General features: G+C 41.5%; 104 protein-coding genes (2 of these 104 running past the window's edge). 57 read left to right on the top strand and 47 right to left on the bottom strand.

The window, feature by feature from the left end:
• A protein-coding gene (locus ACFEL9_RS15920) for a translocation/assembly module TamB domain-containing protein (RefSeq protein ID WP_385892015.1) crosses the window boundary here: on the bottom strand, positions 1-837 show its beginning. The gene continues 4,287 nt to the left of window position 1, outside the view; the window shows 837 of its 5,124 coding nt (coding positions 1-837); it begins with the start codon at positions 835-837; its stop codon lies off the left edge, out of view.
• A gap of 142 nt (positions 838-979) precedes the next feature.
• Between ACFEL9_RS15920 and ACFEL9_RS15915 the strand changes: the two genes are divergently transcribed.
• A complete protein-coding gene (locus ACFEL9_RS15915; RefSeq protein ID WP_385892013.1) occupies positions 980-2,029 on the top strand; it encodes a 3-oxoacyl-ACP synthase III family protein in 1,050 nt (349 codons plus the stop codon).
• A gap of 98 nt (positions 2,030-2,127) precedes the next feature.
• Positions 2,128-3,027 carry a diacylglycerol/lipid kinase family protein gene (locus tag ACFEL9_RS15910; RefSeq protein WP_385892010.1) on the top strand — a complete coding sequence of 300 codons (900 nt, stop codon included), beginning with the start codon at positions 2,128-2,130 and terminating at the stop codon, positions 3,025-3,027.
• Between the two features lie 7 nt (positions 3,028-3,034).
• On the opposite strand, the gene ACFEL9_RS15905 is transcribed toward ACFEL9_RS15910, so the two are convergent.
• Together ACFEL9_RS15905 and ACFEL9_RS15900 are read right to left on the bottom strand one after the other, a co-directional pair.
• The gene (locus ACFEL9_RS15905) at positions 3,035-5,263 is read right to left on the bottom strand and encodes a hypothetical protein (RefSeq protein ID WP_385892007.1); all 2,229 of its coding nucleotides are present in this window, start codon (positions 5,261-5,263) and stop codon (positions 3,035-3,037) included.
• A 69-nt stretch (positions 5,264-5,332) separates the two neighbouring features.
• Positions 5,333-6,412 carry a COX15/CtaA family protein gene (locus ACFEL9_RS15900; protein ID WP_385892005.1) on the bottom strand — a complete coding sequence of 360 codons (1,080 nt, stop codon included), beginning with the start codon at positions 6,410-6,412 and terminating at the stop codon, positions 5,333-5,335.
• A gap of 117 nt (positions 6,413-6,529) precedes the next feature.
• Here ACFEL9_RS15900 and rnhB point away from each other — a divergent pair, with 117 nt between their 5' ends.
• Entirely contained in the window at positions 6,530-7,138 is a 609-nt protein-coding gene (gene rnhB, locus ACFEL9_RS15895; protein WP_385892003.1) for a ribonuclease HII, read from the top strand.
• A gap of 9 nt (positions 7,139-7,147) precedes the next feature.
• Here the strand turns inward: rnhB and ACFEL9_RS15890 are convergent, their stop codons facing one another.
• Positions 7,148-7,756 carry an L-threonylcarbamoyladenylate synthase gene (locus ACFEL9_RS15890; protein ID WP_385892000.1) on the bottom strand — a complete coding sequence of 203 codons (609 nt, stop codon included), beginning with the start codon at positions 7,754-7,756 and terminating at the stop codon, positions 7,148-7,150.
• Positions 7,757-7,882: 126 nt separating this feature from the next.
• Here ACFEL9_RS15890 and ACFEL9_RS15885 point away from each other — a divergent pair, with 126 nt between their 5' ends.
• Both ACFEL9_RS15885 and ACFEL9_RS15880 read left to right on the top strand, forming a co-directional pair.
• Positions 7,883-8,764: a cupin-like domain-containing protein gene (locus ACFEL9_RS15885; RefSeq protein WP_385891999.1), complete on the top strand. Its 882-nt coding sequence runs from the start codon at positions 7,883-7,885 to the stop codon at positions 8,762-8,764.
• A gap of 43 nt (positions 8,765-8,807) precedes the next feature.
• The gene (locus tag ACFEL9_RS15880; protein WP_385891996.1) at positions 8,808-9,455 is read left to right on the top strand and encodes a GldM family protein; all 648 of its coding nucleotides are present in this window, start codon (positions 8,808-8,810) and stop codon (positions 9,453-9,455) included.
• A gap of 6 nt (positions 9,456-9,461) precedes the next feature.
• On the opposite strand, the gene ACFEL9_RS15875 is transcribed toward ACFEL9_RS15880, so the two are convergent.
• Positions 9,462-10,490, bottom strand: coding sequence for a 2-oxoacid:ferredoxin oxidoreductase subunit beta (locus ACFEL9_RS15875; protein WP_385891994.1), 1,029 nt, complete (start codon positions 10,488-10,490; stop codon positions 9,462-9,464).
• Between the two features lie 182 nt (positions 10,491-10,672).
• On the opposite strand from ACFEL9_RS15875, the gene gnd reads away from it, so the two are divergent.
• The 5 genes from gnd (at position 10,673) to ACFEL9_RS15850 (ending at position 15,827) form a co-directional block, all read left to right on the top strand.
• A complete protein-coding gene (gene gnd, locus ACFEL9_RS15870; protein WP_385891991.1) occupies positions 10,673-12,076 on the top strand; it encodes an NADP-dependent phosphogluconate dehydrogenase in 1,404 nt (467 codons plus the stop codon).
• 69 nt (positions 12,077-12,145) lie between these two features.
• On the top strand, positions 12,146-13,672 hold the full coding sequence (gene zwf, locus ACFEL9_RS15865) for a glucose-6-phosphate dehydrogenase (RefSeq protein ID WP_385891989.1): 1,527 nt from the start codon (positions 12,146-12,148) through the stop codon (positions 13,670-13,672).
• Between the two features lie 13 nt (positions 13,673-13,685).
• The gene (gene pgl, locus ACFEL9_RS15860) at positions 13,686-14,408 is read left to right on the top strand and encodes a 6-phosphogluconolactonase (protein WP_385891987.1); all 723 of its coding nucleotides are present in this window, start codon (positions 13,686-13,688) and stop codon (positions 14,406-14,408) included.
• Positions 14,409-14,476: 68 nt separating this feature from the next.
• Positions 14,477-14,872, top strand: a complete 396-nt coding sequence (locus tag ACFEL9_RS15855) for a c-type cytochrome (RefSeq protein ID WP_385891985.1) — start codon at positions 14,477-14,479, stop codon at positions 14,870-14,872.
• 196 nt (positions 14,873-15,068) lie between these two features.
• Positions 15,069-15,827, top strand: a complete 759-nt coding sequence (locus ACFEL9_RS15850; protein ID WP_385891983.1) for a hypothetical protein — start codon at positions 15,069-15,071, stop codon at positions 15,825-15,827.
• Between the two features lies 1 nt (position 15,828).
• On the opposite strand, the gene ACFEL9_RS15845 is transcribed toward ACFEL9_RS15850, so the two are convergent.
• On the bottom strand, positions 15,829-17,622 hold the full coding sequence (locus tag ACFEL9_RS15845; RefSeq protein WP_385891980.1) for an acyl-CoA dehydrogenase FadE: 1,794 nt from the start codon (positions 17,620-17,622) through the stop codon (positions 15,829-15,831).
• Positions 17,623-17,671: 49 nt separating this feature from the next.
• Positions 17,672-18,112 carry a MarR family winged helix-turn-helix transcriptional regulator gene (locus ACFEL9_RS15840; RefSeq protein ID WP_276502550.1) on the bottom strand — a complete coding sequence of 147 codons (441 nt, stop codon included), beginning with the start codon at positions 18,110-18,112 and terminating at the stop codon, positions 17,672-17,674.
• 83 nt (positions 18,113-18,195) lie between these two features.
• Here ACFEL9_RS15840 and ACFEL9_RS15835 point away from each other — a divergent pair, with 83 nt between their 5' ends.
• The 3 genes from ACFEL9_RS15835 to ACFEL9_RS15825 all read left to right on the top strand — a co-directional run bounded on the left by ACFEL9_RS15835 (position 18,196) and on the right by ACFEL9_RS15825 (position 21,394).
• Positions 18,196-19,023 (top strand): alpha/beta hydrolase, encoded by an 828-nt coding sequence (locus ACFEL9_RS15835; protein WP_385891977.1) that lies wholly within the window; start codon positions 18,196-18,198, stop codon positions 19,021-19,023.
• A gap of 29 nt (positions 19,024-19,052) precedes the next feature.
• Entirely contained in the window at positions 19,053-20,174 is a 1,122-nt protein-coding gene (locus tag ACFEL9_RS15830) for a glycosyltransferase (RefSeq protein ID WP_512701511.1), read from the top strand.
• 131 nt (positions 20,175-20,305) lie between these two features.
• Positions 20,306-21,394 (top strand): ABC transporter permease, encoded by a 1,089-nt coding sequence (locus ACFEL9_RS15825; protein ID WP_385891973.1) that lies wholly within the window; start codon positions 20,306-20,308, stop codon positions 21,392-21,394.
• Between the two features lie 9 nt (positions 21,395-21,403).
• Here ACFEL9_RS15825 and ACFEL9_RS15820 read toward each other — a convergent pair whose 3' ends face one another.
• Positions 21,404-21,868 carry an Lrp/AsnC ligand binding domain-containing protein gene (locus ACFEL9_RS15820; RefSeq protein ID WP_276502546.1) on the bottom strand — a complete coding sequence of 155 codons (465 nt, stop codon included), beginning with the start codon at positions 21,866-21,868 and terminating at the stop codon, positions 21,404-21,406.
• A gap of 476 nt (positions 21,869-22,344) precedes the next feature.
• Between ACFEL9_RS15820 and ACFEL9_RS15815 the strand changes: the two genes are divergently transcribed.
• The gene (locus ACFEL9_RS15815; protein ID WP_385891971.1) at positions 22,345-23,274 is read left to right on the top strand and encodes a DUF3078 domain-containing protein; all 930 of its coding nucleotides are present in this window, start codon (positions 22,345-22,347) and stop codon (positions 23,272-23,274) included.
• Between the two features lie 75 nt (positions 23,275-23,349).
• On the opposite strand, the gene ACFEL9_RS15810 is transcribed toward ACFEL9_RS15815, so the two are convergent.
• The gene (locus tag ACFEL9_RS15810; protein ID WP_385891968.1) at positions 23,350-23,895 is read right to left on the bottom strand and encodes an energy transducer TonB; all 546 of its coding nucleotides are present in this window, start codon (positions 23,893-23,895) and stop codon (positions 23,350-23,352) included.
• A gap of 195 nt (positions 23,896-24,090) precedes the next feature.
• Between ACFEL9_RS15810 and trmB the strand changes: the two genes are divergently transcribed.
• From trmB to ACFEL9_RS15660, 30 genes are all read left to right on the top strand, one after another.
• On the top strand, positions 24,091-24,747 hold the full coding sequence (trmB, locus tag ACFEL9_RS15805) for a tRNA (guanosine(46)-N7)-methyltransferase TrmB (RefSeq protein ID WP_385891965.1): 657 nt from the start codon (positions 24,091-24,093) through the stop codon (positions 24,745-24,747).
• Positions 24,731-24,931: a C1orf53 family protein gene (locus tag ACFEL9_RS15800; RefSeq protein ID WP_385891963.1), complete on the top strand. Its 201-nt coding sequence runs from the start codon at positions 24,731-24,733 to the stop codon at positions 24,929-24,931. Before trmB ends, ACFEL9_RS15800 begins: the two co-directional genes overlap by 17 nt.
• Positions 24,932-25,554: 623 nt before the next feature.
• Entirely contained in the window at positions 25,555-28,101 is a 2,547-nt protein-coding gene (locus ACFEL9_RS15795; RefSeq protein WP_385891961.1) for a glycosyltransferase, read from the top strand.
• 5 nt (positions 28,102-28,106) lie between these two features.
• Complete coding sequence (locus ACFEL9_RS15790; protein WP_385891958.1) at positions 28,107-29,888, top strand: ABC transporter ATP-binding protein; 1,782 nt, start codon at positions 28,107-28,109, stop codon at positions 29,886-29,888.
• A gap of 7 nt (positions 29,889-29,895) precedes the next feature.
• The gene (locus ACFEL9_RS15785) at positions 29,896-31,122 is read left to right on the top strand and encodes a glycosyltransferase (protein ID WP_385891956.1); all 1,227 of its coding nucleotides are present in this window, start codon (positions 29,896-29,898) and stop codon (positions 31,120-31,122) included.
• A 15-nt stretch (positions 31,123-31,137) separates the two neighbouring features.
• On the top strand, positions 31,138-32,049 hold the full coding sequence (locus ACFEL9_RS15780; protein ID WP_385891953.1) for a polysaccharide pyruvyl transferase family protein: 912 nt from the start codon (positions 31,138-31,140) through the stop codon (positions 32,047-32,049).
• Positions 32,039-32,971 (top strand): phosphotransferase family protein, encoded by a 933-nt coding sequence (locus ACFEL9_RS15775; RefSeq protein WP_385891950.1) that lies wholly within the window; start codon positions 32,039-32,041, stop codon positions 32,969-32,971. The genes ACFEL9_RS15780 and ACFEL9_RS15775 overlap by 11 nt, the downstream gene beginning before the upstream one ends.
• 107 nt (positions 32,972-33,078) lie before the next feature.
• On the top strand, positions 33,079-33,957 hold the full coding sequence (locus tag ACFEL9_RS15770; RefSeq protein ID WP_385891948.1) for a phosphotransferase family protein: 879 nt from the start codon (positions 33,079-33,081) through the stop codon (positions 33,955-33,957).
• A gap of 10 nt (positions 33,958-33,967) precedes the next feature.
• Entirely contained in the window at positions 33,968-35,146 is a 1,179-nt protein-coding gene (locus ACFEL9_RS15765; protein WP_385891946.1) for a hypothetical protein, read from the top strand.
• Positions 35,143-36,303 carry a hypothetical protein gene (locus ACFEL9_RS15760; RefSeq protein WP_385891944.1) on the top strand — a complete coding sequence of 387 codons (1,161 nt, stop codon included), beginning with the start codon at positions 35,143-35,145 and terminating at the stop codon, positions 36,301-36,303. Before ACFEL9_RS15765 ends, ACFEL9_RS15760 begins: the two co-directional genes overlap by 4 nt.
• Positions 36,304-36,305: 2 nt before the next feature.
• The gene (locus tag ACFEL9_RS15755) at positions 36,306-37,481 is read left to right on the top strand and encodes a hypothetical protein (protein WP_385891942.1); all 1,176 of its coding nucleotides are present in this window, start codon (positions 36,306-36,308) and stop codon (positions 37,479-37,481) included.
• 19 nt (positions 37,482-37,500) lie between these two features.
• A complete protein-coding gene (locus ACFEL9_RS15750; protein ID WP_385891940.1) occupies positions 37,501-38,814 on the top strand; it encodes a glycosyltransferase family 4 protein in 1,314 nt (437 codons plus the stop codon).
• The gene (locus tag ACFEL9_RS15745) at positions 38,811-40,565 is read left to right on the top strand and encodes a hypothetical protein (protein ID WP_385891938.1); all 1,755 of its coding nucleotides are present in this window, start codon (positions 38,811-38,813) and stop codon (positions 40,563-40,565) included. The genes ACFEL9_RS15750 and ACFEL9_RS15745 overlap by 4 nt, the downstream gene beginning before the upstream one ends.
• Complete coding sequence (locus tag ACFEL9_RS15740) at positions 40,550-41,692, top strand: hypothetical protein (protein WP_385891936.1); 1,143 nt, start codon at positions 40,550-40,552, stop codon at positions 41,690-41,692. Before ACFEL9_RS15745 ends, ACFEL9_RS15740 begins: the two co-directional genes overlap by 16 nt.
• Before the next feature lie 41 nt (positions 41,693-41,733).
• Positions 41,734-43,074, top strand: a complete 1,341-nt coding sequence (locus ACFEL9_RS15735; protein ID WP_385891933.1) for a DUF4910 domain-containing protein — start codon at positions 41,734-41,736, stop codon at positions 43,072-43,074.
• Positions 43,071-44,120 (top strand): NAD-dependent epimerase/dehydratase family protein, encoded by a 1,050-nt coding sequence (locus tag ACFEL9_RS15730; protein ID WP_385891931.1) that lies wholly within the window; start codon positions 43,071-43,073, stop codon positions 44,118-44,120. Before ACFEL9_RS15735 ends, ACFEL9_RS15730 begins: the two co-directional genes overlap by 4 nt.
• The gene (gene rfbC / locus ACFEL9_RS15725; protein WP_385891928.1) at positions 44,120-44,674 is read left to right on the top strand and encodes a dTDP-4-dehydrorhamnose 3,5-epimerase; all 555 of its coding nucleotides are present in this window, start codon (positions 44,120-44,122) and stop codon (positions 44,672-44,674) included. Before ACFEL9_RS15730 ends, rfbC begins: the two co-directional genes overlap by 1 nt.
• Before the next feature lie 9 nt (positions 44,675-44,683).
• Positions 44,684-45,931, top strand: a complete 1,248-nt coding sequence (locus ACFEL9_RS15720) for a methyltransferase domain-containing protein (protein ID WP_385891926.1) — start codon at positions 44,684-44,686, stop codon at positions 45,929-45,931.
• Positions 45,932-46,058: 127 nt separating this feature from the next.
• Positions 46,059-46,868: a sugar phosphate nucleotidyltransferase gene (locus ACFEL9_RS15715; RefSeq protein ID WP_385891923.1), complete on the top strand. Its 810-nt coding sequence runs from the start codon at positions 46,059-46,061 to the stop codon at positions 46,866-46,868.
• The gene (locus tag ACFEL9_RS15710) at positions 46,869-47,519 is read left to right on the top strand and encodes a PIG-L deacetylase family protein (RefSeq protein ID WP_385891921.1); all 651 of its coding nucleotides are present in this window, start codon (positions 46,869-46,871) and stop codon (positions 47,517-47,519) included.
• Positions 47,520-47,535: 16 nt separating this feature from the next.
• A complete protein-coding gene (locus ACFEL9_RS15705; RefSeq protein ID WP_385891918.1) occupies positions 47,536-48,843 on the top strand; it encodes a glutamate-1-semialdehyde 2,1-aminomutase in 1,308 nt (435 codons plus the stop codon).
• Between the two features lie 249 nt (positions 48,844-49,092).
• The gene (locus tag ACFEL9_RS15700; protein WP_385891916.1) at positions 49,093-51,789 is read left to right on the top strand and encodes a glycosyltransferase; all 2,697 of its coding nucleotides are present in this window, start codon (positions 49,093-49,095) and stop codon (positions 51,787-51,789) included.
• Between the two features lie 33 nt (positions 51,790-51,822).
• Positions 51,823-53,616, top strand: coding sequence for an ABC transporter ATP-binding protein (locus ACFEL9_RS15695; protein ID WP_385891913.1), 1,794 nt, complete (start codon positions 51,823-51,825; stop codon positions 53,614-53,616).
• 4 nt (positions 53,617-53,620) lie between these two features.
• Positions 53,621-54,604 (top strand): hypothetical protein, encoded by a 984-nt coding sequence (locus ACFEL9_RS15690; protein WP_385891910.1) that lies wholly within the window; start codon positions 53,621-53,623, stop codon positions 54,602-54,604.
• 11 nt (positions 54,605-54,615) lie between these two features.
• Entirely contained in the window at positions 54,616-55,611 is a 996-nt protein-coding gene (locus ACFEL9_RS15685; protein WP_385891907.1) for a GNAT family protein, read from the top strand.
• A 3-nt stretch (positions 55,612-55,614) separates the two neighbouring features.
• Positions 55,615-56,805 carry a glycosyltransferase gene (locus ACFEL9_RS15680; protein WP_385891904.1) on the top strand — a complete coding sequence of 397 codons (1,191 nt, stop codon included), beginning with the start codon at positions 55,615-55,617 and terminating at the stop codon, positions 56,803-56,805.
• A complete protein-coding gene (locus tag ACFEL9_RS15675) occupies positions 56,805-57,443 on the top strand; it encodes an acyltransferase (protein ID WP_385891901.1) in 639 nt (212 codons plus the stop codon). Before ACFEL9_RS15680 ends, ACFEL9_RS15675 begins: the two co-directional genes overlap by 1 nt.
• Entirely contained in the window at positions 57,412-58,086 is a 675-nt protein-coding gene (locus ACFEL9_RS15670) for an acyltransferase (RefSeq protein ID WP_385891898.1), read from the top strand. Before ACFEL9_RS15675 ends, ACFEL9_RS15670 begins: the two co-directional genes overlap by 32 nt.
• Positions 58,087-58,140: 54 nt before the next feature.
• The gene (locus ACFEL9_RS15665; RefSeq protein ID WP_385891896.1) at positions 58,141-59,319 is read left to right on the top strand and encodes a glycosyltransferase; all 1,179 of its coding nucleotides are present in this window, start codon (positions 58,141-58,143) and stop codon (positions 59,317-59,319) included.
• A 125-nt stretch (positions 59,320-59,444) separates the two neighbouring features.
• Complete coding sequence (locus ACFEL9_RS15660; protein ID WP_385891893.1) at positions 59,445-59,849, top strand: MGMT family protein; 405 nt, start codon at positions 59,445-59,447, stop codon at positions 59,847-59,849.
• 44 nt (positions 59,850-59,893) lie between these two features.
• Here ACFEL9_RS15660 and ACFEL9_RS15655 read toward each other — a convergent pair whose 3' ends face one another.
• Complete coding sequence (locus ACFEL9_RS15655; RefSeq protein WP_385891891.1) at positions 59,894-60,724, bottom strand: endonuclease/exonuclease/phosphatase family protein; 831 nt, start codon at positions 60,722-60,724, stop codon at positions 59,894-59,896.
• 74 nt (positions 60,725-60,798) lie between these two features.
• On the bottom strand, positions 60,799-61,947 hold the full coding sequence (locus tag ACFEL9_RS15650) for a serine hydrolase domain-containing protein (RefSeq protein WP_385891888.1): 1,149 nt from the start codon (positions 61,945-61,947) through the stop codon (positions 60,799-60,801).
• Between the two features lie 221 nt (positions 61,948-62,168).
• Between ACFEL9_RS15650 and ACFEL9_RS15645 the strand changes: the two genes are divergently transcribed.
• The gene (locus ACFEL9_RS15645) at positions 62,169-62,366 is read left to right on the top strand and encodes a hypothetical protein (RefSeq protein ID WP_385891886.1); all 198 of its coding nucleotides are present in this window, start codon (positions 62,169-62,171) and stop codon (positions 62,364-62,366) included.
• Between the two features lie 12 nt (positions 62,367-62,378).
• Here ACFEL9_RS15645 and ACFEL9_RS15640 read toward each other — a convergent pair whose 3' ends face one another.
• Together ACFEL9_RS15640 and ACFEL9_RS15635 are read right to left on the bottom strand one after the other, a co-directional pair.
• On the bottom strand, positions 62,379-63,743 hold the full coding sequence (locus ACFEL9_RS15640) for an AGE family epimerase/isomerase (RefSeq protein WP_385891884.1): 1,365 nt from the start codon (positions 63,741-63,743) through the stop codon (positions 62,379-62,381).
• Positions 63,744-63,809: 66 nt separating this feature from the next.
• On the bottom strand, positions 63,810-64,712 hold the full coding sequence (locus tag ACFEL9_RS15635; RefSeq protein WP_385891882.1) for a sugar phosphate isomerase/epimerase family protein: 903 nt from the start codon (positions 64,710-64,712) through the stop codon (positions 63,810-63,812).
• A gap of 234 nt (positions 64,713-64,946) precedes the next feature.
• Between ACFEL9_RS15635 and ACFEL9_RS15630 the strand changes: the two genes are divergently transcribed.
• A complete protein-coding gene (locus ACFEL9_RS15630) occupies positions 64,947-65,690 on the top strand; it encodes a hypothetical protein (RefSeq protein ID WP_385891880.1) in 744 nt (247 codons plus the stop codon).
• A gap of 197 nt (positions 65,691-65,887) precedes the next feature.
• Here the strand turns inward: ACFEL9_RS15630 and ACFEL9_RS15625 are convergent, their stop codons facing one another.
• Positions 65,888-67,189: an MgtC/SapB family protein gene (locus ACFEL9_RS15625; protein WP_385891877.1), complete on the bottom strand. Its 1,302-nt coding sequence runs from the start codon at positions 67,187-67,189 to the stop codon at positions 65,888-65,890.
• Between the two features lie 394 nt (positions 67,190-67,583).
• On the opposite strand from ACFEL9_RS15625, the gene ACFEL9_RS15620 reads away from it, so the two are divergent.
• The gene (locus tag ACFEL9_RS15620) at positions 67,584-69,452 is read left to right on the top strand and encodes a M61 family metallopeptidase (RefSeq protein ID WP_385891874.1); all 1,869 of its coding nucleotides are present in this window, start codon (positions 67,584-67,586) and stop codon (positions 69,450-69,452) included.
• Positions 69,453-69,711: 259 nt separating this feature from the next.
• On the opposite strand, the gene ACFEL9_RS15615 is transcribed toward ACFEL9_RS15620, so the two are convergent.
• The 16 genes from ACFEL9_RS15615 to ACFEL9_RS15540 form a co-directional block, all read right to left on the bottom strand.
• Positions 69,712-70,251 (bottom strand): DUF420 domain-containing protein, encoded by a 540-nt coding sequence (locus ACFEL9_RS15615; protein WP_385891872.1) that lies wholly within the window; start codon positions 70,249-70,251, stop codon positions 69,712-69,714.
• Between the two features lie 4 nt (positions 70,252-70,255).
• A complete protein-coding gene (locus tag ACFEL9_RS15610) occupies positions 70,256-71,050 on the bottom strand; it encodes an SCO family protein (RefSeq protein ID WP_385891870.1) in 795 nt (264 codons plus the stop codon).
• A 169-nt stretch (positions 71,051-71,219) separates the two neighbouring features.
• Positions 71,220-71,348, bottom strand: a complete 129-nt coding sequence (locus ACFEL9_RS15605) for a hypothetical protein (RefSeq protein ID WP_385891867.1) — start codon at positions 71,346-71,348, stop codon at positions 71,220-71,222.
• A 172-nt stretch (positions 71,349-71,520) separates the two neighbouring features.
• The gene (locus tag ACFEL9_RS15600) at positions 71,521-71,982 is read right to left on the bottom strand and encodes a cytochrome C oxidase subunit IV family protein (protein WP_385891865.1); all 462 of its coding nucleotides are present in this window, start codon (positions 71,980-71,982) and stop codon (positions 71,521-71,523) included.
• 178 nt (positions 71,983-72,160) lie between these two features.
• Positions 72,161-73,033, bottom strand: a complete 873-nt coding sequence (locus tag ACFEL9_RS15595) for a cytochrome c oxidase subunit 3 (RefSeq protein WP_385891863.1) — start codon at positions 73,031-73,033, stop codon at positions 72,161-72,163.
• Positions 73,034-73,203: 170 nt separating this feature from the next.
• Positions 73,204-73,782, bottom strand: a complete 579-nt coding sequence (locus ACFEL9_RS15590) for a cytochrome c oxidase subunit 3 (protein ID WP_385891861.1) — start codon at positions 73,780-73,782, stop codon at positions 73,204-73,206.
• Between the two features lie 37 nt (positions 73,783-73,819).
• Positions 73,820-74,191 (bottom strand): four helix bundle protein, encoded by a 372-nt coding sequence (locus tag ACFEL9_RS15585; protein ID WP_385892614.1) that lies wholly within the window; start codon positions 74,189-74,191, stop codon positions 73,820-73,822.
• Positions 74,192-74,204: 13 nt separating this feature from the next.
• A complete protein-coding gene (gene cyoE / locus ACFEL9_RS15580) occupies positions 74,205-75,116 on the bottom strand; it encodes a heme o synthase (protein ID WP_385891858.1) in 912 nt (303 codons plus the stop codon).
• 264 nt (positions 75,117-75,380) lie between these two features.
• The gene (locus ACFEL9_RS15575; RefSeq protein WP_385891857.1) at positions 75,381-77,192 is read right to left on the bottom strand and encodes a cytochrome c oxidase subunit I; all 1,812 of its coding nucleotides are present in this window, start codon (positions 77,190-77,192) and stop codon (positions 75,381-75,383) included.
• 50 nt (positions 77,193-77,242) lie between these two features.
• Positions 77,243-78,304: a cytochrome c oxidase subunit II gene (locus ACFEL9_RS15570; protein ID WP_385891854.1), complete on the bottom strand. Its 1,062-nt coding sequence runs from the start codon at positions 78,302-78,304 to the stop codon at positions 77,243-77,245.
• Between the two features lie 119 nt (positions 78,305-78,423).
• The gene (locus ACFEL9_RS15565) at positions 78,424-79,671 is read right to left on the bottom strand and encodes a quinol:cytochrome C oxidoreductase (RefSeq protein WP_385891852.1); all 1,248 of its coding nucleotides are present in this window, start codon (positions 79,669-79,671) and stop codon (positions 78,424-78,426) included.
• 30 nt (positions 79,672-79,701) lie between these two features.
• Positions 79,702-80,361: a c-type cytochrome gene (locus tag ACFEL9_RS15560; RefSeq protein ID WP_385891849.1), complete on the bottom strand. Its 660-nt coding sequence runs from the start codon at positions 80,359-80,361 to the stop codon at positions 79,702-79,704.
• Positions 80,362-80,419: 58 nt separating this feature from the next.
• Complete coding sequence (locus ACFEL9_RS15555) at positions 80,420-81,010, bottom strand: DUF3341 domain-containing protein (protein ID WP_385891847.1); 591 nt, start codon at positions 81,008-81,010, stop codon at positions 80,420-80,422.
• Between the two features lie 194 nt (positions 81,011-81,204).
• Positions 81,205-82,659: an NrfD/PsrC family molybdoenzyme membrane anchor subunit gene (gene nrfD, locus ACFEL9_RS15550; RefSeq protein WP_385891844.1), complete on the bottom strand. Its 1,455-nt coding sequence runs from the start codon at positions 82,657-82,659 to the stop codon at positions 81,205-81,207.
• Between the two features lie 315 nt (positions 82,660-82,974).
• Positions 82,975-86,181, bottom strand: a complete 3,207-nt coding sequence (locus ACFEL9_RS15545) for a TAT-variant-translocated molybdopterin oxidoreductase (protein WP_385891841.1) — start codon at positions 86,179-86,181, stop codon at positions 82,975-82,977.
• 153 nt (positions 86,182-86,334) lie between these two features.
• Positions 86,335-87,609 carry a c-type cytochrome gene (locus ACFEL9_RS15540; RefSeq protein ID WP_385891838.1) on the bottom strand — a complete coding sequence of 425 codons (1,275 nt, stop codon included), beginning with the start codon at positions 87,607-87,609 and terminating at the stop codon, positions 86,335-86,337.
• Positions 87,610-87,935: 326 nt separating this feature from the next.
• Here ACFEL9_RS15540 and purN point away from each other — a divergent pair, with 326 nt between their 5' ends.
• The 3 genes from purN (at position 87,936) to ACFEL9_RS15525 (ending at position 91,165) form a co-directional block, all read left to right on the top strand.
• Complete coding sequence (gene purN, locus ACFEL9_RS15535; protein WP_385891837.1) at positions 87,936-88,856, top strand: phosphoribosylglycinamide formyltransferase; 921 nt, start codon at positions 87,936-87,938, stop codon at positions 88,854-88,856.
• A gap of 156 nt (positions 88,857-89,012) precedes the next feature.
• Positions 89,013-90,284 carry a serine hydrolase domain-containing protein gene (locus ACFEL9_RS15530; RefSeq protein ID WP_385891834.1) on the top strand — a complete coding sequence of 424 codons (1,272 nt, stop codon included), beginning with the start codon at positions 89,013-89,015 and terminating at the stop codon, positions 90,282-90,284.
• A 110-nt stretch (positions 90,285-90,394) separates the two neighbouring features.
• On the top strand, positions 90,395-91,165 hold the full coding sequence (locus ACFEL9_RS15525) for a peptidase associated/transthyretin-like domain-containing protein (protein ID WP_385891832.1): 771 nt from the start codon (positions 90,395-90,397) through the stop codon (positions 91,163-91,165).
• A gap of 182 nt (positions 91,166-91,347) precedes the next feature.
• Here ACFEL9_RS15525 and ACFEL9_RS15520 read toward each other — a convergent pair whose 3' ends face one another.
• Positions 91,348-91,545 (bottom strand): hypothetical protein, encoded by a 198-nt coding sequence (locus ACFEL9_RS15520; RefSeq protein ID WP_385891829.1) that lies wholly within the window; start codon positions 91,543-91,545, stop codon positions 91,348-91,350.
• A 239-nt stretch (positions 91,546-91,784) separates the two neighbouring features.
• Here ACFEL9_RS15520 and ACFEL9_RS15515 point away from each other — a divergent pair, with 239 nt between their 5' ends.
• A complete protein-coding gene (locus tag ACFEL9_RS15515) occupies positions 91,785-92,330 on the top strand; it encodes a DUF8685 domain-containing protein (RefSeq protein ID WP_385891826.1) in 546 nt (181 codons plus the stop codon).
• A 122-nt stretch (positions 92,331-92,452) separates the two neighbouring features.
• On the opposite strand, the gene ACFEL9_RS15510 is transcribed toward ACFEL9_RS15515, so the two are convergent.
• Positions 92,453-93,562 (bottom strand): acyloxyacyl hydrolase, encoded by a 1,110-nt coding sequence (locus ACFEL9_RS15510; RefSeq protein ID WP_385891824.1) that lies wholly within the window; start codon positions 93,560-93,562, stop codon positions 92,453-92,455.
• A 173-nt stretch (positions 93,563-93,735) separates the two neighbouring features.
• Between ACFEL9_RS15510 and ACFEL9_RS15505 the strand changes: the two genes are divergently transcribed.
• Positions 93,736-95,307, top strand: coding sequence for an N-acyl-D-amino-acid deacylase family protein (locus tag ACFEL9_RS15505; RefSeq protein ID WP_385891822.1), 1,572 nt, complete (start codon positions 93,736-93,738; stop codon positions 95,305-95,307).
• Between the two features lie 80 nt (positions 95,308-95,387).
• Here the strand turns inward: ACFEL9_RS15505 and ACFEL9_RS15500 are convergent, their stop codons facing one another.
• The 4 genes from ACFEL9_RS15500 to ACFEL9_RS15485 all read right to left on the bottom strand — a co-directional run bounded on the left by ACFEL9_RS15500 (position 95,388) and on the right by ACFEL9_RS15485 (position 100,685).
• The gene (locus ACFEL9_RS15500; protein WP_385891819.1) at positions 95,388-95,831 is read right to left on the bottom strand and encodes a DoxX family protein; all 444 of its coding nucleotides are present in this window, start codon (positions 95,829-95,831) and stop codon (positions 95,388-95,390) included.
• A 147-nt stretch (positions 95,832-95,978) separates the two neighbouring features.
• Positions 95,979-96,710: a hypothetical protein gene (locus tag ACFEL9_RS15495; protein WP_385891816.1), complete on the bottom strand. Its 732-nt coding sequence runs from the start codon at positions 96,708-96,710 to the stop codon at positions 95,979-95,981.
• 233 nt (positions 96,711-96,943) lie between these two features.
• Positions 96,944-98,524 (bottom strand): serine hydrolase domain-containing protein, encoded by a 1,581-nt coding sequence (locus ACFEL9_RS15490; RefSeq protein WP_385891814.1) that lies wholly within the window; start codon positions 98,522-98,524, stop codon positions 96,944-96,946.
• Between the two features lie 397 nt (positions 98,525-98,921).
• The gene (locus ACFEL9_RS15485; protein ID WP_385891811.1) at positions 98,922-100,685 is read right to left on the bottom strand and encodes an ELWxxDGT repeat protein; all 1,764 of its coding nucleotides are present in this window, start codon (positions 100,683-100,685) and stop codon (positions 98,922-98,924) included.
• A 283-nt stretch (positions 100,686-100,968) separates the two neighbouring features.
• Here ACFEL9_RS15485 and uvrB point away from each other — a divergent pair, with 283 nt between their 5' ends.
• From uvrB to ACFEL9_RS15465, 4 genes are all read left to right on the top strand, one after another.
• Complete coding sequence (gene uvrB, locus ACFEL9_RS15480; RefSeq protein ID WP_385891808.1) at positions 100,969-103,008, top strand: excinuclease ABC subunit UvrB; 2,040 nt, start codon at positions 100,969-100,971, stop codon at positions 103,006-103,008.
• A gap of 149 nt (positions 103,009-103,157) precedes the next feature.
• Positions 103,158-103,355, top strand: a complete 198-nt coding sequence (locus ACFEL9_RS15475) for a hypothetical protein (RefSeq protein WP_385891805.1) — start codon at positions 103,158-103,160, stop codon at positions 103,353-103,355.
• Positions 103,356-103,509: 154 nt separating this feature from the next.
• A complete protein-coding gene (gene polA / locus ACFEL9_RS15470; protein WP_385891802.1) occupies positions 103,510-106,368 on the top strand; it encodes a DNA polymerase I in 2,859 nt (952 codons plus the stop codon).
• A 56-nt stretch (positions 106,369-106,424) separates the two neighbouring features.
• Entirely contained in the window at positions 106,425-108,623 is a 2,199-nt protein-coding gene (locus ACFEL9_RS15465) for a PAS domain-containing sensor histidine kinase (RefSeq protein WP_385891799.1), read from the top strand.
• Between the two features lie 77 nt (positions 108,624-108,700).
• On the opposite strand, the gene ACFEL9_RS15460 is transcribed toward ACFEL9_RS15465, so the two are convergent.
• From ACFEL9_RS15460 to ACFEL9_RS15410, 11 genes are all read right to left on the bottom strand, one after another.
• On the bottom strand, positions 108,701-109,714 hold the full coding sequence (locus ACFEL9_RS15460) for a TolB family protein (protein WP_385891796.1): 1,014 nt from the start codon (positions 109,712-109,714) through the stop codon (positions 108,701-108,703).
• Positions 109,698-110,267 (bottom strand): DUF4287 domain-containing protein, encoded by a 570-nt coding sequence (locus tag ACFEL9_RS15455; RefSeq protein ID WP_385891793.1) that lies wholly within the window; start codon positions 110,265-110,267, stop codon positions 109,698-109,700. Before ACFEL9_RS15455 ends, ACFEL9_RS15460 begins: the two co-directional genes overlap by 17 nt.
• A 71-nt stretch (positions 110,268-110,338) precedes the next feature.
• Positions 110,339-111,154, bottom strand: a complete 816-nt coding sequence (locus ACFEL9_RS15450) for a DUF6597 domain-containing transcriptional factor (RefSeq protein ID WP_385891790.1) — start codon at positions 111,152-111,154, stop codon at positions 110,339-110,341.
• A gap of 31 nt (positions 111,155-111,185) precedes the next feature.
• Positions 111,186-111,710: a DinB family protein gene (locus ACFEL9_RS15445; RefSeq protein WP_385891787.1), complete on the bottom strand. Its 525-nt coding sequence runs from the start codon at positions 111,708-111,710 to the stop codon at positions 111,186-111,188.
• Complete coding sequence (locus ACFEL9_RS15440) at positions 111,707-112,054, bottom strand: TfoX/Sxy family protein (RefSeq protein WP_385891784.1); 348 nt, start codon at positions 112,052-112,054, stop codon at positions 111,707-111,709. Before ACFEL9_RS15440 ends, ACFEL9_RS15445 begins: the two co-directional genes overlap by 4 nt.
• Before the next feature lie 10 nt (positions 112,055-112,064).
• Positions 112,065-112,571, bottom strand: a complete 507-nt coding sequence (locus ACFEL9_RS15435; RefSeq protein WP_385891781.1) for an SRPBCC family protein — start codon at positions 112,569-112,571, stop codon at positions 112,065-112,067.
• An 11-nt stretch (positions 112,572-112,582) separates the two neighbouring features.
• Positions 112,583-113,140 (bottom strand): GNAT family N-acetyltransferase, encoded by a 558-nt coding sequence (locus tag ACFEL9_RS15430; RefSeq protein WP_385891779.1) that lies wholly within the window; start codon positions 113,138-113,140, stop codon positions 112,583-112,585.
• Between the two features lie 9 nt (positions 113,141-113,149).
• Entirely contained in the window at positions 113,150-113,536 is a 387-nt protein-coding gene (locus ACFEL9_RS15425; protein WP_385891777.1) for a VOC family protein, read from the bottom strand.
• Positions 113,537-113,559: 23 nt separating this feature from the next.
• Positions 113,560-114,063, bottom strand: a complete 504-nt coding sequence (locus tag ACFEL9_RS15420; protein ID WP_385891774.1) for a hypothetical protein — start codon at positions 114,061-114,063, stop codon at positions 113,560-113,562.
• A gap of 51 nt (positions 114,064-114,114) precedes the next feature.
• The gene (locus tag ACFEL9_RS15415; RefSeq protein WP_385891771.1) at positions 114,115-114,633 is read right to left on the bottom strand and encodes a hypothetical protein; all 519 of its coding nucleotides are present in this window, start codon (positions 114,631-114,633) and stop codon (positions 114,115-114,117) included.
• A 57-nt stretch (positions 114,634-114,690) separates the two neighbouring features.
• The gene (locus ACFEL9_RS15410) at positions 114,691-115,125 is read right to left on the bottom strand and encodes a DUF1761 domain-containing protein (RefSeq protein WP_385891768.1); all 435 of its coding nucleotides are present in this window, start codon (positions 115,123-115,125) and stop codon (positions 114,691-114,693) included.
• Between the two features lie 99 nt (positions 115,126-115,224).
• Here ACFEL9_RS15410 and ACFEL9_RS15405 point away from each other — a divergent pair, with 99 nt between their 5' ends.
• Positions 115,225-115,343, top strand: the beginning of a protein-coding gene (locus ACFEL9_RS15405; protein ID WP_385891765.1) for a sensor histidine kinase. 940 nt of this gene lie beyond the right edge of the window; the window shows 119 of its 1,059 coding nt (coding positions 1-119); it begins with the start codon at positions 115,225-115,227; its stop codon lies beyond the right edge, outside the window.

Raw genomic sequence — 115,343 nt, 5'->3', positions numbered from 1 at the left:
TTGCACATTTAATCGTCCCATGTCAACCGTTGCATAAGTCGCGGAGACATCGTTTCTGAAATCAAGTTTTATTTTTTCAAGGTTTACTTCACTAAAAGCGAGTTCAAGGGGATTAGGTTGTTTCGCTTCCAGCATGTCTTTGGCTTCAGGCTCCGGTTTTGCCAAGGGTTTTACCTGGTATATCCGGGCTGTTAACCCACTGATATTTGTTTTAGGAACATCAAACAACAACTTTGCAGGATCAAACCTCTTCACTCTTGTATCCAGGTGATCAAGCCAGGCCTCCATATCACTGCCAGTGATCACATCATTGTACAAAACTCTTATCTTGTTCAATTCAACATAGCCTATATTAATAGCAGTAGCAGAAGTAGTATCAGCACTAGTTGCGGGTGAAGAACTTTTTGTAGCAAAGGCATCGATAATAAACTGGAAATTAAAAACGGTGTCGGGCAACTGTCTTTTTACTTTAGCGGTAATGTTATTTAATGAAACACTCCTGATATCAACCTCGTTTTTGGTAATCAACCGCCAGATGTTTAGATCTGCCTTTATTTTTTCACCGGAAAGCAATGTATCCTTTTGACGGTCTTCTACATAAATATTTTCCAGTACAATATTTTTAGGTAAGCCAATGTAAATTCTTCCTACTTCAATCCTGGTATCCAGCGTATTCTCCAGGTAGGTGACAACTTTTTTCCGGATAAAGCTTTGAACAGGGGGAGTCAGTATTAAAATAAAAACTAGCAGGATGAGGAAAAAAATCCACATCACAGTTTTCAACACAAATTTGCTGACACGCTTCCAGGTCTTTTGCTTTACTCGTTGTTCCTGCATTTACTACAAGCTTATACTATACCATAAGGATGTTATTCTAAGATTAGAAAATATCGTGCTATAAATGTTGCGGGTGCAGCGATTCGCAGTGAAACAGGTACAATTTGCCCGTATTTGCTAAATTGCTCTAAATAAGCTCGTCATGCCCCGTTCCAGGATTGCCGGTATAGGAATGTATGTTCCATCGAATGTTGTTACCAACAATGATCTCACAAAATATATGGACACCAGTGATGAATGGATACAGGAAAGGACTGGTATAAAAGAAAGAAGATATGCTGATCGCACCCGGGAAACAACTGCTACCATGGGTATTGAGGCATCAAAAATTGCGATTGAAAGGGCGGGTATTACGCCACAGGATGTTGACTTTATCGTCTTTGCCACCTTATCACCCGATTATTATTTTCCTGGTTGCGGCGTATTGCTGCAACGGGCCATGAAGATGAAAGAGATCGGCGCTTTGGATGTAAGAAATCAATGCAGTGGCTTTATTTATGCCCTCAGCGTAGCCGATCAGTTTATAAAGACAGGTATGTATAAAAACATCCTGGTGATAGGTAGCGAAAAACATTCTTTTGGCCTCGACTTTAGCACCCGCGGCAGAAATGTATCAGTGATATTTGGCGATGGCGCCGGAGCGGTAGTATTACAACCAACAGATACACCTAACCACGGCATTCTGAGCACTCACCTGCACAGCGATGGAGAAAGTGCCGAGATACTGGCGATGTTTAATCCCGGTACACATGCAAACCATTGGACCAATGAATCGCTAGCCGATTTTAACAAGGCTGAAATTGGCGATATGTTCATGAGTCATTCTATGATTGACAAAGCGCAAAACTTTCCCAATATGGATGGCCCCACCGTTTTTAAAAAAGCCGTTGTAAAATTTCCCGAAGTAATTATGGAGGCATTAACGGCCAATAGCCTTCAGCCCGCCGATATAGGTGTCCTCATCCCACACCAGGCCAATCTTCGCATCGCCCAATTTGTGCAGCAAAAATTGGGATTAAAGGATGACCAGGTGTACAATAACATTGATAAATACGGCAACACCACGGCGGCATCCATTCCGATTGCCTTATGTGAAGCCTGGGAGCAAGGAAAAATACAGGAAGGCGACCTGGTTTGCCTGGCAGCCTTCGGCAGTGGATTCACCTGGGGTAGCGCATTGATCAGGTGGTAGTTCATCAATTGAAAAACTGAGATAGTCTTCTGTTTATTATTACTGGTGCAATTCATTTGTGAGAAGTACATTTGTGCCCTCTTGATCTAAGAAAAAGAATGCAGCAGCGTATTATCTATATTATCAATCCTATTTCCGGAACCCGAACCAAAAAAGATCTCCAGCAATTTGTTGAACAAAAAACAAAAGAAAAGGGAATTCCCTATCATATATTTCCATCAGTAGCAAGTGGTGATTATTCCTTTCTTCAATCCATTATTAAAGAAGAAAAAATTACAGATGTAGTAATAGCCGGTGGCGATGGTACAGTAAGCCAGGTGGTAAGCAGCCTCATGAATGAAGATGTAAACTTTGGTATTATCCCCTGCGGATCCGGCAATGGCCTGGCATTGGCAGCAAAAATTTCCAAACAACCGGCTAAGGCACTCGATGTCATTTTCAGTGGTAAGGCATCAGCTATTGACGGCTTTTATGTCAACAAACAATTTGCTTGTATGCTTTGCGGGGTAGGTTTTGATGCCAAAGTGGCGCATGAATTTGCCCATCAACCCAAACGGGGATTAAAAACCTATGCGACGCTTGTCAGCAAAAATTTTTTCTCCATTTCTCCTTACGAGTTTTCTATTGAAAGCAATGGAATGGAGTTCTCGACCGAAGCATTTTTTATCAGCATTGCCAATAGCAACCAGTTTGGCAATAATTTTACCATCGCCCCAAAAGCCCTGCTGGCTGATGGCCTGCTGGATATCGTGATCGTAAAAAAATCAGCAAAGCCAATATTGTTGTACAACCTGGTAAAACAAATATTTGCCGGTAAATTAAAAAAGGTAGAGAGCTCCCTGGATCAGCCTATTATTTATTTTCAAACCAAGGAGATTGTTATCAAAAATAAAAGCCATGCGCCTATGCACATTGATGGTGATCCTGCAGAAACTCCTGAAAAACTAAAAATTGAAATCAGGAAGAAATGTTTCAGGCTGATACAGCCGTTGAATTAAAAACATTCTATTGAATATTTAATAATCGCTTTAGCTCCCTGAAACTCCTGGCATTTGCAGAAGAGTTAACTGATATAGTAATGTCCTTTTTCTCCCTTTTACTAAGGTGAAAGTTTAGCGCCGCTTTGTTCTCTTCATTATCCGAAGCATACTGGAATAAAACTTTGTGAACGGTTCTGCCCGGATGTTCGCTATAGTAGCTCAGCATATCGTTTTGAAAATATTCCATCATTTTAAACCAGTTGTGCTGCAGCAACAAAAACGGTTTGGTTGCATGATCGGTAATATCATCTGACATATATGGGAATTCCCAGCCACCGGGACTGCGATCTCTTATTTGTATAATTAAAACGCCACTGGTATTTTCTTTTATCCAGCCATCGAACGCTTCCAGGAAGCGGAGTGATGTTTCCTGGCCATAATTATCACGCAGGCCGGCATCCATTACATCTATTACCGGGTTAGACGGCAGCCATACATTCGGTAACACAACGGGGAATGTTGCATTCATACGAAGTGCCGTAAGAATTCTCAAATTGTAAGGATCCTGGTTTTTAAAAAAAGCACCAAAGTCAATTACATCAGGATCCATTTCGGGTATGCGACTGGTATCCTGCCAGCCCTGCATCATAAAACTTACGGGCTGAGTACTGATGATGAGTTTACGACTATCTCGTGTTACTACGGAATTATAAAAGATCAATGGAATATTTGCCTCCTTTTCATCGGCCGCATAGTCTTTTATTTGCTTATTGAGAACTCCCCTGGTGTTCATGTTAAGCTTCTGTTCAAAAGCATATCCCCTGTCTTTAACATAGGTATAATCGTTTACTTTAAACTTTTGTGCAGGTGCAATAAGATCTCTTGCCACAAATGAAGAGAATAAAGGATTTAACACATCACTGGCAATATCATCCACGTATTTTTCATCCTGCAGGTTAATGGCTTTTCCGTTTAATCGTTGTAAAAACAATTCGCGGAAATAAGTAGCACCGATCATACCACCTGATGCACCATTGATAAGAAAGATTTTTTTCATGATGGCGCCATGCGTAAGACTGTCCAAATGTTGTAACATGCTCATGGTGAATGTGGCGCTCCGATGACCACCGCCGCTGGTGTTTAACAACACCAATAAAGGTTTTGCACTATCCTGTTTCATTTTCCATTTTTCCAAAATGCTGATCATATTCTGACGATCAGCTTCTACCTTTTCCCTGGTACATAAGGTCATTAAGCCTCCCTTTGAATAAGAAGGCCTTTCTTTTTTATTTTGATAATTGATTCCATAGGCTTTGTTGCGTGGATCAATCCAGTCCTTTTTATAAAAAAAATTCAGCGCAATCAGCAACAATAAAAGATAGGGAATGCTCCAGCTCTGCAAAAAGTAAGAAAATGCACCCGCTACGCCGATAAGAATGGAAAAGAAAATCGTAATACTGGCTGCGGCGGGGATCTGAAAAAAAGGTGAGTCCAGAAAAAAGCCGATACCGATCAACAGTATAAAGGCAAAAAACACACACATGATGGCTGCAAAGTGATGCCGCTTGAACAAAGATTCTACAAACTGTGGCGTGTAGTGCCTTACGTCTCTTGTTGGCCGCAAACGAACAGGTGAGTCAAAATACCATTCTACATGAATAAGACTTTCATCATAAGAAACTTCTTTTGCAGGCCTAAGATGAGTGATGTATTCACCTGGATTGTTGATAACCGGCATCATCCGTCTTAAGATCGACTTATCGGCCCGGAAAAAATAAATAAACGAAATGGCCAACACCAGGGCAAGGCCACTGATAAATCCGCCGGCTAAAAAAAGAATCTCCACATTTGAAGTCAGTTCTTTGTACCGGGTAAACTTGTACGCATTAAAAAAATAGAATAGGATAAAAAGAATAGGAATAACCGAGTTATTAATGCAATACTTCAAAAACGGATTGGTGGTGGCAGCCAAAAATCTGAAGTTCCGGCTGAACAAAACAAACGTACTGATATTCCAGCTCATGATAAACATGCCTATCGACGCACCCACCAGTGCCGCACTTATTGAATTCACATTGCCGAGGTATTCCGGTGCCAGGTAAAGTGAGTCGGCGCCGAATGTATTCATGAAACTACTGTTCACAACCGCAAAAAGAATAACCCAAAAAAGTAATAAGACCTGGTATTTCCTGAAGTGCAGGAATAAAAGTTGAATAGGAAATGAATAATAAAAGCCTCTTAGCCAAACTTTCATGAAAAAGTTAACTGGTGATGCTTAAAAATACTATTTAAAGCCAGCAATGCAAACAGGCTTTTCTCTAATTTATGTTAAACGATTTTTCTCACTACGAATGATAAAAAACATCCACAGCAACGCTAATAGTAACAACATGGCAACAAATTGATGAGCCACAGCCAGCCAGAGAAAGCTGTATTGATAAGGTGAATATAAAACAGATAATATTCCAAGTATAACCTGCACAAGCACTAAAAGCAACGGCAAAATCCTTGTTCTGCTCAATAAATAAGCAGTCTTTATTTTAAACGCCTGCCAGCTCCATATAAATAAAAGAATAGTGATGATGTAAGCGAGATTGCGATGGATAAAATGAATGACTAAAGGGTGGTCCACTAAAAAGCGAATGCCAGCAAACTCACGATTGCCAAATGAATGAATATTAACGGGCCACCATACGCCATTCATAGACGGCCAGGTAGGTGCAGCAGTTGCTGCCTTCAGCCCGGCCATAAAGGCACCGTATATTAATTGCAAGGTCAGTAAAGCGATCAACCAGCCGGTGAAGCTTCTTAATTTGCTATCGTAGGTGATTTGAGAGGCAGGTACTAATAATTTTAATGCAAACCATAATGTGTAACATAAAAGAACCAGGGCAAAAATGAAATGAATCGCCAACTTATAATGGCTTACATATAATAACTCCGAATCATCCAATCCACTTTGCACCATGATCCAACCCACAAGCCCCTGCAATCCACCTAATAAAAACAGGATGATCAGCGGCCGGATCATTTCCCTTTTAAATCTTTTTTGAATAATGAAAATAATAAAAGGGATAATAAAAACTACACCGATCAATCTTGCCCAAAGCCTGTGAAACCATTCCCAGAAAAAAATAAATTTAAAATCAGCAAGAGTGAAATGGTAGTTGAGGTATTTATATTGCGCAATCTGTTGATATTTCTCAAAAGCAGCCATCCAGTCCTGTTCATTCATGGGCGGTAAGGCTCCCATAATAGGCTTCCATTCTGTAATGGAAAGGCCGGAACCAGTTAACCTAGTTATTCCTCCCAGCAATACCTGGATGATAATCATAAAAACGCCGGTGAGCAGCCAGATCGCTACGGGGCGTGAAGAACGGGGTTGCGTTAGTTCATTATGCATAGCGGGTGCAAAGGTAGTTCTGTTGGTTTGCGAAGGGCAATTTTTGTGGAATAATATTTAACGCTATTTGTCCGAATTACAGGTAGGCTGGTTTATTTTCGCCTTGACTTTTTGACGATGCTGAAATCATTCTACCAGGACGTTTTAATTGAAGCAGGCTGTGACGAAGCGGGACGCGGCTGCTTTGCAGGACCGGTGTTCGCCGCGGCAGTTATTTTACCAAAAGATTTTTGTCATCCTTTGTTGGATGATTCAAAAAAGCTGACAGTAGAAGAACGAAATGAATTGCGCCCTGTCATAGAGCAGCAGGCTATCAGCTATGCCGTGTCGTTTGTTGACAACAACGAAATCGATACCATCAATATTTTAAAAGCTTCTTTTAAAGCAATGCACCTGGCGATTGCTCAATTAACACAGCGACCCGGTTTATTGCTGATTGATGGTAACCGTTTCACAACTTATCCCAAAATACCACATCATTGCATTATTAAAGGCGATGGGGAGTATGCCAGTATTGCTGCGGCCAGCGTCCTGGCCAAAACTTACAGGGATGAATATATGGAGCAGTTGCATGATGAATTTCCTGTTTATCATTGGAAGAACAACAAGGGTTACGGTACCCCTTTTCACCGCAATGCCATTGAAGAACATGGACTGTGTAAATATCACCGCAAAAGCTTCCGGCTGATGTCGGAACAATTTGAACTTTTTGATGAAGAGGATTAAACAATTACACTATCCATTCCACTCCCCCAAACCTTCTCTTATCACTATTGGCTCAGTTCCTGTACAATCAACAACTGTCGATGGAACAATGCCGCCAATACCGCCGTCAATGACCATGTCAACTTCCCGCATAAAATTTTCGTGCATTATTTCAGGGTCTGTATAATCCTCTACCATTTCTCCTGGTAACGATGCGCTCAGTATTGGCCGACCCAATTGATTAATGATAGCCTGGGCAATATTATTTGCCGGAATACGTAATCCGATCGTGTCTTTTTTACTTTGCAAAATTTTCGGAACCATTTTACTGGCAGGCAAAATAAAAGTGTAAGGACCGGGCAGGTATTCCTTCAACAATCGGTAAGTGACCGTGGAAAGTTGCTTGGCATAGTCACTTAAATGACTCAGGTCGGAACAGATAAAAGAAAGCTGAGCTTTTTTAGGGTCTACATTTTTTATCCGGCAAATTCTTTCAATCGCTCTGTGTTGCAAGATATCGCAACCAAGACCATATATAGTATCGGTTGGATATATAATAACTCCTCCTCTTTCTAAACTTTCAACGACAGTCTTAATTTGCCTGGGTTGCGGATTTTGTGGATGAATGTGCAATAACATAGATTGAAACAACAATTAACCTTTACATCACATAAAGCTACAAGTGTTTTGCGAAATATGTTAATTGATCAGGAGCCGACACTTTATATTTACCCTTAATTTTATCTTTGTTAAAACGTCACTGTTATGCTTTTAAAGCCGGTGGTTACGGTCGATTCTATTGAGCCTGGAGTTTTTAAAAAAGATTTTTATCAACCAGGTGCCCCAATAGTAATAAAAAATCTTGCGCAAGAGTGGCCTGCTTATACCAAGTGGAACTGGGATTATTTCAAAGAATTGGTTGGCGATAAAAGAGTTCCTCTTTATAACAATATTAAAAGCGATGCCTACACGCCGATCAATAAGGCGGATGACTATAAAACATTTGGCGAGTATATTGATATGATCCGAAAAGGACCTGCCGGCTGGCGAATATTCCTGTTTAATATTTTTGATCATGCACCTCAGCTGATCGATGATTTTACGTGGCCCGAACACCTGATGAAGGGCTTTGTAAAAAAATACCCTATGCTTTTTACCGGCGGCGCTACCAGCATTACACATATGCATTTTGATATTGACATGTCACATATTTTGCATACGCAGTTTGCCGGCAGAAAAAGAGTGCTGATGTTTCCGTTTAAAGAACAATACAAATTGTACCGAAAGCCTTTTGAAGTATTAAGCCTCGCTGATTTTTCTCATTATTATGAAGGCAATGGTTCCCCGGATTATACACGATTCCCTGCTTTAAAATTGGCTGAAGGTTTTGATTTCATCCTCGAACCGGGCGATACCTTATTCATGCCGGCCGGTTATTGGCATCATATGGAATATCTTGACAGCGGATTTGCGATGAGTTTACGGGCACTGCATCCATCATTGAGCGGCAAATTAAAAGGAGCCTGGAATTTATTTGGCATGCGCAGCATTGATACCCTGATGAAAAAGACAATGCCGGGGTGGTGGTATGAAAATAAAAAGAGAAAGATTTTTGAAAATGCGGAGAGAGAAATATCGAATGCTTGACAATTTGATATAAGGCATAGCGTTAATTCTCTTAAACGCTCTCATGAATAGAGCTCTTATTTTAAATCTATTTGTTCTTCTCATTCATCTGACTGCTTATTCGCAAAAGACTTCAATTTCTGTCATGTGGCCGACTTCTACTGCCGTCTATCTGGGAGCTGATAACAACTTAATGTGTATAGTTGAAGGAGTTTCTTGTGACTCTGGGATTCTTTTCACCGATAATGGCGCTATAACAAAAGAGTCTTGTAACTATTATACTTTCAAGCCAGACAAGGTAGCAGATTCAAAAATTATTGTGTCCAAAAAAATAGGAAAGAAGATTCGAAAGATTGGTGAATTTTATCTTCCAGTAAGAAATCTGCCTGATCCTGTCGCAATAGTAGGTGGATTGTATGGCGGATCGATAACAAAAGGAGCTTTAAACGTACAACAAGGAGTAGGAGCAAGCCCGCCTCCTCATTTATCAATAAATATTAAGTATTCGGTTAAAAGCTACTCAGTAACGATAATAAAAAACAAACAACTGATCTTCTTCAAAAGCTGTGAAGGAAATTTGTTCAATGAGGAGATTTATAACGCATTTAAGAACCTCCAAAAAGATGACGTGGTTTTATTCTCTTCCATTATTGTACAACTGCCCGATGGTCAACAAACTTTGGCAAAACCATTTGAGTTAAAAATTGAATGATGCCATTTACTGTATCGTCCAAACTTCTTTTCCTCTTAATAGTTTATCTAAATCAGCTGGTTTGCCGGCAACAGCATTTTCCAGTTGCAATTGCATTTGATCCTCGTAGCAAGGTCTGTCATTCTGATAAAATACGCCAAATGGTCTTGGCAAATGACCTTCCATTTTGGGATCATCAAAAATGCGGGTCAATATCTGGGCTTTATAAATATCTTTTTCATCATGCACCCACAGATCATCAGCACTGTGACCATTGTTGAGGTCCACCACTTTGGGTGTAAATCCATCCAGCTTAATCCCCTTATCACTCGCAGCACCGAAGACAAGCGGCTTGCCTTGTTCTAAAAACAGCGTTTCCTGTGCCTTGCTGCTTTTTTCAGTAAAAATTTCAAAGGCTCCGTCATTAAAAATATTGCAGTTTTGATATATCTCGAGAAAAGAAGCTCCCTTATGCTGGTGAGTCCTAAGCAGCATGGCCTGTAAATGTTTCGGATCACGATCCATGGTGCGGGCCACGAAACTGGCATCAGCACCCATCGCCAGTGCCAAAGGATTAAAAGGATGGTCAATGCTTCCAAACGGGGTTGACTTGGTGACCTTATTCTCCTCGGAAGTAGGAGAGTATTGTCCTTTTGTCAATCCATAAATCTGGTTGTTGAATACTAAAAGGTTCACGTTGAAATTGCGGCGTAGCAAGTGAATAGTGTGATTGCCGCCAATGCTGAGGCTATCCCCATCACCGCTTACAATCCACACACTCAGTTCCGGTCGACTGGCTTTTAATCCCGACGCAATAGCTGTGGCACGACCGTGGATCGAATGCATGCCATAGGTATTCATATAATAAGGGAACCGGCTGCTACATCCAATACCTGAGACAATTACAATATTTTCTCTTGGAATTCCAAGGGTCGGCATCACTTTCTGAACCTGTGCCAAAATAGAATAATCACCACATCCGGGGCACCATCTTACTTCCTGGTCGGTTGCGAAATCTTTAGCGGTTAGGGTTGGGGCTGTAATCACATCACTCATAACAAAATAAAATATTGGGGTGTAAAATTAATGAATATTAACCAAGGGAATCAGTTAAATGCGATTTATGAGGTACCATGACCGTTAAATCTATCGATTAGGCCGAAAAACAAACATACGTAACCCTGTCACGAGAAGCTTTTTACAATTTGTGCCTAACTTGCGACCCTAATTTTAGTAATATGGCATCTTACGATTTCGGTATGGTAGGCCTGGGTACTATGGGCCGCAACCTTTTGTTAAATATTGCAGATCATGGATTTTCGGCGATTGGCTTCGATAAAGATGCCGCAAAAACGAGACTACTGGAAGATTCAGCCACGGAAGGCACTACCGTAAAAGGCGTTAACTCCATGGAGGAGATGATTGCTGAACTTAAAAGCCCCCGGAAAATTATGTTACTTGTACCGGCAGGGCCAATAGTCGATTCAGTGATTAAGGACTTACTGCCCCTATTACAAGAGGGTGATATTATTATCGATGGCGGCAACTCCCATTTCACCGATACCCTTAACCGGGTAAAATATGTAGAAGATAAAAAAATTCATTTCATGGGAATGGGTGTCAGTGGCGGTGAAGAAGGCGCAAGACGGGGCCCGAGTATTATGCCGGGGGGAGATGTAGAAGCATGGGACCATGTAAAACCTATTCTTGAAGCAGTATCAGCTAAAGTAAATAATGAGCCCTGTGTAGCTTATATGGGTAAAAATGCTGCGGGCCACTATGTAAAAATGGTGCATAATGGTATTGAATATGCCATCATGCAAATGATCAGTGAGGTTTACGATTTTATGAAACGTGGCCTGGAACTCAGTAATGACGAGATGCATACTGTTTTTACAAAATGGAATGACGGCGAATTGCAGTCGTTCCTGGTTGAAATAACCGCAGCCATCTTTCCTAAAAAGGATGAGCTGACCGGCAATAGCCTCGTTGATATTATTTTGGATAAAGCCGGTTCAAAAGGTACCGGTAAATGGACCTCGCAGGAAGCAATGAACCTGCCCGTGCCGTTACCAACCATTGATATGGCGGTTGCCATGAGAGATATTTCAGGCTATAAGGATGAAAGGGTGCAAGCCGCCGCCTTGTACAAGCCTAAGACGAAAAGCTTTGTCAGCAATAAAGAAAAACTGTTGCTGCAACTACATGATGCCTTATACGCCGCTACTTTAATTGCTTATGCACAAGGATTCTCGATGCTTCACAAAGCATCAGTAGAAAGACAAATGGATATCCCGATGAAAGATGTGGTGAAAATATGGCGGGGCGGCTGTATTATTCGTTCAGCGCAGCTGGAAATTTTTACAGCTGCATTTAAAAAGAATTCCTCTCTGGTTAATATTTTACTGGATAAAAAAATCGCCGCTATCGTTAAAAAGAAACAGGCCGGGTTAAGGAAAATGGTGCAACAATTTGCGGCAGCAAGAATTCCTGCGGCAGGGCTAATGAGTGCTCTTGCTTACCTGGATGCATATACCAGTGAGCGAATGGCGACAAACCTGATACAAGCCCAGCGGGATTTTTTTGGCGCCCATACGTACCAGCGCATTGACAAGGAAGGGAGCTTTCATACTGAATGGTGAAAAACCGGATGTAATGAGTAACCGGCAACTGTTCATAACATGATTTGAGATTCTAATACTTATTGATAAATGGAAAAGAAAACAAATTTACCCCCTACTATACTTTTTATTTTCGGCGGCAGTGGTGATCTCGCCAATCGCAAGCTTATACCAGCTATTTACAATCTTTATCTCGACGAACAACTCCCTGAAAAATTTATGGTGATCGGAGTTGGTCGTACACCTTTTCCAAACATTGACGATTACCGAAATAAACTCCTGGATGGAATCAAGCAGTTTTCACGGCGCAAAGAAAAGATAGAAGAAAAGTGGCCTTCTTTTGCACCACTTATTTCTTATCACGTAATGGATCTTACCAATGACGAGTCGTATAAAAAAATGTATGAATGGGCCAACGAGAAGAATAAGGAATGGGGTGTGATGCCTAATCTTTTATTTTATCTCGCCGTAGCTCCACAGCTTGCTCCTTCTATTGCTAAAAAGCTATCAGAGCAAAAAATTTGCGATGACTCGCAGCATACCCGGATTGTTTTTGAAAAACCATTTGGACACGATCTGAAAAGTGCACATGATCTGAACCAGTTGTTGAGTGGCATGTTCAAAGAAGAGCAGATATTCCGTATCGATCACTACCTGGGTAAGGAAACAGTGCAGAATATCCTTGCTTTCCGTTTTGCCAACGCCATGTTTGAACCTATCTGGAACAATCATTATATTGACCATGTACAAATAACAGCTGCTGAAACGGTTGGCGTAGAAGACAGAGGTGGTTATTATGAACAGGCGGGAGCCTTAAGGGATATGGTTCAAAACCACGCTTTACAATTGCTTTGTATGATCGCCATGGAACCGCCCACTTCATTCGATTCAAATGAAATAAGAAATAAAAAAGTGGATGTGCTGACAGCGATCCGCAAAATCAGTACGGAAGATGTGCATGAAAATGCTGTCCGCGGTCAGTATGCGGCAGGATGGATAAAAGGACAGGAAGTTCCAGGCTATCAGCAGGAAAAAAGTGTTGCGACAAATTCACCCATCGAAACATTTGTAGCTGCTAAATTCTATGTAGATAACTGGCGTTGGAAAAATGTTCCTTTCTATATCCGAACCGGTAAACGAATGCATGAAAAGACAACTTCCATTACCATTCAATTTAAAGAAGCTCCTCATTATTCATTTCCGCCGGAAGCTGCAGATACCTGGCGGCCAAACAGGCTGACATTTAGTATTCAACCGCAAATGGATATCCGCATCCGCTTCCAGGCCAAGCGACCCGGCACAGAAATGGTGTTGAACCCTGTTGACATGGTATTTAGCTATAAGGACACGTTTGATGACCAGGAGCCGGAAGCTTACGAAACATTATTGGAAGATGTGATTGAAGGAAACCAAACTTTGTTCATGCGAGCCGACCAGGTAGAAGCCGCGTGGGAAGTGATTACGCCTTTATTAGAGGCCTGGCAGAAACGGCCACCAGTAGATTTTCCTAACTATGGCCCCAATAGCTGGGGACCCGAAGATTCCGATGCCCTGATAGCCCGTGATGGACATTTTTGGGCTAATTTTCCTATCCAAAAAAATGACACTTCTAAATAGTAAATAGATAGCTATGCATAAGTACTTGTCAAAAAACAGTGATGAGCTAAGTGAAAAAGCGGCGGAATGGATGGTTGAGTATATAAATGATGTATTGAAAAAACAGGACCGTTTTACGATTGCATTGTCCGGAGGCAGCACACCCAAAAAACTATACAAACTATTAGCCTCTGACAAATACAAGAATGAGATTGACTGGAGCAAACTCCATTTTTTCTGGGGGGACGAACGCTTTGTTCCTTTTGAAGATGAAAGAAACAATGCAAAAATGGCGTATGATGAGCTGTTAAACCATGTCCCGGTCAGTAACGAAAACATTCATATAATGAAGACAGATGGATTGAAGCCAGAAGAGTCCGCTGCTGATTATGAAAAATTATTGCATCAATATTTTGACGACAAACTTAACTCCTTTGATCTCGTTTTACTTGGACTAGGCAACGATGCTCACACCCTGTCTTTGTTTCCCGGATATAATCATGTAAGAGAAAATAATAAATGGGTTTTAAGTTTTTATTTGAAAAAGCAGGACATGTACCGTATCACCCTCACTGCTCCCATAGTTAATATGGCGTCAAGGGTGGCTTTCTTAATTAGCGGTGGTGATAAAGCTGCTTCGTTGTATCATGTTTTGGCAGGTGAGCATGATCCTGAACTTTACCCAGCCCAGATTATTCAGCCTTTCAATAGTGAGCTATATTGGTTTTTAGATGAAGCCGCAGCTGCAGATTTATAGATAAAAAATTGTGGGGGCTGTCAACCAAGTTAAAAAGTGGATCGTCACTTGTTATACACCCCGGTCATATGATCATAAAAAAACAATTCATTATAGTTTTTTTGTTGATGGCTCTGGTTACAGCGGGAGTAGCGGCCGTAAGCTTCCCAAAGCCAAAACATAAAAATCTGAAAATACTACCACAGGACATCAGTGAAGCTATGCTGGATAGTATCATGGAATCTTATACAAAGGCGTTGGGAGTGAGTTGTAAGTTTTGCCATGTTCCTTTAAAAAATTTTCCTGACAGTTTAGATTTTGCGTCTGATGATGAACCCATGAAAGAAAATGCCCGGAAAATGATGCGAATGACTATCCACCTTAACAAAACCTATTTCAACTTTGACACTGCTACAAGACCTGAATATCTAAAGCTGGTCAATTGCAAAACTTGTCATCGCGGCGAACCTTACCCTGTAGATTGATGAAGATATAATACCTGATTTGCTAATCACATAAAAACACTCGCAACCGTTTGCGTATTATTACCTAAACATCCTCACAGTTTTACTGAATTTTAGTATAAACCATTAAAAGAAAGCACTATAAAGATAAAAAGGCCGTTTCTTTATGGTGAAGATCGGGTGTTGATGTGTACCTATCCTAACGAAAACCAATTTTATGTCTCTATTTAATTGGATGGGCCTATTCGCAACTATTGCTTTGAGTGCGCCCATTATTATGCTCCTAATAAACCGGCTTGCCTGGTACAGAAGTTTCCCTGCATTATTCTTTTACTATGTCCTCGTATTAAGTTACATCATTATGCTACTTGGCTACGTAAACGTGGGCAAGACATTTATGAACCGGCTTGGCGTAATTAATAATTTATTAGATGCGCCGCTGATGTTATTGTTCCTGGTATACTTTAGTAAAACTGTCTTTTTTCGAAGAAAAATGATTTTAGTGGCAGCCGGCTTTATTGTTTTTGAAGCTATTGTTCTCGCATTATATGGATTTAATTCTACAGCTACCACTATTATACTAGCGCCTGGCCTGATATTGGTGCTGACAATCTCAATATTGTTTTTTGTGCACCAGGTAAAAATTGCAGTCGTCTATCACAAAGCAATTGGCAAAGCCATAATGGTTGCCGCTTTACTTTTTGCTTATGTCGGATATTGTTTTGTGTACGTGGTATACTATCTCATACAACCTGTCTATAAACACGATGCGCATCTTGTTTATTTTCTTATCACTATTTGTTCCTGTATTGTGATGACAACGGGAATTTTCATGGAAAGAAAAAGGGTCAACCAACTGACTGAAATTAAAACTACCCGCAGGGAACTGAAAGCTATATACGGGGGTCAGGAAGAAAAGCCAAAAAAAATGACTGCTCCGCTAGAAGCAATCATTATCAATTTCAGTAAAAAATAAATTAAAAACAGTATTTACCTTCTGCAACCATCTTATCAGCCAATCTTCTCCTTGCATCTTTTGTATTGAATGGTTCAGCTTTGGTAAAGCGTTTTAATCCCATCAATATCATTCGTTGCTCATCACCATCAGCAAAAGCGTTAATAGCGTCTTTCCCTGATTTGTTTACCTTATCAGCGGCATCATATAAATAAGTCCGCATAATATCCTGGTAAAGCTGCGTAGCAGCATCACCCTGCTGATCGGTCATTTTCATTACCCGCAATAAAACACTCTCTGCATTGAAAGTTTCGATAGCCATATCAGCAAGATTCATCAATACTTCCTGTTCACCTTCTATTTTCATCATCAGTTTTTGAACAGCGGTGCCTGCCGTCATCAGGATCGCTTTCTTCAAATTGGCAACCAGCTTTCTTTCTTTAGCAAATGGTGTTTCATCTTCGCTTCCAAAATCAGGAATGCTCATCAACTCTTTTTGCACTCCCATGGCCGGCCCCATCAAGTCCAGTCTTCCACCCATCGCTCTTTTCAAAGTCATGTCAAGTGTCAATAGCCGGTTGATCTCATTAGTGCCTTCATAAATCCTGTTGATACGGCTGTCCCGGTAGGATCTTGAAATATTATATTCAGCACTGAAGCCATTACCACCATGTATTTGTACTCCTTCATCTACCACGTAATCCAAAATTTCGCTACCATACACTTTTAACATGGCACACTCGATAGCATATTCTTCCGCTGCTCCCAACAACGATTCATTAAATGGTTTGCCTGCGGCCAACAGTTCTTTTTCTTTCTCATCAACCCAATTGGCCGTGCGATAGAGGGCAGATTCAGCTACAAAAACTTTAATCGCCATTTCTGCGAGTTTGTGTTTGATAGCACCAAAATTGGAAATGGGCTGTTTAAATTGTTCTCTTGTTTTGGCATATCGAACCGACTCTGTCAATGACCTCCTGGCGCCACCGGTAGCAGCAGCACATAATTTCAACCGGCCAATATTCAAAATATTGAAGGCGATTTTATGGCCTTTACCGATTTCTCCCAGCACATTTTCAACCGGCACTTTTGCATCCTGGAAATAGAGTTGAACAGTCGAAGAACCTTTAATACCCATTTTATGTTCTTCAGGGCCCTGGGTAAATCCTTCAGTTCCTCTTTCTACTATAAATCCTGTAAACTTGTCGCCATCCACTTTGGCGAATACAGTGTATACTTGCGCAAATCCACCGTTGGTAATCCAGCATTTCTGTCCATTCAGAATATAATGCTTTCCATCATCGCTCAATTTTGCTGTTGTTTTTGCACCCAATGCATCACTTCCACTGTTGGGTTCTGTTAATCCATAAGCACCTGCCCACTCACCGGTAATTAGCTTGGGAATATATTTTTGCTTTTGCTCGGGCGTACCAAAATATAAGATCGGTAATGTACCAATACCAGTATGTGCCGCAATAGCCACCGAAAATGAGTGGCCGGCACCCAGGTATTCATTTACTATAGTGGACGTAACGAAGTCTTTTCCTAACCCGCCATATTCTTCGGGAAAAGAAACTGATAGTAACCCTTGTTCACCAGCTTTTGTAACCAGCGATTTCATCAGGCCCGGTTCCAGGTTGTCAATGCGATCCAAAATAGGATACACTTCTACATCGAGAAACTGGTTACACATGTCCCTGATCATTCGCTGTTCCTCAACAAAATTTTCAGGCGTAAAGGTTTCAAAGGGCGAAGATTCTTTGATAAGCCATTCGCCTCCTTTCAATGTCTTTTTGGCTTCTGTGGCAGCACTCATGTTATGTAAGTTTAAAGGTTTAAGGTTTGTATTTTATCTGTCCGACTCTCTACTTCAGGTTGTCGTACACAATTTGTAATACTTCTTTGCACACATCTATCTTATCCGGTGAAACGCTTTTCAATGCTTCGTTCAGCGTTTCGTCAGCTATTTGCATCGTTTCTTCTTCCAGCTTTTGCGCATTTTTGGTCAGGTAAATCAAATTGATCCGCCGGTCATTTTCCGATGCCACTCTTTTTACCAGGTTCAGTTTTTCCAGGTTATCCACCAGACGGGTTATGCTGGGCTTATCCCTGAAAGTAGCATTGCATAATTGTTGTTGACTCCGTCCGTCTTCTTTCCACAAATGATATAATACACTCCATTGCTCGATAGTGATATTGAGCCCGGCATTGTTGAATTTTTTTTGCAAACGCCGGGCTATGGCCGTGGATGCCTTACCGGTTACAAAACTGTATAGTTCTCCTTTCTTAAAATGGTTGTTTGACATATAGTTGTTTGTGCAACTATCCAAAAATAATATTATTTTCGAATAGTGCAACTATATTTCCGGCAAATTTTATCAGCTGAATAATGCAAGAATGGCTACTTCATTATAAATCATCGCAGATCAATTGTTACAAATTTGGTAACGGTGAAAAAATAGCTGTGTGCTTTCATGGCTATGGTGAAGATGGCAGCATGTACCGGTTCCTGGAAAAGCATGCTGGTGATCAATACAGTTTTTATTCCATTGACATGCCCTTTCATGGAAAAACACAATGGAATGAAGGATTAATTCTTACTCATATGGATTTGCAACATATAATTGCGGAGATGTTGGGGGAAAATAAACAACGACTGGAAACCGGTAACCTGCGACTTTCTCTTGTCGGTTTCAGCCTCGGCGGTCGCATTGCCCTGAGCCTTTACCAGGCGCAACCCGGCAGCATTGAAAAACTTGTCTTATTGGCTCCGGACGGGTTAAAAGTGAATTTCTGGTATTGGTTGGCCACGCAAACATATCTGGGTAATAAACTTTTTGCCTTTAGTATGAAACATCCCGGTTGGTTTTTTGGATTTATCAAATTGCTCAATAAGCTGGGCGTAGTCAATACCAGTATTTTTAAATTTGTGAACTACTATATTGGAAATTTTGAGGTAAGAGATTTGCTATATAAGAGATGGACTACTTTAAGAAAGTTAAAACCTAATCTGCATCGAATAAAAAAATTTGTCCGTCAATATAAAACACCCGCCCGGTTAGTGTATGGAAAATATGATCGCATTATTTTGCCAATCAGGGGTGAAAAATTTCAGGAAGGCATTGAAGAGTTTTGCACGGTTTCTATCATTCACTCCGGCCACCAGGTCTTGCATGAAAACCATGTGGAAGGAATTATGAATGCACTGGCATATTAACATGCAATGATTAGATTTGCTTTCCCCGCATGATACTCGTGTTCGTTTTTATATTATTTTTCATCGCCTACAGCATTATGATCCTATTCTTTTGGCGAAGCTGGAATTCCATACCAGTCCCATTACCTGCAACTGGTTCCGATGAATATCATACCGCAATTTCAGTAATCATTCCTGCCCGAAATGAAGAAGAACACATTGGAAAGCTGTTAAGAGCATTGGAAAGCCAAACTTACCCGAGGCATCTTTTTGAGATCATTGTAATTGACGATCATTCAACAGACAAAACCACTGAAATTGTTTTGCAGTTTCCCGGAGTAAAATTGTTTCAACTAAAAGAAAACAAAATCAATTCCTACAAAAAGAAAGCGATTGAAACAGGTATTGCCGCTGCCTCTAATGAATTAATTGTAACAACTGATGCAGACTGTATTCCCCCGGCAGCATGGCTACAAAGCATTGTCTCATTCAGGGAAGAAACCAATGCTGGTTTTATTGTTGCACCAGTATCCTTTAACTGCAACTCAAAACCTGTGGAGGTTTTCCAGGCAATGGATTTTATGGTATTACAGGGAATTACCGGAGCTTCAGTTTATAAAAACACACTGTCTATGTGCAACGGCGCCAACCTGGCATATGAAAAAAAACTGTTTACTAAAGTAGGTGGCTTTAAAGATATCGATCATATTGCTTCAGGCGATGATATGCTATTGATGCATAAGATCGCAAAAAAAATCCCCGAGCGGATTTTCTACCTTAAGGCAAAAGATGCTGTTGTAAGCACCCGGCCCATGCCCACCTGGAAGCAATTTTTAAATCAACGCATCCGCTGGGCCAGCAAAGCCACTTATTACGACGATAAAAAAATAATTGGAGTTTTATTGCTGGTTTATCTTTTCAATTTTTCTTTTCTGATTTTATTGATTGCCGGTTTTTGGAACCACTTCTATTGGATCATTTTCTTAATTGGGTGGGCGGCAAAGACTTCCGTAGAGCTACCCTTCTTTTATTCGGTCGCTAAATTTTTCAATAAACAATGGGCTGTAAAATTCTTTTTCGTCTTTCAACCGCTGCATATTTTTTACACTATCTTTTCCGGTTTATTGGGACAATTTGGCAAATATGAATGGAAAGGTAGAAAAGTAAGCTAAGACATCGCATGACACAGAGAGACGAAAATCTATTCTTAAACCCCAGGCATATTTGAAAAATGTTTACAATTGTTTTAATACACCTTTACTCCTTTTCTCTTTCAGGCTCTTAGCTTATCTTCCCCCTGTTCATGAATAGTCATTCCATATCATTTCAACAGGCGGCGTGGAAACGCCTCCGGAAAAATAAAGGGGCGGTATTTGGCCTGACCATTATTATTCTCTCCATCGTTGTCGCATTATTTGCTTATTTCATTGCACCCGATCCATCACCTTATGCCAATCGGATTATTTTGGAAATAGGAGGCAATAAACCCGGTTTTGAGCAAACATTTATTAAAGTAAAAAAGGATGTTTCTGCCAATCAAACCGGCTTCTTTGAACGTCTAATAAATGGTAAAAAAGACAGTTACAACTATGTTCCGATAGTGAGCTTTAAGGAAACCGAGGATAGCATTATTGTTCAAAAATATATTGATGAAGGCTTGAGTGAACGCCAATCATTTGCCAAATCACAAACTGCTGATGAACCGATAGACCAGGCAACATATACGCTGGGTACAGATAAATTTGGCCGGGATATACTTAGTCGTCTCGTTGTAGGCACAAGAGTCAGTTTAAGCGTTGGGCTTATCACTATTCTCATTTCTCTTTCTATTGGTTTGGTATTGGGCTCATTGGCCGGATACTTCCGCGGACGAACAGATAATATAATCATGTGGTTTATTAATGTCATTTGGAGTATACCTACTTTATTATTGGTATTCGCAATCACCCTGGCTTTGGGCAAAGGGTTTTGGCAGGTATTCATAGCTGTTGGACTGACTATGTGGGTGAATGTAGCAAGGCTGGTAAGAGGCCAAGTATTAGCAGCCCGTGAATTAGAATATGTAGAAGCAACAAGAGCCCTGGGCTATTCGCATTTCCGAACAATAGTCAGGCATATCTGGCCCAATATCATGGGACCGGTTATGGTAATTGCCGCATCAAATTTCGCCTCCGCAATTGTGATCGAAGCGGGCCTGAGCTTCCTGGGAGTCGGTGTTCAGCCACCACAACCCAGTTGGGGGTTGATGATAAAGGAGAACTATAATTTTATTATTACTCAAAACCCCATGTTGGCACTGGCGCCGGGATTTGCAATCATGTTATTGGTGTTGGCCTTTAATTTATTGGGCAATGGCCTGCGTGATGCTTTGAATGTAAGAGGAAGAATATAAGCTGGCCTTTTAAACTACTTTCACATTCCGGCTAAAACTCTCATCCAGGGAAATAAAAGTTTCTGTTCTTTCAATCCCTTTTATTTTTTGCAGTTGATCATGTAACACAAATCTTAATTGTGTAATATCCTTACAAACGATTTCAGCAAACATGCTGTAGTTACCAGTCGTATAATTCAACCGGACAATCTCGGGTATTTTTTGAAGATCTTTTGCTACCGTATCATATAAAGAGCTTTCTTTCAGATATATTCCGATAAAAGCAATAACATCATAACCCAACTGCTTCAGATCGGCTTTAAGCCGTGTGCCCTTTACGACACCGGCCTCCTGCAATTTCTTTATACGAACATGAATGGTACCCCCGGAAACAAAAAGCTTCTTACCCAGATCGGCATAAGAAATTTCCGCATTCTCCATCATATGGTGAATTATATCCAGATCAAGTTTGTCGAGGTTTAATTTAGCAGACATTTTAGAGGGCTATTTTAAAAAATTTTCATTGAATAATGCAAATATTTAAACAAAATCTATTATTTCAAAATAATTGTTGAATAATTTGGAACAAAAAGGACAATCGTCCTATATTTGTCTTATCAAAGTTCTTTAACACGGATTACAAGATACTTAAAACTAATCCGGCATATACTGTGGGGTGATGAAATTTTCGGCAGACATGCCCTCTCGTCTCGGGGGTGAGGATCACGGAATAAACGTAGCATAGAGCCGACCGTCAGGCCGACCAGGATTGACCACTAAAACTTTGTGCTATAGCTAACCGCCTCGTGGAGGTTCGACCCCTCCCCCTACAGCTCTCTCTTTTCTCATGTGATTGTTAGGTCCCGATGTCTATCGGGATTTTTTTTGCCCCTACTTCAGCAACAGTCATAATGCATTGTCTTCAAGTCGTTTTCAGGAACTAGTTTTGCTCAAATAAAAATCTTAAACCAATGAGAAAAATAGTTTTGACCCTTGCCTTATTCTCCGCCATCACAACCTCCGCACAAGACGCAACCGTTAAAGAATTAAAGAAAGAATCCGAAAAGTCAATCAAAAAGGATCCTAATGATACTACTTCGAAAACCTGGAAAAAGGGCGGGCTATATGGGCTCAATGTATCGCAGGGATCACTGAGCAATTGGGCGGCCGGCGGTGATGATTTTTCACTTTCTCTTAATTCTGTACTGAACCTCTTTGCATTTTATAAAAAAGACCGGCATAGCTGGGATAACACTTTCGACTTTAATCTTGGTTATGTAAAAACAACCAGCCTTGGCAGCCGCAAGAATGACGATCGGATTGACTTGCTTTCAAAATATGGCTATGCCTTAAATCCCAAACTAAACCTGGCAGGTTTAGTCAACTTCAGGTCTCAGCTGTTCAAGGGTTATACCTATGACGGGGATGGTAATAAAACATTAGCTTCCGCTTTTCTTTCACCTGCCTATATTTTGGTGAGCCCCGGTTTGGATTACAAGCCCGCTTCCAGTCTTTCTATTTTCGTTTCACCCATTACAGCCAGATGGACCATCGTAAAGGATGATTCATTATCTGCGAAAGGACTGTACGGCGTTGATCCGGGCAAACACTCAGAAGGAGAATTCGGCGCCTTTGCGTCTATTAATTTTCTGAAAGAGTTTAATAAAAACATCACTTATAAAAGCAGGTTGGATCTTTTTTCCAACTATCAAAACAATCCTCAAAATGTCGATCTCTTTTTTACGAATGTTTTGAATGTAAAACTTTCAAAAGTGTTGGCCCTGACTTATAGCCTTGACATGATTTATGATGATGATGTCCGGCTGTTTGGAAAAGATAACAACCATGCAGCCTTACAGGTCAAATCTCTTGTAGGAATTGGCTTATTGGCAAAATTCTGAGTGAATTAAATAAAATTAGAAGAGAAAGCCTTTGCCAGGCTTTCTCTTTTTTACACCTCAACTCTACCTAGGGTATCAGCTTTCTTCTAAACGGTAATTTATAGGCAGCGTACGCCATGTTTTCACATTCTTTCCTTTTATTTGTCCGGGAGTCCATTTCGGCATTTTGGACACTACTCTTATGGCTTCTTCTTCCAAACCATAGCCAATCTTATTCCCCACCGTTGAAACATTGGTTACATTTCCATTTTCATCCACACCAAACTGTACCTTAACTACTCCCTCCACGTTGTTATCAATGGCATCCTGCGGGTATTGAATATTATTGCTGATATAGTTTTCCAATGCAGTCTGACCACCTGAATAGGCAGGCAAAATCTCAGTCCGGTTATAATAGCCCAATTTATCTTTCTTCATTTCTGATTTTGGGTCACCTTCATCAACACCGGTACCGGTACTGATCTTACCCGATTTTTTAGCCCTGGCTACCGGAGCAGTTGACGTCATAGTGGTATCGGCAGCCACCTCCTTGCTGTCCGATGTAGAATTATTTGCCGAATTCTCATTATTGCAGCTTGTAAAAATCATCGCCCCGATAAAAAAAGCCCAGGCATTTCCCAAACAAAGTTCTTAATATATTGAAATTCATATGATTTATTTTAATGAAAAATTAGCATGTGAATAGTAATCCAATTAAAATGCCATAACATTTCGCGACCTGAATGGCTAGATTTTGACAATGGCTTGAATTACCTTTGCCGGCTTATGGGTCAAAAAAAATTAGTCCGTTTTGAGGAGTTAAACAGTTTTCCCAACGTGCTGCAATTTCCAGCTGATATGGCAGGCAACTGGAGTTCATTTTGGAAAAACGATCATCCAATTACATTGGAGCTTGCCTGCGGCAAGGGAGAGTATGCGGTTGGTTTGGCCCGACTCTATCCTGACAGGAATTTTATCGGTGTCGATTTAAAAGGGAATCGGATTTGGGTAGGAGCAAAAAAGGCTTTGCTTGAAAAATTAAATAATGTTGCCTTCTTAAGAACGCAAATCGATCAAATTGACAGCTACTTTTCCAATAATGAAGTAGAAGCAATATGGATTACCTTCCCCGATCCGCAATTACGAAAGTCCAAAGCAAAAAAAAGATTAACGCATCCAAAGTTTCTCCGGCTATATCAAAAGTTTCTTGTTCCCGGTGGTCTTATCCATTTAAAAACGGATAGCCCGGAATTATACCAGTTTACAAAGCTGGTGATTGATCTGTACAATTGTCCAATACATGCCAACTATGATAATGTTTATTCTCAACCAGCTATTACGGATGAACTTCGGATAAAGACGCATTATGAATCATTGGACATCGCAGGGAGCAATCGAATTCACTATGTATGTTTTTCATTACCTGATCAACTGCCCGGAAAGGAAAAAGATGAATTGCTAAAAAAAATTCTCAAAGATGAGCCAGTGGATTGAAGGTGTCCATTATATAATTGAAGACGGTCTGATAGTTCTGACCGAACAGTTTCATTTGGAAAGAGGATATTGTTGCGGTAACGGATGCAGGCATTGTCCTTTTAATTATAAGAACGTCCCCCAACCAAAGCGAAGTGAGCTATTAAAAAGCAAAGACCCAACAAACCTGGGACCGAACCAATAGTAAAATTACGATGCTGACTTCTCCACCAAATCTTTCAAATCATTTGATCATATTTTTTTAAAGTTTATTTAATAAAAAACAGGAAACTATATTATTATATAAATATATTTTATACTTTTAGTCCTCTTAACTCTTCTGATTAATCCACATCCTTGCTAGTATAAATCCTATATATCCAATACCGGATTTATGTTTAAGCCATCCAAGTAAAATAAAGTTCAATTAGTAGGTGATCCATTTTCCTGTGTGTCTTCTCTGCAAGGCAATTAAAGGCTTTTTTACTAATGCTTAGCAGTTTTTTATGTGTATTATCCTTGTAAGTCTGCCTTTTCCTAAACAAGTTGAGATGCCCCACCCGGAGCATACCTCAGTATTACCAAAACTTTGGTTCCTACGTTTCACTAATCGATGCGCTGGGTTTACCCCTCCTTTAGGATTAGAAGGCGACTCTTCTCTTAAGAAAAAAGTTGGAGGAACTGCGAATAGCCCGTTTTGGCACTACTTATTTTATCTCTATTCATAACTGACAGCCATTTAAATAATTGTCCTCCTAGAGAAAACTATTTATATCCTGGAATTGCTCAATCGAATTAAACAAGCATCACCTAATCAAGGACGATAACATGGTACCATCAAGCACAGTTACCCCCAGCTATCCCAGTGTCGAAAAAAAGTCGGCAGTGGTTATACACCCCACTTTACATTTAGATAAAATTGAAGTCAGAGGAAAGTTTTTTTATCATAATAACCATAAGTTTTACGTAAGAGGCGTGACTTATGGAGCTTTTAAGCCAGATTCAAATGGAAAAGAATATACCGACCTGGAACAGGTAGATCGTGACTTTGCTATGATGGCGGCAAATGGAATCAATACGGTGAGAATTCCGCATACAACACCACCAAGAACGCTGTTAGACCTGGCTCTTAAACACCGGCTTAAAGTAATGATAGGGCTCTCTGCTGAACAATATATTGGTTATGTCATTGATAAGAAGAAAAGCCCAAATATTTTCGACATAATTCGGGAAAAAGTGAAATCCTGCGCCGATCACCCTGCGTTATTATGTATAGCACTTGGCAATGAAATACCAGCAAGAACCGTCAGGTGGTATGGTCCGAAAAAAATTGAACGTTACCTTAAAAAGGTTTACCAGACCGTAAAAGAAGTAGCTCCTGAATCTATAGTTACTTACGTTAATTATCCAACCACAGAATACCTGCAACTATCATTTTTGGATATTATTTGCTTCAATGTCTATCTCGAGCAAAAAGAACAGCTTGAAAAATACCTGGCGAGACTACAAAATATTGCAGGTGATAAGCCTTTGCTAATGGGAGAAATAGGTTTGGATTGTTTAAGAAATGGAGAATACAAACAATCGGAAATACTGGATTGGCAAATCAAACTTGCATATAAGATGGGTTGTGCTGGTTTATTTGTTTTCTCGTGGACAGATGAATGGTTTAGGGGCGGTGAAGAAGTTTACGATTGGGCCTTTGGGCTTACCGATAAACAAAGGAGGCCAAAGCCTGCGCTGGAAACTGTAAGAAAAGCCTTTGGTCATTTACCACTTACTGCTAACGCCGATTGGCCATTTTTTTCTGTTGTAGTATGTACCTACAACGGCTCCCTTACAATTCGGGAATGCCTGGAAGGTCTTATGAAGCTCAACTATCCATTTTATGAAGTTATTGTGATCAATGACGGCTCAACAGACAAAACTGCTGAGATAGCTGAAGAATTTGATGTGAAGCTTCTTAATACCCCCAATAAGGGCTTAAGTGCGGCTAGAAATCTGGGCGCCTTGCAGGCCAAAGGGGAAATTATCTCCTACATTGATGATGATGCGATACCGGATCCCGACTGGCTTTTGTTTTTGGCCGCTACCTTTAATCAGACTTCCTATGCAGCAGTTGGCGGACCCAATATTGCGCCAAATGATGTTTCTTTGATAGCTGACTGTGTTGACCATTCACCGGGAGCTCCGTCACATGTATTAATTACAGATGTTGAGGCAGAGCATATTCCGGGCTGCAATTTTTCTATTCGTAAATCCGCAATAAATAAATTAGGTGGCTTTGATGTGCAGTTTACGACGGCAGGGGATGATGTTGACATGTGCTGGCGGATTATAGAGGCGGGCTGGAAGATAGGATTCAACGCAGGTGCTATGGTTTGGCATCATCGGCGAAAAACAGCAAAGTCTTACTGGAAACAGCAGGTCGGTTATGGAAAGGCAGAAGCGTTACTGGAGCGAAAATGGCCGCAGAAGTATAATAATATTGGCCATAAAACATGGGGACGGATTTATAGTAACGGAGAAATCAAAACTCCTTTTTTTAGAAAATGGCGGGTATACCATGGCGAATGGGGACAGGCACCTTTTCAATCGGTGTATGGATCTTCTTCCCTGAATCACTTAGCGATTTTGCAAATGCCAGAATGGTACCTGTTGTCAACAGCCCTGCTATTGGTTACGGTATCAGGATTATTTTGGTATCCCATGCAATATTTATGGCCTGTTGCCTTAATCGTTACATTATTGCCGATGGCGCATGTAATGTATAATGTTTCTAAAATCACAAGAAAAAAAGGCAGGAAACCCTTGTTAGAGGAATTACGGTTTCGCTTCATTACTATATGGTTTCACATTATCCAGCCAATAGCCCGGTTACTCGGACGCTTTAAAAATGATCTTACCCCCTGGCGCAATTATGGAAAAGGCAACTACGCCATTCCAATATCTCAGAAGGTAAACGTCTGGTGTAATAACTGGGTGTCGCCGGAAGAAAGGCTGGAGCATATTGAATCAACACTAAGGTCTGAGAACGCTTGTGTCGAGCGAGGTGGGATTTATTGCAGGTGGGACTTATTGATCAAAGGGGGTGCACTTGGATCGATCAAACTTTTTATGGCCGCCGAAGACCATAATGAAGGACGTCAATTCCTGCGTTTTCGCTTTACGCCCAGACTTTCGCTAACAGCCATGTGTTTATTATTTTTTGTAACCGCATTGTTAACCGTCGCACTGGCATATGGATCCGCTATTCCGGCTATCATCTTTGGAGTTGTCTTTTTTCTACTATCACTGCGTGTCCTGGAAGACTACGGCAGAGCCTTTTATATTATTAAAACAGTTATAAAAAACCAGGGACATCTGATAAAATAGTACTTATGAAAATTCCCGATCTGTCCATATTAAAAAAAGTATTGTTGAGGGCAAAGCCTTACTGGTTGAATATTGTTGCCATTTTTGTATTAAACCTGGCTGCGGTACCTATCGCTCTCCTGGCACCTATTCCTTTAAAGATCATAGTGGACAATGCTTTTGGTAAACAACCCATGCCCGGGATAATTACCTTCTTTTTCCCGCAACATTTTGACTTTAGCTTTTCCGCCATTATTCTGACGGCCACCATACTGATGATACTGATCGAATTACTCGGTCAGCTGCAAGGTCTTTTAAGCTGGCTGATTCAATCATACACTGGCGAAAAATTAGTATTGTCTTTAAGAACGTTGTTATTCAATCATGTGCAACGATTATCGTTATCTTATCATGATAAAACTGGAGTTTCGGATTCTCTTTACCGCATTCAAAACGACGCTACCGCTATTAAGAACCTGGTAGTTTCTGGCTTATCGCCCATCATTACTTCCCTGCTCACACTTATAGGAATGCTATACGTGATGACGACCCTGGACTGGCATTTTACATTAATAGCCGTATGCGCCATACCTCCGTTAATGCTATTAGCCCGTTTTTCCAGAACCAAACTAAAAAATCAATGGCAGGAAGTAAAACGATCTGAGAGTGCCGCGATGTCCGTTATCCACGAAACACTATCGGCGCTGCGGGTGGTTAAAGCATTTGTCAGGGAAGATTACGAAGAGCAAAGATTTGTCAATCGTTCCAATGATGCATTAAAAAATCAAATCAAGGTTGTTCGCTATTCCGGCATCTTTGATGTGGGCATAGGTTTAGTATTAGCTACCGGCACCGCTTTGTTTTTATATTTCGGCTCCATGTATGTTCACCAGGGAAAAATAACCTTAGGTGAACTCATATTAATAATGGCTTACCTGGCGCAGTTCTTTTCACCGCTGAGAACCATCACCAAGCAATACACTAACCTTCAATCGGCCTTCGTTGGCCTCGAAAGGGTGTATAGCCTGATCGATAAAGAGAAAGATGTTGAAGAACATCCCAATGCCAGGAAGACCAATAAGATCAACGGCTCGATAAAATTTGAAAATGTCTCTTTTGAATACAACAAGGGAACACCCGTTCTACAGGACATATCATTTGAAATCAAACCGGGTCAGCAAGTTGGCATTATGGGATCAACCGGTTCAGGCAAAACAACTTTGGTAAACCTGTTGGCAAGGTTTTACGAACCAACCCGCGGCCGCATTATTGTCGACGGAACAGATATCCGGGAATATAAGGTAGCTGATTTCCGATCCCAATTCAGTATTGTTTTGCAGGAACCTGTCTTATTTTCAACAAGTATAGAAGAAAACATTGCTTACGGAAAACCTACGGCCGGTAAAAAAGAAATTCATGCAGCAGCAAAAGATGCGCATGCTCATGAATTTATTTCCCATTTTCCTAACGGCTACCAATCTAAGGTAGGTGAACGGGGGATGCAGTTATCAGGAGGTGAAAGACAAAGAATTTCAATTGCCCGTGCTTTTTTAAAAAATTCTCCCCTGCTTATTCTTGATGAGCCCACCAGCTCCGTTGACATCAGAACGGAGTCGCTGATCATGAATGCGACGAGAAAGTTAATGGACGGCAAAACCACTTTTTTTATTACGCACCGGCTGGATGCATTGGCACATTGCGATCTTGTTATCCACCTGGAAAAAGGAAAAATTGTCGACATCATATATAACGATCATCCCGAATGGTTGAACACCAAAATCAACTCATTCAGGGAAAAAGCAATTTGACCCATTTATGAGAATTATTGTAACCGGCCTTATTGCCCAGCATTACACCCTGGCAGGCGTAACCTGGGATTACCTTCAATACTGTATAGGATTGAAGCAACTAGGCCATGATGTCTATTATTTCGAGGACTCGGGAGAGTGGCCCTACAACCTTGATGGCGGACCTGCAGGAGACGATTGGGTAGAGAAAGATTGCGATAAAAACATTTCTTATCTAAAAAAACTTTTTGACCGATATGAATTGAAAAACCGGTGGGCTTATCGTTTCCCGCTTAAAGACAAATGGTATGGATTGAGTGACCAGAAGCGACATGAGGTACTGCAAACGGCAGACATCCTCATCAATGTTTCCGGAACACTTGAAAAACCGGAAAAATACAGGGCTGTCAAAAAAATGATTTATATAGATAGCGATCCTGGTTTTACACAAGTAAAATTAAAATTGGGTTATGAAGAGTTTTCAAAGAGGGTGGCCCTTCATGATTGCCATTTCAGCTTTGGTGAATGTCTCGCGGAGTTTTTAAAAGATGAGAAATACAATTGGCAACCTACCCGCACGCCTATTGTATTATCGGAATGGATCAATCATAAATCGCATAGTAACCGGTTCACCACTATTATGAATTGGACAAGCTACAAACCGATGGTGTTCGGGGGAAAAAGTTTTTACCAAAAGGATGTAGAGTTTATTAAATTTCTTGAGTTAAAGAGAAAGTTGAAAGATATTCATTTCGAAGTAGCACTCAGCAGGCTTCAACATAAAAACTGGCAATCTGTTTTGCCTGATCATTTTGCCGGGAATAATGATAGAGAACTTTCATTCGGTACGCCTGCAGATCTTTTAGCACATTATGGATGGGAAATTGTTGATCCCGCTGTCCGGTGCGGCGATATAGACGCTTACCGTGATTATATTTTTTATTCAAAAGGCGAATGGAGTGTTGCTAAAGGTGGCTATGTGATTTCCAAGCCCGGCTGGTTTAGCTGCCGCTCTGCTTGCTACCTGGCGGCTGGTCGCCCGGTTATTGTACAGGATACGGGTTTTGATAAAGTATTGCCAGAGGGGGAAGGTATTCTAACTTTTAATAACCTTGAACAGGCCGTTGATAAGGTTCGTGAAGTGGAGGCTGATTATACGCTACATGCAAGAAGAGCCAAAGAAATTGCTGTAGAATATTTTGATGCCGCGAAGGTGTTGCAGCAATTAATTGAAAAGTCAAATACGGCTTATTGATCAATAATAACGTTTATGAGAGTTTTATTAGCAGGATGGTTCAGTTTTGATAATATGGGAGCAACGGCAGGTGATATGATTGCCCGGGACATTATTTGCCAGTGGCTCAATGAAGCGAACATAGAATATCGTGTCGCCGATTGTCCGGCCTTTCCTTATACAGGCGGGATAGACTGGAAAAAAGCCAATCCCGGCGAGTTCACAGATTTGTTATTTGTGTGCGGGCCTTTTGGAAATGGATGGCCGGTTACTGAAATGTTAGCTCATTTTTCGAATTGCAGGCTGACAGGTGTTAACCTCTCTTTGATGGAGCCGCTTGCAGTATGGAACCCATTTACACTGCTGTTAGAACGAGACAGTTCAAAAACAACCAATCCCGATATCACCTTTTTGGGTCCATTACCGGCGGTACCGGTAGTTGGCGTCATCTTATCACACAAGCAAAAAGAATATGGATCACGATCTTTACATGATGAGGCCAATAAAAAAATTGAAGAATTACTAAATACTGTCGAGGTTGCCCGGGTATCCATTGATACTTCGTTGCTGGATAATAAGGGTGGATTAAGAACAGCCGGCGAAGTGGAGGCGATGATCGCCAAAATGGATCTTGTTATTACCACCAGGCTGCATGGAACCGTACTGGCTATCAAAAATGGTATTCCGGTGATTCCAATTGACCCCATTGCAGGCGGCGCTAAAATTTCACTACAGGTAAAAGAATTGGATTGGCCAATTTTATTTAATGCTGCTACACTCGACGAAGTATCGTTATCTACCGCTTTTCAATACTGTTTGTCCAGAACCGCTCATGCCAAAGCGTTGGAATGTGCAGAACTGGCCGGCAAAAAAATAAAGACATTGAAAGAAACCCTTTTATCAGACTTGTTACAATTATCCGGTAAAGAATTAGCTTATGGAAATTAGTACCTTACCCAATACTGAATTGCTCACTGCGCATTTGTCAAAACTATTTTCGGCAAATGCACCAGCAACTGTTGAAATAATTTCACGCTCTCCATTCAAGGGTAGCAGCACATTTCCTGCAGAGATTATTAGTTGTCAGCTTTCAGATGGACGGGTAATAAATCTTTTTGGAAAATATTTAGCTGGCCTCGGGCCAAATAATCATGGTCATAGAGGAGGAGTAGAATATGAAATAAAAGTTTATGATGAAGTGTTGAGAGACCTTCCGTTAACGAAAGTAAATTTTTGGGGCAAATGCTATTTTAATGAAACAAATGAAACACTACTCCTGATGGATTTGCTGCAGGACAGTGCATCATTGAAAGGTAACCCGGATATTACATTATACCTGAAAGCTGCATCGTGGATTGCACAAATGCATCATTTTTTTGAAAACAAAGTTCCTTCCTTTGTAAAGAGGTATGATCAGGACTATTATTTTATTTGGTTGAAGAGAATGGAGGACGCTCCTGAAATCCTGTCCGCACAACCCTGGCTGGTGGATGTTATAAAATTCTTCCGTCAAAATATTGACATCCTGTTGAAGGCGCCCCAAACATTGATTCATGGCGAATATTACTCGAAGAATATTTTAATAAAAAATGGAATTATTTACCCGGTAGACTGGGAATCGGCAGCTTATGCTCCGGGTGAAATTGATTTGGCAAGTATTATTGAAGCAAGGAAAGAAGAAGTCGTTGAGCATATCAGGGAAAGTTATGTCGCCAGCCGGTTCACAGGTCTTGAATTTGATGAGCAGGCCTTCGAAAAAAGGCTTTTAATGGCCCGGCTCTATTTGCATTTTCGGTTTTTCTTCCCTAAGAAAGAAGAGTGGAGATATGATCACATTTATGCATTGGCAAAAAAACTGGAAATTTTTTAGGCTTTATGAAATCAAACGGCGCTTTTTTATTTCCCGAAACTGAAAACCTGAATTCGCAATTCGAAAAATTTGTGAATAAGGTTCACTTGCCTTTTCAAATGAAAAAAATGGTGAGAAGGAAAAAATTTGATTATCACAGCACATCACCGGCAGAAATCATTACCTGCAGTCTTGATAATGGCCAGCTGATTCACCTGTTTTGCAAGTATGCGGGAAACCACACACAATTTTCCAATGGTCACCGCGGTGGTGTTGAATATGAAACCAAAGTTTATCAAAAAGTTTTGAATAGACTTTCATTGAGTTCACCCAGGTTTTACGGAGCTTACAAAGAGAAGAATAAGAGTTGTTTAGTTATACAATATTTAAAAGGATCCAAACTATTAAAGGATGATCATGATCCGAACCACTTCGCCAGTGCAGCTGCATGGATAGGTAACCTGCATAGAATTTATGCGTCCAATCCACCTTCATACATCAAAATATATGATAAGGCGTATTACTCGATCTGGTTAGACTCTGTAGAAAAAATAGCCCATGCGCTTCATAGCAAATATCCATGGCTGACGGGTGTGTGTGAATGGTTTAAGGAAAATATGCACTCGCTTTTAAGCAGTCCACAAACTTTTATACATGGCGAATATTATACAAAAAACATATTGGTACGACGGGGGAATATATACCCGATCGATTGGGAGTCTGCAGCTATCGGGGCAGGCGAAATTGACCTTGCTAGTTTGATAGAAGGATGGGATTACAAAAGACAAAGAACTGCAGTGAAAAAATATATTTCGGCCCGTTGGCCAGAAGGCAATTTTTGCGAACAAGAATTCAGGCAACGGCTGCTTATGGCCAAGATTTACTTCTTTTTAAGATGGACTGGTGAGTATGACGATCCTGATTGCTGGAGAGACCGGACAAATTGGTTCAAAAATTTTTACGGGGAGATTAAAAAAGCCGGCTACAGGCAGGTTGTGACAGCTTAATGCAAAATCTATGGCAACTATCATCGTTGGTGCATATATGGTCAGGTATCCGCTGGGAGGTATGATGTCATGGGTCTTTCAGCACCTTGCCGGACTCAGGGCATTGGGGCACGACGTATATTTTGTAGAAAAATATGTATACGATAATTCATGCTACAACCCGGTTACCCGCAGCATGAGCAATGACTGCAGTTACGGCATCAAAATGACCAACAACCTCCTGGCACTAAGCGGACTTCAAAACAAATGGTGCTTTGTGGATCACCAGGATCACTATCATGGATTATCCAAAACAAAAATTGAAACAATTTTTAAACAAGCAGATTGCTATATCGACCTGGGTATGCAAAATGGATGGGAAGAAGAAGCGCAGGCTTGCAAATTTAGAATACTGATAGATGGTGAACCGGGTTTTTCACAGATTAACTATTTCAACAATGATGAAATGGTTTCGCGTTACTCCCGTTACAATTATTTTTTTACCAACGGTTACAATATTGGTCGAACAGATAATATCATTCCCACTGGTGACATTCATTGGCGGCATATGTATTCCCCGGTCGACACTACTTTTTTTAAAACAGGGGCAGCTCCCGCTAAAGAAGCACCTTTCACAACGGTAATGAACTGGCAATCTCATAAGCCAATTTCATTCAAGGAAAAAAAATACGGGCAAAAAGATATTGAGTTCACAAAATTTATTCAACTACCAACTTTAGTTGGAGCCAATATGGAAGCTGCCGTCTCCGGAAAAAACATTCCGTTTGACCTGCTCAGAAATTATAAATGGAATATAGTGAACGGTACATCGGTGACGATGTCTTACCAAAACTTCTGCAACTACATTGAAAATGCGAAAGCGGAATTCAGTGTATGCAAAAATGTTTTTGTGGCATTAAATACAGGCTGGTTCAGCGATAAAAGTGCAGCCTTTCTTGCCTCGGGCAGACCCGTTGTCTTGCAGGATACCGGCTTCAGTGAGCATTTGCCCTGCGGGATGGGATTATTTGCTGTTACTAATGTGGAGGAAGCCGTCGTCGCAATCAACGAAATAGAAAACAATTGGCATAAACATTCAAAGGCCGCAAGGGAAATAGCAATAGCATGCCTGGATGCAAAAGTGGTATTAAAAAAAATGCTGAATGAGGTAAGCGAACCTACTCTGGAAAAATATAAACTCGTTTTATGAAAGTTACAAATATTAATTCAAAAATTGTCGATGGCTATATCAGGGCATCCGCCGATGTGATTTGGGAACAAGCGAAAAAACAGCCGCTCAATTTTTTCGTGGAGGCGCCTGAAAAATATGAGTCGGCGCTGTGGGCCGATCCGAACGCAGTTTTATTGGCTGTTTATTTAGCGGCCTGGCACGCCGGTGAAGAAAGAATTCAGATTGATGAACCCATTTGCCCGGTATTATTTCAAAATTTGAAAGTAGTTGTTCCCGTATTTAAAAGTTGGTACCATGACATTCCGCATGCCGCACCGGTAATCGAACCGACGGCAGGATTTAAAGTGTATGATTTTAATGCGAAGGAAAGCCTGGGCTTGTTGTCATGCGGGATCGATTCCCTGGGAACACTGAGATGGAATAAATTAAATATTCCCAATCAGCACCCGTTATCGATTAGTGCCGGTATGACGATAGGCTATCATAACCATACGGAATCGGGAAAGGATCGGGCCGAAAGAATCATCAATGGCCGTTTGACCACCGCAAAAAAAGTAGCAGACGATGCTGGTATTGAACTGATCCCCGCCCTCACCAACATTAAATTTCTTGACAAAGATGGCTGGTTCTATACTTATAAATCGCTGGGTGCATTGCGGAGCGCAGTAGCTTGTTTTTTCAGTAAAAGATTTCACAGCACTTATATCGCTACCAATCACACACCGGTTTCTATTTATCCATGGGGATCTCATCCATTGCTGGACCAATACTATTCTACTTCTTATTTCCGGGTTATTCATCATGGTGTTGATCTTACAAGGTTAGAAAAAGTGGCAATGGTGGGAGATTGGAAAACCGGCCTTGACAACATCCGGGTTTGTCAAAATGATGATGACGGAGTATACAATTGCTGCACTTGTGAGAAATGCATTCTTACCATGTGTGAATTAGAAGCTCTCGGCAAATTGAAAGATTCGGCCGCATTTTCTGTCAAAGAACTTACTCCTGAATTGCTGGAAACGATCCGAACTTATGATATGATCTATAACGATTTTCAGGTGGATTTCTATGAAGAGATCATGCCGGCATTAGAAAGCAGGGGTAGGGCAGATCTTGTCAATGTCCTGAAATCTGTTTTAGATGATTACAAGCAAAAGAAATTAATTGCTTCGTAACAATGAAGAACAGTTTAAAAAATAAAAAATTACGGATTCTTGTTCTTGGCTATATCGTCAGGGGACCTATGGGTGGCATGACCTGGCACCACCTGCAATATTTTTTAGGCTTGCACCAGATGGGCTACGACGTTTACTTCTTAGAAGATAGCGGCGATACCATCTATTCATGTTACGACCCGGATCGAAATGTAACAGATCAAAATCCAACTTACGGGTTAAATTATGCAAAACAGGTATTTGAACAATTTGGATTGGAAGATCGTTGGGGCTATTATGATCATCATCAACAGCAATGGCACGGCCCAATAGCAGAAAAAGCGTTGCAACTTATCAGCGATACAGAAGTGCTATTAAATCTTTCCTGCTCTAATACCTTACGATCCTGGTTGCAGGATGTTCCCATCAGGGTGCTTATCGATACTGATCCTCTGTTCACACAAATCAGAAATCTTGCAGACAATGCACGATTGGATTTTTGCAAACAGCACAATGTATTTTTTACCTATGGTGAAAATTTTAAACAAGAGGGATGCCTGGTTCCCGATGATGGATTATCGTGGCAGCCAACACGACAACCGGTGGTGCTGAACGCATGGCCGGTTACAAATGGAAACGAAGCTGCTCCTTTTACTACCGTGATGAAATGGGAAAGCTATCCAGGTAAAACATACAACGGACATTACTATGGGATGAAGGCGGAATCATTTAATCAATATTTACATCTTCCCCGGCATACAAAATCAATCATGGAATTGGCGGTAAGTGACTCTTCAGCTCCCAGAACCCGGTTGAAAGAAAATGGCTGGCAGCTGTCGTATCCGCAGAAAATCTCAGGCGATCCCTGGAAATACCAGGACTATATTCAACAGTCGAAAGCAGAATTCAGCATTGCCAAACATGGATATGTTGAAGCAAGAACGGGCTGGTTCAGTGAAAGAAGTGCCGGCTACCTGGCAAGTGGCAGGCCGGTGATAGTACAGGATACCGGTTTTTCGGATTGGTTGAAAGCAGATCTTGGTTTAATCCCGTTCTCAGGTATAGACGAAGCATTGCTCGCTATTGAAGAGGTAAATAACAATTATAGCAGGCATTGCCAGGGTGCAAGAGAGTTGGCCGAAACTTATTTTGCATCCGATAAAGTGTTGACTGAACTAATAGAAAAGTCAATTGCATAAAGTGTATTGAAGGTTGTTTATGATGAGAAAACTGCAAAAAAATACTGACTCTACTTTAAATCAAACTGGAAGGCGGCCACAGATAGCCTTCTTTGATTACCCGGATGTGTTTGAAGACTTTTATACACACTACGGCGTTTCGCAGGAAGCATTTGCGAAATCATGGCACAATACCGCCAACCATGCGAGGATGAAAATAGTGCAGGAAGAAATTGGAGATGTTACCTGGTATGTGCTAAGCCTGAAACCAACATTTAAGGAAGATGTTAGACATAACTATGTTGGCTGTAAAGTAAAAATTCTCCCTTCATCCTGGTTGCATCGCCAGCTATGGAAATTATTTTATTCCAAAATAAAAAGTTGGAAGTTTCGCACTCGCTGGTATCACACGTATGCAACTTTTGCTTCGTATTTCGCTATTTTATCCTGGCCTCTATTCAAAGCATTGCGAAATGATAAGCCGGACGTTATTTTTTCACAAGACTATTGCAGCGGCCGTTTTGATTCGCTCCATTTGTTGGCCTGGTGGCGCAAGATACCTTTGGTAGCAGTTCACTCCGGCAGTACCGGTAAATACCTGGGAACCCTGTTAAAACGAATCACCATCCCTAAAACCGATTGGATTTTTACATCAGGAAAACGGGAAGAAGATTTTCTTGAAAAAAAATACAAGCTCGATCCCCGCCGGATGAGCACTGTACGATCTCCTATTAATATTTCAATTTACAAACCCCTTTGCCGGAAGACTGCCTGCTTAGCTTCGGGCCTCAATAGTGAAAAGAGATATTTCCTGTTTATTGGCAGACTTGATGATAGTGTAAAAAGGGTTAGTTCAATAATCAGCGCATTTCAAAAAGTTGCCTTGCATTTCACCGACATTGATCTGTTAATCGTCGGAAGTGGAAAAGATGAAGTAAGACTGAAGGAACAGGCAACAAAACGAGTTCCTAACAGGGTTCACTTTTATGGATGGATATCAAATGATGAAGAAAAAGTTCGTTTATTAAATATTGCAGAATGTTTGGTGCTGGCATCTAAGCGGGAAGGTTTTCCAACAGTTGTTGGTGAGGCACTGGCCTGCGGGCTACCGGTTGTTTCGTCTGATGTAGGCGCCATCTCCGACCTGGTAATAGAAAATAAAACAGGTTGGCTATTCCCGCCACAGGATAACGAAGGCCTTTTCAATCATTTACAATTTATAGCTGAAAATCCGGAGATAATAAAAAGTATGCGAGCCACTATCAGGGATTTTGCTACGGAGCATGTTTCAACACAAGCTCTTGCAGGATCTTTAAAGCGTGGATTTTCCTCTTTAAAATTGAGAAGCGTGTGATAAAACAACGAGAAGATACTGTTTTAATCCTTACCCCATTTGCCGAAAAGATGAATGGGGCCCTGGTATTGGGAACCGGTGGATGGCTGGCTCCGGAAGACAGAGAAGCGTTGGATTGGATGACATTTATGGCGATGCTGGGCTGGAAGGTAAAGCTAATGGATCCCGGTTCGCTTCACCTTGTCGATTTTGACAACCAGGTCGTCAAATGGGTCATACTTATAGGAGACCCTGACGATACCGATAGCAAAACATGGGAACAAATCCTCCTTACAATAAGGACAAATCAATTTCTATTTATCACAAGGGCCGGGAAAAAAAATGGTTGGTTATCCCATCGATTTGAAGTTTTTCTTTCTGAAAAAAAACCAACAGGCGACCGTTTACTATATAAACGACCCGGATTTTGCAAAGAGTGGAAACTGCAAAATTCGTTGCAATTACCGGAGCTGGAAACTTCTCAACGTTTAAACAAACTGGTCCATTTATCGGAAACATGCATCGCCGGCTCCATCGATGAATCGGACTCAAAAATCGTGTTTCTAAGTTTTCACCCCAGTATGACAAGGGACAGTGAACCCGTTTTTACCGCTCTTTTAAAACAACTTTTAATAGTTGAAAACTTATATCCTGTCGCCTGGTTTGAATGGAAGAATACGATGATTCTTCGTATGGATGATCCGGGTAGTTCACAACCGGTTCACGATAATTCGTTTCATACAGCAAAACTTGGCGAAAAGGAATGGGATCTTATTGGCGAAGCATTATTAGAACGAGACGCCCGAATGAGCCTTGCTTATGTTCCGGCATGGGTTGATGATGGAGATAGTACGAGAGGTCAGCTTGAAATTGATGGCCGGCCCGTTAACAGAACAGCCGGAAATATTTATCCTTCTCCATCTGTGAAATATTATAAAAATCTTGCGAACGGACTTACTCGTGTTTTTGATTATGAAGATGAGTTTCGCGGCATTGAAAAACTAAGAAGTAGCGGACTGGCCGAGGTAGAGCTGCATGGATATACCCATATACATCCTGATAAAAAGGCATGGCTGCATGCAGATGACAGGTACGAAAACAAAAAGTGGTTCCGGGAGTTTGGCAGGTCGGCTGTGAGCTTTATCAATAGCCTGCCGGAAGAAAAACACCCCCTGCTTTCAGGTATTGAAGCTTTTCAAAAAAACTTTCAATCACTGCCTTCAACACTTATTTGTCCTGGCGAAGAGTTTACCAATAATGTGTTGGAAAAAGTATTGAAATCAGGATTAAATCTCGTCAGCAGCTATTATCTTGGTATGCGTATTAGTCATCAGCTTTGCTGGAATCAGCACGTATGTTCCCCTTACCTGGATTTAGCTAATCCGCGTTGGTTTGAACAGGAGTTGCCTGTAGTTGGTTACTTTCATGATTTTGATGTTAGCATCCATGGCACAGGCTGGTTCACTGACCAGCTGGAGAAATGGCAACAAGCCGGGGCAAATTTCTTTATAGACTTTAGAGAACTATCTACTATTCTTAGCCACACCATCAGTATCAATGAAGTTACCAGCCAATATCGATTGAGGTTAAATTCCGAAAATCATCCTCCGTTTATCAAACCGGTGCGCATTGGTTTCCATATCCCAGCCAAAAACTTTACATCAACATTTTTATTAGACAATAACCGGGAAACCCATACTTTAAACTTATCAGCGTTTGAGCAGGTGAGTACAAGTCAAACTATAAAACAAAGCAAATGGCAAGAATTATAGTGAGCGGTACGATGGTAAGGGAGCCAAGAGGCGGATCCAACTTATGGTACCTGGCCTGGCTGGTTGGATTTAAAATGAACGGCCATGAAGTCTATTTTGTTGAAAAAAGCGAATGGCCCGATGACTGTTATGACATTCCTAATAGAACCATGACCAGTGATTGCAGCTATGGCTTTGGTGTAGTAAGAAAGTTGATGGAAAAATATGACCTGCATAATAATTTATGCTTTGTCGATCACTATGGTGTTTATCATGGATTAAGTAAATCAACTGTCGATGAATTATTCAGGACTGCGGATTTATATGTCGATCTCGAATGGGCTCAATGGAAGGAGGAATCTGCTCGTTGTAAAATGCGGGTCTTTGTAGATGGCGAACCGGGCTGGTTCCAGGTGCGTATAAAAAAGTGGATCGAATCAGGTGTGGCATTGCCGGCGTATGATCATTTTTTTACGGATGGGAATTTGATCGGAACAGAACAATGCGACGTGCCAACTTCCGGAATAGAATGGAAGCACAATTTACCTCCGGTCTTGCTGCAGGAAGTAAAAAATGCACCTGTCAATGGAAAATCAGCTTTTACAACCGTGATGAACTGGAATCCTACTAAAAGAGTGGAATATGATGGAAAAGAATATGGGCATAAGGATATAGAGTTTGAAAAAATCATGAGCCTTCCTTCTAAAGTTGACGAGCTGATGGAAGTAGCCGTTTCAGGTAAAAAAATACCGTGGGAAAGATTACAGGAAAATGGATGGCATGCAAGAAAAGGAGATGATATCAGCATCTCGGCCGCATCCTACCTTGACTATATTGCCGGATCAAAAGCTGAATTCAGCGTTGCCAAACAGGCTTTTGTTTCTACCCAATGTGGTTGGTTCAATGACAGATCGGGCTATTATATGGGATTTGGAAAGCCGGTAGTGCTGCAGGAAACAGGCTTCTCAAAAGTTTTACCGACCGGGAAAGGTTTGCTTTCTTTTACAACGATTGAAGAAGCTGCTGATGCTATCAGGGATGTATCGCTAAATTATGCCGTGCATTCAAAAGCAGCCCGCGAACTGGCCTTTGAATATATGGAAGCAGGAAAAGTGATCAGAAAATTTCTTAACAAAATTGGCATCTGAAAAGCTTTGAATAGATAAAAATATGAAGTAGTTTAAAGAGAATGGAATCCGTAAACACAATGGAACAGGGTGACAGAATGTACCAGCTGATCAGCAGGCTTTATCCAATCTGCCGCAGTATTACCGGCGATGGTGTGAGAAAAAGCCTGGCGATCCTGCAGGAATACATCCCACTCGGGGTACATGAAGTACCTACGGGGACCTCCGTGTTTGACTGGACCATACCCAACGAATGGAATATCAGAGATGCGTATATAAAAAATAGCAAGGGCGAGAAAATTGTTGACTTCAATAGATCAAATCTTCACGCCCTCAACTACAGCATTCCCGTAAAAGGTAAGTTTTCATTGAAGGAATTAAAGCCACATCTCTTTTCATTACCGGATAAACCCGGATGGATACCTTACCGCACTTCTTATTATGATGAAAACTGGGGTTTTTGTTTAAGTCATTCTCAACTACAATCAATGCAGGATGATGAATACGAAGTTTGCATTGATTCAACACTACAGCCGGGCTCACTTACCTGGGGCGAATATTATTTGCCGGGTGAAATAGATGAAGAAATACTATTTACCTGCCATATATGCCATCCATCTTTGTGCAACGATAACCTTTCGGGTATAGCAGTGATTTCATTTTTAGCAAAATTGTTAAGTACAAAAACAAACCGTTTATCGTACAGGTTTTTGTTTATACCCGGAACAATCGGCGCTATCACCTGGTTGGCTTTAAATGAAGATAAGTTGAGTAATATTAAAGCCGGCCTGGTAGCCACTTTACTGGGAGACGATTCTTCATTTACGTATAAAAAAACAAGAGCAGGTGATGCCTTAATTGATAAAGCAGTGCTACACTATCTCAGTCACATGGATGAAGATTATAAAACAATTGACTTTTCTCCCTATGGTTATGACGAAAGACAATTCAACTCGCCGGGAATTAATCTACCTATCGGAAGTCTGACAAGATCACAATACGGAGAATACCCGGAATATCACACTTCTGCTGACAATTTAAACCTGGTACAACCAGCAAGATTGCAAGACTCTTTAACTGCTTATGCGGCAATTGCTGATATTTTGGACAACAATATTGTTTACATCAATCAATACCCAAAATGCGAACCGCAATTAGGCAAAAGAGGGTTATATCAAAAAATTGGCGGAACTAATGCAAAAGAGAAAGAAGAAAGAAGAATGGCCATGTTATGGATACTCAACCTCTCAGACGGTGAGAATAACTTATTGGATATAGCGAACCGGGCATCAATACCATTTGATGTGATCAAAGAAATTGCTGTTATACTGGAGCAGAACGGACTATTGATTCAATCAATTATACCAAATAAAAAATCAGTTTTTAATCAATACAACACATGAAAATTCTAATTACCGGTAACCTTGGTTATGTTGGACCCGGCGTTGTCAGGGAGTTCAGGAAATATTATCCGGCTGCTGAATTGGTGGGTTATGATATTGGTTACTTTTCACAATACGTAACAAACCAAAACATTATTCCTGATGCGGGCCTCTCTGTTCAGCATTATGGCGACGTAAGAAATTTCCCTGCAGAACTTTTAGATGGTATTGATACTGTCATTGGTTTAGCGGCCATTTCCAATGATCCTATTGGCAACCGTTACGAAAACCAAACACATGATATCAATTGTAAAGCGATCATTGACCTGGCGGAAAAAGCCAAAAGCAAAGGAGCCAAAAAATTTGTGTTTGCATCCAGTTGCAGTGTATATGGTTCAGCAGAAGATAAACCAAGAACTGAAGAAAGCACATTGAATCCATTGACTGCCTATGCAAAATCCAAGATCAATGCGGAAACAGGACTTAAGCAATTGGCAGACGAAAATTTCCAGGTTACCTGCCTTCGTTTCGCCACTGCTTGCGGCATGAGTGACCGGCTCCGGCTTGATCTGGTGCTAAATGATTTTGTGGCAGGAGCTATTACTAATAAAGAAATAAATATTCTCAGTGACGGAACTCCCTGGCGACCATTGATACATGTTTTAGATATGGCGCGGGCTATGCGTTGGGCACATGAAAGAAATGGTGAGTCGGGTGGTAGCTTTCTCGTGGCAAATGCCGGCAGTAATGCGTGGAATTACCAGGTAAAGGAGTTGGCAACTATGGTCAATGAAATGCTGCCGGAAACAAAAGTATCCGTTAACGCTAATGCTGAACCAGATAAACGTTCCTACCGGGTGAATTTTGACCTTTTTGAAAAACTCGCCCCAGCTCATCAGCCGCAATATGATTTGAAAGCAGCTGTGAATGGATTAATCGACGGAATAAAAAGTTTGGATTTTATCAATGGTAATTACAGGAATTCAAACCTGGTGCGATTGAATGTTATTCAAAACCTGGTGAACACAGGGACTATTGATCAATCATTATTCTTAAACAACCAGTAATGATTTTTGAACCGACACCTTTGCAAGACGCTTATCTCATCCGGCTGCAACCAATAGCAGATGAACGTGGTTTTTTTGTAAGAACATTTTGCAAAAAGGAGTTTCAGAGTATTGGTCATGATAAAGAATTCGTTCAGATGAATCAATCTTATAACAAACAAAAAGGTACGTTAAGAGGGATGCACTACCAGTTGGCCCCACATGAGGAAATTAAATTGGTAAGATGTATTGCCGGCCGGGTATATGATGTCATCATTGACCTGCGGAAAGAATCTCCAACTTACCTGCAGCATTTTGGAGCAGAGTTGTCAGAAGATAATTTCTGCATGCTGTATGTGCCGGAAGGTTTTGCTCATGGTTTCCAAACACTCAGTGATCATACATCACTGGTATATCATCATACGGCCTTTTATGCACCAGGGAGCGAAAGGGGTCTGCGCTATGATGATAAGCAAATTGGGATTCATTGGCCGATGACGCCTACCTGTTTGTCGGAGAAAGACAAACAATATCCTTACCTAACCGAAAATTTTAATGGAATTCGCAATTTTTAAATCAACACCATGAATTCAACCTCACCAAAACCCCACTGCCGATTTTGCAATACGCTGCTGACGCATGTGTTCGCTGACCTGGGTACATCACCGCTTTGTGAAAGCTATATCAAGCCGGAAGACGCTAACAAAATGGAACCGGTGTTCACACTCAAAACTTATGTCTGTGATCAATGCTATTTGGTGCAACTGGAAGAGTTTGTTTCACCAGGTGATATCTTTAGTGACTATGCATATTTCTCCTCTTATTCTACCAGTTGGCTCAAACATGCCAGTAATTATTCCAATCAAATGGTGGAAAGATTTGGCTTCAACGAGCAAAGTTTAGTGGGGGAAATAGCCAGCAATGATGGATACTTGCTGCAATATTTTGTGGAAAAAAATATTCCTGTATTGGGCATTGAACCAGCTGCCAACGTAGCTGAATACGCCAGGAAAAAAGGTGTTCGCACCGAAGTAAAATTTTTTGGCGTACAAACCGCAAAAGAACTGGCAGCCCAATATGGAAAAGTGAACCTGCTTGCTGGTAATAATGTGTTGGCGCATGTTCCCGATCTGAATGATTTTGTCGGTGGCATTCCGATCTTACTAAAAGAAGATGGGGTGTTGACCATGGAGTTTCCCCATCTGCTGCGATTAATGGAAGAAAATCAATTTGACACTATCTATCATGAACACTTCTCTTACTTTTCATTTACTACCGTAAAAAAAGTTTTTGATTTTCATGGGATCACCTTGTTCGATGTAGAAGAGATTCCTACTCATGGAGGGTCGTTGAGAATTTATGGTCGTCATCATACCGATACATCGAAACCTGTATCAGCCAAAGTCACTGGGTTGTTGCAAAGAGAACTGGAAGCTGGTGTAACCCAAATGGACTTTTATAAAAATTTTGAAGAACAGGTAAAAGAAACCAAAAGAAAATTGCTTGAGTTTTTAATAGAGGCTAAAAGAAATGGCAAGAGACTGGCAGGCTACGGCGCTCCCGGCAAGGGCAATACCCTATTGAATTATTGTGGCATTCGTACTGATTTCATTGATTTCACTGTTGACAGAAGTCCGCACAAACAAGGCAGTTTGCTACCCGGCACCCGTATACCCATTTATCCTCCTGAAAAAATAGACGAAACAAAGCCTGATTATGTATTGATACTTCCCTGGAACCTGAAAGAAGAAATCATGGGGCAAATGTCTCATATCCGGAACTGGGGAGGACAGTTTGTAGTTCCAATTCCTGAAGTAACTGTGTATGCTTAATCAATCGTAAACTTTAAAATCGTTGTATTATGAAATGAGCTATAAAATTCCCGGGCTATCATCATGACCAGCGATGAAAATTTTATAGCGAATTCAATTTGGCGAAAAACAATAAAAAAACAATCAAATGAAAGTTGTTCTTTTTTGCGGAGGATTGGGATTAAGACTAAGAGACTATTCGGATAAAATCCCTAAGCCAATGGCTCAAATAGGTTACCGCCCTATTTTGTGGCACCTGATGAAATACTATGCGCATTATGGGCATAAGGATTTTATTATTTGCCTGGGTTATAAAGCAGATTATATAAAAAATTATTTCGTTAAGTACGACGAATACATTTCCAATAACTTTATTTACCGCAATGGGGGCGCACAATTAGAGTTGTTGAACTCAGACATTCATGATTGGACCATTACGTTTGTAGATACCGGCATTTCTTCTAATATCGGCAGCCGTTTAAAAGCAGTGCAACCTTATCTTGAAGGTGAAGAAGTTTTCCTGGCCAACTATTCAGATGGTCTCACCAACATGCACCTGCCGGATATGATCGATCATTTTAACTACAACAATGCCATTGCCAGTTTCATGGCTTATTATTCTACGAAGAGCTATCATGTAGTAAAAATCGGCGAGAATGACAGGGTGGCAAACATTAGCCATATTGGAAACTCGGGCCTCTGGATCAATGCAGGTTTCTTTATTCTAAGAAATGAAATATTTAATTACCTGGAAAATGGTGAAGAGTTAGTCGATCAGCCTTTCCAGCGGTTGATCAATGAAAATAAATTGCTCGCTTACCGGTTCAACGATTTTTGGGCAAGCATGGACACATTTAAAGATCAACAAATGCTTGACGACTTATTTGCCGCCGGCAATCCACCCTGGATGGTATGGGAAAGAGGAACGAATAATCATAAACTAATTATTGAAAAGTAAATGTTGAATTTTCCCTTTATCACAAAAAAAACTGGTTACAAGATTCTTTGCATCGGCGCACATTGCGATGATATCGAAATTGGCTGTGGCGGCACTTTGTTACACTTATTAGAGAGTCACTCCATTGATTTTGTTAAATGGATTGTCTTTACATCCACCGAAGAAAGAAAAAAGGAAGCTATTGCAAGCGCAACCTCATTCCTGAAAAACGCTAAAGAAAAAGAAATTCTGGTTTTTGATTACCGGGATGCTTTTTTGCAATACTCAGGCCTGGAAATAAAAGAAAAGTTTGAATCTTTTAAAAATGAAATCGACCCGGATTTAATTTTTACTCACTACCGCGACGACCGGCACCAGGATCACAGGATACTATCTGATTTTACCTGGAATACGTTTCGGCGGCATTTTATATTGGAATATGAAATTCCAAAATTCGATGGTGATTTGGGCGTTCCCAATTTTTTTATTCGACTATCAGAAGAACAAACCAACAAAAAAATACAAGTCATACTGGACAGTTTCAAATCACAGGCTGGCAAACATTGGTTTGATGAAGAAACCTTCAAAGCTTTGATGCGCATTCGTGGTATGGAATCCGCCTGCACCACAAAATATGCAGAAGCTTTTCATGCAAGAAAGATCCTGCTATAAATTAAATAGAAAAAATATGCAGTTTGATAAATCATTGTTGTTAAATGAACGCCTGCATCAACTTGTTCCAGGGGGATCTCACACCTACGCCAAAGGTGATGACCAATTTCCGCCGGGTTGCTTTCCGATAATGACGAAAGGAAAAGGCTGCCATGTATGGGACGCAGATGGTAATGAATATATCGAGTACGGCATGGGCCTGAGAAGCGTCACATTGGGTCATGCCTATGAACCTGTTGTGGAAGCTGCTTACAGGCAAATGCTGCTGGGAGTAAATTTTGGCAGGCCGGCAACAATAGAATTGGAATGTGCTGAGAAATTCCTCGGGGTCGTTCCGGGTATGGACATGGTTAAATTTGCCAAAAATGGATCGGATGTAACCAGCGCCGCAGTGAAACTGGCAAGAGCCTATAGCGGAAGGGATTTGATTGCTATTTGTTCAGATCACCCCTTTTTTTCCGTTGATGATTGGTTCATCGGCACTACTGCTATGAATGCCGGCATTCCAAAATCTATACAGGAATTAACAGTGGGTTTTCGGTACAATAACATTGAAAGTGCCCGACAACTATTTGAAAAATATCCGGGGAAGATTGCAGGAATAATATTGGAAGCAGAAGAAAGAACGGCACCCGAAAATAATTTTCTTCAAGATTTAAAAAAACTTTGTCATGAAAAAGGTGCTGTTTTAATTTTTGATGAAATAAAAACAGGCTTTCGTTTGCACCTGGGCGGCGCACAACAGCTACACGGTGTTGAACCAGATTTGTGCACGTTTGGAAAGGCAATGGGAAATGGTTTTTCTGTATCGGCATTGGCAGGAAAAAAAGAACTGATGGAATTAGGTGGACTGTATCATTCAAAAGAACGGGTGTTTCTGTTGTCCACCACCTTTGGCGCAGAGTATCATTCATTAGCAGCAGCGATCGCAACAATAAATATTTATCAAAAAGAGAATGTAATTGGGTTTTTATACCAGCAGGGTCAACGGCTTGCGGATGGAATCAATAAATCTGTCGCTGAGATTGGATTAAAGAATCAATTTGGCGTAATGGGCAGGGCCAGTAACCTGGTTTATTTTACGGCTGACGAAAATGGTAAACCATCCCAATTATTCCGCACGTTGTTCCTGCAGGAGACAATCCGGCGCGGGTTGATTCTCCCTTCATTAATTGTCAGTTATTCGCATAAAAACGAAGACATTGATCGCACCATCGAAATAATTTACGAGGCGCTTCTCGTTTATAAAAAAGCATTGACTGATGGAATTGAAAAATATTTACATGGCCGCTCAGTACAACCGGTATTCAGAAAAAAAAATTGACAAAATGCTTTCATCTATTCTTGGTAACAATAAAAAAATTTATCGTTTTGATTAAATTGTAAATTAATTCCATATCTTTAAGTATCACATTATCCCACCCCTCTTGCTTACCATATAAGTATAATTACCGCCCCTCTTTATTTCGTTATCACATTTTGATAAGGCTTTGTCTGTAGTAAAGTTTTGATTGCTTGCCGGGCACTCTTGTGCAAAATACATGGGTACATTAAAAAACTTAAACTAATTCTTATGTCAATCAAAGAAGCCATGCATTCTATTTCCGAGCCACCAAGCCATTCCTCTTTACCCCGCCCCGTCGTTAAAGGAAAATTTATTATGCTGGGAGATGAAAAATTTTATATCAAAGGAGTTACCTATGGCACTTTTCGTCCAAATGAAAAAGGTATCCAGTTTCCCGACACCAACATGATTGAAAAAGATTTTTCGCAAATGGCCATGTTTGGGATCAATACAGTCAGAACTTATACAACGCCGCCTGTTGAGCTGTTGGATATTGCTCTGAAATATGGGTTAAAGGTGATGGTGGGACTACCCTGGGAACAACATATTACTTTTCTCGATTCCAATGAAAGAAAACAGTCGATAATAAACAGTACAAAAAAATATGTTGCTGCATGTGCTGGTCATCCGGCCATACTGTGCTATTCGATTGGTAATGAAATTCCGGCTCCCATCGTACGTTATTATGGGAAACAAAAAATTGAGCAGTTTCTTCATAAACTTTATGCAGCTGTAAAATCAGTAGATCCGGAAGGACTGGTAACGTATGTAAACTATCCTACTACTGAATATTTAAAATTGCCGTTTCTTGACTTCGATTGTTTTAATGTTTACCTGGAGACGCAGGAAAAATTAAACGCTTACCTCCAACGACTACATAATATAACAGGCGATCGTCCCTTAGTATTGGCTGAAATCGGGTTAGACAGTATGCGCAATGGGGTCGAAAAACAATCTGAAATTCTTAACTGGCAGCTAAGAACAATTTTTGCAAAAGGATCAGCCGGCGCTTTTGTATTTTCCTGGACGGACGAATGGTGGCGTGGTGGGTTTGATATTGAAGACTGGGATTTTGGATTAGTGGACCGACAAAGAAATCCCAAGCCGGCGCTTGATACCGTAGCGAAAGCATTTGCCGATATTCCATTTCAAAGCGAACAGGAGTTACCCCTTATCTCAGTTGTTGTTTGCAGTTACAATGGATCGGTCACCATCCGTGACTGTATGGAAGGATTACAGCAACTCAATTATCCCAGCTACGAAGTAATCGTTGTCAATGACGGATCAAAAGACAAACTGGCCGAAATCGTCAGTGAATATCCTGTTCGCCTGATCAGTACATCCAACCGCGGTCTTAGTAATGCAAGGAATACCGGTATGTTAGAAGCCAGGGGTGAGATCGTTGCATATATTGATGATGATGCTTACCCGGATAAGGATTGGCTTCGTTATTTAGCATACGCTTATCAAACAACTTCGCATGCAGCGATTGGTGGTCCGAATATAGCACCGGAACATGACGGACCTATTGCAACCTGTGTTGCGAATGCTCCAGGCGGCCCCGTTCACGTTTTATTGACTGATGAAATAGCCGAACATATACCTGGTTGTAACATGTCTTTCCGAAAAGATATCTTACTTGAACTAGGTGGCTTCGATCCTATTTACCGGGCAGCAGGTGATGACGTTGATCTTTGCTGGCGAATTCAGCATACCGGCAGAACGATTGGCTTTCATCCTGCAGCTTTTGTATGGCATCACCGCAGAAATTCGCTGAAAGCTTATTGGAAACAACAAAAAGGTTATGGAAAAGCCGAAGCATTGTTAGAAGCGAAGTGGCCCGAAAAATATAATGGCTTTGGTCATCTATCATGGGCCGGCAGAATCTATGGAAATGGAATTACCTTGCCTATTAAACTGAAGAAGGACAAAATCTTTCATGGCATTTGGGGCTCGGCGCCTTTTCAATCCGTTTATCAACAAGCACCCGGCTTTATCAGTTGCATTCCGTTAATGCCGGAATGGTACCTGCTTGTTTTTATTTTATGCTTTTTATCATTTCTTGGATTAAGCTGGTTGCCTCTGTTATGGCTATTGCCGTTTTTATTCATCGCCCTGGCTATTTCAATTTTGCAGGCCGGTATCAGCGCAGCAAAGTCATTAAGCACAAAGAAATTTGATAGCAAAAAACAATATTTGAAATATTGGGGGTTGACCACACTATTGCACATTGTTCAACCCTTCGCACGGTTGTATGGCCGCATTGCACATGGCCTGGCCCCGTGGCGCAAGAGAGGATCTAATCGTTTTCATCCAAGCTTGTTATTCAAAAGTAAATTAACATTAAAGCATTGGTCGGAAAACTGGAAATCAGCTGAACAATGGTTGCAGGAGATTGAAAATAACTTATTGCAATCAAGAGTACGGGTTCGGCGGGGTGGACAGTATGATCAGTGGGACCTGCATGTAACCTGCGGCTTTTTCGCCAGTGCAAAAGGTCTTTTGACCATTGAAGAACACGGCGGCAACAAACAACTTTTGCGTTTCAAATGTCAGCCCGAGTATTCAGCAACCGGAATTCAATTAACCTTCGTCTTAAGCATTTTATCTTCTCTTGCATTCTTCGATAGTAGTTACCTGGCTGGTGGCGTACTGGCCTTGTTTTCGGTAGGGCTAATAATTACCTACTTCACAGATAAGGCGAGGGCGATGTATGATTTATCAGAAGCCTTTAAAGCGTTGCATGTGAATGAAGACCTCATTATGCCAATCCCGGAAAAAGTTTCCCTACAGGAAACAAAAATGATAGAGTCACAAGTCGCCTATGTCCAAAGCTTAGTCCAGGAAAACAAAATTGTCAGGAATTATTCACGGCGGGACTTCCGGGAAAAAAGAGTGTTGGAAATCTTTATCGAAAACAATTAGTACAATTTATTCGCCTTAATCGGTTGATCAAATATGACAAACATTGGCGTCATCAAAAGGCTGTTGGGTTATGTTTCGCATTATCAACTAAAATTGATAGCGCTGATACTCGTCGCCATGATCGGGGTGAGTTTTGAAGTAGTGAAGCCTCTGCCTATTAAAATTGTAATTGATAATGTGCTGGCAGGTCACCCACTACCGGCATTCCTGCAAGACATAACAGGATTAACTATGCCAGACGGGAAAAGAGAGCTATTGCTTTTTTGTATTATCGCAATTGTTTTTGTTACGATAGGAGGTACCCTGGTTTCCCTAATCGTAAGCAATATGACAGTTGGGCTTGCCCAGAAACTCGTATATGATATTTCTGTAGACCTGTTTAGCAAGTTGCAGCAATTATCGCTATCCTTTTATAGCAAAAACAAAGTTGGAGATCTTCTGCAACGGGTAACCGGTGATGCTTTCGTTATTTATTTCCTGGTAGCGCAAATCATTATTCCCGCTATTACTTCGCTGATTTGTCTTGTCGCCATGTTTTATATCATGTCACGCATCGATATGCAGATGGCAATCATTGCTATGGCTGTTGTGCCATTGCTTGCTGCAACACTGGCTTATTTCAGCAGGCCGATGAATGATACCACCATGAGCCAATATCAGAAGCAGGGCGACCTGTCTGCGTTTTTGCAGCAGAGCCTTTCTTCGATCAAGATCATCCAGGCGTTTGCCCGTGAATCATACATGCACGGAAAACTGCAGGATCATGCCTGGGACTTTGGCAAAGCTTTTCAAAAAGCTACCAGGATATCTACAAAATACAACCAGCTCATTACTTTGATCACAGGTCTTGCCTCTGCAGTATTAATTGGCATGGGTGCCTATCGCGGAATGAATGGAAATCTCTCCGCCGGTGATCTGTATATTTTCCTGGGTTATATCACGGCATTATACGGACCTGTCAATTCTCTTTCTACAGCCGTTGGAACGGCGGTAATCATTGGATCAAGAGGAAAAAGACTATTTGAAATACTGGACTCCAATGAAATCGTAAAAGAAAAAGCCCATCCCTATTCTCTAAAAAATGTTCGGGGCGAAATTGCATTTGAAAATGTTCAATTCGGCTATGAAGACAGTACAGGTAAAAAAAATGTCATTTTACAGGATATAAACTTCCGTACACAACCTGGCCAAATAACAGCTATCGTGGGACCTACCGGTGCTGGGAAAACATCGTTGATCTCGATGATAGCCCGGTTTTATGATCCGGCTAAAGGGAAGGTGACGATCGATGGTTTTGACCTGCGAAATGTACAGCTACATTCTTTAAGAGAAAATATCTCGCTGGTACTGCAAGAGTCTTTTCTCTTTCCTATGACCATCCGGGAGAATATCGCTTTCGGAAAACCAGGGGCATCCTTCCAGGAAATAATGGAGTCGGCCAAAGCGGCGCAGGCACATGATTTTATTATGCGGATGCCGTTACAATATGACACACCGGTGAGTGAAATGGGCAGTTCGTTGTCTGGCGGCGAAAAACAACGAATTGCTTTAGCCCGTGCCTTTTTGAAAAAAGCTTCCATTCTTATTTTGGATGAACCGACATCTGCACTCGATGCACTCACTGAATCCCGGATCTTTAAAAAACTGCCTGAGATTGCCAAAGACAAAACTATTTTCCTGATTTCTCACCGCTTATCGACTATCAAACATGCGGATCAAATCATTACACTACAGAATGGCTATGTAGTGGAAACCGGCACTCATGAAAACTTAATGCAGCAGGGAAGTTTGTATGCCGATCTGTATAAATATCAACACATAACTTAAGAGGATGGAGGTTGCACAAATAACATATCGACTTTTTGATAAAAAAGATCTTCCGGGTATTCTATCGCTCTGGGAAAATTTTTCTGGTTGGGGCGCTATTACCAGTGAGCAGTTCACGCAATGGTATATTGACACACCATCAGGTTCCTGCCTGATAGTGGTTGCTGCTGATGAAACAGATACAGTACTCGGACAAATTGTATTGGTTCCGGCGCAGGTAATATTGAATGGTCAGGTATTGAAAGCGGTGCGGTTGTCAGCTCCTATCTTACATCCTGAACTTCGACAGGTTGATTTACGAAGCCGGTCACATCCCGTGATAATGATGGTGATGAAAAGTGTTGAATTCGCTACTGAAAAAGGTTATCATATCCTTTATAGCCTGCCGGCCCATGCCTGGATAGGGGCACTCAAGATATTGCAGCGTGAGGGCATGTGGGATCTCCAAATGGCTGCCTATGAATGCCGAAGTATCTCCCTGATGGATGAAACAATATGGTCTATTTGCTCCGGGAACAATTTAATAACCCGCCACGTACGCCATTTCAATACATCCTATGATGAATTATTCGCCGAAGCAACAAGGCAATTTCCAATCAGTTTGTGCATTGTAAGGAACGCTGAACGATTACAATGGAAGATCAGCCATCATATCGTAATAGAAATACGAAATGAACAGGGTCTGATGGGTTATGCCGCTTATAAAAAGAATGGATTATTGGTAGACATACTGGCCCGCACAAAGGATGACTTGCAGCTGGTATTTACTGCTTCCCTCAAAGCTTTGCATGTTCAAAATGATCACCGCGTTAAAGCTCCGTTTGATGAAATAAAATTCATGATGAACGAACCTGTCCGAAACCTACTGGAAGGACTAAATCATCAACCTGCCAATTTTCAATTTGCTATTGCCAGTTATCCTTTGCAAAAATCTATAGATAAACATGCGCTTGCTCCCGAACAGTGGTATATGATGCCTGATGACTAAACAACTGAGTTATGCGTATTACTTACCGAATGGCCAACAATGATGATGTGGAAGCTATGGCTAACTTTTGGAGTGAAAATTCCGGATGGGACATCATTGACAGCCTCGAATGGAGAAGGCGCTTTACGAACACGCCTTTCGGAGATGCAACCGTTGCCGTTGCTTTTGATGATGATGAGAAAAAATTAATCGGTCAGTTTGTTTTCATCCCCATTATGCTATCAGTAAGGGGGAAAGAAGTAAAGGCATACAGGCCATTTGCCCCAATCCTCCATGAAAGTCTTCAAACAAAATTTGGCATTGCTTCATTACTTACGGGCCAGCATCCGATGTTAAAGATGTATAAAAAAGTATCCGACGAATTATCCCGGCAGAATGTATCGTTAATCTATATAGTACCAGATCCCAGGTGGAGCCGGGTATTGCAGGCATTTCCATTTATTATGACGCATAAGTTTCCGTTATGGACCCTGGCGCTTCCGTTGAGTAATTTATTTTCATTACCAGCCGATATCACTATTAAAAAGGTAGACACTTCCGATCCTGGAATTGATAAACTATGGTCGCACGCAACACAGGCTTACTCCTCCACCATTGTTCGCAACAGTAAAACATTGAGCTGGAAAACAAGCCATGGGGATTTTAAAATCTATGCTGTTTACAAACAGGACGAAATGATTGGATTGCTGACTGTAGTCTATAAGGCCAAAGATTTACAATGGCTCATTTGTGATATGATCACAAAAGATAACGATGATAGTTTACGCATGACACTTACTGCGGCTTGTAACAAGATACAACTGGAAAACGATGCCGCAGAAAATTCAAATGGCCATATAAAAAAAATTGCCATCCTGGCGACGCCACCAATAGAAAAAGTCGTTAGCCAACTGGGCTTTGTAAAAAATGCCTATCATTTCACATTGGCAATACATCCATTAGAGAAAAACAATATTGATAAAAAAGAAATAGCGCCGGCAAACTGGTATATCAGTGCTAATGATTAACACATGGAAAAACTTAGATGCATAGTAGGAGGTTTTCTTGGGCTGTTGCCTGCGGGTGGTGTGACCTGGGACTATATTCAGTATCCCCTTGGACTATCGTTATTAGGACATGATGTTTACTATATCGAAGACACCCGGTTATATCCTGTTTTTCAAAAACCAGGCAGCAATTGGGATGACGTCACTCCTTCGATAGAGTATTTAAGTTCTGTGATGAATTATTTCGGGATGAAGGACAGATGGGCTTACCGCGACGAAGCATCGGGTACGTATTTTGGTATGACTGAGAAAAAAGTGCAAACCATTTGTAAAACGGCCGATGTATTTATAAATATTTCCTGCTCTACATTTATGAGGGATGAATACATGGCGATACCTAAAAGAGTTTTGATTGATTCGGATCCGATGTTTACCCAGATCCAATACCTGTCCCGGCAAATGTTTACAGCAGGCACAGCAGGGTTACAGGAAATGATGCTGACCCACAATTATCATTTCACTTTCGGGGAAAATATCGGCTCGCCGGATTGTCGTATTCCCGATTGCGGCTTGCGCTGGCACACTACCCGTCAACCCATCTGCCTTGATAAATGGCATTCTTCTGCGTATCCACACTATAAAGGCAATGTATTTACTACGTTGATGAATTGGTCGGCCGGGAAAAAACTTTTATTTGATGATGCCGAATGGGGACAGAAAGATATCGAGTTTGAAAAAGTGTTACAGCTTCCGCAATATGTGCCTGATGTGCAATTGGAGATTGTTGTAAACAAAACAATCAGCCCGAAAAACACAACTCAAATAAATTGGATGGAGGAAAATGGTTGGAAAACCCTGGACCCCGAAAAAGAAGCCGGCAACTGGATCAGCTACCAGCAATTTATTGCCAAATCATCAGGCGAGTTTTCGGTTGCCAAAGAAACTTATGTAAAAGCCAATACGGGTTGGTTCTCGTGCCGTTCAGCCTGTTACCTGGCAGCAAGCCGACCTGTGGTGACACAGGATACCGGTTGGTCAAAGTTTATTCCTTCCGGTACCGGACTCCTCCACTTTAGTAATATGAATGAAGCTATTGATGCCATAGAGAGCATAGTCCAAAACCCGGAGAAACATGCAAAAGCCGCACGGGACATAGCAGAAGAATACTTTGACAGTAATAAGATCTTAAATTCTTTACTAGAAAAACTTATTTAATGAATACTACATCCATCACAGATCATAAATCTTACCAGTTACAGCCTGGTATGACTATTCCAGGTGATTGGTTTCCGGGAAAAATCCCGGCTAATATTGAAGTAGGAGCAAACTCTGTTGCCGACTCTTCCTTTTGCTTTAAACATTATTTCTCCGGCTTGCCGGTGGGCCTGAAGTTGGGAAATAATGTTACCCTGTGGCGAACATCCCTGGCTGCAGAAGAAAATGCTTTTATCGAAATTGGCAATTACTGCTATATCGCCAATGCCTCATTGGTGTGTTCTGAAAGAATAACCATAGGCAACTATGTTTTCATTGCTGGCGGTGTTACAATTGCCGACTCGGATTTTCATCCCATAACACCGGCCGCACGAATGGCTGATACAATCGCCTTATCTCCGCTTGGCAACCGTCGAAAAAGACCGTTGATAAAAACAGCACCGGTAGTAATTGAAGACGATGTATGGATCGGGTTCAATGCCACCATTTTAAAAGGCGTTCATATTGGAGAAGGCGCTGTAATTGAGCCCGGCGCCTTTGTCACATCAAATGTTGAAGCCGGCTCCATTGCATCAGGTAATCCCGCAAGAAAAATTTTATTTCCGTATGAGACAAAACATCGTACAAACTCCCTCTAAGGCTGAAAACGGACGGACCTATCTCGAGTATGATTGGTTTGAAAAAGGCATTCCTGGAAATGTAAAAATTTCAGAACATGCATTTATCGATACCTCTTATGGTTTTGAAGCTTTTAATTCGGTCGTACCCGATGCAATGACGATTGGGAGCGGCAGTGGGTGTTATGACAGAGCCAGTTTTATCGTGGGTGAAAATGGTAAAATTGAAATTGGCGAGTTTACTATCCTTAATGGTTCATTATTCATTTGCGGCGATCATATCGTGGTGGGAAATCATTGCATGTTTGCATGGGGATCCGTCATAACAGATAGTTGGAAAAATTCTTCCTATTTCTCTCCCGCTCAGCGGAGAAATTTATTGAGAGCAGCGGCTTACAGCCCTTCAAGACAATTGCCCATATTATCAAATTCAAAGCCAGTTATCATTGAAGATAATGCTTGGGTAGGATTCGACGCAGTCATACTACCAGGGATAAGACTGGGACATGGTTCCATAGTGGGAAGTAAATCTGTGGTAATAGAAGATGTGCCACCTTACTGTATTGTAGCCGGAAACCCTGCAAAGGTTATCCGGAAACTTGAAGCTGATGATACAGCTGATGCAAAAAACTTTGCTATGAGCGAATATATGTTGCAGCAATAAAGCACCCTCGTTCATTGAAGATTTTTTTAACCCTTTCAAAAAATAAAAACTGTTGTGATAAAAGTCAGCCATACTGCCCCCCTTCGTATTGTTGCTGCAGGTTATATTGTGGGGGGACCCCTTGGGGGGCTGGTATGGCATCACCTGCAATATATTCTGGGTTTGAAAAAAATGAAGCATGAAGTCATTTTTCTGGAAGACAGTAATGATTACCCGTCTTGTTACAACCCCACTACTCACATGTTATCAAATGATCCCACATATGGCGTTCAATTTATCAGGCAAATATTCTCTCAATTCGATTTACAGGATAGCTGGGCCTATTATCATGCATACACAGGCAATTGGTATGGTATGTCTGAAAAAGCAGTAAAAAACTTTTGCAACACTGCAGATGTTTTTTTAAACCTTTCAGGTGTGAACCCCATGAGGAAGTTCCTGCAAAAAATTCCGCTTAGAGTATTCGTGGACACGGATCCTGTTTTTACACAAATTCGCCATCTTACTGATCAAAGCGCTATCGAACTGGCAAGAAAACACAACTGCTTTTTTTCTTTTGGTGAAAACTTTGGCGAATCCGCTTGCACAATCCCTGATGATAATCTTCCCTGGAAGCCTACCAGGCAACCTGTAGTGCCTGAAGTATGGAGGATGGTTGCCGGTGACCAAAATGCGAAGTGGACTACCGTGATGCAATGGGATAGTTACAAAACAAGAGAATATAATGGAAAAATATATGGAATGAAGTCGTCTTCTTTTGACCCCTACCTGGAATTGCCTCAATCCATAGATGAATTATTTGAAATTGCAATGGGAAGTATAACGGCCCCTAAAAGTAAACTCAGCAGCCTGGGATGGATAATTGAGGACCCCTTAGCAATTACAAAGAGCCCTGAAACTTACCAGCAATATATTCGTTCTTCCAAAGGAGAATGGAGCATAGCAAAGCATGGCTACGTAATCACCAATAGTGGCTGGTTCAGTGAAAGAAGTTGTTGCTATTTGGCGAGTGGCAGACCGGTCGTTGTTCAGGATACGGGGTTTTCATCATTTATTGAAACAGGAATTGGTCTGTTTTGCTTTAGCGATGCTGAAGGAATCGGTGCCGCCATACACGAAGTAAACAGGAATTACCAAAAACATTGCAAAAATGCAAGGGATGTTGTCGAAGCATATTTTGGATATCAAAGAGTATTGGATTCGTTATTGGAGGAGGCGTTTGTTTCCGTATGATTGATGTGTCAGGCCGTAGCATCCTGCAAATCCTTTTTGTTACCACAAAATATACCCTAAAAAGTTACGGCTTCACAAGTGTTGTTTAAATTGCCATACCATTTGATATTTAAGGAACGGCACATATGAAAAAGAAAATCCCCGCAAAGAAGGTCATCAAGAAATCTGCCGCAAAGAAAAAGCCTCCTGTCAAAAAAAATGCGGATTCATTTTTTGAAATGGTCTATGATATAGCAAGGCTTATTCCGAAAGGAAGAGTTACCTCCTATGGCGCTATTGCTAATTATGCCGGCATCAAACTATCGGCACGAATGGTGGGCTGGGCCATGAATGGCGCCGGTAGAGTGAAACCAAAAGTTCCGGCTCACCGGGTGGTAAACAGGCTGGGGATGTTGAGTGGTAAACATCATTTTGGTAATCCCGATGCCATGGAAAAACTATTGAACAAGGAAGGAATAAAAGTGAAGAATGATAAGATCGTTGATTTTGAAAAGCTGTTTTGGAACCCGGCAACAGACCTGGACTTTTAATAAAACAAAGTAACCGACTAATCAAAGCCGGCGCCACTTGTTTTCTACCATTTCAATTCTACTAATACCGGGAAATGATCAGACGGAAATTTGCCATGATAAGTATCGGTTAGAATGCCATACCGCTTTACCTGGAAATCCTTCGATATAAACACATGATCGATGATATCTTTGGATGGATTATTTACTTTGAAGCTATTAAAACTTCCATTGTTCATATAAGGATGGGGCACCTCAAACAACGCATCTTTTAGCCAGCCGCTTTTATTGATAAAGTTGTACCACTCGCTTTGATGATTGCCATTGAAATCACCGGTAAAGATCACCGGGTTTTTGCCGGCTATTTGTTGGATCTTCTGCATGATTAGTTTACTGCTTTCAATTCTTGCCTGCACACCCTGGTGATCATAGTGGACATTGAATACATAAAATGCTTTCTTCCCTTTCTTTTCTTTAAACTTTACCCAGGAGCAGATACGGTTATGTTTGGCATCCCAACCCCAACCTGGTTTTTCCGGGTGCTCAGACAGCCAGAAATCGCCGCTAGCAATCACATTGTATTTTTCTTTCTTATAAAAAATGGCAGAATGTTCGCCTTTTGATTTTCCATCATCGCGGCCGATGCCATAATAAGCATATTCTGGCAAGGCTTTTTGTAAATCCTCCAGCTGATTCTTCAAGCCTTCCTGTGTACCCACAATATCAAATTCGTGAAACCGAATTAACGCGGCGGCTATGGGTGCACGGTCCTTCCAAAGATTTCCAGTGTCTCTGGGAGTATCGTAACGTAAATTAAAGGTACCGGTAATGATTGTCTGGGCTGATAACCCAAGCATAAGACAAAAGCTGAGCAGGCAAACAAATATTTTTTTCATATTAGTCAATCTTTGAGAGACGATTAGCAATTTAGCTATTACAGATTGAACAAAAAATGGCTGCGAAAAATGAATTACCGGATAAAACTTTCGTAAAGGCAGTTAACGGAGTTACTTATTACCGCATTGAATCCATTGTTATAGGCAGGGTGGCAACCATTGGAGATAACAACGATCCCAAACTTTTCTTTTGGATGAAAAAACATGGCGCTGAAAAGACCATAGGCCGAGCCGGTGTGGCCTTTCATCGTTTTGCCGGGAATCAATTTGTCAGTAGTAGAAATAGCAAGACCATATCCCTCTTTTTCGGCAACCGGTGCTTGCATTTGCCGGGCACTCTTTTTTGAAATGATCCTTTTCCCTTTGTGACGACCCTGCTTCATATGCATGATCATATACCCCGCCAGGTCATGTGCTGAGATTTTCAATCCTCCGGTAGGCGAAAAGATTGGCGTACTATAACCCATCACATAATTATTGATTTCTTCACGGCGGGGAGCATAGGCACCAGGAGAAGCAATAAATTTTTTTAAGGAGTCATTATATTCATAAATAGTAGCAAACCGGGAATTATCCAATGAGTCAACACAATAACCGCCATACAAACCCAATGGATCGAGGATATGATGCCTGACATACTGATCGAACCGTTCGCCGGATATTTTTTCGATAATGGTTCCCACCATGTTATAATTGAGGTTGCAATACATATAACCTGTTCCTGGCTGGTAATCATTATAACATTTTGCCCAATCCGGATTTTTATTGGGGTTAATAACATCAAGGGTGAAATAACCCTGGCTATCATTGAAGGAAGAACGATGAGACATCACCATTCGTAAGGTAATAACCGTCTCGGGAAATTTAGGATTTCTAACCTTGAAGCCAATCAGGTTGCTGATATCATCATCCAATGACAATTTCTTTGCCTCCACCAATTGCATAATAGAGGTAGACGAGAAAGATTTGGAGATGGAAGCAATTCTGAACAGGCAATCGTTGGTTAAAGGGGCATTACTGGCTGAGTCTTTCAATCCAAATGAATGAGTGTATATAATCTTATTCTTCTTTACTACTGAGACTGACAGGCCCATCACCTGTGATTGTTGCATCAGGTCACGGATGCAGGCTTCTGCATTTTCGGCCTGGCCAAAACTTTCGACACTAATCAATAAAATAAAAAAAATCCCGCTATAAGATTGTACAAACCACCTTTTGCTCATTTCAATTCAATTGATGGCTAAATATAAATGGTTTGACTGAATAGCCTCAATTTTTAAAAGTCAGCCGGGCCGATAAAAAAATTAGCCAAGGGGAAAATTTTTCCGGTTTGTTGTACAAAACCACGGTCTCTTTATGATGCTCCCATTGGTCATTGGCTAATCTATTGCTGTTTTAAGCGGTCTGAAATTTGCTACTTTACTGGCAGAATAAAACTATTGCTATGGCTAACCAACCTAAAGACAAAAAAGAAGAAAAGGACAAAAAAGATCCTTTGCTGAAACCTGATCCTGAAACCTTGCATAAAACCGATCCGCAGGATAATATGGAAGGCCCTGTTTCGTCCGTCGTTCAAAAAATCAAAGAAGAAGCGGAAGAGAACGAAGAAAGAGATAAAGAAGACGAAAAGAAAAAGAATTAAAAAAATTGGGTATTATCGCTTTCGTAAACGTTGCACACAATTGGAAAGTGAGCGAAGATGATGATAGGTGCCCTTCCAGATATGTCCCTTTAAAGCTGTCCTTTTTTCAGGTCTTGTATCAAGACCTTCTTCATACCAATCGCCATACTGGTGATCGATGATATATGTCTTGATATATTGCCACTGTCTCCTGAATTTTTCAAAATACTGCATGGAATCATTTGGAAAATGATCGGCCATCAGTAACAAGGTATTCAGACATTCAGCCTGCGACCACCAGTTCTTGCTGTTTTTTATGATTGTTATTTCATTTTTATTTTTAAAATAATATCCCTCATCATAAAATCCGCCGCTTGTATTGTCCCAACCGTTTTGCAATGCATGATTGACCATTCGCTGTGCCACTTTCATGGTGGTCGTATCATTTTTTAATCCTAACACATGCGAGGCTTCCAGCATCAGGTAGGCCGTTTCCACATCGTGACCAAAAGAAATATGATCCAAATTGCGATGCTTTAGCACAACCAATTCTGATGAATCGGCAAAAGAAACAGGTGTCCAATCAGGTTGTAAGAAAAGAGCAAGGCTGCCTCTTGATGTTGTGATGACATCACGGACCAGGTAAAGCATTTCACTTAACCGCTGCTGCAATAACTTATCTGGCGATATGCTGTAGAGTTCGGTAAAAGCTTCCAGCAAATGAATAGAACTGTTTTGATCTTTGTAACCGAGGGAAGAGGTCGACGGCATAGATGCTGTTCGCTTCACCGGGGTACCGTCAATTAGTAAATCCTGGTAATATCCTTTATAAACCGGGTCATGTGCTTTTTCCAGCCATTGAAAGCAATCCTTTGCCAATTGAAGTGCAGCGCTATCACCTGATGCTTTGTACCAAGCTGCCGAGGCATAGATTCCAAATGCATTTCCATAGGAAGTTTTTGCGCCACTGTCTTTTAAATTCCCCTTGCGATCTATCAATGTATAGAAGCCACCATGTTGTTTATCCCACATTTTATTCTTTAAAAAAACAAAACCTTGTGCTGCGCATTTTTTGTAATGATCCACCCGTGGATATAAACGTGAGGCCAAGGCATTGGACCATACATGCCGTGCCTGTGTCACAATCATTTTGTCCTGCGGGCCGGTGGGTTGAAAGTTATAGGTAAAAGTGCTGAGAAAGCCGCCATACAAACTATCGACACTTTGTGGATACCATTTATTCAGCAGTTCGTTGCGAATCGAATTTTCCATTTCATCAGCCAATCGTAACCTTTCCTGCTGCAACTCTTTTTTTGCAGGGATGTTTTGGGCTTGCACATCCGACACGAATAATAAAGCAAAAAGCAAGTTTTTTATTACGCAGACAAATGCTTTCATTAATTGTGGAGGTTAAGCACCAGGTGTTACTATTTTCTTATTCGGCACTGGTGCTATACACCAGGATCAAACCGGTATCCTGCCGGTTGCCATTCCATTTTTCAGAAGGTAGTCATAGCTTTCTTTCAAGGCATCAAATACATTGCCATTAGTCTTATCCATTTCTACAATCATCCACTCTGTATTGCCTGCAGCTGCTTTTACGATAGCCGGAAAATTCTGCGCCCCTTTACCTACCGCTACCATTGGATCAGGATTATCATCCGCTAATGAATCCCGCCAGACAGCAGGCCCGTCTTTGATATGCAGCATTGGAGCCCTTTTCCCAAACTTCTTCACGATAGCTGCAGGATTCTGGCCCGCTACTTTTACCCAATAGGTATCTATTTCAAAAAAGATATCCTTATCCAACATTTCTAATAGCACTTCATAAACAAAGCGTTTACCGGCTTTATTGCGGAATTCCCACCAATGGTTGTGTATGCCAAACTGCAAGCCATTCGCTTTGGCAAAACGATTAGCATCATTATAAACAGTCACCAATTGTTTGGTACCGGCAAGCGAACCATAACGGATATCTTCCGGCCAACCATGCCAGATCATTTTTTTACAACCCATTTCTCCCGCTGTTTCCAGGAAAGCAGCTTTTTTATCACCAATGGGCAATTCAATATGCGCAGAACAAACAGGCAGGCCTGCTTCTTTTAGATATTGTCCGGCCTGCTGTACGCTAACACCATCCGGCCAAAAAGCTGTTTCTACTGCCTCAAAGCCGATATCGGCGATTCGTTTGAGCGTACCCCGTATATCTTTTTCTATTTCTTTTCTTACCGAGTAAAGTTGCACCGCGATCTTCGCCGGTTTCTTTTGCCCGGTCCCTTCTGTTAACCCCGAAAAGAGAGTAGACGGAGCGATAGCAGCACCCAGGGCTCCCAGGCCTCCTAATTGCAAAAATTTTTTTCGTTGCATTAGCAATCTTTAGCCCTATAAATTTAAAATAAAATATTGGTGCAAAAGTTCATCCCTGCCGGACAAATAAAGAATATGCAGGAGTAAGTTTTTCTTTCCACCGAAATAAAATGATGCTTATAATCAAACAAAAATTCGGCAACCAGCTTAATTAATATTACATTTAGTAACCTCTTTACCCCCTGTAACAACCGTCCTGCCCTTCTATTTTTTAATCTTCAAAAAATAAAATCAATGAAACGGTTACATTTTGCCGGCTTGCTTTACTGCTCAACGATGCTATTGTTTTTTACCTCCTGTGGTGGAGGCGACAGTAAAACAGAAACTACTGCCGATTCCACGGCTACCGAAGCCACTACACCAGCTGCTCCCCCCGAAGTAAATACGATCATCACCACGCCGCAAAACATGATGATCGCACGGCATAAGGTCGCTAATTTCACCAAATGGAAAACTTCTTACGATGAACATGATTCCCTGCGGCTTGCCAATGGTATACACAGTTATGTCATTGGCCGGGGTGTGGAGGATTCCAACACTGTACTCGTTGCTGTCAAAATTGACGACTTAGACAAGGCCAAAGCTTTTGCCAAAGATCCCAGCCTGAAAAAAGCGATGCAAAAAGGCGGGGTCACCGGTACACCGCAATTTAATTTTGTGACAGCCACCTGGCAGGACACGGCTGTCATTGGCGCAGCTCCCCGGTCGATGACCACTTTTACGGTTAAAGATTGGGATGCCTGGAAGAAAAGTTTTGATGAAGGAAAACAGGATAGAGACCAGAATGGCATAGCGGTCAGAGTAGTCGGTCATGATGCCGATGATAATAAAAAGGTGGCCCTGGTAACTGCTCTCCTGGATACTGCCAAGGCTCATGCCTACTGGAAATCTGATGCATTGAAAAAAAGAAGAGAAGCCGGTGGCGTAATATCCGAACCACAGCGTTTTATATTTCGTATTGTTCAGCGCTATTATTAAATTTTGATCCCTTGTTTATTGAAATCGACTAATTTTTCAGAAGGCTATTGTGTTACTGTAGAATTTATTTTACACATTCCATTTATAAAAAAGATGAAGCAATTGTTTCATCTTTTTTTTGGTAACGACCGCGAAAGAAGGGCGACTTGTGAAGCTAGAATGACTTTAATTCAGAATAAAATGCACATCGGACCTGTCTATCTGTTTTGTATTAGCAGAGCAATCAGCGCCGCGATAAAAATGACGCCGTAGCCGACATAGAGATATTTTCTCAGTTTACGGCTGCCTGCCCAAATGCCAATTCCCATTTTTACCAATGTATTGGAAATGGCAGCGACGATGAGCGCATTGGCGGCAATGGAAAGGTCAAGATTCGAATGTGCTAACTTAGACACAGAAATTGTAATAGCGTCTATATCCGACAGGCCGGCAATAGCGCTGGATAACAGCATTCCTTTTTCGCCAAGTTGATCATTGGCATAGCTCACTACCAACAAAATGACTATATAAATAAGACCAAATACCAGGGCTCCCTGTAAGTCAAGGGGTTTGGTTTTAGGAATGGTCGCGTCTATTTTTTCTTTCCTTTTTTGTTTGCGATACGTATAATAGATCAGCAGCGTAATACCGATTCCTGCCAGGAATACAAGCAGGATGGGAAGATAAGTTTTGTTAAACAAGGTGCGGTTAAACAAAAAAGTCCAAACCAGCACCCTGATGATCATAATGGAGGAAGCCGCTAAAATAGCAATCGAACAACTATGGGATAAGTTCTCATTCTCCTTACTTTTTTTGGCAAAGACCCAGGTTACGGCTGTGCTGGAAACCAATCCGCCCATGATGCCGCTTAAAAGTATACCCCTGCTGGCTCCCAGGAGTCGCATCAGGATATAACCGGCAAAGCCCAACCCGGAAGTAAGGATGATTACCCAACCAATCTCACGGGGATTAATCACATTATAAGGGCCTAAATTTTGATCGGGGAGAAAAGGAAAAATCAATAATGCTACCACAACAAATCGAATAAAAGCATAGAGTTCTTCCGCAGTGATCTTTCCGACGATGGCCCTTAATTGCAATTTGACAGACAGCAATACAACCATCACCACCGTAATAGCAAGGCTCGCCACTATCAAACCAAGCAACGACAAAGTACCGAGGAAAAAAACAGCCAACAACGAAAACTCGGTGGTGGCGCCAATATCACCTCTGGATGCCGTGATCCAATAGGATACACCTGTCAATATAATCACCGCCAGCAAAATACCTGCATATACCAATGGAGAGAGCAGGTAAAACGTCATACCTGCTATAAAGCCAAGAAGTGCAACAAAAATAAAAGTTCTGATACCGGCAAAGGCTTCCACTTTTTCCTGCATAGCGTTGCGTTCCCGTTCCAATCCAATAATGGCTCCGATACCAAGAGACACCAAAAGCCGGATAATAAAATCAGCCTGGGTTAACTGGAATGTTTCAGTATTGATAAGATAGTCGTCCATGACAATAACGGGCTGTTATAAAATTACCTGAATGTAATAAATCAAAAGCTTATCCGCCTAATTCCCTCAAGTTCTTCTTATTCAATTTTAACACCAAATTGAAACATTTTGATGCGTACCGTATTTTTCACTAAAATTATTGGAAACATGGGCTGTTTCTAACAGCTAATCATTTCTCATCAGTCATACCGCATCTTTACTGAAATAATGCCTGGCAAAAAATTGAAAAGGTTCCGCCGGCAAATATTTCTCAAATCGGTTGATGCGGCGTGGGCTACAGAACGCTTCAATTTATACCAAACAGCTCGTTCATTGAATAAAAAAACCGCCTGTACGATTTTAAAATAATCATCCATTGAATAAGACTTTCTTTGTTCCTATTAAATTTTCAGCAATGAGTACAAACCTATTTCCCAGGCTCAGTATCCTGCTCTTTGGTCTATTTTATTTTTCTTATATCAACGCCCAGGATAATTATCGTTATGCAGTTGATCTCACGAAGGCGGATGATGATCGGTTGGCGGTGGAATTAATCACCCCAACTATCACGAAGAAAAATATTGTGTTCTATTTTCCAAAGATCGTTCCGGGCACTTATATGAACAGCAATTATGGCAAGTACGTTCACAACTTGAAGGCGTATACAAGAACAGGCTCGGAATTGCCGGTAAAGCATACAGGTGATAATAGCTGGGAGATTAAAAATGCTGATAAAGTAAACCGTATCACTTACAAGGTGGAAGATACCTGGGATTCAGAGATCAAAAACAAAGTGTACACCATGTGCGGTACCAATTTCGAAGCAGGTAAAAATTTTGTGGTCAATACACCCGGGCTCTTTGGCTATTTCGACGGAATGAAAAAAAATCCTTTTGATCTTATCTTCACCAAGCCACAAGGTTTTTATGCCGCTACCGGGTTAAAACCTGTTTCAAGCACTGCAACGAGCGACCTGTTTCGTGCAGGTAATGCAGACGAACTTTATGATTCACCTATCATGTTTTCTTTGCCGGATACAACTACTATCAGGGTGGGCAATGCCGATGTACTGATTGCTGTTTATTCTCCCAAAAAGCTGGTGACGTCAAAATTCATCGCAACCCATTTGGAGAAACTTTTAATGGCAACAAAAGATTATTTAAAAGGCAAATTGCCAGTCGATAAATATGCTTTCATCTATTATTTCAATGGTGAACAAAAACCACTCAGCAGTGCTGGCGCCTGGGAACATTCCTATTCTTCATTTTACAGCGTGCCTGAACTACCGCAGGAAGAAGGTATCGGCATGTGGGTAGATATTTCTTCACATGAATTTTTTCATATCGTAACACCACTCACTATCAGCTCTAAAGAAGTAAAGGAATTTAATTTCAATGAGACGGTGCTATCCAAACATCTCTGGCTTTACGAAGGAAGTACCGAGTACTATGCGCATCATGTGCAGGTATGGGGTGGACTGATCACTCCTGAAAAGTTTTTAGAAACAATGGCCCAAAAGATAAGCTATTCACGGAGCCATTACAACGACAGTCTTTCCTTTACGGAGATGAGCAAGGAGAGTGCTGGTAGATATGCAGATCAATATAACAATGTGTACCAGAAAGGTGCATTGATTTCAGCCTGTCTTGATCTTTATTTACTTCATCTTTCCGGCAATCAATATGGCTTGCGGGATCTGAAGCATGACCTGGGTGTGAAATATGGCAAGGATAAATATTTTGAAGACGAGCAATTGTTTGATGAGATCGAAAAACTGACTTATCCCGAAATAAAAGAGTTTTTACTGAAGCATGTACAGGGAGGAGAACCGACTCCTTATGAAAAATATTTCGGACTGGCAGGGGTGAAATACATTCCGACAGAAATGAGCAGGAGCATCTCATTAGGAGGTATCGGCCTTACAGCCGATTCATTGGGAAGAATTGTAGTGAATGATGTGAAGGCAATGGATGACTTTGGAAAGAAAATGGGTTACCAATTGAATGATGAAGTAGTAAGCCTGAATGGTGAAACCTTAACGCTTGGCAATGCGGGAAATTTGATACAGAAATTTTTTAGCAACACCAAAGAGGGCGATCCCGTAAAAATAGAAGTGAGACGCAACACAGCTAATGGGCAACCGCAGCTGGTGACTTTAACTGCAACGGCCCTGATGGTTGATAAACCGAAACTGCACCAGTTGAAATTTGATGAGCAAGCCACACCGGAGCAATTAAAATTGCGGGGAGCCTGGATGAGCGGGTCCCCTAAAAAAGGATTTTGAGTTGGCTGAACTGGGATCCAGAATCAAGTTCGGGGAGAAGTTTTTGGGGAGATTGATGGAATTTTTAAAAAAAGTCAAAATTGTATTTTCCCATTCATCTTCATAGTGTAATGATTACAAACACCTGCGTTAAACGGTTTGAATATCATATTTAAGGTTAAAAATTGATGATGCGCAACGGGGCCTTCGGGACCCTTTTGTTATTCGCCAACATCTTTTAGCTCCCGTTCTATTTGTTTTATTGGGCAATTTGCCTCCCTTAATAATACGGACTGATCATCAAATACACTGCTACACCAGTAATAGCCACATACAGCCAAATGGGCCAGGTGATGCGGGCCAGCTTTTTGTGGCGATCATACTCGCCGATCAGGCCGCGATAAGCAGTGAACAAAATAAAGGGAAGAATAAGACCGGCCAATGGAATATGTGTGCCGAGAATGATATAGTAAATCATTTTGGATGTGCCTTCACCACCAAATTTGGTTTCGCCTGCAAACAGGTGATGGCAGATATAACTGATCAAAAAGAGAATGGATAAAACCATTGCTGTCAGCATGATTTTTTTATGCGCTTCATACTTACCTGTTTTCACCGCCCATAAGGCCACGATCAGCAAAACGGCTACAGCCGAATTGATCAGCGCATTCAGTTGTGCAAAAAGATGTACATCGAAACCAAGGTTCATCTCCAATTTTACCCGGCTCAACAATACAACCGCCGCGAAAACAATTATAGAAAAGACGATGATCAGCCATGAAGCTTTTTGGTCATTTTTCTTCCAAACCGGTACCAGCATTGTTCTATTTTTTTCGAATGATAATTAATAATACACCCACACTCAGGATCGCTATCAGAAAGACTACTGCGATCAGTTGCAGCTTGCCCGCCAGGAAACTTTTCCGTGTCGGGTCTTTTTCCATCGTCAGTAAAATAATATCATTGGACAACAGCCTGAGCGAAGCCGAATCCAACCCATGATAATAACCCCGCACATGGCGGTTGCTATCGATCAAAACAAAATGATCGGTATGAATAAAGTTGGTATCAATACCCTGGCCATCTACCACGCCAATCTTCATTTCCTTGATGGCCATATCATAAATTTCTTTCTTGGGTCCGGTTAGTAACCACCATTGCTCAGGATTCACCTGGAAACGATCAGCCCATTGTTTCAGTCTTGGTACCGAATCTCTTTCGGGATCAATACTAAAAGACAGGAAATGAAGAAAGTCCGGTGTTTTATCACCGACCCGTTGCGAATTATTGATCGATTGCTGTAACCAACGCATATTGCTGGTAAGCCGGGGACAAATAGTAGGACAATGCGTAAAGAAAAAATCAGCTACAACTACTTTTCCTTTTAACGATGCCCAGGAAACGGTGTCACCTTGTTGATTCGTCAATGAAAATTCCGGTAACTTATGCCAGGCCGTATCAAAAACTTTCTTGCCTTTTTCTGTTTTGGTAATGATTGAATCCGCCAGGTAATGACGCGGCATATGAATGGCTGAGTCACTATAACCTTTCACGATAAAATAGCAGAGCAACGGCACCAATACCGCCAGCAACAATGCATATAAAGCTTTCTTGTTCACAAATACATCATTTATCTATAATGGCTAATATTATTTCCTGATAAAACTTCCCGCAACGTCTTTAATAATTAAATCGTTTTAACTATCGCATATTCTGTTTACTTTTTGCCTTGATGCAAAAAGTAATAAAAAAATCAAGGCTGCAGAAAAATGGCTAAAATTTGTTTCGTTACGCTGCGGTGAAAAAGCTTACTATGATCTGCATATCGCTATTCAGCAATTCTGTGTCTCTGCTTTTAAAATTCTTATCAACATTTTCGCCGCTTAACGCTTCACTAAACAAATTTAGTTCGGTCATATTATTTTACTTTGGCCTCACTGAACCTCCTTCGTCGGTTTCTTAACGCCATTTTTCTGAGGCCACTCCATTGTTATAGCAGCATTTTTAAATTTTAAGCTACTTTCATAATAAAATCGCCGGTCTGAATTGCAATTGCAAAGACCGGCGATCAAATTTTATAACAAAAGTTTTACTGCTTACCGGGCTTCACCTCTTCAGGAGCTTTCTTCTCTGCATGGTGCTGCTGCGGCATTGTAGATTCTTCAAAATGTTTATCGTATGTATTGCGAAGATTTTTATAGGAGTTACCGTCAACAATAAACGCAATGATAAACCAGATGAATAACAACAGCGGCACTACAATGGTCATGATCATGTTCCTGATCTCGTCACCCAGGTGCATAAAGACAGAAACGATATAATAAGCTTTGGCCAGCGTAAGGATACATACTACACCTTTAAACATCAACACCAGCAGATGACTGGGATCAGGTCCTTTGTGTATTGTATAAATCCCTAAACCAATTGCCAGCTCAATCACAGTGATCACTGACAGCAGTATGGTTGTCTTTCTTACCTTCTTCCTGAATTCCTCATCCGACTGATGCTGATGCGGAATCGTGATTTCAGATGACATTGCGTGTTGATCCATATTCAAAAAGTTTAACCCCAAACTCCGCCGCGGCGGAGCTTTCGAATAGTCATTAAAGTTGAAAATAACCTGCTTTAATGAAATTGGTCTATTAAAAAATATTAATTAATTACTATAAAGAACTTCCAAATCTAAAACCGGTTTCATCTAAGTCCTCAGCCTCGGTGGAGACCTGGATTTAAATCAAATAAAAACAAAGGAATACAAATACCCATACCAGGTCTACAAAGTGCCAGTACAGACCAGCTTTTTCTATCATCAGGTAATGTCCTCTCTTTGCAAACACATCTTTTTGTGTCATGATCAACATTACGATATTAATGATAACACCAGAAAATACGTGGAAGCCATGGAAACCTGTGATTCCATAAAAGTAACCACCGAATGCCACCGGTCCGTTCTTCCGGATATGCAGTTCGGATACATTGATCATGTCGATCAACTTTTCTTTTGGCATCCCCATCAGTTGCTCATGCACCAGCGCATGATTTTGCTCATGTGCCAGCAGCGCCAATGAATGTTGTGATGAGTTTTTCAAAGCTGCACTCACCTGTTCAGCGCCTATTAAATCACCCCAGGGGTTGACGGTAGTAGTTTGCCCAACCCACTGAATGGCACCATCGATCAGCGTTGGATGTGCCCCGGTAATTAAGTGATGCCACTCCCATGCCTGGCAACCCAGGAAAGCTAAGCCACCAACAATGGTCCAGGCCAACCATTTTATTACACCTTGTTTATCTCCTTTGTGACCGGCATGTACAGCCAATACCATTGTTACCGAACTAATGATCAAAATAAATGTCATTACACTCACAAAGGCCAAAGGCAAATTAGCATGCCCTGCCCCCGGAAATGCATTGAACACTACGTTTGGATCGGGCCAGAAGTTTTGGCTGAAACGAATACTTCCGTACGAAATCAGGAAGGCTCCGAATGTAAACGCATCACTCATCAAAAAATACCACATCATCAATTTTCCATACTCCAGGTTGAAGGGGCTTTTACCTCCACTCCACCATTTTGTCTGATGCGCTGTAGCTGTTGTCTCCATAATATTTAAAGTTCCAAAGGTTAAAAAGTTCAACAATTTTCTGAAGTTTCCTCCATCAATTATTCAAACTTTCTTATATCCTGTTTTTAAAAAATTCCTTTTATTATTTGCCCGGCTCTGAAGTTCAATAACGATTGAGCTTGTGAACCGGTAAACTATCAAACTTTCATTTACCCGATGACGAGAAAAAATACCAACAGGTAAATCCAGAGTATATCTACAAAATGCCAGTAAGTAGCTGCTACTTCCACCGGTATTGAGCTATATACTTTCAGTCTTCCAAAAAATGCTTTCATTGTCAATACGGTCAAAGCTATCACTCCGCCTACTACGTGCAAAGCATGTAATCCGAATATCACATACAAAAACTGGCCTGCTCCCGTTACACCTTTCAATTTAATACCCTGTTGTTCCCAAAGATCTTTAAAACCCAACCACTGACAAATCACGAAGACAATTCCCAGCACAACCGTTAAAGCAATCTGCCACCTATAGCTGCTCATTTCACGTTGGCGAAATGATCGCAGCGCCATTTGGATCATCAGGCTGCTCAATATAATCACAGCCGTTGATACCCAAAATATTTTCGGCATGTCAATCTGCCTCCAGCCTACCAGGTTGCTTTTTACAATAAAAGCACTGGTCAATCCCGCAAACATCATCAGTATGCTGGCAATCGCCACCCACAGCGTAAACTTGTGTGGATGTATTTTTTGTCTTTGTTGCGTACTCACTATATCAATAATCATAAATCACAAATAATAAAATCCCAAATCACAGAACTTTTCACTTATCACCATCCTTCAACTTATTCAGCATCGCTGAAAATATTTTTCTTAATTGGCTCGCTTCATCTATCAAAGCTGCTCTTTCAATTTCCGCTTCTTTAAAGTCAAAAACCTCAATCAGGCCTAAAAAATGCATTGACTTTTTTGCTTCCTTTCTGCTTATTTTTACCCTGAACCTTAAATCGCCGGGACCAACATTTTCATTCGCTTCAATATAGTTTGCGCCTATAGATTCACTAGCTCTTGTTAATTGTCTTACGTCTTCAATATTACAGACATCCATTTTTAATTTCCGGCAAAACCTCCTCACTCTTTTCCCAAATTCATGACAGCGTTCTTCAAGCTCATGCTCAAACGTGGAATTTGTAATTTATTTTTGGTATTTACCCAATTTTGCTCATCAATAAAGCCAGCAATACTACCGGCAAATACAAATAGCTTCCAAACATCACTTTCCTGGCCGAGGCTGTATCCATTTTTTGATATAGCGTTATACAACGTAACAACATAAACAGGTTTGCCAGCACTACCAGGAACAAGCTGATCACTCCTTTAACATCATCATAACTGCACATGCCGGTCAAAAAAGGCAATACGGTTACCGGTATTAACAGCAACGAATAAATAATCGTCTGCAATGCTGTAAACCTTGTTGGTCCCTTATCAGCCGGCAACAATCTAAACCCTGCTGTTACATAATCCTTGTGCGCCACCCAGGCTATAGCCCAGAAATGCGGGAACTGCCAGAGAAATTGAATGCCAAACAAGATCCAGCCTCCAAGGGACAATTGTCCTTGTCCCGCAGTCCAGCCAATCAGGCAAGGCAACGCACCGGGTACCGCTCCTACCAACACAGCAATAGAGCTTACTTTCTTTAGCGGCGTATAGATAAATGCATATAGAAATAAACTAAACGCTGCCAAACCGGCCGACAACAGGTTGAAAAAATAACCCAGTATAAAAACACCAATAGCACCTGTGATAATCGCAAAGGCCCATCCGTGTTCTATACTCATTCTGCCGGAAGCAATCGGCCTCTTGCCCGTTCGCTTCATCATAGCATCCGTATCTTTTTCCACTACCTGGTTGATGGCATTGGCACTGCCTGTTACCAACATCCCACCTGCAAAGAGCATGAGTATCCTGAACCATTTATCTTCATACGCCTCAAAACCTTTGCTTAGCATAAAACTGATCACACTGCTAAACACCACCATGATACTCAACGAAAGCTTTACCAGTTGTAAATAATCTTTTATCCTGTTCATCACCCGCTTTCGTTTTTTAAATCGCATATTATATGCGATTTATGTTTTTGTTCCCATCTCTGTACCACCCTGAGCTTGCGAAGGGTCATCGTCCCTTGAATCCCACATCCTGAGCGAAGTCGAAGGACATCGTTCTGTTCGCTTATCGTATTATAATGCCGCTCCTACGGAGCTCAGATTTATCAATCTCTTTTTTTCTACCAACATGTCGTCCCTACGGGACTCTCTTATAAGAAAGTATCTACTTTTTCCTCCCAATCCCATTAATCCAATAAATCCCGGTTCAGACAATTAATGCTTACTCTCATTTGCTCCAATCGGCTCTGTCTGCGGAATATAATCTCTCCCGTCTTTACCATAGTCATAAGCCCAGCGATGCACTTCTGGTATCTCACCTTCCCAGTTACCGTGGCCAGGATTGATCGGTGTTGTCCATTCCAGCGTAGTAGCACCCCATGGATTAGTTGAGGTTACTTTTCTTCCTTTGAAAATTGAGTAGATGAAATTAAATATAAACATCAGCTGTACTGCAAATACTATGATCGAAACGATGGTAATCATTTTATCCAAATCACCAAACTGGTTAAATGAAAGCCAGGTGCTCTTATCCAGGTAACGACGGGGGATACCTGCCAGACCCTGGTAGTGCATTGGCCAGAAGATCAGGTAAGCGCCGATCAATGTCACCCAGAAATGGATATAGGCTAATGTGTTGTTCAAATAACGGCCATACATTTTCGGGAACCAGTGATAGATACCGGCAAACATCCCAAACATAGATGCCACACCCATTACAATGTGGAAGTGCGCCACCACAAACATGGTATCATGCAGGTGAATATCAATGGTTGAGTTACCAAGAAAAATACCTGTTAAACCACCGGATATAAATAAGCTTACAAAACCAATAGAGAATAATGCACCGGGAGTAAAGCGAATATTTCCTCTCCACAAAGTAGTCAACCAGTTAAACACTTTAATAGCTGAAGGCACGGCGATCAACAAGGTCAGCAACACGAATACCGATCCGAGGAAAGGATTCAGACCTGTTACAAACATATGGTGCGCCCAAACCAGGAAGGCAAGAATAGCGATAGCGAATAAAGATCCCAACATCGCCATATAACCGAAGATGGGCTTGCGGGCATTTACCGAAAGAATTTCAGACACCATTCCCATTGCTGGCAAAAGGATGATATATACTTCGGGGTGACCCAGGAACCAGAATAAGTGTTGATAAAGTATCGCACTCCCCCCTTCGTTCGGCAAAATTTCACCGTTGACCACAATATCACTCAGGAAGAAGCTGGTACCCAGATTACGATCAAATAATAAAAGCACCGCACCGGATAACAATACCGGGAATGATAATACTCCCAATACTGCGGTAAAGAACAGGGCCCACATCGGCAAAGGCAAACGTGTCATGCTCATACCCTTTGTCCGCATGTTCAGAATGGTAGAAATATAGTTCAGACCACCCATTAATGATGATACGATGAACAAAGCCATACTGATCAGCCACAAATCCGCACCGATCTTGGATCCATCACCCGCTTGTCTCAACGCACTTAGCGGAGGATACATGGTCCATCCACCACTGGCAGGACCGGTTTGAACAAACATCGATGAAAGCATCACGATACCGGCTATAAAGAAGAACCAGTATGATAACATATTCAGAAAAGGTGAAGCCATGTCTCTCGCACCCACTTGAAGGGGAATCAAAAGATTGGCAAATGTTCCACTCAAACCCGCTGTTAATACAAAGAACACTAATATCGTTCCGTGCATCGTTACAAGAGCATAGTAGAATTCTGGCTTGATCAAACCACCCTCGGCCCAGTGACCAAAAAATGTTTCAAGAATCGGGAACGTTTGACCCGGATAACCTAATTGTAAACGAAACAGCACGGAAAACAAACCACCGACAACTGCCCAGATCATACCAGTGATCAGGAATTGCTTGGCGATCATTTTGTGATCGGTACTAAAAACATACTTCTGAATAAAGGATTGATGGTGATGATCATGATGATCACCGTTGTGATGAACCTCATGTCCTACGGCTACCTCAGGGTGTATATGCATTGCTTCGCTCATAATCTTTTATTTATTGGCAAAACTTCGTTGCCTGTTTGTAACATTTAATCTTATTGACCGCTCATTGCTACAGGAGCAGGAGCAACAGCTTTGGTTGTATCAACTGCTGGTTTTTGAACAGATGGATCTTTATCAGGGAAAGCTGCAAAATATTTTGGCTTCTTAGATAGTATCCAGGCATCAAACTCTTCCTGTGTTTCTACAATTATTTCTCCTCTCATGGTATAGTGACCTCTTCCGCACATTTGGTCACAGGATATTTCGAACATAAAGCCCGGGTTACTGGTTTCTTCACGCATCTGCTTGGTTGTTTTGGTAGGCGTGAACCAAATGCTGGTAGGAGTACCGGGCACGGCATCCATCTTCATCCGGAAATGAGGAAGACCTACGTCGTGAATAACATCTTTGGCGCCAATCACCATTTTGACCGGCTTATTAATTACGAGGTGCATTGGCTCACCGCTTACAAAAATATCATCGTGGTTTGCCGGATCATCCCAAAGCTGCCCCAGCGGATTATTAGCTGCATCATCGATATTCTTATAATATTTCTTTCCTAAGATTTTATCTTTCCCCGGATAGCGGTACTCCCATTTAAACTGGCTGCCTGTTACTTCCACCAGCATCGCATTTTTAGGAGCTTCTCCGGTGATTTTAAACCAATAGAAAATACCAAACCCAACCAATACTGTCAGCGTAATAGCAGGAATTACCGTCCAGATCAATTCCAGCTTATTATTGTGAGGATAATAATAAGCCTTGCGGGTATCAGACTCCTGGTATTTATAGCAGAACCAGAACAAAATGATTTGGGTAATGAAGAATACAATACCGGTAATGGCCAGGGTGATGTAGAGCATATTATCGATATGCACGCCATGGTTGGAAGCCGGTTCACCCAAAATTTTTCCCTTCAGTCTTTCATTGCAATAATAAACACCGATCATTCCGGCAATCAGGAACACCAATAACAGGAAGGCATTGACCTTATTAGTTTGTTTCCTCGATCTCTCTTCGCCCCTCATGATGGCCACATACTCACTGGCCTTTGCAATCTGAAAAGTAATCAGAAAACCCAGTACCAGTATCGCAATGATGAAAAAAGTTTGCATAATCTTTTATTCAGTTATTAGTACTCTATTTTTTGTTTCAAAGGTTTCAGCGGTTTAAAAAGTTTAAGAGGTTAGCGAAACTTATTGAACCTTTTGAACTTGTTAAACTTTTCAACATATTACGTGTGATGAATAATACTTTCTTTAATAAACGGATGATTCTTTGCCAGCAGCGGGAACTTCGCCAATGTTCTCGTCGTTACAAACATGATCAATCCTACAAATCCAAGCGCAACACCAAAATCATATAATATTGCGGGCACAAAAGTTTCTCCGGTTTCTGCATTGGTCAGCGGGCTCGGGAATACCATCTGGAAGAAATCCAGCCAGTGACCCAGCACAATCAACATAGACATAAATGTCATTGTTGTATAATTTCTTTTAGCGTCCTTGCTCATTAAGATAAGAATTGGCGCCACGAAGTTTATAATCAACATGAGCCAGAATATACCGCTATAAATACCTTCAGCCCTGGGTTTGAAATAAACAGTTTCTTCCGGGATATTAGCATACCAGATCAGCATGAATTGGGAGAACCACAGGTAAGTCCAGAAAATGGAAAACGCAAACTGGAATTTTCCAAGATCATGCAGGTGTTCATTATTGGTATAAGGAAGATAGCCGTGGTTTTTAAGATAGATCACAAATAAAGTGATCACAGCAATACCGGCTACAAAAGTGCTGGCAAAAGTGTACCAGCTATACATGGTGCTGTACCAGTGTGCATCGATGCTCATCAACCAAAGCCAGGGTATAGAGGATAATACTGTTAAAGCAAAAACCACCAGGTACAAAGCCGCCCATACCGTATTGGTCCAGATATATTTTTTTCCTTCTTCTACAGATGGCAAAGGATTTTCATCCAGCATGCGGGAACGCTGGCGCATCTTCCAGCCAAGAAAGGTCCACAATACAATTGTCAGTACAGTAACTACTGCAAAAAAACCTTTACTTAAAAAACCTGCTTTGTGCAACAGTGTGGGATCATGTTTTACATGCTCTGCATCAGTCCAGTGATAGATTTCATGATTACCGCCAAATGCTATCGATAATAAAATAACGCCGCATATAACACCCATCACCGGCACGCAGGCTGATACTGCTTCACTCACCCTTCCAAATGCCAGCTGAAAACCACCCCAGCCCAATGTAGTAGCACAGATGAAGAACATAGCAGCATTTACTACCAACAGGAAGTAAACGCTATTTTGCAAGAGGCTACCCCAAAATCTTGCCTGTTGGTGCGGATCACTTTTAGATCCCGACGTTACATACAAACCAATAATTGCCAAGATACCTATTGCCATTAAGACAAAAGACACTGTATTAAACTTCTTTGGTACTATAAAATTTTCCCGGCTTGACATCAGCTTTCTTTTATTTTCTTAATCAAAATCTTATTTCGTTGTTGCTACTGCAGCACTGTCAGCAGCAGGCCCCGCAGTGGTATCCGCAGCAGGAGCTGTCCCACCCGGAAACTGTTTGGACTTTATATACGCTATCACTTCCCAACGCTGCTTTGTATTAAGCTGCGAAGCATAGCTGCCCATCTGTCTTATTCCGTACGTTACAGAATGAAACATGGTTCCTTCCGGCATAGCTTTCATGGCTGGCTCCATAAAGTTTCTCGGAGCTGATGTAAACGGGCCGTTTCCATCTTTCCATAAAGGACCATTGCCATCCAGCTTGGCGCCATGACAAATACCGCAGTTCACCAGGTACAATCTTTCGGCCTCTTTCATATTCACTGAAGCGATGGCTATAGGGCTTTTTATACCAGCCGACTGCACATAACCTGCAGAATCATTTTTCAATGTGTAAGCCATCATATCACCCCGGGCAATTGTTCCTTCCACTGGCCGGCCTGTATAATGAACTTCACCTTCAACCCCGGAAGTCTTTAATCTTTCCTGGGCAGGAGTATAAGTTTCATAAGCCCTGCTATAAGTCATATCTGGTGCATAAGCCCTGCCTGGTTCACGACGTGTACCATCGCAGCTGCTGATTGCAGCGCCGAGAACCACGCATCCAGCTATGATTAGAAATTTCCTTGTCATCATTACTTGTTTATAAAACCGAATTTAAAATTTACGTCCTGCACGTTATCACTGCCGATCAATGTACAGCCTCAACTTTTCTTTCAAAACGAGCCGTATCCTTATCATATCTTCCCAACCACCACCTTGTTTCTTTATATTGTACAGTCACATCCTGGGCCCCAATGCTATTTAAAAAGGCAATGGCTTCCTGCTCGTTTGTTTTATCAGTGCACTCAACCGCCATTACAAATGTGTCGTCAGTTGACCGCAGGTTGAAATGATCCTTCTTTACAAAAGGGGCCAGTTCGCAAAGCCAGCAAAAGGTCAGCACCATTCCTATTGAAGCAAACAGAACTGTCAACTCAAACGTAATAGGTATCCAGGCTGGCAGGGAAAAGAAAGGCTTACCACCAAAGTTCAACGGCCAGTCTGTAGTTAACATCCAGGTAATAAAACCTAAAGCAGTACAGGTACCGGTGATACCGTATATAAAACCGGCGGTATGAAGGCTGGTATCTCTCAATCCCATTTCTTTGTCCAATCCGTGAATGGGAAATGGAGTGAAGACATCATGGATCTTGTAACCTGCCCGGCGAACCTTCTTCACTGCAGGAAACAAAACGGCCTCATCATAAAAATTGCCAACGATAAATTTTTTTACACTCATACCCTAAATCCGCCGGCTGACGGACTATTTAGACTCCGAACTTTGCAAAACTTTACTTTTTCTTCTTTAGTAAAATTCAGAGTTGGTTAAAAAATATTTTACCTATTCTCTTATTTAAACTTTTCAATTCTCAACAGTAACTCCGGCCTAAGTTCCCCCTTTCCTTCGACTTCGCTCAGGACGGGACAGGGGGCTTATGCTCCGTGATCATGTGCATGCCTATGACCAAACTCATCGGTTGTTTCCGCTTCCACTGCATCCATTTTTTCTTTATACACATCGCCGTTTTTCTTCAATATATGTTTGATCTCAGCTATCGCAATAACCGGGAAGAATTTGGAAAACAGGAAATAGCAGGTAAAGAACAATCCAAATGTTCCCAGGTAAAATCCAATTTCCCAAATAGTAGGAGTATAGTAAGTACTCCAGGAGCTTGGCAGGTAATCACGATAAACTGAAGTTACGATGATCACAAAACGTTCGAACCACATGCCGATGTTAACCAGGATGCTCATGAAGAAGGTCACAAACAGGTTTCTTCTCATTTTCTTGAACCAGAAGATTTGCGGCGACAACACGTTACAACCCATCATTAACCAATAGCTCCAGCCATATGGGCTACTCAGGTTGACCCGGTTTTCTTTAAACGCAAACCACTCGTAATCCACATGGCTATACCAGGCCATAAACAATTCCGTGAGATAAGCGATACCAACGATAGAACCTGTCAGGATGATAACCTTATTCATCACTTCGATGTGTTCGATTGTGATATATTCTTCTAATGCTAATACTTTACGGGTGATCAAAAGCAGTGTTTGCACCATCGCAAAACCTGAGAAAACCGCACCCGCTACGAAGTAGGGAGGGAAAATTGTTGTATGCCATCCCGGAACTACAGAGGTAGCGAAGTCGAAGGATACTATCGTGTGAACGGATAATACCAGTGGCGTACTCAACCCGGCCAACACCAATGATAAAGCTTCATGCCTTTGCCAGTGCTTGGTTGAACCTGTCCAGCCAAAAGCAGCAACGCCATAAAACATTTTTCTCCACTTCAGTTTCGCCCTGTCTCTCAAAGTAGCGAGGTCAGGCAATAAACCAGAGTACCAGAATAACAATGATACAGTAAAGTAAGTAGAGATCGCAAATACGTCCCAGAGAAGCGGTGAGTTAAAGTTCACCCACAAAGGACCACGGGTATTTGGATAAGGTAATACAAAGAAAGCATCCCACACCCGGCCCATGTGCCAGATCGGGAACTGGCCGGCGCACATTACCGCGAAAATAGTCATGGCTTCAGCCGCACGGTTCACACCTGTTCTCCATCCCTGGCGAAACAATAGTAAGATCGCAGAGATCAGCGTTCCGGCGTGACCGATACCCACCCACCATACGAAGTTGGTGATATCCCAACCCCAACCGATGGTCTTATTCAGGTTCCACTGTCCCGTTCCGTAGATCACCTCCATCGTAACAGAAACAACACCAAAAAGCAACAGAGCAACAGAAATGATAAAACCAGTCCACCAAAGTTTGGAAGGCTTGGCTTCTACCGGGCGACATATATCTACTGTTATCTGGTGATAATCTTTATCTCCCTCTACCAGTGGTGGCCTTACCTGTGATTCGTATCTGAGTAATCCCATAATTTAAGCTTTGAGCTGTGAATCAGATTCACGAGCTTTTCATTTATTTAGTCAACTATTTTTCTTCTTCGTTGTTCTTTGTTTCCAGCATGAGTGCTACTATCATCGCCTGTTGTGTCACTCACTTCATCGTTCGGTTCGCTATTGAGCAACCCACCCCGGTCGTTTATTATTTAAACATTCCTATACCCGCCCCCCCAGGGAGGGGATGGCTTACTTATTATTGGGGGGAATGAATCCTTATTACTATTTTATAAAAGAACTTCTTTCAATTATAAACCTTTCCGACCTAAGCCCCCTTTAGGGGACAGGCGTTTAATGCGCCGCTTCTTCTTTCTTATGCTCACCGGCAGGAACAGCTGCTTCATGTGCTGCCTCCGCTGCGTGGTGCCCGCCCTTCTCAATTATCTCATCCGTGTTTCTCACCTTGGCGAGGTAGGTAACATTCGGCAATACGTGCAATTGTTCCAGTACATAGAAGCTACGCTGTGGATTGTCGTGACGAATCTTGCTCACCTGGCTTTGTGAATCATGCACGTTGCCAAAGACGATGGCATCACCGGCACAAGCCTGCTGGCAAGCTGTTTTTGCATCGCCGTCGGCCAATACACGTCCTTCTTTCTTAGCTGTCAGCTTAGCTGCCTGTGTACGTTGAATACAGAAGCTACATTTTTCCATCACACCCCTTGAACGAACAGTTACATCAGGATTCAACACCATTCTTGTCAGCTCATCATTCATCTGATGTACTACCGGATCGAATTTACCTACCAGTTGCTGATCCTGATTGTTGGGGAAGCTATCTGCGCCAGTATAGTCGGCCCAGTTGAAACGGCGAACTTTGAATGGGCAGTTATTAGCGCAATATCTTGTACCGATACAACGGTTATAAGCCATCTGGTTGATGCCCTCAGCACTGTGGTTGGTAGCAGCAACAGGACAAACATTCTCACAAGGAGCATTATCACAATGTTGACACATCATCGGCTGGAACACCACCCCTTTCAGATCATCGGGATTTTTTTCGTCACTTACGAAGTAGCGGTCAATACGCAGCCAGTGCATATCGTGATAGCGAAGTACTTCGCTTTTACCAACTACCGGTACATTGTTTTCTGTATGACAGGCCACCACACAAGCACCACAGCCATAGCAGGCATTCATGTCAACTGTCATTCCCCATTTGACCCCCGGCTGCTCATGTTGGCCGTACAGTGTACCTTCTTTGCGGTAGTCATTCTTTTTCTGGAAATCATTGGCATTCTTGCCATATTTTTCTTCCAGGTCCTTACGAAAGTCAGCAATCTCATTGGGGTTCTTCTTAAATGTAGCCAGCGTCGTTTCCCTTACTACTTCTACACGTCCCTCGTAAGAATTATGAATCTGTGTTTGCGCAATCTTTTGTTTTTTCTTTTGATCCGTTATTGTTACGCTTGGAGCAAAATAGTCGATCGTAGTTCCATTGAAAGAAGCAAAAGGATAAACATTTTTACCAACACCTGCTGCAGTTTTACCCAAGCCTTCATTTCTTCCATAACCAACAGCCACAGCAATAGTGCTTGCATTCATTCCGGGGATAACTAGGATGGGCAATTCTACTTCTTTGTTACCAACCGTCAATTTGATAACGGGCTTTTGCGGATAGTATTCGTAATCGTTATCCAATTTAATCCCCAGCTCATTGGCTTTTGCCATTGAGATCAGTGCATAGTTGTCCCAGGTAGCTTTGGAAATTGGATCAGGCAATTCCTGTAACCAGGGGTTAGCAGAACCAGCACCGGTTCCGATAGAGACTTTTTGATACAATACCACCTCATCCTTTCCACCTTTTTTCGCAGCAGCAATAGCGGAAGCAGCCGTTGCAACAGAACCACCGCCATACGCACCAATACCAGCCGCAGCGGGAGCTGTTTCAATAATACCATCCTGCAATGCTTTATCAAAAGCGTCTAATGAACCCAGCTTTGCAGTCCAATAGTTTTTAAAGTAAGTATCGTAATCTGTATTGTTACCACCTGCCTGTCCGGTAGGCAGGCTCCATTTCAATAAAGATGTTTGGAATGGACGTGTTTTAAATAAGGGATAAATAGTAGGCTGAATAAAGCTTATCACACCTGACTTAGGCTCAGCATCACCCCAGCTTTCGAGATAGTGATGAGTTGGAACGATGTAGTTACATAGTTCAGTCGTTTCGTCCATCTTTTCACCAAATGAAACAGACAGTTTCACTTTTTTCAATGCCGCTTTAAATTTATCCGCATCGAAATAGCTATAAGCAGGATTAGCACCGGCAATCAATAAAGCGCCGACTTGTCCGCCATCCATTTGTGCTACCAGGTCAACCAGGTCTTTATCAATTCCCTGGCGGTAGTTTGATGTTACGCTCCAGTCAATTGTTTTACCATAAGCTCCGATAGCATTATTGATAGCGTTGACAATGATCTGAACATTGACATCGTTGCTGCCTGAAATTACTAAACCAGCGCCGCTGTTGGCTTTTAAATCAGCAGCCACTTTTGCAATACCGGCTTTCAGCTTTGCATCCGCTAATGCAGGAGCGGCAACGGAACCATCCAACGCCGCTAATAAGGCAAGAGCCACGGCACCTGTCTCGGAAGGGCGATGTGTAAACCGCTCGTCGGCGCTACCACCTGTCGTACTTAAATAACCTTCAAACTGGTAGTGCTTACTCATCTGCGGGTTCTTCTCATCTATCTTTCTTCCTTTTCCATAACCCACCGCATTTTCTACCGGGTTCAGCCAGCTGCCGAGAAAATCAGCACCCAGGCTCACAATTACTTTGGCCGCATCGAACTTATAAGTAGGTAAGTTTCTCCCAAATCCGCTTGCTTCATTGGCCAGCAACATACCGCTATAGGAAACAGCATCGGCCTGTACATGTTTGCTTCCGGGGTATTTTGCTAAAAACTCAGCAATGATTTGTTTGGTAGAAGGAGAAATGACTGTGCTTGTTAACAATACAACAGCACCACCGGCAGCGGCCAGGCCTTCAGCAATTGTTTTATCGACAAATTCGTAAGTAGTTTCTTCAAATTTTTCACCCACTTTTCTCTTGGGGTGAGTAATGCGATACATATCATACAGGTCAAGCACGGATGCCTGTGCACGAGCTGACGTACCACCCTTTGTATAAGAGCTCAACGTATTTCCTTCAATCTTAATGGGGCGCCCGTCTCTCACTTTTGCCAGGATCGAAATAGCATCACCATCCTGTACATACGTTGTAGCGTAATATTTTGCTTCGCCGGGAATAATATTTTCAGGTCGGTTGGCAAAAGGAATTGCTCTACGAACCGGCATTTTACAACTGGCCGCCAGTGTAGCGGCAGCGGTACTAAAACCCAGGTATTTTAAGAAATCCCTGCGGGGAGCTTTGGCATCAAGCAGACCTTTTTCATCGAGGTCTTCAAAAGGCAATTCTTCCCGAAATTCATCCGTTACCTTCTGTTGAAAATTCTCCGGATCATTAACTTGTCCAAATCCTTGCCAGTATTGTTTCATAATACCCTAAATCCGCCGCGGCGGACTATTTAGTTCTCTGAGCTTACCAATTACTTTACTTTTTGCAAATACCCTAAACTCAGAGGTGATTAAAAAATATTTCAAACTTATAAACGGTCTCCTTAAGCCTCCGCTGCGGCGGAGATTTGGGGGTTAATAGTGACATTTTTGACATTCCAGGCCGCCGATATCTTTTACCGTTACACTATCCATTTTACCCGCTTTGATATCGTTATGGAACTTTTCATAAATGCTGTAGAACTTGTTGCCTTTAGTACTGTCGTAGTTAAAGTCAACCTTTGTATTGCGGTGACAGTTGATACACCAGCCCATACTCAGTTCTGAGAACTGTTTTACTTCATCCATTTCAGGAATATTTCCATGGCAGGTCTGGCATTGTACATTACCTGCTTTGGTATGTTGTGAGTGGTTGAAATAAACATGGTCTGGCATGTTGTGAATTCTTACCCACTCAATCGGCTTGGCTTTGGAAGGATCCCAGGCATTGGGATTTTTAGGATCAAAGCCGGCGTATTTATGCAGCTTGGCAATCTCGGCGGTACCATTTATTTCCCGGCCATCGTTATCGTAAAGCTTGGGACCTTTTTCATAAGTAGTAATGTTTTTATGGCAGTTCATACAAACATTCACCGAAGGAATAGTAGCTGATTTGCCTTCAAAGGCATTACCGTGGCAATACAAACAGTTGATCTGGTTGATGCCGGCATGCACTTTATGTGAATAGTAAATAGGTTGAACAGGTTGGTAATTCGTTTGTCTTTGCAAACCGATGGCGCCTTTAGTAACAAAATAACCGCCTACAATAAAGAAGAGCACGGCCGCCATGGCGATATAGATCTTATTCTTATAAAAAGGAACAGGCTCGGGACGCTGAATGCCTTCTGCATCGTCCGACATTTTTTTCAGGTTGCTGTTTACCTGCATTAATATCAATGCGATGATTGCCAGAATCAGAGAGATAACACCGAAGATGATAGCGTTTTGGTTGCCGCTTGTTTCGGTTGCTGCAGTTGTTGTTCCGGTAGTGCCCTCACCAGACGCCTTTTTTGCAACTTCACCATTAATATAACTTACAATAGCAGTAACGTCTTCCAATTTTACGTCAGGAAAACCGGTCATCAAGGAACCAAATTTTGCTTTAAGACCCTGGGTGTAGTCATCTTTAGCCATATATCCACCGGGATTATTGATCCAGGCCAGCAATTCCTTATGGTCAGCCCATTTGTGCCTGTCTTCTAATCCACCCAATGCAGGACCAGTTCCATCTTTAAAAACGTTGTGACAACTGGCACACTTGCTCATAAATAATGTCTTTCCATCCTGGGCTGAAACATTAATAGCGGAAAAAACAAATAGCGAAAGAAGAAAGAGTGTCAGTCTTGAGATCTTTGGTTTACAAGGAATCATAGCCGCAATTAATCTGAAAAAATGTGGATAAATATCTTTAACCGGTTGCAAAAATAAGCCACGAACTTAACAAAAGGCCAACACTCTTAAAAAAATTTTAACCCGCTACCAGCCTGCGTTTCAGCGGATTTATAAAGATTTTTTTTAATTGTCCAAAATTGTTTGTCATAAATTCGTCAACCACTTTAACAAGTTTAGAAACACAGCATCTGACTTGTTAATGTTCTTTTTCTCACATTTGCACAGCACTCGTGTAAGGCACTCGCAAAACGAGATCACGGGAAAAAGAAAACTTTTCATTTGTACCAGCTGATACCTTATATATAATGTTTGAACGTTTACAAAAAAAATGGAGAGTTGATGGCCTTCAGCTAGTGCTAATATTGTGCACGTTTGCCATAGGTGGCAGCCTTACGGGGTACAGCGGTAAAAAGCTAATGAACCTTTTGCCGATAGAACAGGGAGCTTTGTGGTTAGTGGTTTATATATTAGTAGTTACTTTATTATGGCCATTAGCCGTATTGCTGGTGAGTGTGCCTTTTGGCCAATTTCGTTTTTTCACCAATTATTTAAGAAAAATGGGCAATAGAATGGGCATAGGAAGTCAAAAGGAAAAAGGAAAAAGTGAAATCCCGGACATCCGGCAACCAGTAACCAGCAACCAACATCCTGTTCATGTCGCTATTTTTGCTTCAGGTGCCGGATCAAATGCACAAAAGATCATTGATCATTTCAAAATCAGCGATTATATTAAAATATCGCTTATCGTTTGCAACAAGCCCGGAGCCGGAGTTTTGAATATCGCCGTTAATGAACGTATTCCTTCCTTATTAATAGACAAAGAAAAATTCTTCCGTGGCGACGCCTACCTGGTCCAGCTGAAAGAATATAAAATTGATTTTATTGTATTAGCCGGTTTCTTATGGAAAGTACCTGATCTGCTGATACAAGCTTATCCCGGAAAAATTGTCAATATCCATCCCGCCCTTTTACCAAAATATGGCGGTAAAGGCATGTACGGCCAGCATGTACATGAAGCGGTGATTGCCGCCGGGGAAAAAGAAAGCGGAATCACCATTCACTTTGTAGACGGTCATTACGATAACGGTGATATTATTTTCCAGGCAACTTGTCCGGTATTAGAACATGACAATTCCTCCACGTTGGCCAATCGTATTCATCAACTGGAGCACCGGCATTATCCCAAAGTGGTAGAAGATGTAATAGTTCAACAGGTTCCTCATTAATGATTTGGTAGTTTATTTTTTCATCCGTAATTTTTTGTGAAAACACCAATACATTATCCATTTAAAAATAGATCAATGAAACGTCCTTGTAAATTTTACTCAAAGGGAGAATGTTTATAGGCGTTCCATCTGGCCGAAAAAATAAAAAATAAACAGATGAAACACTTGCTTGTCCTTTTCGTTTTTACATTTTTAGTAAAACTTTCTTTTTCACAACTTTTAAAAGAGGCAAGCCCTGAATTCGCAGGCATGTCATCAGAAAGACTAAAACGAATCGATAAGGTTTTACAGGAATATGTTGACAAGAAATGGATAGCGGGTGGAAGTGCGATCATCGCAAGGAATGGCAAAATAGTTTACTACAAAGCAACTGGCTATGATGATACGAAAAATAAAATATCCCTGAAACGGGATGCAATTTTCCGGATTGCCTCGCAAACAAAAGCCATTACCAGCGTTGCCATCATGATGTTGTACGAAGAAGGAAAAATCTTACTAAGGGACCCGGTTTCAAAATACATTCCTGAATATAAAAACCAGCAGGTACTCGACAAATTCAATGCAGCCGATACCACTTATACTACCGTGCCGGCTAAACGGGATATCACCATTCATGATCTGCTCACCCATACCTCGGGCATTGGCTATGCGCAGATCGGTAGTAAAGAAGCTACTGCCATCTATGCAAAAAATGGAATTGTAGGAGGTATTGGTGTAGGAAAAATTTTGCTGGCTGATAAAATGAAAAAACTGGGCTCTTTGCCACTGCTTCATCAGCCGGGTGATCAATGGACCTATGGCTTAAATACAGATCTGCTGGGCTACCTGGTAGAAGTAGTAAGCGGTATGAGTCTCGCCGATTTTTTCAGCAAAAGAATATTTGAGCCATTGGGCATGAAAGACACCTATTTTTATTTACCCAAAGAAAAACACAATCGCCTCGTCACGCTGTACACCGAAGATTCGCTAAGGCGGGTGGTAAAAGCAGCTGATGTCTTTGATATAAAAGGTGAGTTCAACAGCGATTATCCAAATACAGAAGGCACTTATTTCTCCGGTGGCGGCGGATTATCTTCCACTGCGATGGATTATGCCATCTTTATGCAGATGTTATTAAATGGCGGTGAGTATAATGGCAAGCGAATCTTAAGCCGTGCATCGGTCAATATGATGACCGTTAGCCAGTATGATAAGCTGAACTGGCCCGATAATAAAATGGGTCTCGGCTTTGGCATACATACAGAAAAAAGTTTGGCTAATTCGCCGCTTTCTCCCGGCTCTTATGAGTGGGGCGGCATGTTTAGCTCTTCGTATTGGATAGATCCCAAAGAAAAGATTGTAGCGCAACTGTTCCTGAATCAATACCCGCAAAGCCATGGGGAAATACATGATAAATTCAAGATATTGGTGTACCAGGCATTGAAATAGTTACCAGTTGCTTGTTTCTGGTTTGCGGCCACTGGTAACTGGAAACCGGTAACAGATTTACCATTCATTTTGCAGTTTGTTTCGTTACTTGCCTCACTAATCATTTGCCTTTGGGACTTCGAATTTTACAAATAACCGTTTTTGTTTTTTTATTTCTATTTTTTAAAACAATCCCGGTTGTCGCTCAATATAAGATCAGGGGTACAGTGTACGACAGCACCAGGACATATCCTGTTGGGTTCGTAAGCGTATTATCCACTTCCGGAAAAGGAACGGTAACGAATGTGTATGGCGAGTATGAGATTGAGGTCGCAGAAAAAGATTCTATTTGGTTTAGCTATCTGAATAAGCCCACGGTTAAATTTCCTGTACTAAAAATTGCAACGCCGCTGAGTTTCGATATTTCATTGCAAGTGAATGTGCCGGTATTAAAAGAAGTAAAAATAAGGCCGCGTAACTACAGGCAGGATTCGATACAAAACCGCGAAGATTATGCAAAAATTTTCAATTACCAGAAACCGGGACTGAGTGTCGTCACGCCACAATATGGCGTGGGGGCTGGCTTTGATCTCAACGAAATCATCAATGTTTTTCGCTTCAGGCGAAACAGGAACATGCAGTCATTCCAAAAAAGATTGCTGGCACAGGAACAGGAGAAGTTTGTTGACCACCGGTTTAATAAAGGATTAGTAAGAAGGCTTACTGCTTTCACTGACAATACGCTTGACAGCTTTATGCGCATCTATCGGCCATCCTATATATTTACGATGCTGGCAGGTGATTATGACTTTCAGAAATATATTAAAGATGCTGCGGAAAGATTTAAGAAAGGCCTGCCGCCTGACCCAATATGGACTGAAGAACCGGAACCAGAAGAATAAATACACGAAAAAGAAGCTGCCTTAAAAATATTTTCTCGCCATTGAAGACAAAGAATGCAACAATGTGAAAACTATTCATTCTTCTTTGCGTCGCATTTGACTTTGCGTTCGTTGCCTGCCTACCGCAGGAAGGCGTGAAATTATTGAACTTAAGACAGCTTCTTTTTAACCATCGATTGTTATTAATAACCATTGGACGTTGTCGTAGCTGTAGATCTTTTCTTAAACATATTGCCAACGCCCTTTATTTCTTTGTCTAAGAAATCTTTACCACGCTGACGTAAATCACTTTTCTGTTCTGCTGACATTTTTGAATATCGATAAGCACCATAAGCTGCGGCGGCTGCCAAAAGCAAGCCTATTCCTTTTGCTGTTTGCATAAATGATATTTTTAAGTTTATAAATCCTTTACAACAGTAACTTTTATAAATATCATGCCGCAATCGGTAATTGTTTATAACTCGTTTTGCTTTTTAAAATTGTCTTAGCGGGCCTGGCTATGCTATTCCATCTTGAGTGGCGAATTTTCTACATTTACCAGCTATCCTATAGAAGAAATAATCAAACCAGGCATGCTGAATTTATTCGTATTTTTCAAACCCCAACACAACAAAGGCTTATGGAACAAACAACATTAGGTATTGGCACCCGGCTGCAACATACACATTACGGACCCGGTGTGATCGTAGGTATCCGTTATGCTACTTATCTTATCTCCTTTATCAATCATGGCATAAAAGAGATTGATAAAACCGATGAGAAACTGGATGAGATCATTCCTGAAAATGTAACAGAGGAAATAGAAACCCATTCGGATGTTGAACGGTCTCTATTAAAAATTCTTCGTATGTGGGGTGGCTTCACAGAAACTGTACCGCTGGGTGAAAAATGGATAAAAGGAATGCTGTTGATACAACCCGCTGATAAAAGTTTGAAACCAAAAGAAATTCCCATCGACGATTTTTTCCATAAAATAGTAATGCTGCGTGATCGTCTCCGGGTGCTGGAACAAAACATCAACAGCAATAAAAAACTCAGTGACGAAGAAAAAGTGAATATCCAGCAATATATTACCCGTTGCTATGGCTCCCTGACCACTTTCAATGTGTTATTTAAAAATAAAGAGCATTGGTTTGTGGGTGAAAAAGGCAGTAAAGAGGATTAATTCCTCTGGTTATATTTTCATTTACTGCTTTCGGCATCTTAGCTCAAGTGAAAGAATAGAAGCATTCGGTTGGCGGTGTACAAAGTAGCGAAAGGGAAAAATAAAGGAGTAAAATTTTAAAATTACTCAAAGGAATAAACTAACCTGAAATCTATATATTCAGCTATATGGCGGTGCGCTTTCAGGTTCAATCCCATGCCTATATGTTTGTTCGCCTGGAAATGAATTCCCCAACAGTGAAACAACGCGTCATAATAGGGAGTCTGATCAAAAAGATAGACGCCGAGTCGTTGATTGAACCTAAATTTCCCTAATAAAAATTCATGTCCGCCCAACAGCCCTGCTCTTATGGGGCTTGCTTCTGCACTATCCTTCTTCAGTTTCAGGTAAAGCGAACGATCACCGGTGATCTCCATGCCAACTGTAAGGGCATTAATCCTTCCTACCAGCCTGGCTGCCTGTAATTGTAAACCAAGCAGGAGCACTCTTTTGCTTTGGCTACTATCCTGTACCCAACGTCTCGGCATTCCAAACAACCCGATATCCCATCGGAATGACCGGCTTTTCCAATATTTATCTGTTGAACGTTTACCGGAAAAATAGGGCATCGGATGGGGCGTGTAATTTATGGCCAGTCCCGCCGTGGGCCAGTTGATACCTTTGTTGGGTTCACGCATGCCGCCATTTGAAATGTGCTGATAATTGATTGAAGGATTGATCCACCATTTATCATGTAAGCGGATCCAAATTCCCGTCCCTGCCAATAAGTATCCGCTCACAGCACTGCTGTAGGACAAGTTACCGGGATTCCGGTCAGGGTGCTGGGGCCTGGTTAAATAAGCAAGGCCTGCCGCACCTTTAAAAGAGAAAAAAATATGTTTGCCCAGTCTATAAGAAGGTTCGAGAAAATAAGCGGAAGCTATGCCGCTGCCTAAAACTTTATTATCATAATTATAATAGGCAAGCAGTAAACCTTTTCTTGGATAGCAATTGCAAAGATCCCACGACTTCCGGTCATTTCGTTGCCAACTCAGCAGGATTTCCGCACCGTAAGGATAAGAACCTTTGGTATTTTCGACTGCTTCTGAATGGGCAAAAATAAAACCATATTGACCGCCCACACCCAGGTTGAAAATATTTGTCTTCGAAGCAATGGCCGGTCTATGAAGCCTTCCTGTATCCTGTGACAAGCATGGAAATAGCAACAACAAAAAAATAAAAAGTAAAGCCATGTTTTTCATACAGGCCTTTTGAACTACAAAATTAGCCAATATGCAAGCCGCAGGCATATTCTTTTATCACAGTAATCTGCAGGCCATTTTTAAAGTCGTCTACCAACGCAGGATGAACCACCGTTGTTCCCGACAAAATATTTCTGTTTCTTTTCTTTCATTATCTTGAGTGGATGAAATGGTTATTTATTTCACTGCTATTTCCTTTGGCAACGACTGCCCAGCAATCCGACTGCGATATATTGATCAAAAATGGAAAAATTATTGATGGAACAGGCAATAATTGGTTTTACGGAGACGTAGCGGTAAAAGATGGAAAGATTGCTGCCATTGGAAGGCAGTTGAATTTCTCTTCGGCAAAAATAATCGATGCCACCGGTCATATTGTCGCTCCTGGCTTTATTGATGTACATACGCATATTGAAGAAGATGAAGTAAAGGATCCGCTGGCGCAAAGCTTTATTTATGATGGCGTGACAACAACCATCACTGGTAATTGCGGTTTATCAAATACTGATATTGGCAAATACCTCGGTTTTATCGATTCACTGAAACCTTCTATAAATGTAGCCACGTTGATTGGTCACAATGATGTACGCAAAGCAGTCATGGGCCGGGCTAATCGTGATGCCACTCCCGCAGAACAATGTCAAATGGATAGTTTGGTTGATAAGGCTATGCGTGATGGAGCAGTTGGTTTGTCAACAGGATTAATTTATATACCCGGCACTTATACCAAAACACCGGAGATCGTTTCACTGGCAAAACAAGCTGCGAAATATAACGGAGTTTATGCTACGCACATGCGGGACGAAGGCGATAAAGTAACGGAAGCAATTGAAGAAGCCCTTACCATCGGCCGTGAAGCAAAGATCCCGGTTGAAATATCCCATTTCAAACTCAGCGGTCAGCAAAACTGGGGACGAAGCAAGGAAACAATTGCTTTGATAAAAAAAGCAAGAGAAGAAGGCATTGAAGTCACCATTGATCAATATCCCTATACCGCCAGCAGTACGTCTATCAGCACTTTAATACCGGATGAAATACTGGCGGATGGGCAGGATTCCATCAAGGCGAGATTGCTACGACCGGAAATAAAAAAGTATGTCATCCAACAAATGCTCAGCCGCCTGAAGAAAAGAAAACTTAAACATTTCAGTTATGCCGTAGTTGCTTTTCACAAAGCAGACACCACGTATAATGGTAAAAGCATAGAAGAAATTAATTTACTGAAGGGAAGAAAACATAAAGCCAAAGCCGAAGCTGAAACAGTGATAGACATTATGATCAATGGCGGCGCCAGCGCCGTATTCCATGGCATGGGAGAAGATGATGTGAAATACATCATGCAATATCCGTTCAATATGTTTGCGAGTGATGCCAGCATCCGCATCTTTAATGCCGGGATGCCTCATCCGAGAGGCTATGGTACCAATGCAAGAGTGTTGGGTAAATATGTACGGGATGAGAAAGTTATTTCTTTAGAAGAAGTGATTCGCCGGATGACCTCCTTACCTGCGCAAAAGTTTCAGTTAAACAACAGGGGATTGCTACGGCAAGGCTATGCTGCGGACATCGTCATCTTTAGCGACAAAGAAGTAAGTGATATGGCTACATTTGAAAAACCACATGCATACGCTAAAGGCTTTCACTATGTATTAGTAAATGGAGTAATGACAGTGGAAAATGAAAAGCATACAGGTGCAAGAGCCGGCAAAGCGTTATATGGTGCGGGTCACAAATAATATTTATCAATCTCTTCCTGAAGCCTGAAGGTTTCTTGTTTTTTTGAATTAATCAAAAAATCTCTCCGCCATCATAGCATTTATTTATGTGCTTTGGGTGACTCCTCTAGTTTCACCGACAGTGGTCCGTTACCAGCAATCAAAAAATAAATCAGTAAGAGCAGCACTACTATTGAAATCAACAGCTCTGAATAAGGTTTCATGGCATCACCAGGCATGTTAATCAAAAAAATAGCTCCAAGAAGTATCGGAATTTGGATGAGGCAGGCAAATCGGGTCAACACGCCCAGCACCAGGAAAATGCCTCCCAGTATGTGAGCAAAAACAATGATGTGACCAATTAAGATATAAGCGAAGGAACCAAAAGAAGTTTTGATGGACATTAAGCTGACAAGATCGCTCATGTTGTAGAGAAAGTCGATGCCCTTATAAACAAGAAATATACCCAAAGCAATACGTATGATATCCATCCATCTCGGGTGATGCCTTTCACCCCAATATTCAAGGCGGTGCAGGAGATCCATATGGCATATTTTTAGGTAATAAAAAAGAACTCACTTAAAGTTACAGCTATTCCCTGATTTCATCAATGGCAGAATCTCTCTATTAATTGCACTTTCTGCTTTCCCGCAGCTACATCAAAAAAGGGGGTCATTGCTGACCCCCTGACTTCATTTTGAACTAAGATCGGGCCGGTAGACCCTGAGATAAGTTTCTGCCTTCTCAACACAATCATAATAAGCCTTCATGTGAATACCCCATTCTTCGGCCGAATAAGCTTTGGATAATACATCTTTTAGCGGAGTATAAAAGCCGGGTTCCATTTCTTTCCAGCCGTTTCTATACCGGGAGATCAGGATCACCTGTGGATCTGAACCTGCCATCAATTTTGTATAAATAGTATAGTTGCGCTGATCATTCGAGTTGTCAAAGGCAAGTTTGAATTTTCTCAACCGGGCCAGCCACTCATCTGTTTTTCCTGGTTTGATATGCCAGATCGTAACCTGTGTTTTGGGAATGGTCCAGTCATTATCTCCATGTGAAAGTGAGTCGACTCTCCTTGAAAATATCATTCCGTCGTTTTCCTGTAGCAGGGATTGGATCTTTGTTTGGACATCCTGATCGTGTACAGGATTAGGTTTGTTATTGTCCATTTCCGCCCAGGATGTGGGCGGCCACGCAACCTGGTAATAGCCCATTTTTTCGCCGGTAATAATTTGAAATACAAAGACCTTGTCATTGGCACCATGAAACTTTTGATTGTGTGCTTTCATGTTATTTTCAAATTGCAAAGCCTGTCCGGCTTTAGGCTTTAACATGATTGAATGCACCAATGTTTTTTCCTGGCCTGGCGCAAAATAGTAGCCTGCAATGAGCAAGCATAAAAAAATTGTCTTTCTCATGGTTTAGTGTTTAGTAGTTAAGAAAAGTAGCTCCCCGGGCAGGGTTTTCAAGTGCGGAGAAAGAAAAAAATGGCAGATGCGAAAAAGCGCAGAACGAATTTGTTTGTTAAGCTACAACAAAGTTAGAACACAGACCAAATAAAAATAGCTGTAGCTATCACGAAACAATGATGATCAGTTAAAGCTAGTATCCGGTCCTTATTATTACGACAGCAGATAAACAACAGGTGATTTTATTTCCTGGAAACCCGTATTTCCCTCATCCGGTATTCCTGTATCAATGGTGGATTTTCCGGCGATAAGGTGAAATAGATTTCAATATTTGTTTTCTCTCCTTCGATTATAAAAGAGCCGCGGAGTTGATTTTCCGGCTTCATTTCCTTTACCGAAACGATCTTACCTGCTTTTGCAAACAACTCCTTCGATTGCTTCTTTAAACTATCAATGGGGTAGTCAGGAAAGAAGTTTTCCGCAAAGATGCCGCTTTGCGCTGCGTTGCTCCAATCGGGCAATAGTTTTACCAACTCATTTTTTCTTTTTTCTAAGATGGCAGAAGGCGGAAGTTGCATGGGTTGCAGACCGGTTATTTTTATCAGCGTATCTAATACCTGGATATTTACGCCACCCATACCGGCATAAGTCCTGTTTGCAAAGGCTACTACGCCAATGCCATAATCCGGCATTATTCGCCATTGGCTGCCGAAACCGGGTAAACCTCCGCTATGCGCTATGAATACACGTCCTTCACAATCTTTCGTCCAACCCAGCCCGTATGCATAAGCTGATACGATAGGACAAGTTCTGCCATCAGGATACCTGTAATTAGCATTAAAGCCGTTGAAACGCCATGGATGATGCATTTCACGAATTGAACTTCTTTTCACAGGGCCCTTGTCTGGCGAATTATTTGGAGGCCACGCTGAAAGATGCAGTGCCATATAGCTGGCAAACTCATCAACCGAGCTGATCATGCTGCCCATTGCGCCCCATGAACCATCAGGTGTATCATGCAATAGCTCTTCCTCATTCCATCGTTCATTCAACCAGCGATAACCATGCGCCAGTTTATTGGGATCAATATTTCCATATTCCCATTCGGTTGTGTTCATGCCTAAAGGCCTCCAGATATTTTCACGGATATAGTCCTGGTAACGCTGACCTGAAACCCTGGTTATAATTTTTCCCAAAAGGGCAAAACCAAGATTGCTGTATTCATAGGCTATCCCTGGTGCATTGGAAAATGAAGGTTGTTTGTTTAAAAACTCCAGCAGTTCCTTATCCGTATCGGCCAGTTGTCGGTCACCCCAGGGATTGTCTTCCGGAAACCCGGCACCATGCGTAAGCAGGTGACGAATAGTGATGGGTGGCGCGTCAGCGGTGAGATATTTCAGGTTTTTTAACTCAGCTATATAAAGATGTGCCGGATCATCCAAATCCAATTTTCCTTCATCCCGCAACTTCAGAATAGCCATTGCTGTAAAGCTCTTACTCATCGATGCAATGCGGAACAATGAGGAGGATGTAACCGGAACCTTCTTTTTGATATCGGTGTAACCATAATTGCCTTTGTACACCAATTTTCCATCTGCAACTATACCAAAAGCGATACCGGGAAAATGACTGGCTATTGCATACTTTCTATAAATGCTGTCGATAACAGGAAATGCATTTTTTATTTTTTCCAGCCTGTTTGGACCGGCAAACACAGCCGGTTTATAAGATGCATCATATAAAATATTTTCCTGAGTAAGAGCGGGATCAATAAAACAACAAAGAGCAAAAAATAAAATGATAAAGGAAGATGGTTTACACATAGCCTGGCAAATTTTATTTCGGTTAAACTTACGTAAATAATACTGAAGGCCGGGGATATAAAGAGTCGGTCTAATTCATATTTTGAGATGCCCGGCTGACCAAAAAACTTATTTTATTTTTTGTCTTACCGAGAACAAAACCACCAACCTCAGAGAAAAATGATTCATAAACAGCCAACCTTATTAGATTATTCTAATCTGATCTGCTCTCTAAAGGACTATGCAAATTTTAATTCTCCTCTTTCGTCCAATAAGGTAATAAGGTTCAATCATTCAAGTGCCTTTTTTCTACCAAGGTGTACTTGATGCAAATCGTGTGGGTCCGGGAAGCTTATCGTACATGGGCGAAAAAAAGCCCGGCGAAATTGCCAGGCCTATTTTGTAAACACTTATTTAATTATTGCTTCACAAATTGAAATCTTTCTGAAACGGAATAACTGTTGAGCTTCAGGTAATAGACCCCGGCGGGAAGCCTCTTAATATCTAAGGATAACTGATTGCTTCCGGCATTTAACTGTTTTGAATCCATCATCACCGTTCTTCCGATATTGTCAAATACTATACAGCCCACCTTTTCCTTTCGCGGCGATGATACCAGCAAGTTTATACTATTAACCGCTGGATTGGGATAAAGTGCGATTTTACCGCTACTACTACCCAAGGACAGGGAAACAACCTTTGAATAAGTAAAATTACCGTTAAGGTCCACTTGCTTTAAGCGGTAATAAAGTATTGTTGTTTGTAATGCGGTTACATTCACATCAGTAAACTGATAGGTTTGTGTACCAGCATTGTTTGCTGCTTCGGTTTTTCCTACTGCGCTAAAATCATTGCCATTAAAACTTCTTTCTACAATAAATTCCTTTGTGTTGACTTCATTAGCCGTTTTCCAATCGAGCACGGCATCGGCTTTTACAAGACTAGCTTTAAAATCAATAAACTCCAACGGAAGAACAGAAGTATAACTAATGGCCCAAAGTTCACGCCCCAGATCTGACTGACGAATACCTGCATAGATATTGTTGTCTGTTTCGACAGATTCCTGCATATCGCCGTTGCCGGGATTACCAACACCTGTCACTATCTGTGTCCCGGAAGCAGATCCATCACTCTCCCAGGTCTTATACCCGGTTACTCCATCATTGCCGGTAAAAATCAGTTTATTGATAATTTTAGAAAAATTTCCGACTGTTCCGCTTTCTGTTCCGGGCCAAACATCTTTTACCAATTCGGTTCCGTTGGTGGTACCATCGCTTTTCCAAAGCTCTGCTCCTTTGGTGCCATTATTCGCTGAAAAGAATAATGTACCGTTTACATTTTTTAGTCCGAATGGATAACTTTCTGATGAACCGGTCCAGATATCTTTTACCATTACCGTACCTGCCGCAGTGCCATCGCTTTTCCAAAGCTCTGTTCCCTTGGAGCCATTATTGGCTGAAAAAAACAAGGTACCATTCACATCAGTGATCTCAAACGGGTAGCCACCGCCTGTGCCAGTCCAAATATCCTTCAGTAATACGGTGCCCGCTGCAGTGCCATCACTTTTCCAAAGCTCCATGCCTTTGCTTCCATTGTCGGCGGCGAAATATAAGGTGCCCCCCACGTTGGCTAAAGATTGCGGATAGCTGCTGGCTGAAAAAGGATTAATGTCTTTCACCATGTAGGTGCCTGCCGCAGTACCATCACTTCTCCACAACTCTACACCGTTTATGCCATCATCTGCCGCAAAATATAACACTCCGCCTATGCTTGCCAAAGCTGAAGGATTGCTTCCCATTGATCCGGATCTGATATCTTTTATCATCATGGTGCCATCAGTAGTGCCATCGCTTTTCCAAAGTTCAGTACCTGCGCTGCCATTATTCGCTACAAAAAAAACATAACTGTTTACCTTGGTCAGGTAGCCGATGCTGCTACTCGCCGATCCCGCATTAATATCTTTCACGATTACAGTACCCGCCGATGTGCCGTTGCTCTTCCAAAGTTCCATACCGTAAATGCCGTCATTGGCAGCAAAGAATAAGGTATTATTGACGTCAGTCAGGTAACACACGTTGCTGCTGGAAGGTCCGGGATTGATGTCTTTTAGTAAGGTAAAGCCTTGCGATTTGGCAATAAATGAAATGCCTGCAAGAAAGATGGCTAGAAGTGATTGTTTCATCTGTACTGGATATTGGATGGTGGATTTGGTCTCCGGCAACCAAAAATCACCGTTAAAAAGTGACCCTATTTTCTGGTTTTCGGAGCTATAACAAACTACTTATTTTATCAGATTAATTTCAAGAAATCAAGGATAAATTTTCAAAAATCGGGTACTAACACACCCCTCTTAAAAGGAAAATTATGAAGTAGATTTACTAGCAGCCCTTATTATTAATTTTTATTATAATAGAAAGGCGGCAATTCCTTTTTAAGCCGGCAATGATATTTCTTTAACTTGCAAAATGGCTTTTAAACTTCATAGTCCCTTCCCTCCGGCGGGAGACCAGCCCGAAGCAATCCGACAATTAACAGAGGGAATATTAAATGGTGAGAGATATCAAACACTACTGGGTGTAACAGGAAGTGGTAAAACCTACACGGTTGCAAATGTTATTCAAAATGTCCAGCGACCAACTTTGGTATTGACCCACAACAAAACATTGGTGGCACAATTGTATGGTGAGTTTCGCCAGTTTTTTCCGGACAATGCAGTGGAGTATTTCGTTTCGTACTACGACTACTATCAGCCCGAAGCGTATATGCCGGTAAGCGGCGTGTATATTGAAAAGGATCTGAGTATAAATGATGAATTGGACAAACTCCGGTTAAGAGCAACATCCAGTTTGCTCAGTGGACGAAGGGATATTATTGTTGTAGCTTCTGTAAGCTGCATCTATGGTATGGGAAATCCTACTGACTATGAAAATGGGATCATCCGGATCAATAAAGGGCAGACTATCTCCCGACAGGCTTTTCTTCATTCATTGGTTAACTCCCTATACAATCGGACGACATTGGAGTTTAACCGGGGTACATTCCGGGTAAAAGGTGATACGGTGGATATTAATTTGCCCTATGTAGACTATGGTTATCGCATTACTTTTTTTGGTGATGAAATTGAAGAGATCGAAAGTATTGAAGTAGTAACCGGGAGGCGTATTGCTAAAATCGAAGACGCAGCTATCTTTCCCGCCAACCTGTATGTGGCGCCAAAGGATATTATGCAGCAGGTGATCTATGAAATACAGGATGAACTGCAGGCACAGGTTGAGTACTTTAAAAACACCGGTAAGGTAATAGAAGCCCAGCGCTTAAAAGAACGGGTAGAGTACGACCTGGAGATGATAAAAGAGCTCGGTTACTGTAGTGGGATTGAAAACTATTCAAGATTTTTTGACCGGCGGGTACCGGGCACCCGACCATTCTGTTTACTGGATTATTTTCCAAAAGATTTCCTGATGGTAATTGACGAAAGCCATCAAACCATTCCACAGGTGAGTGGTATGTATGGCGGTGACCGAAGCAGGAAACTGATATTGGTTGACTACGGTTTTCGTTTGCCTTCGGCATTAGATAACCGGCCGTTAAATTTCCATGAATTTGAATCACTGGTAAACCAGGCCATTTTTGTTTCAGCCACGCCGGATGATTTTGAACTGGAAAAAACAGGTGGCATTGTAGTAGAGCAGGTAGTTCGACCCACTGGCTTATTGGATCCACCAATTGAAATACGGCCCAGTGTGAATCAAATCGATGATCTGTTAGATGAAATTGATAAACGGGTAACAAAAGGTGATCGTGTATTAGTGACAACGCTAACCAAGCGAATGGCGGAAGAAATGGATAAGTACCTGCATCGGATCAATATCAAATCAAAATACATCCATAGTGAAGTCGATACATTGGAAAGAGTTGAAATCCTGCGCCAACTGCGGCTGGGTGAAATAGACGTATTGGTGGGTGTCAACCTGCTTCGTGAGGGACTCGATCTGCCTGAAGTGTCATTGGTAGCTATTTTGGATGCAGACAAGGAAGGCTTTTTGCGCAATGAAAAATCACTGACGCAAACCGCTGGTCGTGCCGCCCGAAATGTCGACGGGCTTGTTATTTTCTATGCGGATAAGATGACGGAAAGCATGCAAAAGACCATTGATGAAACGAACCGTCGCCGGGAAAAACAAATCGCTTTCAATATTGAACACGGCATTACACCCAGGACGGTTGTGAAATCGAAACAGCAGGTTTTTGCTCAAACTTCTGTATTAGACATTAAAGGTTACGATCCCGCTAATCCTTATGCTATTGCCCCGGATGAAGACCTGGTTACTGTGGCGGCAGAAGACCAGCAGGAATATAAAACCATTCCACAGATGGAAAAGGCAGTCAGTAAAATCAGGAAAGAAATGGAAAAAGCCGCAAGGGATCTTGACTTTATGGAAGCAGCAAGGCTAAGAGATGAGATGTTTTTGTTGCAGAAGAAATTGACGGAAATGAAAAAGTAATTCGTAGAACTACGAATAGGGCCTAAGTGAATATGCTTAATTTTCATAACTAAGCCGTCCATAAGTTTGGTGATATTTTGCGTTGGTATATTTTAGCGGAGAAAACCAGTCATCCAATAGAAGAACCGATTAAAATCCACCTCTTAGTTATGAAAAAACGTGTCCGTCGAATTGCAAATTTTTTTGCATTCAACTTGCTCTTTTTTGCATTGTACCTGAATTTTATTCACAAGGACAATCAAACATCTGCCAATGCAGACCTTACTGTTCAACAATCACCAGCCGCTGCTTTTAGCGGTACAGTATTGGTAGAGCATCCCGAAAAGTATCTTGTACAAAAGCAATAATGAATAACTCATTATAAATCATTGCTACGGCAGAATTCTTTTCATTAATTAAACCCAAAAATTAGATCTGAAAGCCCGCCACTTGTTAAAGTGTAGCGGGCCTTTCTGTTTTTGAAGTTCAGGCTGCGATAGTTGAAATAATTAACTTAGCGGCATGACAAAAAAAGTTTTCCTGCTGGATGCCTATGCGTTGATTTTCCGTGCCTACTATGCGCTCATTCGCAGTCCCAGGCTTACCGCTAAAGGCAAAAACACGAATGCCCAGTTTGGCTTTACCAACACGTTGATCGAACTGATCACCAAGCAAAAGCCATCGCATTTAGCCGTATGCTTTGACACGGCGGCACCTACCGGGCGTCATACGGATTTTGTGAATTATAAGGCTAACAGGCAGGAAACACCCGAAGATATTTCTGCAGCCGTTCCCGATATCAGGAAAATCATCAAAGGCTTCAATATCCCCATTATGGAATTGGATGGATATGAAGCGGATGACGTTATCGGCACATTAAGCAAACAAGCCGCTAAGGCCGGCTATGAGGTTTTTATGGTAACCCCCGATAAAGATTATGGCCAGTTGGTGTCGGATAAGATCAAAATTTATAAACCGGGTTACCAGGGGGGCGATGTGGAAATATTAGGCCCTGAAGAAGTTTGCTCCAAGTGGAATATCAAAGAAGTATCCCAAGTGATCGATATTCTTGGATTGATGGGTGATGCCGTGGATAATATCCCGGGCATTGCGGGAGTGGGAGAAAAAACAGCTGCTAAGTTATTAGGCGAGTATGGCACCCTGGAAAATATTTTATCTAATGCTGACACGATAAAAGGAGCACTGGGTGAAAAAATAAGAAAAGGAAAAGAAGATGCTGTTCTCTCCAAAAAATTGGCTACGATTATTACTACCGTGCCGATAGAGTTTCATGAAGAGGATTTCAAACTGAAAGATTGGGATAAAGAAAAACTCAGGGAAGTATTTTCGGAGCTGGAATTTAAGACGCTTGGAAAAAGAATTTTGGGCGAAGAATTTTCCGTTACCTCACCCGGTAAAAGCATTATTGAAAAAGAAATACCGCAAGGCGTACAGACTGATCTTTTCGGAAATATCATAGAAACGGAAGCTCCCAAACAAGAAGCCAGTTTAAAGAAAGCATCAGGCGACGATGAAGAATTTACCGATGGGTTAGCTGATAAAAATATAAAAAATACTCCTCACGTTTACGAAGCTATTGAAAGTGATGAGGCATTGCAAAAACTGGTAGCCCTGCTTAGTGAATACAAGGAAATTTGCTTCGATACAGAAACTACCGGTATTGATGCCAATGATGCTGAACTGGTTGGCCTTAGTTTTTCTGTTGTTCCGGGTGAAGCCTACTATATTCCTTGTCCCGCCGACCAGCAAAGGACAAAAGAAATTCTGGCAATTTTTCAACCCCTTTTTTCGGACAAAAGCAAAACATGGATCGGTCAAAATATAAAATACGATCTGCTGGTGCTGAAATGGTATGATGTTACACTGGAAGGCCCTTTGTTTGACACCATGCTTGCACATTATGTTATTGAACCCGATGGCAAGAGAGGCATGGATATTTTAAGTGCTAAATACCTGGGTTATGAACCTGTGCATATCGAAGAGCTGATCGGCAAAAAGGGGAAAACACAGGGCACCATGCGTGATGTGGAATTGGAAAAAATAAAAGACTACGCAGCGGAGGATGCAGACATAACCCTTCAATTAAAAAATGTTTTTACACCTTTATTAAAAGAAAAAGAAGTCGAAAAAGTTTTTAACGAGGTAGAAGGACCATTGGTAAAGGTGTTAACGGATATGGAATACGAGGGTGTAAAAATCGACACAGACTTCCTGAATGAGTACTCAAAACAACTAGAGAAGGAGGCAAAGACGGCGGAAGAAAATGTTTATAAACAGGCGGGTGTTCGTTTCAACCTCGCCTCACCAAAGCAATTAGGTGAAGTGCTGTTTGACAAATTAAAATTAGATCCCTCGGCAAAGAAGACCAAAACAGGGCAATATCAAACTGGCGAAGATGTATTGTTGAAGCTGGCTGCAAAAGGCAATCCAATCGTCGATGATATTCTTGCTTTTCGGGAATTAACCAAATTAAAATCGACTTATGTTGACTCCTTGCCACTGCTGATCAACAAAAAAACGGGAAGAGTCCACACTACTTACGGGCAGGCAGTAGCCGTTACCGGAAGGCTTGCCAGCAATAACCCCAATCTGCAGAATATTCCGGTGAGAACAGACAGGGGTAAGGAAATCAGGAAGGCATTTATTCCAAGAGATAGTGATCATATTTTGTTATCAGCCGATTACTCGCAGATAGAATTGAGGATTGTTGCGGGCATAAGCGGCGATGTAAATATGTGTGATGCCTTCCGGAATGGCACCGATATTCATACAGCAACTGCTGCTAAAGTTTATTCGGTGGCCGAAGCTGATGTGACAAAAGAAATGCGTTATAAAGCAAAAAGCGTAAACTTTGGTATCATTTATGGGCAGGGAGCCTTTGGTTTGGCAGATAACCTTGGCATCTCCCGTACAGAAGCCAAAGAAATTATCGATAATTATAAAAAGCAATTTCCGGGAATTCAGAAGTACATGGACGACACTATCAATTTTGCCAGGGAACATGGCTATGTGCAAACGTTGATGGGAAGGAAACGATGGCTAAGGGACATCAACTCGTCTAATTTTACGGTTCGTGGGTTTGCAGAGAGAAATGCCATCAACTCGCCCATACAGGGAACTGCGGCAGACATGATCAAACTAGCTATGCGAAAAGTACACGACGCCATGAAAAAAGAAAAAATGCAAAGCCGGATGATCATGCAGGTGCATGATGAGCTGGTATTCGATGCCATGAAAGATGAGGTAAAAGAACTTAAACCCCTGATCCTGGAAAATATGCAGCAGGCTATGATTTTACCGAATGCTGTGCCCATTATTGCCGAGTGTGGTGAAGGTGAGAACTGGCTGGAAGCACATTGATAATTTGTATCCCGCATCCTCTATGAAAACAGCAATTTAAAAATCCCTTTTTTCCAATGAATAAATCTTCATTAGTAAAGGCTCTTGATTTTGATAATTCTGTTTTAAACGATTTAGCAGATCAGCTTTCCGACGCGATCATCGTTACCAATAATCAGTTTGCCATAGAACAATGGAATCAGGCTGCTGCCGGGCTTTTTGGTTTTTCATCATCAGAAGCGTTCGGCAAGGTTTTTTTTCAGCTGCTGGAGTGCGACACTCATGAAGTAGAAGAAGTGGTCGCAGCCATCCCCGACGATGCTGGTAAATTTTCGGCGCATGTAAACTGCCTTAAAAAAACAGGAGAAAAATGTTGGGTTCGTTTAACCATTTCCAGGTTGAAATATGGTGAAGGCCCCGGTAAAATTGTCTTCATTTGCCGGGAAAAGGCTAAGGCTGAAGAGGAAAGTCTATTTCTCACCGAGCAAAAATGGCGATCAGTATTAAACAACAGCAGGGGAGCTTTTTATATTCTCGATGCCGATTACCGGATTCTTCTTGTCAATGAACAGGCAAAAAAATTATCGTGGTTATCCACCAATAATTCATCCCTGGAGGAGGGCGACTACTTTCCTGATATACTTCCCGAAGCAAGAAAGAAACCGGTAAAGGAAATCCTGGACCGGGTGATAAAAGGAGAAAAAATAGAGTACGAAATTTTTTATCCCAACGAAAAAAATAAGGGTATCTGGTTAGCAGTTGGGTTTACACCCATACAGAATGAGCAGGGGCTCGTTAGTCAAATATGTGTGACGAGTTATGATATTACGCTCTTTAAAGAAAATGAAAAGGCTTTGACGAGAAGTGAACAACGATGGAAATTTGCGCTTGATGGCGCTGGCGATGGTGTGTGGGATTATAATTTTCAAACCAAAGAAATCTATTACTCGCCGCTTTATAAAAAAATGTTGGGTTACGCCGATGATGAGTTTCATGATGAGGCGTATGAGTGGCAATCAAGAGTTCACCCGGATGATTACTATAAAATTGTAGATATCGATAGTCTTTACGAAGATCATAGCATCCAGAATCATTCCATTGAATACCGGATAAAGAGTAAATCCGGCGACTATGTATGGGTGCTTGACCGTGGAATGTTGCTGGAGAGAACTCCGGATGGCAAGCCACTGAATTTGATCGGCACGCATACCAATATCACGGAAAGAAAGATTGCCGAGCAAAGGCTGATGCAGTCGGAACATCGCTTTAGTTCATTTATGGATAACTCTCCGACACTGGCATGGATCGTTGATGAAAACACTGTTTTGCGTTATTTAAACAATGCTTTTTTGAAAGCCTTTGGTCTAACAAAAGATGCCATTGGAAAAAACATGTATGATATCTTTTCCCAGGAAGTCAGCGATCAGTTCTTAAAAAGCAATAAACAGGTTTTCGATAACCAAATAGCTATTGAAGTAACAGAAACCACAAAAGGCCCGGATGGTAAAAAGATTTTATATCACTCTTATAAATTTCCCCTCGATTCCGAAGACGGCGTCAAACTGTTGGGTGGCATAGCCCTGGATATTACCAAAAGGACCGAAATGGAATTGCAACTGGCCGCCGATGAGGCGTCCAAAAAGAAAGAGATCATCCAGGCAATTATTAATGCACAGGAAAAAGAAAGAAAAGAGCTGGCTTATGAACTGCATGATAATGTCAACCAGATACTTTCATCATGCAAGTTAATGTTGCAGGTAGCTACAGAGAAACCTGAATTATGTAAACAGTTTACTGCCCGTGCCATGACCTACCTGCAGGACGCTATCAATGAGATCCGGAAGATCAGCCATAACCTGACACCCGCGGCACTTCGTGATATAAGCCTGGAAGCCGCTGTAGAGGAAGTCATTCAAAATATCAATGCAACAGGTATTCTCAGGATCGTCTATCACAAGAAGAGTGAAACCTTAAAAGATAAATTAAAACCTGAAACGCAGTTAGCGATTCTTCGCATCATCCAGGAACAATTTAACAACATCCTGAAGCATGCACATGCCACTGAAGCAACTATTTCCTTGACAGCGGGTAATCATAAACTGATACTTGAAATGGAAGATAATGGCCAGGGTTTTGATCCTGTTACAACAAAAAGAGGTTTAGGGCTGAATAATATGTTTAACAGGGTAGAATATTACCAGGGAGCAATCGAAATTCATTCAACCCAGGGAAAAGGATGTAGATTATTGATTGCGATTCCGTTTGATTGCAAATAGTGCAAAGAGTTTAAATCTATGCCGGTTAAGCCAACCCGGAAAAAATAATAGTTTTGAATGGTAAGAGAAATCACCGGTCATTTCTGCCGGGGACTTTTTATTTCAACAAATACCGGCGCCTGCTCCGCCTTCCAATCGTCAGAAAGCCTTGTTTCTTTTTTCGTTTTATAATTCATTAAATAGATATCAAACTGCTTTCCCTCATGAGTGCTTTTATCCATAACAAGCCATTCTCCATCGCCGCTCCAGCTATGCCACCCACTGCTTAATTCGCCTCTGGTTAGTTGCCATTGCTTTTTACCATCGATTGTAAGCGCATATATCTGTGTTTGCCCTTTTTGTTTTGATAAATAACTTATGAATTTGTACTTCTCGTTCCACCGCGGTGGCCCCGCATGATATTCGAACCACTGTGTCGTAGTATCAGGTTTAGGAAAATGAGTAAGCTGGGTTTTATTGTTTCCATCCAGGTTCATTTTCCAAAGCTCGGCAGGTACCATTCTTCTTAAACTTTTATCGGGCCGGTAGGCCAATACAATTTCATTGCCCCCTGGTAAAAACAAAGGGTCCCTTTTAGTAGAAACAGTATCGGGTATGATCTGTTTGAAACTGCCATCCAACAGGTTTACCAGGAATAACTGGTTTCTTACCTGCTTTCCAATCCTCCCTAACACAATCATTTCTGTCCCATCATTGCGACTACTCATCCAGCTATCTTCCAACTGAAGATTACTCAACTTCTTTACATTTTTTCCATCAGCATCCATCTCGTACAAAAAGTAACATCGATGACAGGTGTCCCTGTCGCTAATAAAAAAGACCCGGTCTTTATAAGTGTAGTAGACCCATTCTACACCCGGTGTGTTAGTGATATTCTTTTTACCACTCCCGTCTAAATTCATCGAGTAGATATCGTAATTGTCTTTGGCTGTGTCCTCAAACACATTGTAGACAATTTTATACCTGGGCTGCTGAGAAGCTGCAAAGAGTTGCAAAACAAGCAGACCACAAATTGTGGCGAAGCCCCGGATGTTGATGCGCCGATACCCCCTGAATGTATTGTTTACAAAAAAATTATCCTGCTTGTTCATATGCCTGTTTTATCCAGTTAATTAAATCGTTATTGATTGTTTTTTCATCTTCTACTTTTATCCTGTGTGTGCACATGGCATTCCAGCTTCCCGCGGCAGTTACATTCCCGGATGGGTCAACACCTTTGATGTTCAGCCCTACATCAAGCCTGTCTTTTGTTGAAGGCTGAATAATAGCAAACTGTTTTTTTCTTCGCAGGCTTACATAAGCTTTCTTTGGCACAACTTCCACGTCATTGCCAAACTTGTGTACTTCTGTCATGATCTTATCATACCATGGCTTCAGGTTTTCTTTTGCTTTATATTGCTCCGCTATCCAATCGGTCTCGTTTTCTTCGGCACCAGCATGGCTTTGTTTGGCATAGTGCACTACCATATTAGCATTGCCATGTGTGAATCCATAATTTTCCTTTAAGAAGCTGACCAGCTCACCATGTTTTTGAAGGCGACTGTTGTTTACGATAACAATCCACTCACTTAATTTTTTGCCGGTGCTTTTTTCAATATTGGCTATCTGTGTAGCAGAAGCTTTGTCTAAAGATTCAGAGCTCATATTGTTGGCATCTTATTTTGACTGGAAAAGTAATGAAAGGGTCCTGTTTAAAATTGTAAAAATTTTACCTCTTAGTTTACCGGAAGATAATTCCTGTATTCGCCTCTTTGTACGAGATAAGAAGATGGATTGATGCCTGAAAAAGCCTGAAATTCTTTGATAAAATGTGCCTGGTCATAATAGCCGCACTCATACGCTATCGGCGTCCATTCTACCTGTTGATGATTCCCTACCAGTTGAATGACCTTTTGGAATTTAGCTATCCGGGCAAATTGCTTTGGAGATAATCCCACATGTTTTTTAAAAAGATGAATAAGGTGCTTCTGAGATATCCCGATTTTTTGTGTCAACCGGTCAATTGTCCAAACCTGGGGCGATTTTAATAATTCATCAACGGCATACTGAACCAGTAGATTAGGCTCAGTCTTCCTTTTTATTTTTTGCAAAAGATAATCTTGAAGAATAGCGAACTTAAATTCAACCTCCGGTTCATTTAGTATCCTGTCACGGATGCCATGCACTTCATTGTGCCATATAGTATCCATTTCAATCGTCAGGTTATTTAATTTGTTTACAGGAAAATCAAAAAAGGGATAAGTGCCGCCGGGTTTAAAATGTACACCAATCATAGAAGAAACAGATGCGTCGATCAGGATGTATTCTGTTTTCATTCCGGATATCCAGCTTTTTTTATAGGTGGTGTAATTAGTGCCTTCTTCGTCGTGAAAAAGCTTTTTGGCTGTTTCTGTCAGATCAATCAGCAGGTCCATTGATCCATCCGGTAAAAACTTTTCCATGATATGTTCTGCGTGATAACCTTCATAATAAAAAAAATGCTCTATAAAAAAAGACAAAGGCGCTGCAGGTAGATGAAAGCGGTAGATCATATTTTTCCCTGTGAATTTTACAAAATAGCCTTTAATAATTCATGATCCTGAAAAATTCGACCCACGGACCTATTTCTTCTTTATACTGTTTTGCCATCACTCTCGATATTTGAGCTATATGTGTCAGATCATGTACTGTCCAGGTGCTGAGTAATTGACGCAGCGTAACAGTTCCCAGTGATGGGTGAACTCCTTTTTTATCAAAGTCTTCATCCGAAAGTTGCAAGGACGCCAACCACTGCAGATTCACCGATCTCAATTTATCAAATTCATCCAGCAGTTGTTGTAGTGACTTGCCTTTGCTTTCTTCAAATTGGGCAAACCTGTCATAAGGTACAAACGTTTTAGATTCACCAAACTTCATTATCATCCCCGCTCTATCCCGCCAATCTGTTTTTTCGCCATGTATCAGGTGACCTATTACATCATAAGGAGAAAATGTTTCCGGTCCCTCGTTATTCACTATCCAGTCTTCATCCAATCCTTGCAGCAAGGTTTTTAAGACAGCTGGTGTACGTTGTAATATTTGAACAGATTTATCCAGGCTGAATTTCATCCCTTTTTCTTTTTTGATGACTTCGCTATTTTATTAAAGTCCAAAGCAAGCTGTACCCAATAAGCCAGTTGTTTTTTTGTACTTAACACACTTTCTGCTACAAACACAAATCCTTTCATTGGCTTACCAGTAAAATCCATCGGGCTGCATCCTTCTTTTTCAATTACCGTATCATACACCATGGGATCCAACCGGACCATGATTTTATCCTCATGCACCCCGATACACATTTTATCATTCACCATAAAACATAAACCCGAAAACATCTTTTTCTCCTCCACCTGCTTATGCGTTACAGCAATGATTTCCCTTATCCGGTCAGCCAGCTTTTCGTTATAAGCCATGACTGTTTTTTTATGAATTTAGCATGTCCTGCAGTTTCTCATTTTTATTTCTCAGGTCGATCCCGCCTTCAAAAAGTGATTTCATATTGGCGAAATAAAAAGTCCAGCCTGTCTTGCAGCCAACATGATAGTATTGCATGCCCCGGTCATCCGTGGGAATATTCTCCTGCAGCATCTCCACGATGATTTCTCCCTGCTCCCTTTTGATCGTGACAGAACAAATACCGGCTTTCCCAAAACTAAATTTAAAAAAATCCTTGCCGTTTAATTCCAGGATAGTTCCTTCTTCAGCCACAGAATCCGGGTAGCCATGCCAAAGCCATTTATAAGTATCTCCTTTTTCAACAAACTCATTGCTGCCACGCAGTGCTCCATCCGCTTTTTTATATTCCGATAAGCGAAGGAACCAGTATTCCATTCCTTCGCGGGTAGCCCATGCATGATATAACTTATCAACCGGTGCATTTACATTTATCCGAACTACAAACCGGCTCCAGTCATAAGCGTCTGTTGACATAATTAACTATTTTATTTTTTAAAAAATCTCATAACAGGTCTTGTCTCGCTTCTTCTCTCCACTTCCCTAAAACCCGCTTTTTGAAAAGTTGAGGTGATTCCCGTCCATGCAAAGGCATCTGCTAGCCGGCCATTTACCGGTTCTGTTGGATATCCTTCCACTATGGCTGCTCCTTTTGCTATGGCAAAATCTACCGCCGCTTTGAGCAGTGAAACACTCAACCCTTTTCGCCTGAATCCTTTCGCAATAAAAAAACAACTGACACTCCATACTTTTTTATCATCAACGGGTTTTAATATCCTTGAGGTTTCCAGTCTTTTATATTCTTCTCTTGGGGCTACGGCGCACCAGCCCACGGCTTTGTCTTCTGCATAGGCGATGACGCCCGGTGATGTCTTTTTCAGTAATTTTTTTAATGCCCGTTTATTGCCATCACCTTTCTGTTTGTTGTAGTCTGCCGCTTTCAACCGCCAGTACATGCACCAGCAACCGCCGCATGCGCCTTTGTCACCAAATAAGTCAACAAGATCATCCCAGGTGGCAATCGTCAATGGTAGAAAAGTAAACATCAAACTATTTTATATTGCCGGAGTACTATGCAATCCTATCCGGTTACCTTCTGTATCAACGATGACAGCCATAAAGCCATACTCTGGTGATATTTCAGTTTTTGGCACCGTGATGGATCCGCCTGCCGCTTCTACTTTATCCAAAACCTTTTGCACATCCGGGTTGCCATTCAGGTAGATCAATGGGCCGTCCGAAGCCGATGGCTTGTGAAACCCTCCACTGTCGACGACAGCTCCGCCAATACCTGTCATGGGATCATCTATCGGGAACATCCGCATTTTTATATTGGGCAAATCCATTGGTATAAGCGATACATCAAAAATTGTTTCATAAAATTTGGTTGCCCTCTCAAGGCTGGTTGACGGAATTTCAAACCAACTGATTGCGTTTGTCATTTGCAGTTTTTTAATGTGAAAAATTATAAGGCCTGCTTTGTCTCCTTAAGCCCCTTGCCTTGAAAATATTCCAGTAACTCTTTCGCATCATCACCTCCTTTCTGCGCATGATGCAAAAAGGTTAAGCCATGAGGGCCTCTTGCAGTGAGATAAGAAGGAAATGTTTCGAGGTAGTTTTTTACAATAGCGGTTTTGCCAAGCATTGTCAGGACAAATAAATTTGTTCTCGCACCCAATCCAACCAGGTAATTGGCGATCTCTTTATTACCCACATGACCAGCTCCTTCCAGGGCCGTTTCAAAATCACCACCGCCCCAATCCCATGTGGCATACAGCAGAGTAGGAGTAATAGCCAGCATTTCTTTTACCCGTGAGAAGTTGCCATGTCCTGCAATCACAAACTCTTTTACCAAATCGGCGGGCAGTGGTTCTATTTCAGCATCTTTATCCCGGGCAGTAAGAATGGTTGGAGTAGCGATCAAACCAGCAAGACAAGCTGAATTGTGAAGAAAACTTTTGCGGTCCATAACAGATGGTTTCTTTAAAGTTCCGAAGAGTTCACGGGTTGACCCTACCACTCATCCTTTCTTACGCCTGTATTCCAGGTCATACTCTGTTGTCCATGTCAGCTCATTATCTTTTGAAATTTCGCCTAGTTGCCGCACTGTATTTTTTCCCTGGTCAAAGAAAGTCAACCGGCGAACAGCCATCGTATCTTTTACGAGAGGAAATGGGTTGGTTTTAAAAATGATCTTGTTATTCTCATATCTGCCTTGCAGGTATTCAGTACTGCCGCCAACATTGTCTACCCAGGTTTGTTGCCATTGCTTAGTAACGGCATTGTAGGTATTAAAGCTTTTGCCGGCATAACGAATGCCCTTACTGATGGAGGCACTTGTCCATTCTTCCAAAATAATACAACTATCCAATACCAGGCTGATCTTACTATCACCAGCTTTTTTCCCATTTTTTCCAAACGCTTCCCATTCGCCTATCCAAAAGTCGAACTGGCGATACTGTGGAGCACTGCAAGGCGTTTGTGCGGACGCCAACAAAGCCATGCTAGAAAATATCAGTAGCGAAAGTAATTTTTTCATAATAGCTTTTACAAAAGACAGCATTCATAACTATAATGTTGATTCATTTATCCCTGTTTATCGCCACAGGCCAATAATTGCTCCCATTAATACCAGGGATACTATGCTATAGAATCCGTTGATGAGAATCAGGCGCCAGGGCTTTTGCTCAAAAAGACTATGAATGGCAATAGCACAGAATGTCCAGATGCCTGCCAGGAAACCTGCGGTAGCTCCCCAACTTATATCTGTCTTTACTACACAATTCGCAGGGCAATCTGCCGGCGCATCAGCGAGAAACATGCCGAGGTTGGCAGCCATTAGCAATGAAAAAATAAAGGTCCAACCAAATATCTTTCCTTTGTTGCCCTTCCTGATACTCTCTTCGGTAAAATTGTTATCCTTCATCCAGGCCCTACCAAATAAGCCCGGGGAATACCAGATACCGCCAACAACAAATGATGAAATGCCGGCGACTAATACGGCCAGCCAATTAATGCTTCCCATATCCATAATACAAAAATTTAGGTGGTTGAATAAAGTGGTTTATCGAATCTATTTTCTAAATTTTACATTGCAATTGAAAACCGAACAAGGTTGGAAAAAGAGGTGATGAATATAAAAAAGCAACAGACCAATCAAAAAGGTTCATATGTAAACGATATTGGTTTCCGGCTGATATTGATTCCTGCTTTTGGTATCGTTATCCCCTTGATAACGGGAATGATTAA

The sequence above is a fragment of the Terrimonas alba genome (assembly GCF_042434975.1).
In the GTDB taxonomy this organism is placed as follows: Bacteria; Bacteroidota; Bacteroidia; order Chitinophagales; family Chitinophagaceae; genus Terrimonas_B; species Terrimonas_B alba.
This window is presented reverse-complemented; position numbering and strand designations above follow the sequence as displayed.

Excerpts from the sequence above, each read along its gene's own strand:
- ACFEL9_RS15915 (WP_385892013.1), top strand. The coding sequence starts at position 980 with ATGCCCCGTTCCAGGATTGCCGGTATAGGAATGTATGTTCCATCGAAT.
- ACFEL9_RS15910 (WP_385892010.1), top strand. The coding sequence starts at position 2,128 with ATGCAGCAGCGTATTATCTATATTATCAATCCTATTTCCGGAACCCGA.
- ACFEL9_RS15905 (WP_385892007.1), bottom strand. The coding sequence starts at position 5,263 with ATGAAAGTTTGGCTAAGAGGCTTTTATTATTCATTTCCTATTCAACTT.
- ACFEL9_RS15900 (WP_385892005.1), bottom strand. The coding sequence starts at position 6,412 with ATGCATAATGAACTAACGCAACCCCGTTCTTCACGCCCCGTAGCGATC.
- rnhB (WP_385892003.1), top strand. The coding sequence starts at position 6,530 with ATGCTGAAATCATTCTACCAGGACGTTTTAATTGAAGCAGGCTGTGAC.
- ACFEL9_RS15890 (WP_385892000.1), bottom strand. The coding sequence starts at position 7,756 with ATGTTATTGCACATTCATCCACAAAATCCGCAACCCAGGCAAATTAAG.
- ACFEL9_RS15885 (WP_385891999.1), top strand. The coding sequence starts at position 7,883 with ATGCTTTTAAAGCCGGTGGTTACGGTCGATTCTATTGAGCCTGGAGTT.
- ACFEL9_RS15880 (WP_385891996.1), top strand. The coding sequence starts at position 8,808 with ATGAATAGAGCTCTTATTTTAAATCTATTTGTTCTTCTCATTCATCTG.
- ACFEL9_RS15875 (WP_385891994.1), bottom strand. The coding sequence starts at position 10,490 with ATGAGTGATGTGATTACAGCCCCAACCCTAACCGCTAAAGATTTCGCA.
- gnd (WP_385891991.1), top strand. The coding sequence starts at position 10,673 with ATGGCATCTTACGATTTCGGTATGGTAGGCCTGGGTACTATGGGCCGC.
- zwf (WP_385891989.1), top strand. The coding sequence starts at position 12,146 with ATGGAAAAGAAAACAAATTTACCCCCTACTATACTTTTTATTTTCGGC.
- pgl (WP_385891987.1), top strand. The coding sequence starts at position 13,686 with ATGCATAAGTACTTGTCAAAAAACAGTGATGAGCTAAGTGAAAAAGCG.
- ACFEL9_RS15855 (WP_385891985.1), top strand. The coding sequence starts at position 14,477 with ATGATCATAAAAAAACAATTCATTATAGTTTTTTTGTTGATGGCTCTG.
- ACFEL9_RS15850 (WP_385891983.1), top strand. The coding sequence starts at position 15,069 with ATGTCTCTATTTAATTGGATGGGCCTATTCGCAACTATTGCTTTGAGT.
- ACFEL9_RS15845 (WP_385891980.1), bottom strand. The coding sequence starts at position 17,622 with ATGAGTGCTGCCACAGAAGCCAAAAAGACATTGAAAGGAGGCGAATGG.
- ACFEL9_RS15840 (WP_276502550.1), bottom strand. The coding sequence starts at position 18,112 with ATGTCAAACAACCATTTTAAGAAAGGAGAACTATACAGTTTTGTAACC.
- ACFEL9_RS15835 (WP_385891977.1), top strand. The coding sequence starts at position 18,196 with ATGCAAGAATGGCTACTTCATTATAAATCATCGCAGATCAATTGTTAC.
- ACFEL9_RS15830 (WP_512701511.1), top strand. The coding sequence starts at position 19,053 with ATGATACTCGTGTTCGTTTTTATATTATTTTTCATCGCCTACAGCATT.
- ACFEL9_RS15825 (WP_385891973.1), top strand. The coding sequence starts at position 20,306 with ATGAATAGTCATTCCATATCATTTCAACAGGCGGCGTGGAAACGCCTC.
- ACFEL9_RS15820 (WP_276502546.1), bottom strand. The coding sequence starts at position 21,868 with ATGTCTGCTAAATTAAACCTCGACAAACTTGATCTGGATATAATTCAC.
- ACFEL9_RS15815 (WP_385891971.1), top strand. The coding sequence starts at position 22,345 with ATGAGAAAAATAGTTTTGACCCTTGCCTTATTCTCCGCCATCACAACC.
- ACFEL9_RS15800 (WP_385891963.1), top strand. The coding sequence starts at position 24,731 with ATGAGCCAGTGGATTGAAGGTGTCCATTATATAATTGAAGACGGTCTG.
- ACFEL9_RS15795 (WP_385891961.1), top strand. The coding sequence starts at position 25,555 with ATGGTACCATCAAGCACAGTTACCCCCAGCTATCCCAGTGTCGAAAAA.
- ACFEL9_RS15790 (WP_385891958.1), top strand. The coding sequence starts at position 28,107 with ATGAAAATTCCCGATCTGTCCATATTAAAAAAAGTATTGTTGAGGGCA.
- ACFEL9_RS15785 (WP_385891956.1), top strand. The coding sequence starts at position 29,896 with ATGAGAATTATTGTAACCGGCCTTATTGCCCAGCATTACACCCTGGCA.
- ACFEL9_RS15780 (WP_385891953.1), top strand. The coding sequence starts at position 31,138 with ATGAGAGTTTTATTAGCAGGATGGTTCAGTTTTGATAATATGGGAGCA.
- ACFEL9_RS15775 (WP_385891950.1), top strand. The coding sequence starts at position 32,039 with ATGGAAATTAGTACCTTACCCAATACTGAATTGCTCACTGCGCATTTG.
- ACFEL9_RS15770 (WP_385891948.1), top strand. The coding sequence starts at position 33,079 with ATGGTGAGAAGGAAAAAATTTGATTATCACAGCACATCACCGGCAGAA.
- ACFEL9_RS15765 (WP_385891946.1), top strand. The coding sequence starts at position 33,968 with ATGGCAACTATCATCGTTGGTGCATATATGGTCAGGTATCCGCTGGGA.
- ACFEL9_RS15760 (WP_385891944.1), top strand. The coding sequence starts at position 35,143 with ATGAAAGTTACAAATATTAATTCAAAAATTGTCGATGGCTATATCAGG.
- ACFEL9_RS15755 (WP_385891942.1), top strand. The coding sequence starts at position 36,306 with ATGAAGAACAGTTTAAAAAATAAAAAATTACGGATTCTTGTTCTTGGC.
- ACFEL9_RS15750 (WP_385891940.1), top strand. The coding sequence starts at position 37,501 with ATGATGAGAAAACTGCAAAAAAATACTGACTCTACTTTAAATCAAACT.
- ACFEL9_RS15740 (WP_385891936.1), top strand. The coding sequence starts at position 40,550 with ATGGCAAGAATTATAGTGAGCGGTACGATGGTAAGGGAGCCAAGAGGC.
- ACFEL9_RS15735 (WP_385891933.1), top strand. The coding sequence starts at position 41,734 with ATGGAATCCGTAAACACAATGGAACAGGGTGACAGAATGTACCAGCTG.
- ACFEL9_RS15730 (WP_385891931.1), top strand. The coding sequence starts at position 43,071 with ATGAAAATTCTAATTACCGGTAACCTTGGTTATGTTGGACCCGGCGTT.
- rfbC (WP_385891928.1), top strand. The coding sequence starts at position 44,120 with ATGATTTTTGAACCGACACCTTTGCAAGACGCTTATCTCATCCGGCTG.
- ACFEL9_RS15720 (WP_385891926.1), top strand. The coding sequence starts at position 44,684 with ATGAATTCAACCTCACCAAAACCCCACTGCCGATTTTGCAATACGCTG.
- ACFEL9_RS15715 (WP_385891923.1), top strand. The coding sequence starts at position 46,059 with ATGAAAGTTGTTCTTTTTTGCGGAGGATTGGGATTAAGACTAAGAGAC.
- ACFEL9_RS15710 (WP_385891921.1), top strand. The coding sequence starts at position 46,869 with ATGTTGAATTTTCCCTTTATCACAAAAAAAACTGGTTACAAGATTCTT.
- ACFEL9_RS15705 (WP_385891918.1), top strand. The coding sequence starts at position 47,536 with ATGCAGTTTGATAAATCATTGTTGTTAAATGAACGCCTGCATCAACTT.
- ACFEL9_RS15700 (WP_385891916.1), top strand. The coding sequence starts at position 49,093 with ATGTCAATCAAAGAAGCCATGCATTCTATTTCCGAGCCACCAAGCCAT.
- ACFEL9_RS15695 (WP_385891913.1), top strand. The coding sequence starts at position 51,823 with ATGACAAACATTGGCGTCATCAAAAGGCTGTTGGGTTATGTTTCGCAT.
- ACFEL9_RS15690 (WP_385891910.1), top strand. The coding sequence starts at position 53,621 with ATGGAGGTTGCACAAATAACATATCGACTTTTTGATAAAAAAGATCTT.
- ACFEL9_RS15685 (WP_385891907.1), top strand. The coding sequence starts at position 54,616 with ATGCGTATTACTTACCGAATGGCCAACAATGATGATGTGGAAGCTATG.
- ACFEL9_RS15680 (WP_385891904.1), top strand. The coding sequence starts at position 55,615 with ATGGAAAAACTTAGATGCATAGTAGGAGGTTTTCTTGGGCTGTTGCCT.
- ACFEL9_RS15675 (WP_385891901.1), top strand. The coding sequence starts at position 56,805 with ATGAATACTACATCCATCACAGATCATAAATCTTACCAGTTACAGCCT.
- ACFEL9_RS15670 (WP_385891898.1), top strand. The coding sequence starts at position 57,412 with ATGAGACAAAACATCGTACAAACTCCCTCTAAGGCTGAAAACGGACGG.
- ACFEL9_RS15660 (WP_385891893.1), top strand. The coding sequence starts at position 59,445 with ATGAAAAAGAAAATCCCCGCAAAGAAGGTCATCAAGAAATCTGCCGCA.
- ACFEL9_RS15655 (WP_385891891.1), bottom strand. The coding sequence starts at position 60,724 with ATGAAAAAAATATTTGTTTGCCTGCTCAGCTTTTGTCTTATGCTTGGG.
- ACFEL9_RS15650 (WP_385891888.1), bottom strand. The coding sequence starts at position 61,947 with ATGAGCAAAAGGTGGTTTGTACAATCTTATAGCGGGATTTTTTTTATT.
- ACFEL9_RS15645 (WP_385891886.1), top strand. The coding sequence starts at position 62,169 with ATGGCTAACCAACCTAAAGACAAAAAAGAAGAAAAGGACAAAAAAGAT.
- ACFEL9_RS15640 (WP_385891884.1), bottom strand. The coding sequence starts at position 63,743 with ATGAAAGCATTTGTCTGCGTAATAAAAAACTTGCTTTTTGCTTTATTA.
- ACFEL9_RS15635 (WP_385891882.1), bottom strand. The coding sequence starts at position 64,712 with ATGCAACGAAAAAAATTTTTGCAATTAGGAGGCCTGGGAGCCCTGGGT.
- ACFEL9_RS15630 (WP_385891880.1), top strand. The coding sequence starts at position 64,947 with ATGAAACGGTTACATTTTGCCGGCTTGCTTTACTGCTCAACGATGCTA.
- ACFEL9_RS15625 (WP_385891877.1), bottom strand. The coding sequence starts at position 67,189 with ATGGACGACTATCTTATCAATACTGAAACATTCCAGTTAACCCAGGCT.
- ACFEL9_RS15620 (WP_385891874.1), top strand. The coding sequence starts at position 67,584 with ATGAGTACAAACCTATTTCCCAGGCTCAGTATCCTGCTCTTTGGTCTA.
- ACFEL9_RS15615 (WP_385891872.1), bottom strand. The coding sequence starts at position 70,251 with ATGCTGGTACCGGTTTGGAAGAAAAATGACCAAAAAGCTTCATGGCTG.
- ACFEL9_RS15605 (WP_385891867.1), bottom strand. The coding sequence starts at position 71,348 with ATGACCGAACTAAATTTGTTTAGTGAAGCGTTAAGCGGCGAAAATGTT.
- ACFEL9_RS15600 (WP_385891865.1), bottom strand. The coding sequence starts at position 71,982 with ATGGATCAACACGCAATGTCATCTGAAATCACGATTCCGCATCAGCAT.
- ACFEL9_RS15595 (WP_385891863.1), bottom strand. The coding sequence starts at position 73,033 with ATGGAGACAACAGCTACAGCGCATCAGACAAAATGGTGGAGTGGAGGT.
- ACFEL9_RS15590 (WP_385891861.1), bottom strand. The coding sequence starts at position 73,782 with ATGATTATTGATATAGTGAGTACGCAACAAAGACAAAAAATACATCCA.
- cyoE (WP_385891858.1), bottom strand. The coding sequence starts at position 75,116 with ATGCGATTTAAAAAACGAAAGCGGGTGATGAACAGGATAAAAGATTAT.
- ACFEL9_RS15575 (WP_385891857.1), bottom strand. The coding sequence starts at position 77,192 with ATGAGCGAAGCAATGCATATACACCCTGAGGTAGCCGTAGGACATGAG.
- ACFEL9_RS15570 (WP_385891854.1), bottom strand. The coding sequence starts at position 78,304 with ATGCAAACTTTTTTCATCATTGCGATACTGGTACTGGGTTTTCTGATT.
- ACFEL9_RS15565 (WP_385891852.1), bottom strand. The coding sequence starts at position 79,671 with ATGTCAAGCCGGGAAAATTTTATAGTACCAAAGAAGTTTAATACAGTG.
- ACFEL9_RS15560 (WP_385891849.1), bottom strand. The coding sequence starts at position 80,361 with ATGACAAGGAAATTTCTAATCATAGCTGGATGCGTGGTTCTCGGCGCT.
- ACFEL9_RS15555 (WP_385891847.1), bottom strand. The coding sequence starts at position 81,010 with ATGAGTGTAAAAAAATTTATCGTTGGCAATTTTTATGATGAGGCCGTT.
- nrfD (WP_385891844.1), bottom strand. The coding sequence starts at position 82,659 with ATGGGATTACTCAGATACGAATCACAGGTAAGGCCACCACTGGTAGAG.
- ACFEL9_RS15545 (WP_385891841.1), bottom strand. The coding sequence starts at position 86,181 with ATGAAACAATACTGGCAAGGATTTGGACAAGTTAATGATCCGGAGAAT.
- ACFEL9_RS15540 (WP_385891838.1), bottom strand. The coding sequence starts at position 87,609 with ATGATTCCTTGTAAACCAAAGATCTCAAGACTGACACTCTTTCTTCTT.
- purN (WP_385891837.1), top strand. The coding sequence starts at position 87,936 with ATGTTTGAACGTTTACAAAAAAAATGGAGAGTTGATGGCCTTCAGCTA.
- ACFEL9_RS15530 (WP_385891834.1), top strand. The coding sequence starts at position 89,013 with ATGAAACACTTGCTTGTCCTTTTCGTTTTTACATTTTTAGTAAAACTT.
- ACFEL9_RS15520 (WP_385891829.1), bottom strand. The coding sequence starts at position 91,545 with ATGCAAACAGCAAAAGGAATAGGCTTGCTTTTGGCAGCCGCCGCAGCT.
- ACFEL9_RS15515 (WP_385891826.1), top strand. The coding sequence starts at position 91,785 with ATGGAACAAACAACATTAGGTATTGGCACCCGGCTGCAACATACACAT.
- ACFEL9_RS15510 (WP_385891824.1), bottom strand. The coding sequence starts at position 93,562 with ATGGCTTTACTTTTTATTTTTTTGTTGTTGCTATTTCCATGCTTGTCA.
- ACFEL9_RS15505 (WP_385891822.1), top strand. The coding sequence starts at position 93,736 with ATGAAATGGTTATTTATTTCACTGCTATTTCCTTTGGCAACGACTGCC.
- ACFEL9_RS15500 (WP_385891819.1), bottom strand. The coding sequence starts at position 95,831 with ATGGATCTCCTGCACCGCCTTGAATATTGGGGTGAAAGGCATCACCCG.
- ACFEL9_RS15495 (WP_385891816.1), bottom strand. The coding sequence starts at position 96,710 with ATGAGAAAGACAATTTTTTTATGCTTGCTCATTGCAGGCTACTATTTT.
- ACFEL9_RS15490 (WP_385891814.1), bottom strand. The coding sequence starts at position 98,524 with ATGTGTAAACCATCTTCCTTTATCATTTTATTTTTTGCTCTTTGTTGT.
- ACFEL9_RS15485 (WP_385891811.1), bottom strand. The coding sequence starts at position 100,685 with ATGAAACAATCACTTCTAGCCATCTTTCTTGCAGGCATTTCATTTATT.
- uvrB (WP_385891808.1), top strand. The coding sequence starts at position 100,969 with ATGGCTTTTAAACTTCATAGTCCCTTCCCTCCGGCGGGAGACCAGCCC.
- ACFEL9_RS15475 (WP_385891805.1), top strand. The coding sequence starts at position 103,158 with ATGAAAAAACGTGTCCGTCGAATTGCAAATTTTTTTGCATTCAACTTG.
- polA (WP_385891802.1), top strand. The coding sequence starts at position 103,510 with ATGACAAAAAAAGTTTTCCTGCTGGATGCCTATGCGTTGATTTTCCGT.
- ACFEL9_RS15465 (WP_385891799.1), top strand. The coding sequence starts at position 106,425 with ATGAATAAATCTTCATTAGTAAAGGCTCTTGATTTTGATAATTCTGTT.
- ACFEL9_RS15460 (WP_385891796.1), bottom strand. The coding sequence starts at position 109,714 with ATGAACAAGCAGGATAATTTTTTTGTAAACAATACATTCAGGGGGTAT.
- ACFEL9_RS15455 (WP_385891793.1), bottom strand. The coding sequence starts at position 110,267 with ATGAGCTCTGAATCTTTAGACAAAGCTTCTGCTACACAGATAGCCAAT.
- ACFEL9_RS15450 (WP_385891790.1), bottom strand. The coding sequence starts at position 111,154 with ATGATCTACCGCTTTCATCTACCTGCAGCGCCTTTGTCTTTTTTTATA.
- ACFEL9_RS15445 (WP_385891787.1), bottom strand. The coding sequence starts at position 111,710 with ATGAAATTCAGCCTGGATAAATCTGTTCAAATATTACAACGTACACCA.
- ACFEL9_RS15440 (WP_385891784.1), bottom strand. The coding sequence starts at position 112,054 with ATGGCTTATAACGAAAAGCTGGCTGACCGGATAAGGGAAATCATTGCT.
- ACFEL9_RS15435 (WP_385891781.1), bottom strand. The coding sequence starts at position 112,571 with ATGTCAACAGACGCTTATGACTGGAGCCGGTTTGTAGTTCGGATAAAT.
- ACFEL9_RS15430 (WP_385891779.1), bottom strand. The coding sequence starts at position 113,140 with ATGTTTACTTTTCTACCATTGACGATTGCCACCTGGGATGATCTTGTT.
- ACFEL9_RS15425 (WP_385891777.1), bottom strand. The coding sequence starts at position 113,536 with ATGACAAACGCAATCAGTTGGTTTGAAATTCCGTCAACCAGCCTTGAG.
- ACFEL9_RS15420 (WP_385891774.1), bottom strand. The coding sequence starts at position 114,063 with ATGGACCGCAAAAGTTTTCTTCACAATTCAGCTTGTCTTGCTGGTTTG.
- ACFEL9_RS15415 (WP_385891771.1), bottom strand. The coding sequence starts at position 114,633 with ATGAAAAAATTACTTTCGCTACTGATATTTTCTAGCATGGCTTTGTTG.
- ACFEL9_RS15410 (WP_385891768.1), bottom strand. The coding sequence starts at position 115,125 with ATGGATATGGGAAGCATTAATTGGCTGGCCGTATTAGTCGCCGGCATT.